The 107,869-nt window shown below is 72.5% G+C and carries 97 protein-coding genes and 1 tRNA gene (1 of these 98 only partly in view); 54 read left to right on the top strand and 44 right to left on the bottom strand.

Going from position 1 to position 107,869, the window contains the following annotated elements; translation table 11 throughout:
* The 7 genes from AB0I42_RS18815 to AB0I42_RS18785 form a co-directional block, all read right to left on the bottom strand.
* On the bottom strand, positions 1-204 hold a 204-nt coding region (locus AB0I42_RS18815), incomplete at its 3' end, for a hypothetical protein (protein WP_357538792.1).
* A gap of 244 nt (positions 205-448) precedes the next feature.
* On the bottom strand, positions 449-1,105 hold the full coding sequence (locus tag AB0I42_RS18810; protein ID WP_357538791.1) for a hypothetical protein: 657 nt from the start codon (positions 1,103-1,105) through the stop codon (positions 449-451).
* 5 nt (positions 1,106-1,110) lie between these two features.
* A complete protein-coding gene (locus AB0I42_RS18805; protein WP_357538790.1) occupies positions 1,111-4,344 on the bottom strand; it encodes an amino acid adenylation domain-containing protein in 3,234 nt (1,077 codons plus the stop codon).
* A 1-nt stretch (position 4,345) separates the two neighbouring features.
* On the bottom strand, positions 4,346-9,811 hold the full coding sequence (locus tag AB0I42_RS18800; RefSeq protein WP_357538789.1) for an amino acid adenylation domain-containing protein: 5,466 nt from the start codon (positions 9,809-9,811) through the stop codon (positions 4,346-4,348).
* Positions 9,812-9,901: 90 nt separating this feature from the next.
* Positions 9,902-11,134, bottom strand: coding sequence for an MFS transporter (locus AB0I42_RS18795; RefSeq protein WP_357538788.1), 1,233 nt, complete (start codon positions 11,132-11,134; stop codon positions 9,902-9,904).
* Positions 11,135-11,295: 161 nt separating this feature from the next.
* Complete coding sequence (locus AB0I42_RS18790; protein ID WP_357538787.1) at positions 11,296-12,417, bottom strand: hypothetical protein; 1,122 nt, start codon at positions 12,415-12,417, stop codon at positions 11,296-11,298.
* Positions 12,418-12,420: 3 nt separating this feature from the next.
* Entirely contained in the window at positions 12,421-12,957 is a 537-nt protein-coding gene (locus tag AB0I42_RS18785) for a sigma factor-like helix-turn-helix DNA-binding protein (protein WP_357538786.1), read from the bottom strand.
* Between the two features lie 514 nt (positions 12,958-13,471).
* On the opposite strand from AB0I42_RS18785, the gene AB0I42_RS18780 reads away from it, so the two are divergent.
* Genes AB0I42_RS18780 through AB0I42_RS18765 form a run of 4 tightly spaced genes read left to right on the top strand, consistent with a single transcriptional unit; the run spans position 13,472 to position 17,511 of the window.
* Positions 13,472-14,170, top strand: a complete 699-nt coding sequence (locus AB0I42_RS18780) for a tryptophan 2,3-dioxygenase family protein (RefSeq protein WP_357538785.1) — start codon at positions 13,472-13,474, stop codon at positions 14,168-14,170.
* Positions 14,154-15,332, top strand: a complete 1,179-nt coding sequence (locus AB0I42_RS18775) for a tryptophan 2,3-dioxygenase family protein (protein ID WP_357538784.1) — start codon at positions 14,154-14,156, stop codon at positions 15,330-15,332. Before AB0I42_RS18780 ends, AB0I42_RS18775 begins: the two co-directional genes overlap by 17 nt.
* Positions 15,329-16,444 carry an aminotransferase class V-fold PLP-dependent enzyme gene (locus AB0I42_RS18770; RefSeq protein ID WP_357538783.1) on the top strand — a complete coding sequence of 372 codons (1,116 nt, stop codon included), beginning with the start codon at positions 15,329-15,331 and terminating at the stop codon, positions 16,442-16,444. The genes AB0I42_RS18775 and AB0I42_RS18770 overlap by 4 nt, the downstream gene beginning before the upstream one ends.
* Complete coding sequence (locus AB0I42_RS18765) at positions 16,441-17,511, top strand: methyltransferase (RefSeq protein WP_357538782.1); 1,071 nt, start codon at positions 16,441-16,443, stop codon at positions 17,509-17,511. The genes AB0I42_RS18770 and AB0I42_RS18765 overlap by 4 nt, the downstream gene beginning before the upstream one ends.
* A gap of 63 nt (positions 17,512-17,574) precedes the next feature.
* On the opposite strand, the gene AB0I42_RS18760 is transcribed toward AB0I42_RS18765, so the two are convergent.
* Positions 17,575-17,820: a hypothetical protein gene (locus tag AB0I42_RS18760; protein ID WP_357513187.1), complete on the bottom strand. Its 246-nt coding sequence runs from the start codon at positions 17,818-17,820 to the stop codon at positions 17,575-17,577.
* Between the two features lie 709 nt (positions 17,821-18,529).
* Here AB0I42_RS18760 and AB0I42_RS18755 point away from each other — a divergent pair.
* The 9 genes from AB0I42_RS18755 (at position 18,530) to AB0I42_RS18715 (ending at position 30,371) form a co-directional block, all read left to right on the top strand.
* On the top strand, positions 18,530-19,222 hold the full coding sequence (locus AB0I42_RS18755) for a hypothetical protein (RefSeq protein WP_357538781.1): 693 nt from the start codon (positions 18,530-18,532) through the stop codon (positions 19,220-19,222).
* Between the two features lie 8 nt (positions 19,223-19,230).
* Positions 19,231-21,156, top strand: coding sequence for an alkaline phosphatase family protein (locus tag AB0I42_RS18750; protein WP_357538780.1), 1,926 nt, complete (start codon positions 19,231-19,233; stop codon positions 21,154-21,156).
* Positions 21,153-22,253 carry a class I SAM-dependent methyltransferase gene (locus AB0I42_RS18745; protein ID WP_357538779.1) on the top strand — a complete coding sequence of 367 codons (1,101 nt, stop codon included), beginning with the start codon at positions 21,153-21,155 and terminating at the stop codon, positions 22,251-22,253. The genes AB0I42_RS18750 and AB0I42_RS18745 overlap by 4 nt, the downstream gene beginning before the upstream one ends.
* Positions 22,238-23,659, top strand: coding sequence for an alkaline phosphatase family protein (locus AB0I42_RS18740; RefSeq protein WP_357538778.1), 1,422 nt, complete (start codon positions 22,238-22,240; stop codon positions 23,657-23,659). The genes AB0I42_RS18745 and AB0I42_RS18740 overlap by 16 nt, the downstream gene beginning before the upstream one ends.
* Before the next feature lie 70 nt (positions 23,660-23,729).
* Complete coding sequence (locus AB0I42_RS18735; protein WP_357538777.1) at positions 23,730-24,914, top strand: peptidogalycan biosysnthesis protein; 1,185 nt, start codon at positions 23,730-23,732, stop codon at positions 24,912-24,914.
* Complete coding sequence (locus AB0I42_RS18730; protein WP_357538776.1) at positions 24,911-27,490, top strand: amino acid--tRNA ligase-related protein; 2,580 nt, start codon at positions 24,911-24,913, stop codon at positions 27,488-27,490. The genes AB0I42_RS18735 and AB0I42_RS18730 overlap by 4 nt, the downstream gene beginning before the upstream one ends.
* Positions 27,481-27,978, top strand: coding sequence for a hypothetical protein (locus tag AB0I42_RS18725; protein WP_357538775.1), 498 nt, complete (start codon positions 27,481-27,483; stop codon positions 27,976-27,978). Before AB0I42_RS18730 ends, AB0I42_RS18725 begins: the two co-directional genes overlap by 10 nt.
* A gap of 30 nt (positions 27,979-28,008) precedes the next feature.
* Complete coding sequence (locus AB0I42_RS18720) at positions 28,009-28,932, top strand: hypothetical protein (RefSeq protein ID WP_357538774.1); 924 nt, start codon at positions 28,009-28,011, stop codon at positions 28,930-28,932.
* Positions 28,933-28,952: 20 nt separating this feature from the next.
* Positions 28,953-30,371 (top strand): FAD-binding oxidoreductase, encoded by a 1,419-nt coding sequence (locus tag AB0I42_RS18715; RefSeq protein WP_357538773.1) that lies wholly within the window; start codon positions 28,953-28,955, stop codon positions 30,369-30,371.
* A gap of 47 nt (positions 30,372-30,418) precedes the next feature.
* On the opposite strand, the gene AB0I42_RS18710 is transcribed toward AB0I42_RS18715, so the two are convergent.
* The gene (locus AB0I42_RS18710) at positions 30,419-31,096 is read right to left on the bottom strand and encodes a class I SAM-dependent methyltransferase (protein ID WP_357538772.1); all 678 of its coding nucleotides are present in this window, start codon (positions 31,094-31,096) and stop codon (positions 30,419-30,421) included.
* A gap of 47 nt (positions 31,097-31,143) precedes the next feature.
* Between AB0I42_RS18710 and AB0I42_RS18705 the strand changes: the two genes are divergently transcribed.
* From AB0I42_RS18705 to AB0I42_RS18680, 6 genes are read left to right on the top strand one after another with little or no spacing between them, the layout of a single operon-like run.
* Complete coding sequence (locus AB0I42_RS18705; protein WP_357538771.1) at positions 31,144-32,016, top strand: alpha/beta hydrolase; 873 nt, start codon at positions 31,144-31,146, stop codon at positions 32,014-32,016.
* A gap of 20 nt (positions 32,017-32,036) precedes the next feature.
* Complete coding sequence (locus tag AB0I42_RS18700) at positions 32,037-33,587, top strand: peptide ABC transporter substrate-binding protein (protein ID WP_357538770.1); 1,551 nt, start codon at positions 32,037-32,039, stop codon at positions 33,585-33,587.
* Positions 33,584-33,760, top strand: coding sequence for a hypothetical protein (locus AB0I42_RS18695; protein WP_357538769.1), 177 nt, complete (start codon positions 33,584-33,586; stop codon positions 33,758-33,760). Before AB0I42_RS18700 ends, AB0I42_RS18695 begins: the two co-directional genes overlap by 4 nt.
* 34 nt (positions 33,761-33,794) lie before the next feature.
* On the top strand, positions 33,795-35,549 hold the full coding sequence (locus tag AB0I42_RS18690) for a carbamoyltransferase N-terminal domain-containing protein (protein ID WP_357538768.1): 1,755 nt from the start codon (positions 33,795-33,797) through the stop codon (positions 35,547-35,549).
* A complete protein-coding gene (locus AB0I42_RS18685; RefSeq protein WP_357538767.1) occupies positions 35,530-36,549 on the top strand; it encodes an SGNH/GDSL hydrolase family protein in 1,020 nt (339 codons plus the stop codon). Before AB0I42_RS18690 ends, AB0I42_RS18685 begins: the two co-directional genes overlap by 20 nt.
* Complete coding sequence (locus AB0I42_RS18680) at positions 36,534-36,662, top strand: hypothetical protein (RefSeq protein WP_357538766.1); 129 nt, start codon at positions 36,534-36,536, stop codon at positions 36,660-36,662. Before AB0I42_RS18685 ends, AB0I42_RS18680 begins: the two co-directional genes overlap by 16 nt.
* Here the strand turns inward: AB0I42_RS18680 and AB0I42_RS18675 are convergent.
* The 11 genes from AB0I42_RS18675 to AB0I42_RS18625 all read right to left on the bottom strand — a co-directional run bounded on the left by AB0I42_RS18675 (position 36,647) and on the right by AB0I42_RS18625 (position 50,879).
* Positions 36,647-37,678: an NAD-dependent epimerase/dehydratase family protein gene (locus AB0I42_RS18675; protein ID WP_357538765.1), complete on the bottom strand. Its 1,032-nt coding sequence runs from the start codon at positions 37,676-37,678 to the stop codon at positions 36,647-36,649. The two genes, AB0I42_RS18680 and AB0I42_RS18675, sit on opposite strands and share 16 nt — an antisense overlap.
* A 19-nt stretch (positions 37,679-37,697) precedes the next feature.
* Entirely contained in the window at positions 37,698-39,494 is a 1,797-nt protein-coding gene (locus AB0I42_RS18670; protein WP_357538764.1) for an asparagine synthase-related protein, read from the bottom strand.
* A complete protein-coding gene (locus tag AB0I42_RS18665; protein ID WP_357538763.1) occupies positions 39,491-40,324 on the bottom strand; it encodes a lasso peptide biosynthesis protein in 834 nt (277 codons plus the stop codon). The genes AB0I42_RS18670 and AB0I42_RS18665 overlap by 4 nt, the downstream gene beginning before the upstream one ends.
* Before the next feature lie 189 nt (positions 40,325-40,513).
* Positions 40,514-41,482 carry a sulfite exporter TauE/SafE family protein gene (locus AB0I42_RS18660; RefSeq protein ID WP_357538762.1) on the bottom strand — a complete coding sequence of 323 codons (969 nt, stop codon included), beginning with the start codon at positions 41,480-41,482 and terminating at the stop codon, positions 40,514-40,516.
* Positions 41,483-41,898: 416 nt separating this feature from the next.
* Positions 41,899-43,674 (bottom strand): xylan 1,4-beta-xylosidase, encoded by a 1,776-nt coding sequence (locus AB0I42_RS18655; protein ID WP_357538761.1) that lies wholly within the window; start codon positions 43,672-43,674, stop codon positions 41,899-41,901.
* On the bottom strand, positions 43,671-45,203 hold the full coding sequence (locus tag AB0I42_RS18650) for a glucoamylase family protein (RefSeq protein WP_357538760.1): 1,533 nt from the start codon (positions 45,201-45,203) through the stop codon (positions 43,671-43,673). Before AB0I42_RS18650 ends, AB0I42_RS18655 begins: the two co-directional genes overlap by 4 nt.
* 28 nt (positions 45,204-45,231) lie before the next feature.
* On the bottom strand, positions 45,232-46,074 hold the full coding sequence (locus AB0I42_RS18645; protein WP_357538759.1) for a carbohydrate ABC transporter permease: 843 nt from the start codon (positions 46,072-46,074) through the stop codon (positions 45,232-45,234).
* A gap of 2 nt (positions 46,075-46,076) precedes the next feature.
* On the bottom strand, positions 46,077-47,021 hold the full coding sequence (locus AB0I42_RS18640) for a sugar ABC transporter permease (protein ID WP_357538758.1): 945 nt from the start codon (positions 47,019-47,021) through the stop codon (positions 46,077-46,079).
* Position 47,022: 1 nt separating this feature from the next.
* Positions 47,023-48,285, bottom strand: a complete 1,263-nt coding sequence (locus AB0I42_RS18635) for a sugar ABC transporter substrate-binding protein (protein ID WP_357538757.1) — start codon at positions 48,283-48,285, stop codon at positions 47,023-47,025.
* Positions 48,282-49,274 (bottom strand): LacI family DNA-binding transcriptional regulator, encoded by a 993-nt coding sequence (locus AB0I42_RS18630; protein WP_357538756.1) that lies wholly within the window; start codon positions 49,272-49,274, stop codon positions 48,282-48,284. Before AB0I42_RS18630 ends, AB0I42_RS18635 begins: the two co-directional genes overlap by 4 nt.
* 126 nt (positions 49,275-49,400) lie before the next feature.
* On the bottom strand, positions 49,401-50,879 hold the full coding sequence (locus AB0I42_RS18625) for an amidase (protein WP_357538755.1): 1,479 nt from the start codon (positions 50,877-50,879) through the stop codon (positions 49,401-49,403).
* 165 nt (positions 50,880-51,044) lie between these two features.
* Here AB0I42_RS18625 and AB0I42_RS18620 point away from each other — a divergent pair, with 165 nt between their 5' ends.
* Positions 51,045-53,213, top strand: coding sequence for a LuxR C-terminal-related transcriptional regulator (locus AB0I42_RS18620; RefSeq protein WP_357538754.1), 2,169 nt, complete (start codon positions 51,045-51,047; stop codon positions 53,211-53,213).
* A gap of 20 nt (positions 53,214-53,233) precedes the next feature.
* Positions 53,234-53,776, top strand: a complete 543-nt coding sequence (locus tag AB0I42_RS18615) for a hypothetical protein (RefSeq protein ID WP_357538753.1) — start codon at positions 53,234-53,236, stop codon at positions 53,774-53,776.
* Positions 53,777-53,798: 22 nt separating this feature from the next.
* Here the strand turns inward: AB0I42_RS18615 and AB0I42_RS18610 are convergent, their stop codons facing one another.
* Both AB0I42_RS18610 and AB0I42_RS18605 read right to left on the bottom strand, forming a co-directional pair.
* Entirely contained in the window at positions 53,799-54,218 is a 420-nt protein-coding gene (locus AB0I42_RS18610) for a YchJ family protein (protein ID WP_357538752.1), read from the bottom strand.
* A gap of 410 nt (positions 54,219-54,628) precedes the next feature.
* Positions 54,629-55,624: an alpha/beta hydrolase-fold protein gene (locus tag AB0I42_RS18605; RefSeq protein WP_357538751.1), complete on the bottom strand. Its 996-nt coding sequence runs from the start codon at positions 55,622-55,624 to the stop codon at positions 54,629-54,631.
* Positions 55,625-55,830: 206 nt separating this feature from the next.
* Between AB0I42_RS18605 and AB0I42_RS18600 the strand changes: the two genes are divergently transcribed.
* Positions 55,831-56,706 carry a DUF6745 domain-containing protein gene (locus tag AB0I42_RS18600; RefSeq protein ID WP_357538750.1) on the top strand — a complete coding sequence of 292 codons (876 nt, stop codon included), beginning with the start codon at positions 55,831-55,833 and terminating at the stop codon, positions 56,704-56,706.
* Between the two features lie 111 nt (positions 56,707-56,817).
* On the opposite strand, the gene AB0I42_RS18595 is transcribed toward AB0I42_RS18600, so the two are convergent.
* A complete protein-coding gene (locus AB0I42_RS18595; RefSeq protein ID WP_357538749.1) occupies positions 56,818-57,567 on the bottom strand; it encodes a PP2C family serine/threonine-protein phosphatase in 750 nt (249 codons plus the stop codon).
* Positions 57,568-57,673: 106 nt separating this feature from the next.
* Here AB0I42_RS18595 and AB0I42_RS18590 point away from each other — a divergent pair, with 106 nt between their 5' ends.
* Positions 57,674-57,832, top strand: coding sequence for a hypothetical protein (locus tag AB0I42_RS18590; RefSeq protein WP_357538748.1), 159 nt, complete (start codon positions 57,674-57,676; stop codon positions 57,830-57,832).
* Positions 57,833-57,891: 59 nt separating this feature from the next.
* Here the strand turns inward: AB0I42_RS18590 and AB0I42_RS18585 are convergent, their stop codons facing one another.
* Both AB0I42_RS18585 and AB0I42_RS18580 read right to left on the bottom strand, forming a co-directional pair.
* Positions 57,892-58,392: an N-acetyltransferase gene (locus AB0I42_RS18585; RefSeq protein ID WP_357538747.1), complete on the bottom strand. Its 501-nt coding sequence runs from the start codon at positions 58,390-58,392 to the stop codon at positions 57,892-57,894.
* Positions 58,389-59,072, bottom strand: coding sequence for a TetR/AcrR family transcriptional regulator (locus AB0I42_RS18580; protein ID WP_357538746.1), 684 nt, complete (start codon positions 59,070-59,072; stop codon positions 58,389-58,391). Before AB0I42_RS18580 ends, AB0I42_RS18585 begins: the two co-directional genes overlap by 4 nt.
* Positions 59,073-59,150: 78 nt before the next feature.
* Between AB0I42_RS18580 and AB0I42_RS18575 the strand changes: the two genes are divergently transcribed.
* Entirely contained in the window at positions 59,151-59,630 is a 480-nt protein-coding gene (locus AB0I42_RS18575; RefSeq protein ID WP_357538745.1) for a cupin domain-containing protein, read from the top strand.
* Positions 59,631-59,635: 5 nt separating this feature from the next.
* On the opposite strand, the gene AB0I42_RS18570 is transcribed toward AB0I42_RS18575, so the two are convergent.
* On the bottom strand, positions 59,636-62,083 hold the full coding sequence (locus AB0I42_RS18570) for a glycosyl hydrolase family 65 protein (protein ID WP_357538744.1): 2,448 nt from the start codon (positions 62,081-62,083) through the stop codon (positions 59,636-59,638).
* Positions 62,084-62,257: 174 nt separating this feature from the next.
* On the opposite strand from AB0I42_RS18570, the gene AB0I42_RS18565 reads away from it, so the two are divergent.
* Positions 62,258-64,600: a flippase-like domain-containing protein gene (locus AB0I42_RS18565; RefSeq protein WP_357538743.1), complete on the top strand. Its 2,343-nt coding sequence runs from the start codon at positions 62,258-62,260 to the stop codon at positions 64,598-64,600.
* 9 nt (positions 64,601-64,609) lie between these two features.
* On the opposite strand, the gene AB0I42_RS18560 is transcribed toward AB0I42_RS18565, so the two are convergent.
* Positions 64,610-65,392 carry a sulfite exporter TauE/SafE family protein gene (locus tag AB0I42_RS18560; RefSeq protein ID WP_357538742.1) on the bottom strand — a complete coding sequence of 261 codons (783 nt, stop codon included), beginning with the start codon at positions 65,390-65,392 and terminating at the stop codon, positions 64,610-64,612.
* 113 nt (positions 65,393-65,505) lie between these two features.
* On the opposite strand from AB0I42_RS18560, the gene AB0I42_RS18555 reads away from it, so the two are divergent.
* Positions 65,506-65,703 (top strand): hypothetical protein, encoded by a 198-nt coding sequence (locus AB0I42_RS18555; RefSeq protein WP_357538741.1) that lies wholly within the window; start codon positions 65,506-65,508, stop codon positions 65,701-65,703.
* Between the two features lie 7 nt (positions 65,704-65,710).
* Here the strand turns inward: AB0I42_RS18555 and AB0I42_RS18550 are convergent, their stop codons facing one another.
* Both AB0I42_RS18550 and AB0I42_RS18545 read right to left on the bottom strand, forming a co-directional pair.
* Entirely contained in the window at positions 65,711-66,355 is a 645-nt protein-coding gene (locus AB0I42_RS18550; RefSeq protein WP_357538740.1) for a lysoplasmalogenase, read from the bottom strand.
* On the bottom strand, positions 66,352-67,062 hold the full coding sequence (locus tag AB0I42_RS18545) for a GntR family transcriptional regulator (RefSeq protein WP_357538739.1): 711 nt from the start codon (positions 67,060-67,062) through the stop codon (positions 66,352-66,354). Before AB0I42_RS18545 ends, AB0I42_RS18550 begins: the two co-directional genes overlap by 4 nt.
* Positions 67,063-67,258: 196 nt before the next feature.
* Between AB0I42_RS18545 and AB0I42_RS18540 the strand changes: the two genes are divergently transcribed.
* Positions 67,259-68,803 (top strand): LPXTG cell wall anchor domain-containing protein, encoded by a 1,545-nt coding sequence (locus tag AB0I42_RS18540; protein ID WP_357538738.1) that lies wholly within the window; start codon positions 67,259-67,261, stop codon positions 68,801-68,803.
* Between the two features lie 72 nt (positions 68,804-68,875).
* On the opposite strand, the gene AB0I42_RS18535 is transcribed toward AB0I42_RS18540, so the two are convergent.
* Positions 68,876-69,850: a DUF1152 domain-containing protein gene (locus tag AB0I42_RS18535; protein WP_357538737.1), complete on the bottom strand. Its 975-nt coding sequence runs from the start codon at positions 69,848-69,850 to the stop codon at positions 68,876-68,878.
* 207 nt (positions 69,851-70,057) lie between these two features.
* Here AB0I42_RS18535 and AB0I42_RS18530 point away from each other — a divergent pair, with 207 nt between their 5' ends.
* Together AB0I42_RS18530 and AB0I42_RS18525 are read left to right on the top strand one after the other, a co-directional pair.
* Complete coding sequence (locus AB0I42_RS18530; RefSeq protein ID WP_357538736.1) at positions 70,058-70,519, top strand: hypothetical protein; 462 nt, start codon at positions 70,058-70,060, stop codon at positions 70,517-70,519.
* A gap of 81 nt (positions 70,520-70,600) precedes the next feature.
* Entirely contained in the window at positions 70,601-71,515 is a 915-nt protein-coding gene (locus AB0I42_RS18525; RefSeq protein ID WP_357538735.1) for a GNAT family N-acetyltransferase, read from the top strand.
* On the opposite strand, the gene AB0I42_RS18520 is transcribed toward AB0I42_RS18525, so the two are convergent.
* Positions 71,512-74,088, bottom strand: coding sequence for an MXAN_6230/SCO0854 family RING domain-containing protein (locus AB0I42_RS18520; RefSeq protein WP_357538734.1), 2,577 nt, complete (start codon positions 74,086-74,088; stop codon positions 71,512-71,514). The genes AB0I42_RS18525 and AB0I42_RS18520 overlap by 4 nt on opposite strands.
* Positions 74,089-74,294: 206 nt before the next feature.
* On the bottom strand, positions 74,295-75,368 hold the full coding sequence (locus AB0I42_RS18515; protein WP_357538733.1) for an alkene reductase: 1,074 nt from the start codon (positions 75,366-75,368) through the stop codon (positions 74,295-74,297).
* A gap of 197 nt (positions 75,369-75,565) precedes the next feature.
* On the opposite strand from AB0I42_RS18515, the gene AB0I42_RS18510 reads away from it, so the two are divergent.
* The 3 genes from AB0I42_RS18510 (at position 75,566) to AB0I42_RS18500 (ending at position 77,318) form a co-directional block, all read left to right on the top strand.
* Complete coding sequence (locus tag AB0I42_RS18510) at positions 75,566-75,883, top strand: hypothetical protein (RefSeq protein ID WP_357538732.1); 318 nt, start codon at positions 75,566-75,568, stop codon at positions 75,881-75,883.
* A 29-nt stretch (positions 75,884-75,912) separates the two neighbouring features.
* The gene (locus AB0I42_RS18505) at positions 75,913-76,194 is read left to right on the top strand and encodes a hypothetical protein (protein WP_357538731.1); all 282 of its coding nucleotides are present in this window, start codon (positions 75,913-75,915) and stop codon (positions 76,192-76,194) included.
* A gap of 74 nt (positions 76,195-76,268) precedes the next feature.
* On the top strand, positions 76,269-77,318 hold the full coding sequence (locus AB0I42_RS18500; protein WP_357538730.1) for an aldo/keto reductase: 1,050 nt from the start codon (positions 76,269-76,271) through the stop codon (positions 77,316-77,318).
* On the opposite strand, the gene AB0I42_RS18495 is transcribed toward AB0I42_RS18500, so the two are convergent.
* Complete coding sequence (locus AB0I42_RS18495; RefSeq protein WP_357538729.1) at positions 77,234-77,653, bottom strand: metalloregulator ArsR/SmtB family transcription factor; 420 nt, start codon at positions 77,651-77,653, stop codon at positions 77,234-77,236. The genes AB0I42_RS18500 and AB0I42_RS18495 overlap by 85 nt on opposite strands.
* The gene (locus AB0I42_RS18490; protein ID WP_357538728.1) at positions 77,640-78,098 is read right to left on the bottom strand and encodes a hypothetical protein; all 459 of its coding nucleotides are present in this window, start codon (positions 78,096-78,098) and stop codon (positions 77,640-77,642) included. The genes AB0I42_RS18495 and AB0I42_RS18490 overlap by 14 nt, the downstream gene beginning before the upstream one ends.
* Positions 78,099-78,329: 231 nt before the next feature.
* On the opposite strand from AB0I42_RS18490, the gene AB0I42_RS18485 reads away from it, so the two are divergent.
* The 12 genes from AB0I42_RS18485 to AB0I42_RS18430 all read left to right on the top strand — a co-directional run bounded on the left by AB0I42_RS18485 (position 78,330) and on the right by AB0I42_RS18430 (position 88,619).
* Positions 78,330-79,409, top strand: a complete 1,080-nt coding sequence (locus tag AB0I42_RS18485) for a lytic polysaccharide monooxygenase (protein WP_357538727.1) — start codon at positions 78,330-78,332, stop codon at positions 79,407-79,409.
* A 155-nt stretch (positions 79,410-79,564) separates the two neighbouring features.
* The gene (locus AB0I42_RS18480) at positions 79,565-79,969 is read left to right on the top strand and encodes a VOC family protein (RefSeq protein ID WP_357538726.1); all 405 of its coding nucleotides are present in this window, start codon (positions 79,565-79,567) and stop codon (positions 79,967-79,969) included.
* A gap of 365 nt (positions 79,970-80,334) precedes the next feature.
* Entirely contained in the window at positions 80,335-80,496 is a 162-nt protein-coding gene (locus AB0I42_RS18475; protein ID WP_357538725.1) for a hypothetical protein, read from the top strand.
* Positions 80,497-80,653: 157 nt separating this feature from the next.
* Positions 80,654-81,892 (top strand): hypothetical protein, encoded by a 1,239-nt coding sequence (locus AB0I42_RS18470; protein WP_357538724.1) that lies wholly within the window; start codon positions 80,654-80,656, stop codon positions 81,890-81,892.
* A gap of 44 nt (positions 81,893-81,936) precedes the next feature.
* Positions 81,937-82,338: a hypothetical protein gene (locus tag AB0I42_RS18465; RefSeq protein WP_357538723.1), complete on the top strand. Its 402-nt coding sequence runs from the start codon at positions 81,937-81,939 to the stop codon at positions 82,336-82,338.
* Between the two features lie 27 nt (positions 82,339-82,365).
* The gene (locus AB0I42_RS18460; RefSeq protein ID WP_357538722.1) at positions 82,366-83,055 is read left to right on the top strand and encodes a transporter; all 690 of its coding nucleotides are present in this window, start codon (positions 82,366-82,368) and stop codon (positions 83,053-83,055) included.
* On the top strand, positions 83,052-83,387 hold the full coding sequence (locus AB0I42_RS18455) for a transcriptional regulator (protein WP_357538721.1): 336 nt from the start codon (positions 83,052-83,054) through the stop codon (positions 83,385-83,387). The genes AB0I42_RS18460 and AB0I42_RS18455 overlap by 4 nt, the downstream gene beginning before the upstream one ends.
* Complete coding sequence (locus AB0I42_RS18450) at positions 83,384-84,340, top strand: ABC transporter ATP-binding protein (protein WP_357538720.1); 957 nt, start codon at positions 83,384-83,386, stop codon at positions 84,338-84,340. Before AB0I42_RS18455 ends, AB0I42_RS18450 begins: the two co-directional genes overlap by 4 nt.
* 10 nt (positions 84,341-84,350) lie before the next feature.
* The gene (locus AB0I42_RS18445) at positions 84,351-85,088 is read left to right on the top strand and encodes an ABC transporter permease (RefSeq protein WP_357538719.1); all 738 of its coding nucleotides are present in this window, start codon (positions 84,351-84,353) and stop codon (positions 85,086-85,088) included.
* A gap of 133 nt (positions 85,089-85,221) precedes the next feature.
* The gene (locus AB0I42_RS18440; RefSeq protein ID WP_357538718.1) at positions 85,222-86,319 is read left to right on the top strand and encodes an LLM class flavin-dependent oxidoreductase; all 1,098 of its coding nucleotides are present in this window, start codon (positions 85,222-85,224) and stop codon (positions 86,317-86,319) included.
* The gene (locus AB0I42_RS18435) at positions 86,316-86,945 is read left to right on the top strand and encodes an FMN reductase (RefSeq protein WP_357538717.1); all 630 of its coding nucleotides are present in this window, start codon (positions 86,316-86,318) and stop codon (positions 86,943-86,945) included. The genes AB0I42_RS18440 and AB0I42_RS18435 overlap by 4 nt, the downstream gene beginning before the upstream one ends.
* Positions 86,946-87,152: 207 nt before the next feature.
* Positions 87,153-88,619, top strand: coding sequence for a serine/threonine-protein kinase (locus tag AB0I42_RS18430; RefSeq protein WP_357538716.1), 1,467 nt, complete (start codon positions 87,153-87,155; stop codon positions 88,617-88,619).
* Here AB0I42_RS18430 and AB0I42_RS18425 read toward each other — a convergent pair.
* From AB0I42_RS18425 to AB0I42_RS18410, 4 genes are all read right to left on the bottom strand, one after another.
* On the bottom strand, positions 88,597-89,889 hold the full coding sequence (locus AB0I42_RS18425; protein WP_357538715.1) for a glycosyltransferase: 1,293 nt from the start codon (positions 89,887-89,889) through the stop codon (positions 88,597-88,599). The two genes, AB0I42_RS18430 and AB0I42_RS18425, sit on opposite strands and share 23 nt — an antisense overlap.
* A 200-nt stretch (positions 89,890-90,089) precedes the next feature.
* Positions 90,090-91,760 carry a DUF885 domain-containing protein gene (locus AB0I42_RS18420; RefSeq protein ID WP_357538714.1) on the bottom strand — a complete coding sequence of 557 codons (1,671 nt, stop codon included), beginning with the start codon at positions 91,758-91,760 and terminating at the stop codon, positions 90,090-90,092.
* 63 nt (positions 91,761-91,823) lie between these two features.
* Entirely contained in the window at positions 91,824-92,897 is a 1,074-nt protein-coding gene (locus AB0I42_RS18415) for a PHP domain-containing protein (protein ID WP_357538713.1), read from the bottom strand.
* Between the two features lie 49 nt (positions 92,898-92,946).
* Positions 92,947-94,047 (bottom strand): prephenate dehydrogenase/arogenate dehydrogenase family protein, encoded by a 1,101-nt coding sequence (locus tag AB0I42_RS18410; RefSeq protein WP_357538802.1) that lies wholly within the window; start codon positions 94,045-94,047, stop codon positions 92,947-92,949.
* A 13-nt stretch (positions 94,048-94,060) separates the two neighbouring features.
* Between AB0I42_RS18410 and AB0I42_RS18405 the strand changes: the two genes are divergently transcribed.
* Positions 94,061-95,257: a PQQ-binding-like beta-propeller repeat protein gene (locus AB0I42_RS18405; RefSeq protein ID WP_357538712.1), complete on the top strand. Its 1,197-nt coding sequence runs from the start codon at positions 94,061-94,063 to the stop codon at positions 95,255-95,257.
* An 8-nt stretch (positions 95,258-95,265) separates the two neighbouring features.
* On the opposite strand, the gene AB0I42_RS18400 is transcribed toward AB0I42_RS18405, so the two are convergent.
* Entirely contained in the window at positions 95,266-96,036 is a 771-nt protein-coding gene (locus tag AB0I42_RS18400) for a M23 family metallopeptidase (protein WP_357538711.1), read from the bottom strand.
* A gap of 630 nt (positions 96,037-96,666) precedes the next feature.
* On the opposite strand from AB0I42_RS18400, the gene AB0I42_RS18395 reads away from it, so the two are divergent.
* The 4 genes from AB0I42_RS18395 to AB0I42_RS18380 all read left to right on the top strand — a co-directional run bounded on the left by AB0I42_RS18395 (position 96,667) and on the right by AB0I42_RS18380 (position 98,551).
* A complete protein-coding gene (locus AB0I42_RS18395) occupies positions 96,667-97,005 on the top strand; it encodes a hypothetical protein (protein WP_357538801.1) in 339 nt (112 codons plus the stop codon).
* A 114-nt stretch (positions 97,006-97,119) separates the two neighbouring features.
* Positions 97,120-97,287 carry a hypothetical protein gene (locus tag AB0I42_RS18390; RefSeq protein WP_357538710.1) on the top strand — a complete coding sequence of 56 codons (168 nt, stop codon included), beginning with the start codon at positions 97,120-97,122 and terminating at the stop codon, positions 97,285-97,287.
* 149 nt (positions 97,288-97,436) lie between these two features.
* On the top strand, positions 97,437-97,964 hold the full coding sequence (locus AB0I42_RS18385) for a tRNA adenosine deaminase-associated protein (protein WP_357538709.1): 528 nt from the start codon (positions 97,437-97,439) through the stop codon (positions 97,962-97,964).
* 62 nt (positions 97,965-98,026) lie between these two features.
* Positions 98,027-98,551: a nucleoside deaminase gene (locus AB0I42_RS18380; protein WP_357538800.1), complete on the top strand. Its 525-nt coding sequence runs from the start codon at positions 98,027-98,029 to the stop codon at positions 98,549-98,551.
* A 109-nt stretch (positions 98,552-98,660) separates the two neighbouring features.
* Here AB0I42_RS18380 and AB0I42_RS18375 read toward each other — a convergent pair whose 3' ends face one another.
* The 3 genes from AB0I42_RS18375 to AB0I42_RS18365 all read right to left on the bottom strand — a co-directional run bounded on the left by AB0I42_RS18375 (position 98,661) and on the right by AB0I42_RS18365 (position 101,630).
* Positions 98,661-99,578 carry a hypothetical protein gene (locus AB0I42_RS18375; RefSeq protein WP_357538708.1) on the bottom strand — a complete coding sequence of 306 codons (918 nt, stop codon included), beginning with the start codon at positions 99,576-99,578 and terminating at the stop codon, positions 98,661-98,663.
* 253 nt (positions 99,579-99,831) lie between these two features.
* Complete coding sequence (locus AB0I42_RS18370) at positions 99,832-100,977, bottom strand: HAMP domain-containing sensor histidine kinase (RefSeq protein WP_357538707.1); 1,146 nt, start codon at positions 100,975-100,977, stop codon at positions 99,832-99,834.
* Complete coding sequence (locus tag AB0I42_RS18365) at positions 100,974-101,630, bottom strand: response regulator transcription factor (RefSeq protein ID WP_357538706.1); 657 nt, start codon at positions 101,628-101,630, stop codon at positions 100,974-100,976. Before AB0I42_RS18365 ends, AB0I42_RS18370 begins: the two co-directional genes overlap by 4 nt.
* A 192-nt stretch (positions 101,631-101,822) precedes the next feature.
* On the opposite strand from AB0I42_RS18365, the gene AB0I42_RS18360 reads away from it, so the two are divergent.
* Genes AB0I42_RS18360 through AB0I42_RS18345 form a run of 4 tightly spaced genes read left to right on the top strand, consistent with a single transcriptional unit; the run spans position 101,823 to position 105,329 of the window.
* On the top strand, positions 101,823-102,368 hold the full coding sequence (locus tag AB0I42_RS18360) for a hypothetical protein (RefSeq protein WP_357538705.1): 546 nt from the start codon (positions 101,823-101,825) through the stop codon (positions 102,366-102,368).
* A complete protein-coding gene (locus AB0I42_RS18355; protein ID WP_357538704.1) occupies positions 102,365-103,420 on the top strand; it encodes a peptidoglycan-binding protein in 1,056 nt (351 codons plus the stop codon). The genes AB0I42_RS18360 and AB0I42_RS18355 overlap by 4 nt, the downstream gene beginning before the upstream one ends.
* Before the next feature lie 26 nt (positions 103,421-103,446).
* Positions 103,447-104,130, top strand: a complete 684-nt coding sequence (locus AB0I42_RS18350; RefSeq protein ID WP_357538799.1) for an ABC transporter ATP-binding protein — start codon at positions 103,447-103,449, stop codon at positions 104,128-104,130.
* The gene (locus tag AB0I42_RS18345; RefSeq protein WP_357538703.1) at positions 104,127-105,329 is read left to right on the top strand and encodes an ABC transporter permease; all 1,203 of its coding nucleotides are present in this window, start codon (positions 104,127-104,129) and stop codon (positions 105,327-105,329) included. The genes AB0I42_RS18350 and AB0I42_RS18345 overlap by 4 nt, the downstream gene beginning before the upstream one ends.
* Before the next feature lie 166 nt (positions 105,330-105,495).
* Here the strand turns inward: AB0I42_RS18345 and deoD are convergent, their stop codons facing one another.
* On the bottom strand, positions 105,496-106,203 hold the full coding sequence (gene deoD / locus AB0I42_RS18340) for a purine-nucleoside phosphorylase (RefSeq protein ID WP_357538702.1): 708 nt from the start codon (positions 106,201-106,203) through the stop codon (positions 105,496-105,498).
* 75 nt (positions 106,204-106,278) lie between these two features.
* Here deoD and AB0I42_RS18335 point away from each other — a divergent pair.
* Positions 106,279-106,365: transfer RNA gene (locus AB0I42_RS18335), tRNA-Ser, on the top strand.
* A 178-nt stretch (positions 106,366-106,543) separates the two neighbouring features.
* On the opposite strand, the gene AB0I42_RS18330 is transcribed toward AB0I42_RS18335, so the two are convergent.
* Positions 106,544-107,869: the 3' portion of an HNH endonuclease gene (locus AB0I42_RS18330; protein WP_357538701.1), read on the bottom strand. 663 nt of this gene lie beyond the right edge of the window; 1,326 of the gene's 1,989 nt are visible here — the last part of the coding sequence; its start codon lies off the right edge, out of view — the gene reads right to left on this strand; the stop codon is at positions 106,544-106,546.

Genomic DNA, 107,869 nt, shown 5'->3' with positions numbered 1-107,869 from the left:
CCAGCCGTCGAGCCGCAGCGCCATCGGCATGTGGTACGCCGGACCGACCCCGCCGAGGCGTTCGAGGAACCACAACCGCTGCTGCGCGAACGACAACCGCAGGGGACCGGAGCGGTCCGGCAGGGGCTCGATCTCGGTGGGGGGACGTGTCGTCCGGACCTGATCGGGAGCCGAATCACGGAACCGCTGATCGTCCGGCAACATGTGCCCCCTCGAGTTCTTGCTGGCATGCCACTACATCATGACGTTCGTAAAGGTGAATTAACATTAGTTCAACGGTCAGGCTAAGGCCAGGGTGAATGCTCTGATTCGCCTCGTCGGTCGGGTTGTTGCCAAAACCTTGCCGGGCCCGTATTCCTGGGCGACTAATTTCTCCATCTACGAATAGCGAGATTAGTCAGAAAATCCCACTGAAATGGCACAGATACGCTCTGAAGCTGCCATGGGGTCAAACCGCGACCCGTCCCAGGATCTCGGCCAGCCCATCCACCAGCCGCCCCTGCTCCGCCCGGCCCGCGGCGAGATCGGCCCGGTTCGCCGCCGCCAGGACGCGGGCCCGTACCAGGCCATCCGGATACGTCTCCAGGTACGCCCGCTCGTCGGCCAATGCGAGCGCCGCCCCAATGGCATTCGCGTTTGCGATGGCATTGGCATTGGCGCACGCCTCGGCGTTGGCGCCGGTACTCAGATCTGCGTAGAACTGGGCGTACTCAACCGTCTCGTCGGCGCTGTAGCCGTTCGCGGTCGCGTACGCGTGCGCGTTGGCGTAGGCGACCGCGTGCGCGTCGGCGTACGGATAAGCGGCCCGGTACAACTCGCCCAGGACCGGCCGCAGCGCCTCGCTCCACTCCGCCGCCCCGACCCGCTCCCCGGCCGCCGCCCGCCGGCACAGGCCGGCGACAATCTGTTGTGGACCGTCGACATCGTCCGGTCCCGGCGCGAGCAGGAGCGCGTGCCACTCGTACACCACCCGGAACGGCACCCGGTCGCCGAGCCGGTCGAGTTCGCCGCGCACCCGCCGGACCCGGTCCGCCGCACCGGCGGAATCCTGACCGGCCTCCAACGCCGCGACCAGCGCGGCCAGCCAACGCGGCGGATCATCCACCCGGCTCACCCCTCCCACCCCGCCGGCCGCGGCCGGTCCATCGTGGCCAGCAGGTCGTCGACATCCGCGTCGGTCAACGTGTCGAGGTAGTCCGCACCGCCCGCCGTGCCGCCTACCGGCGCGGCCCCGGACGGCGCCCCGGCCGCCTCGACCGCCGCGGCCAGCCCGGCCACGGTCGGGTCGTCGAAGAGCGTACGCACCGGCAGGTCGACCCCGTGTGCGGTCCAGATCCGCGCCATCAACTGGGTGGCCTTGACCGAATGTCCACCGAGGACGAAGAAGTTGTCCAGCACACCGGGTGGCTCGGGCAGGCCCAGCAGGTCGGCGACGAGCGCCGCCAGCTCCCGCTCCAGCGGGGTCCGCGGCGCGACCGCCGGCCCACCCGCCCCGGAACCCCAGTCCGGCTCCGGCAGCGCACGCGGGTCCAGCTTGCCCCGGGACGTACGCGGCACCTCGGGCAGCGCCACGAACGCCGCCGGCACCATGTAGTCGGGCAGGAGGCGGCGGACGTACTCACGCAACCCGGCCGGCGGATCGGTCGCCCCGGTGACCACGTACCCGACCAGCCGTGCCCCGTCCGGGCCGGTCGACGTCGTCACGACCGCGTCGACCACCTCCGGATGGCCGCGCAGCACCGCCTCCACCTCCGCCGTCTCGACCCGGAACCCGCGTACCTTCACCTGCCGGTCGACCCGGCCGAGCGGTTCGATCCGGCCGCTGGGCAGCCAGCGGCCCAGGTCGCCGCTGCGGTAGAGCCGGCCACCGGCGGTGAACGGATCGGGCACGAACCGGTCGGCGGTCAGCCCGGGCGCGTAGGCGTAGCCCTGGCCGAGCCCCGCACCCCCGATGTAGATCTCGCCGACCACCCCCGGCGGCACCGGTCGCATCCACCGGTCCAGCAGGTAGACCCGGCTGCCGGCGATGGCCGGGCCGATGTTTAGCGGGTCCGGACCGGCGACGACCTCGGCACCGGTCGAATACACCGTCGTCTCGGTCGGTCCGTAGCAGTTCCACAGCCGCACGTCCGGGCCGATCAGGGCGTCGGCGAGCGACTTCGGCAACGCCTCCCCGCCGCTGAGCCGCAGCCGGACCCCGGCCGGCACCCCACCGGCCGCCACCAGCATCCGCCAGGTCGTCGGCGTCGCCTGCAGCATCGTGGCGTCCACCGAGGTCAGCAGCCGCCGCAGCCGGTTGCCGTCGATCACGTCGTCGGCACCGGCGACCACGACCGGCGCCCCGCACAACAGCGGCAGGAGCAGGTCGAGCAGGGCGATGTCGAACGCGAACGTGCTCACCGAGACGACCCGGTCGGCCGGCCCGAGCGGCACCATCTCCCGGAACGCGTGCAACAGGTGCGCGACCGCGCCCTGGGTGACCGTAACCGCCTTCGGCCGGCCGGTGGAGCCCGACGTGAACAGCACGTACGCCGCCGCCTCCGGCGGCAGCCCGCACCGCGGCGGCACCACCGGCTCCGGTCCGGTCAGCTCCGGCCCGGCCAGGTCGAGCAGCGTCACCGACGCCTCCAGCTCGGCCAGCAGCGGCCCGGGAATCGCCGTACGGTCGGTGACGACGACCCGCACCCCGGCATCGGCGAGCATCCCGCGCAGCCGCCCCGGCGGATGGGTCGGGTCGAGCGGCAGGTACGCCGCCCCGATCCGCCACACACCGAGCAGCGTCGGCAGCGGCCGCGCCCCCTGGGGCAGCACGATCCCGACGGTGTCCTGGGCCCGTACGCCGTGCCCGACCAGTCCGGCCGCGATCCGGCCGGTCAGCTCCCGCAGCCGCGTGCCGGTGAGGGTCACGTCGGCGCCCCGGATCACCACCCGGTCGCCGGTGTCGACCGCGGCCACCAGCGCCGCCGCGGTCGCGCCCGGGGCCGGCACCGACGCCGACTCCGGCGCGGGCCACACCCGGGTCACCAGATCCCGCGTCGCCGGCGCCAGGATGTCCACCTCGGACACCCGCAGCTCCGGGTTCGTCGCCAACGCGGCCAGGACCGCGCGCAGGGCGTTGGCGAACCGGTCCGCGCTCCGCGCGCTGAACAGGTCGGTGAGGTAGCGCAGCCGTACGGTCAACTCGTCCGGGCCGGCGACCGCCGCCAGCTCCAGCTCGAACTTGCCGGCGCCGTTGTGCACCAGCTCCGGCCGCCAGCGCAGCCCACCCCGGGCCAGCGGCGGCGACGCGTCCTCGACCGTACACATCACCTGGAGCAACGGCGCCCGGGCCGGGTGCCGTCGCGGCCGGCACAGCTCGACCACCCGCGCGAACGGCAGATCCTGGTGGGCCTGGGCCCGCGCCGACGCGGTGTGCAGCCGGTCGAGAAGCTGCCCGAGCGTCGGATCCCCGTCCAACGTCGCCCGGATCGCGACCGTGTTCGCGAAGAGACCGAGCATCCGCTCGGTCTCGATCCGGGTCCGGCCCGCCACCGGTACCCCGATCAGCAACTCGTCCACACCGCCGAGCCGGGACAGCAGCGCCGCGTACCCGGTCAGCAGCACGGCGAAGATCGTGCTGCCCCGGTCACCGGCCAGCCGCCGCAGCCCCGCCGCCAACCCGGCGTCCACGGGTACGTCCACCTCGGCGGCGGCCGGCGTCGGCCGGGCCGGGTACGGGTGGTCGACCGGCAGCGGCACCTCGGGCGGGGCACCGGCCAACTGGGCCGACCAGAACCGCTCCGCGTCGGCGTGACCACCCGCCTCGACGTGCTCCCGCTCCCACAGCGCGAAGTCCGCGTACTGCAACCCGGGCTCCAACGACACCGCCGGCCGACCGGCGGAAAGCGCCTCGTAGTCGCCCGCGATCTCGTCGAAGAGCAGCCGGAACGACCAGCCGTCCGCGATCGCGTGGTGCGCCACCAGGCACAACACGTGCCGGTCGGGCGCCAGCCGCAGCAGCCGGGTACGCGCCAGCGGGCCGCGTTCGAGGTCGAACGGCGTACGGACAAGCTCCTCGATCGCCGCCCGCGGGTCCGTCCCGGCCAGCGGCTCGACCCCGAGGGCGGCCGGCGGGGCGTCGTCGATCACCTGGATCGGCAGGCCGCCGTTGGCCCGGAACGTGGTCCGTAGGATCTCGTGCCGTCCGACCGCCGCCGCCCAGGCGGCACCGAGCGCCGCCACGTCCAGTGGCCCGGACAGCCACACCGCCCATCCGATGTTGTACGTCGCCCGGCCCGGATCCAGCCGGTCGAGCAGCCACATCCGCCGCTGCGCCGCCGACGCCGGAAACTCGAAGAACGCCATCTCAGCCCACCCGCCCGTCCACCGCGACGACCCGCAGTTCCGCCGTGTACCGGCCGCCGGCGCCGGTCAGCCACAACTGGTCCGGCGCCGGAAGCATCTCCACCACACCGACCACCGCACCGTCACCGTCGTGCCGGCGGGCCCGGCGCACCGACCGGGACACCAGGTCGACCGAGGCGAGACTGGTCAGGTCGGCGTAGACCGGCTTGCGCTCACCCGCGCAGCGCAGGAACACGTGGCGGGGCAGGCCGTGCGCCGCCGCCCAGGCCCGTACCTGCGCGAACCGGCGCGCCTCGTCCGCCGTACCGGCGAAGTCGATGTCGGCCGCCGCGAACGTCCACGCCTCCCGGCTGACCACCAGCGAGTCGACGGTGATCCGGGGGGTGTGCGCCGCCGGCGGCAGGACGCGGAAGAGCTGGGACAGTCCGGCGCCGACGACGTCGCCGAGCACGTGTATCAGGTCGACGTCGAGCCGGCCGTCGCGCGACCGTACCCGCAGGCCGGTGGACGACTCGACGAGGTCGCACTCACCGACCCGCAGGCTCTGCCGTCGGTCGTGCCCGAACGAGTCGTGCGCGAACACCAACCGGATGTCGTCCGGCCCGGCCAACCCGTTGCTCTGCCGGGTCGGGACGCCGCCCTCCTGGCCGGTCTCGGCCGGATAGACGGCGCCGGCCCCGACGTCCCGCGCCATCGCCGCCCGCAGTGCGTCCACCCGCGGGTGGTAGGCGACCCAGGTGGCGTACCGCAGGGTGTTGACCCCCGGGTGCAGTTCGCCGAGCACCCACTCGTCGCCGGCCAGCATCAGGTCCGGGCTGTGCTGCACCGCGGTCGGCCAGCCGGGCCGACCCGGCGGAAAGGCGGCGGCCACCGCCGGGGCCAGGTCCGCCGCGGCGAGCCGGACCCGCCGCCGGTCGCCGGGCGGCAACGCCAGCACGTCGGCCCAGCGCCGGTGCAGCGCCGAGGTCAGCAGCGCGGTCATCCGGGCCGGCGGATGGAAGAGCGCCTCGCCGGCCAGCAGCCAGAAGTCGACGAGCGGAACCACGCCGGTGCCCAGCTCCGCCGCCCGGCGCCGGTAGATGTCGGTGAAAAGGCGCTGGTAGAGGGTGGCGCCGGCGGCCGTGAACCAGCGGGCACTGTCCAGCACCAGGCCGAGCGCGGCGCCGACTCCGGAAAGCTCCACCTCCCCGATCCGGACCGTGCCGGCCCGCAGGCACTCCTCGTAGACCGGGGTACGTCCGGCGTACATCGTCCCGGCCCGGCGGGTGGCCGGAACGCCGGCCAGCCGGGTGAACGTCGCCGCCAGATCGGACATCGCGCCGGTCACCCGGTGCGGGTCACCGGCGGCCGCCGTCAGCGCGTCCCGGGCGGCCCACAGCTCGTCCAGGGCGGCGAGCGCCGGCCCGCGTACGGTCTCGTCGGTGACCCGGGCCAGCCGGTCCCGCATCGTCCGCTCCGGCCTGGTGTCGTGCGGCGCCACCTCCGGCTGCCAGGCGATCCGGTGGGCCGCCGCCAGCGCGTCCAGCACCCCGTACACCTCCGGCGCGGACCGCAGCCCCGAACCCGGGTCGGCCAGCACCGCGGCGGCGACCCCGGCCGCGTCACGGACCCCGTCACAGGCCCGCAGCACCGCCACCTCGGCGCCGCTCAGGGGCACCGGCGGGGCGAGCGGCACCCGCAACGCCGACCCGGCCAGCTCCAGGAACGGCATCAGCCGGGGTACGAGCCACGGCCGCAACCCGGCCGCGTACGGCGCCAGCACCGCCGCGACCGCCCAGCCCTCCAGGTAGACGGTCCGGTCGGCCACCAGCGCCGGCGGATCCGCCGCGTCGATCCGGATGCCGGTACCGGGCTCGATCCGCGCCCAGCCGACCGGCCCGAAGAACCCGATCGTGTCGTTCTTCGCGCAGTACCGCTGCAGGTAGCTGGTAACCAGCGCCTCGTGCTGGCGGTGCTTGGTGTTGCGGCCGGCGGGGCTCGGCCCCCGGCGCAGCAACGCGTCGATCCCGGTGGTCAGGGCGTGCGGGTTCTGCCACGCGACCGCCTCCCGGAACCCGGGGTCGCCCGCCACCGCGTGCAACGCCGCCGCGAGCCGCCCGACCGCGCGGGGGAACCCGTCCGCGTACGCCGCCTCCGCCGCCGCGAGAGCGGCCGGGTCGCCGGTGGCACGGGCCGCGACCACCCGGTCCGCGGCGGCGGCGATCTCCGCGTCGCCGAGTGGGGCGAGCAGGTCGATCGGGAATCCGGCGCCCCGCAGGCACACCGTCCGCCACAGCGCCCAGCCGCCACCCAGCGCGACCAGGTCTGCCGGCAGTTCGCGCCCGGCCCGTCGCGGGACCCGCTCCCGGCGGCGCATCACCGGCCCGCCGCCCCCGCTGCCGGCCGCCGTGATCGCCGCCGCCGTCGCGGCCAGCGTCGGCGCCCGGTAGAAGTCACCCAGCCGCAGCTCGACGTCGAACGTCTCGCGCACCCGGAACATCAGCCGGGTCACCGTCAGCGAGTTGCCGCCGAGGGTGAAGAAGCTGCTCTCCCGCCCGATGCCCGCCGGTCGCCGGTCGCCGGGCAGCAGCCGCGACCACAGTTCGGCCAGCCGATGTTCGGTCGGCGAGGCCGGGCCGGCCACCTCCGGCGCCAGGTCGGGCACCTCCGGCGCGGGCAGCGCGGCCCGGTCGACCTTCCCGTTGACGGTCAGCGGCAACCGGGCGAGGACGGTGAAGGACACCGGCACCAGATGTCCCGGCAGCCGGCCCGACACGAAGTCGCGCAGCGGGCCGTCGGCCAGGGCCGCGCCCTCGACCGGCACGACGTACGCCACCAGGTGCCGGTCGACACCGTCGCCCCGGACCCGGACCACCGCGGCGGCCACCCCCGGATGCGCCTTCAGCACCGTCTCGACCTCGCCCGGCTCGACCCGGAAGCCACGTATCTTCACCTGGTCGTCGAGCCGGCCGAGGAACTCCAGCACGCCGTCCGCCCGCCACCGGACGAGATCGCCGGTCCGGTAGAGCCGCCCGCCCGGGACCCATGGATCGGGCACGAACGACCGCGCGGTCGCCGCGGCGGCACCGAGGTAGCCCCGGGCCAGCCCGTCACCGCCGGTGTGCAACTCGCCGGCGAAGCCGACCGGAACCTGCCGGCCGGCCGGGTCGAGCACGTACGCGGTCGTCTGTGGCACCGGACGGCCGACCGGCACCCGGTCACCGACCGGCTCCGGGCCCCGCATCACGTGACAGCTCGTCATCGTCGTGTTCTCGGTCGGCCCGTACGCGTTGACCAGCGGAAGCCCGTCGCGGGCGGCCAGCACGGCCCGGACCGCGCCCGTGTCGGCCACGTCGCCGCCGGTCAGCAGTTGCCGTACGCCCGAGAGCGCCGCCACGTCCTCCTCGACCAGTTGCTGGAACAGCCCGGCGGTGAGGAACGCGACCGTGACCCCGCCGGTACGGATCAGCCCGGCCAGCGCGGGAAGGTCCACCGGATCCGGCGGTGCCACCACCGCCGTCGCACCGGTCAGCAGCGCACCCCAGATTTCCCAGGTCGACGCGTCGAACGCGATCGGGGCGAACTGGAGCAGCCGTTCGCCGGGACCGAGGGTGGCGAAGTCCGGACCCGACACGAGCCGGACCACCCCACGGTGGGGGATGCCGACCGCCTTGGGTACGCCGGTCGAACCCGACGTGTGCAGCACGTACGCCAGTTGCAGTGGATGGGTCCGTACCGGCGGCGGGCCGGCCGGCACCGGTTCCCCTGACTCCTCGCCGACGTCGAGCACCCGTACGGCACCGAGGTCGGGCGGCAGGGCGGCAGCGGTGGCAGCCGTGACCAGGACCAGGCGTACGCCGGCCAGGGCGGCCGCGATCCGGGCCGGCGGGCCGGTCGGGTCGACCGGCAGGTACGCGCCACCGGCCTTGAGCACGGCCAGCAGGGCCCGGATCAGCGGCTCGCCCCGGGGCAGCAGTACGGCGACGGGCTCCTCCGGGCCGACCCCGTGCCGGTGCAGCGTCCAGGCCAGCCGGTCGCTGTCGCGGTCCAGCTCCGCGTAGCTGACCCGGCGGTCACCGACGACCAGCGCGGCGGCGCCCGGATTCTCGGCGACCCGGGCCGCGAACACCTCCGGCATGGACGCGCCACGCGGATAGGGCCGCTGCGTCGCGTTCCAGCCGGCCCGCAGACCGGCCTCCGCGCCGGCGCCGAGGTCCAGGTCGGACAGTCGGGCGTCGGGCCGGTCCACCAGCTCCAGCACCGTGTGCCGCAACTGCGCGACCATCTGCCGCGCCGCCGCGTCCAGCAGCCGGCTGCTGTCCCAGACCGCGCCCAGCCGCAGCTCGGGCTCGTCGAACACGTGCACCGTCAGCGGATAGCCGGGCATCCGGTGTACGCGTACCGAGCCCCGTTCCGGCTCCGGCCCGTCCTTCGCCAGTGCGGTGGACAGCCGCTGCCGCTCGAACACCATCAGGCTGTCCAGCAGCGGAGTGTCGGCGGTGAGCCCGGCTCCCTCCAGGATGGCGGCCAGCGGGGTGAGCTGGTGCCCGCGGAGCCGCCGCATGGCGCCGGCCGCGTCGGCGAGCAGCCGCCGGACCGTCGTGTCCGGAGCCGTACGCAGCCGGAACGGCACCGTGTTGATCAGCGATCCGACGATCCGGTCGGCGTCCGGCACGCTGCCGTACCGGCAGGACCTGGTCACCGCGAACGTCACGTCGTCGACCCCGCCGTAGCCGCCGCGCAGCAGCGCCCAGGCCGCGTTGACCACCGCGCTGACCCCGACCCCGGCGGCGGTCGCACCGGCCCGCAGCCGGTCGGACTCCGCCCGGGTCAGCACGATCTCGTGCGCCGCCGGTTCGGCGTGGACGCCGGGTGCCGCGCCGAGGTGACCGGGCAGCGCCCGGGGCGGTGGCGCCCCGGCCAGGTAGTCCTTCCAGAACGCCGCGCCGGCCGCCGGGTCGACAGCACCCCACCAGTGCACGAAGTCCACGAACGGCGGCCGGTGCGGGTGGTCGGGTAGCCGCCCGGCCCGGCGCGCGGCGTAGTCGGTGAACACCTCGTCGAGCAGCAGCCGGGTGGACCGGCCATCGAGGATCGCGTGATGGAAGGTGAGTACGACGTGGTGGTCACTCAGGACGGTGACCCGCAGGAGGGGGGCGCGGCCGACATCGAAGGGCTCGCGGCGGTCGGCGGGCAGGAACGCGGCGAGCGTGCTGTCCCGCCAGCGCGGGTCGATCCCGGCCGTGGGCTGGACGACCTGCACCACGCCGTGGTCGCCGTCGACCTCGAACGCCGTACGCAGCACCGCGTGCCGCCGTACGGCGTCCTGCCAGGTCCGGGTGAACGTGTCGCGGTCCGGTGGTTCGCCCCACCTGATCGTGACCTGCTGGACGTCGACTCCGCCGGCCGGCTGCCGCAGGGTTTGCAGGATCATCCCGCGCTGGACCGCGAGGGCGGGGTACCGCTGGTGCGGGAAGCTGTCGTCCATGCGCGCCTGTTCGGGGGCCTTCGGGTCCGGGCAGCTTGGCACGTGCCTTAACGTCGGGTCAAGGGTTGTCGATCCCCGCGGACGGGACGGCTACCCGGCGGCCTCGGGAACCGGCGCCGCCGCCCGCTGCTCGGCCGTGAGCCCGTCGATCCTGGGCGTACGGGCGACCCAGCCGACCGCCGGCCGGGCGAAGACCGCACAGAGCAGGAAGATTCCCGCGATCACCCACCAGCCCCAGCCGCCGGTCTGGATCGCGAGCAGGGTCAGGCCGATCGGCGCGAAGATGTCGGCCACCGAACTGATCGTCTGGGCCGTGCCGATGTAGACCCCGCGCGACGCCTCCGGTGGAACGTCGGTCTGGAAGAACCACAGTGCCGCCGAGAACCACAACTCGGTGGCGGTGATCAGCACCACGGCGAGGATGAGTACGGCGATCGTCCAGACGCCGCTGGTGATGCCGGACAGCGCCGCCACCGGGCAGGCGATCGCGGTGACCAGGGCGGCCCGGCGGAGCAGCCGGGCGGTGCCCGGCAGCGAGTCCGCGCCGCGCGACGCCGGCACCTGGAGCGTGATCGCCAGCACCGTGTTGAGGGCCAGCATCGCGCCGAGGATGGGCTTCGGGGCATCGGTGTGCGTGATCGCCCAGAGCGGCAGGATCTCGATGAGGATCACCGAGTGGAACATCATGATCGCGAGCAGGGCGGCGATCGAGACGTACGGGACGTCCTTGAACACCGCCAGCCGCGAGCGGCTGACCTCCTTGTCGTGGTGGACCACCGGCGCCGCCGGCAGCCGGGCCACGATGAAGGCGTTCAGCAGTGCCATCGCCGAGTTGAGCAGCACCATGGCGACGAGTGCGGCCGTGGAGTCGAAGGCCAGCACCAGGGCGCCGAGCCCGGTGCCGACGGTGAACCCGGCGTTGAGGTACGTCCGCGCGAAGGCCATGGTCCGCACCCGGTCCTTGGCCGGCAGCGCGTCGGCGGTGTAGATGGTGCGACCGGCCGTGGTGAACGAGTCGGTGGCGGCGGCCACGACCATCAGCACGACGAAGCCCGCGAACGACGGGACCAGGGGATAGACGGCAAAGGTCAGGGCCGAGCCGATCGCCCCGATGACCCAGGCCCGCTGCCCGCCGATCCGGTCGGCCAGCGCTCCGAGCGGCAGCGAGGTGGCGACGCCGGTCAGCCCCGCGATCGAGAAGCCGGCCCCGATCTGCAGCGGGGTGAGCCCGAGGACATGGGTGAAGAACACGAGGCTGCCGGTGAGGAACGAACCGCTGCCGACGGCGAGCATGCCCGACTGGAACGCGATGACCCGCGGCAACCCCGACGGTGGCAGGAGTCTGGCTACGCTGAACCGGTTCCCACCCATGGTGCCGGTCAGACTACCCGGCGAAGCGCCCCGCCAATAGGTGTCGTCGGCCCGCCCCCGTTGTCACCGACGGGCCGACGACCCCATGCCTCACCAGCGTGGACGGTCCACCGTCATCGGCCGGCCCGGACCGTCTCCTGCCGGATCTCGCCCGGCCGGTACACGCCGTCGGCGTCGGCAGCCGGATCGACCACCGCGACCCGTACGGTCGTGTCGTCGTACCACGCCATCCCGACCGGCTGTTTCGGTACGGAGTCGGCCTGTGGTGCCGGCGGCCCGGCGATCACCGCGTCGGCACCGATCCCGCCGTCGGCAAGGTCGACGAGCGCGATCCGTACCTCCCCGGTGGCCTGTTGATAGCTGACCGCCGCCCGGGCACCGTCGGGTGAGATCCGCACCTGCCCGAGCCCGGTGCAACGCAGCCCGGACAGACCGAACTCGACCGGGTTGGCGGTGCCCAGGTCGACGACCCGCAGCCGGCAGGGATCCGCCCGGGTTCCGGCGAGCACCAGCCTCCCGCCGAGTACGTCGAGGCGGCCGATCGGCAAACGGTCGGGGAGGTCGCCCAGGACGGCCGCCGCCAGCAGGTGGCGCTCCCCACCGCTGTCCAGGTCGTGCTCGACGAGGCCGGCGGCCCGCCACAGGTACGCCACCCGCGCGGTCGCCGCGATGAGACGTACCTGCTCGTCTGAGGTGCCGACCGCCCTGCTCGACTCGACCACGCCACTTCCGGACACGACGACGAGCCGGGCCGGGGCGGAGCCCGCGCCCGGACCGGTGCCCACGCTCGCGGAGCCGAGCCCGACGAGCCGGCCGTCGGCCAGGGCGACGATCCGGTGCCAGCCGGCGAGCTCCGGAAGCCGATGGTGGGTGATCGACGATCCCGGCAGCAGTTCGGCGATGCCGGTCGCCGGGCCGGCCGCGGACACCACGGAGATCGCGACGCCGGCTCCGCCGATCAGGAGCCGCTGGGCCGGAGCGGCGTACGCCCCGGCGGTCGTCGTCGGACCCGCTGCCGTCGGCAGCGGCCCGTCGTCGCTGCCGCGGACCGCCGTCGGCACGATCGCGACACCCACCACGACCAGGGTCCCGACCGCCGCCGCGGCCGACGTCATCCGCCGTCGGCGGCGCCGGCGCCACCGGTGTCGAATCTCCGCCGGATCACCCGCATGCATCGCGGCGACGGTCGCGGCCCGCCGCACCACTTCGGCGAGGTCGTCCGGAATCTGGCTCATCGGTCACTCCTCCAAGGCTTGCCGCAGCGTGGTCAGGGCGCGGGAGAGCCGGCTCTTGACGGTCCCCTCCGAGATCCCGAGGGTGGCCGCGGTCTCCGCGGTGGAAAGCTCCAGCAGCACCCGGCAGACCACGACACCGCGCTGTTTCAGCGGCAACCGCTCGACCGCGGCCCGGGCGGCCAGGGCGACCGGGTCGGGGCCAGCCGTCCGTGGGTGCAGCCAATCGTCGAGCCGGACCTGCTCCCGCCGGGCCTTCCGCCACCACGACGTCGCCCAGTTGAGCCCCACCCGGAACACCCAGCCACCCGGATTGTCCAGGCCACTGACCCTGCCCCAGTTCGCGTACGCCCGGGTCATCGCCTCGTCGGCGGCTTCCCGCGCGAGATCGTCGTTGCCGAGGGTCAGCGCGAGCGCCCGGTAGACCTTGCCGAGGTGGCTGCGGTAGAAGTCGGCGAACTCCCCGGTCCTGCCGGGCCGTTCGACCACCTCCGGCACCGGGTCGGTTTGGTCCGCGGCCGGATCCGCGGCAAGGGCTTCCACACCCGGTACACGTCGGGGGCCGCGAGTCGGTTCCGATCGAACCGGTTCTCGGCGGTGCGACGGCGCGGCACGCCGGACACGCGGACGTCATCCGCGAGCGGATCGGCGGCGCCGTCGGTCGGTGAACCCGCTTCTCCACGAACGGCTTGAACAGGCTGTGGGCTCGCGCTCGTACGACCGGTCGGCGTTCCGGTATCGGGGCGGGATTCTTGCCGGGGAAGCGCCGGAAACGAATGGGCCGAAAATCCGATGCTCTCTATCGGACATTCGGATGACGTCTCAGTGGTTGGACGTCCGAGGGGTGGCCGGACGGTCGCCATCGGGCCACTGACCGGCCCCGACGTGGCCGTCCGAGATATTTCTCACCTGCGACATGGGCGTTACAGCCATTGATTCAAGATAATGTCTGTGGCCGATTTTCGCATTGGGGGTTGTCTCTTGATAACTGCAACGCGATGATCCTGTCTGGGCCACGGGGGTGGGGGCCCACCGGTGCCGATGGAAGGACAAATCCGTGAAGCGAGACACCCGACCTGTGCTGCCCGGGGACGGCGATACCGACTACGCGCGCTACATGCGTACCGACGTGTTACTCGACCTGCAGAGACGCCCCGAGGAGACAGTCCACCGCGACGAGCTGCTCTTCCAGGTGGTGCACCAGTCGGCGGAGCTGTGGTTCAAGCTCGCGGTCGCCGAGCTGACCGAGGCGATCGTCCGCGTCGACGCCGACGAACCCGCCCGGGCCGAATCGCACCTGGCCCGGGCCACCCTCGCGGTGCGGCTCGTCGCCGACCAGCTCGACATGTTCCGGCACCTGAGTCCGTCCGTCTTCCAGGCACTGCAACCGGCACTCGGCAACGGGTCCGGGGCCGAATCGCCGGGCTGGCGGCAGGCCCAGGCGGCGAGCCGCCAGCTCGGCCACGCGTTCCGCCGGCTGCTCACGGCACACGGCACCGACCTGCCCACGCTGTACGCCGGCAACCCCGCCGACCCGCTCTACCGCCTCGGCGAGGCGATGATCGACTGGGACGAGCAGGTGGCGCTCTGGCGGGTCCGGCACTACAAGATCGCGATCCGGGTCGGCAGCCACGGCGTCGTCGGCACCAAGGGCAGCCCGTCCGACATGCTGGCGCGGCTCATCGACTACCGGTTCTTCCCCGAGATCTGGCAGGCGCGGGCGGAAGTTGCCATGGGCGATGGTTCCCTTGCGTGAGCTGACGAACTGGCTGTCCAGCGGGGCCGACCCGGAAACCTTCCCCTATCTCGAGGTGGTCGCCGAGTTCCAACGCACCGGCAAGCACTTCGTCGACAAGGAACTGCTCGCCCTGCTCGACCAGTGCCGGGCGGCGGCCGGGCCGGCCGGCCCGCTGCGGGCCTTCCTCGACATCGCCCTCGACAAGTGGGACGGCTGCTACGACTACCGGACCTACCTGGCGTTGCCGCTGCTCCGGATGCCCCGGGCGGACCGGGACGCCAACGACCGGCTCCTCCTCCAACTGATCGCGGACGCGCTCGCCTTCGAACTGGCCGCCGAGGACGGCGACACCGACCTGTTGCCGGAACAGCGCCCCGAACCGGCCCTGGTCACCAAGCGCTACCGGCTCGGGCTGCGGGCGGCGTCACCCGTACTGGCCCGCCTCGGGTTGCCGGCACCGCTGGGTGCCCCGCAGCCGGCCGCCGCGCTGCACGCGCTGGTGGTCGCCGACCAGAGCACCGACGAGGAACGTGACCTGCGGTTGAGCATGCTGCCGGTCTACGTCGTACACGACGAGTACATGTTCATCCGGGTGCTCCAGGCGTACGAGTGCATGTTCGCCTCGCTCGCCGCCGAACTGCGGTCGGCCATCGCGGCGCTCGACGACGGCCTCGCCCGGCCGGCGGCCGACCATCTCGCGTACGCCCGCGACCTGCTCGACCAGGCCGGACCCCTGTTCTCGCTGATCGCGACCATGCAGCCGGACTCGTTCCGCACCTTCCGGCTCTACACCGAGGGGGCCAGCGCCATCCAGTCCCGCTCCTACAAGCTCGTCGAGGCGCTCTGCCGTACGCCGGAGGAGTCCCGCCTCGAATCCCCCGCCTTCCGGTCGGTGCCGGACATCCGCGACCGGGTGCTGGCCGGACAGCCGTCGATCGAGCAGGCGTACCGGGCGGCGGACCGGGCCGGCCGGCTGCCGGCCGCCGACCGGCAACTGCTCGACGAGCGGATGGCCGACTTCGCCGCGGCGCTGCTCCAGTGGCGCCAGACCCACTACCGGATCGCGACCCGGATGCTCGGCAACCGCACCGGAACCGGATACACCGAGGGCACGCCGTATCTGGCCGCCGTCCGTTCCATCCCGGTCTTCACCCAGGAAACCGGAGGCGATCCCGAATGAACGAGATCCGCGCCGAGTTCCCGCTCCTGGAAACCTGCGTATATCTCAACAGCAACTCGACCGGAGCGGTCCCGCGCGCCGCGGAAGCCGTCCTGGCCGACTACTGGCAGACCCTGCGTACGTGGCGCGACGACGTCTGGGGCGGCTGGCACGAGGGCCTCGACCGGTACGCCGACGGGCTGGCGGCGTTCATCGGCGCCCCCGCCGGCAGCGTCGTCACCGACGCCAACCTGAGCACCCTCCTGGCCCGGATCGCCTCCTGTTTCGACTACCGGGCGCCCCGCAACCGGATCGTCACGACCGACCGCGAGTTTCCGACCGTCCCGTTCATCTGGCGGGCCGCCGGCCGGTACGGCGCCCAACTCGAGGAGGTCGGCGACGGCGGCCCACGGATCGACCAGGACGCGCTGGAGGACCGGATCGACGAGCGGACGTTCCTGGTGTGCGTGCCGCACGCCAGCTTCTCCTCCGGCGCGACCGTCGACCTGGCCCGGCTGGTCAAGCACGCCCACGACGCAGGGGCGCTGGTCGTGGTCGACGCGTTCCAGAGTGTCGGCATCATGCCGCTCGACGTCACCGCGCTCGGCGTCGACTTCGTCCTCGGCGGCTCGCACAAGTGGATGTGCGGCGTCGGCACCGCCTTCCTCTACGTCCGGCCGGACCTGGCCCCCACCCTGCGACCGGCGGCGACCGGATGGCAGGCCGGCGACCGGGCACTCACGTTCCAGCCGTCGGCCGACTTCGCCCCCGGCGCCCAGCGGTTCGCCGGCGGCACGCCGTACCCGCTCACCGCGCTGATCTCCCAGGTCGGCCTGGACCTGCTCAGCGGGGTCGGCATCGACGCCATCCGGCGACACTCGCTGGCCTGCACCGACCGGATCGTGGCCCGCGCCGAAGCGGCCGGCATCCCCGTGGTCAGCCCGATCGAGCCGCAACACCGCGGCGGCGTCGTCTGCCTCGACGTCGCCGACGGCGAGGCGGTCAAGCGGCGGCTCGCCGCCCGCGACATGATCTGCAGTTGGCGCGGCTATCTGCGGATCGGTCCACACGTCTACAACACCCTCGACGAGATCGACCGCTTCATGGACGCGCTGGAGGACGAATGTCGATGAGCACGGCACCGCTGTCCCACCGGGCGCTGATGAGCCTGCTCGCCAACGGCACCAAGGCCATGGACGTGCTGGCGACGGCCCTGGACCTCGGGCTGCTCGACGCGCTGGAGAAGGGGCCGGTCAGCCTCGACGAACTCGCCGACCGCTTCGACCTGCGACCGCTGCGGCTGTACAAGTTCCTCGACTGCCTGGAAAGTCTCGGCTTCGTCGAGCGGGAGGAGCCGACCGACGACATCGCCCAGGCCACCTACCGCGCCGATCAGGGGCTCGCGGCCGCCGCCGAGGCGGTCGTCGGGCCGAACGCCATCGAACGGGACCGCGACCGTTACCCGTGGCGGACGCTGCACGGCCGGCTCACCGAAAGCCTGCGCGGCGAGGTGAGCATCCCCGCCGACGACTTCGCCTTCCCGCCGACCACGCCGGAGCAGACGGCCGCGTTCGAGCGGAGCATGGCGGTCGGGCTCGGACCGGTCGTCGAGACGTTCCACCGGCATGCCGGGCGGCTGTGGGCCGGCCGGCGCCGCCTGCTCGACATCGGCGGCGGCGACGGTACGCTCGCCGCGCGGTTGCTCGACCACACCCCGGACCTGGCCGTCGACGTCTACAACCTGCCGGCGGTCGCCCCGCTGGTCGAGCAGACCCGGAGCCGGAGCGGCCACCCCGACCGGCTCGGGTTCGTGGCGGGTGACTTCCTCGCCGAGCCGCTGCCGACCGGCTACGACGCGATGGCCTTCGTACGGGTACTGCACGACTGGGCGACCCCGGTGTCCCGCCGGCTGGTCGAGAAGGCGTACGCGGCGCTCCCGCCGGGCGGGTTGCTGCTGATCTGTGAGGAGTTCCGTACGCCGGACCGGCTGGCGATGCAGTTCTTCTGGACGTACTTCCAGATCGGCGCCGACAGCTCCGTCAGCCGGCTGCGGGAGGTCGACTTCTACACCGGGCTGCTGGCCGAGACGGGCTTCGACCGGATCGCCGTGCTGCCGGGCACGTGGGAGGTGGTCGTCGCGCACAAGCCCGACGACCGGACGGCGGGCGGGCCGCCCGTGGCCGGGGTGGGGCGGACGTAACCGCCCTTACGCGTTCGGGCCCGTCCGGTCGCCGACCGAAGCGGGCCCGAACCGGGCGGGGGCTCACATGTTGAGCAGCAACGTGCCGATGATGGTGCCGATGACGGCGGCCGCGACGCTGGCGGCCGCCGCGTACCAGCCCAGCGGCTTGTCGCCGAGGACCGCGCCCACGACGCCGAGGACCAGGCCCAGGACGCCGAACAGGAGCGGCGACAGCAGGAGCGCGAGGCCGGCGAACACGAACGCGACGATCGTGCAGATGCGGGCGGCGGAGGTGCGGGACCGGGCGGGGCTCGTCAGGTTGGCCATTGCCGTCTCTCCTTCGAGGACACTCTTTTCGGATGCCGGCCTTCGTACCCACCCGGCCCGGGACGTACTCCTTCGACAGATCTCGATGCCTGGGGTGTTCGTCGGCGCCGCCCGGTCGCCGAACTGATCGTTTGCTTTCAGGTTAACTCTCGGATACCCGCCGATCGACGGTTGACGGCGGATGGTTCCAGCATCGAGAATCGGCGTAGTTTCGACCGCACATTGACGCGGTGCCCCCGGGGAAAGTGGGGCCGACCGCGTTCACCTTTCCGCCGATATGACGTCCGGATGCGTGTCGACCTGCTTCCGAAATGGACTGTTGCGGTCTCGCCTGTCGATCCGTCGGTGGCACTGAAAAGAATCTTTGGCGTTGTCCGGATGTGTCGGCTTGAACGTGCTCTCCGGGTCTGTCCGAAAAGTGACTTGATCCGCTCTGGCCTGCTGAAACTTGAGGCGAGCCGCCGGGGTGGCGAGGGGTGTCCGTCGGCCGCGCAGGGCTCCGGCCAGCACTTATGTCACAAGACTGAAAGATTTGATCACTAAAACAGTGATCAATGGTTAACCGTTGCTGTGCTGCGGGTGGGGCGGTAGAGTCCAAAACCGAAGCCGGTTGCCGCGGCCTCACTTCACCTGGCTATTTGCGTCCCCTCAATTGCGAGGCCCGTTCCAGAAAAGCGCCGTCCTCCGATTCTCCTGGGGGGATATGTCCATGCCGAATCCGCGCGATTCACTGGCCGGGCAGGTCGGCCACGTGGACCGCCCGGAGCCGCCCGCCGAGGTCAACGGCGACCTCACCACCGGCGTCTTCCGACGGTCGCTGCGGGGTCGTAGCCCACAGGTGAGCGCCGGTGCCTTCGTGGCGCCGACCGCCGTGCTCGCCGGTGACGTACACGTCGCCGACGGCGCCGTCGTCCTCGACGGCGCGGTCGTCACGGCCGAATCCGCCCCGGTCGTCCTCGGCGAGGAATGCATCGTGATGGAGAACGCGGTCATCCGGGGCGCCGGACGGCACCCGGTCGACATCGGCGGACGCACCCTCATCGGCCCGGGCGCGCACGTGACGGGAGCCCGGATCGGGGCCGAGTGCATGGTCGCCACCCGCGCGAGCGTGTTCAACGGTGCCCGGATCGCCGACGGCGTCCTGGTCGCCGTCGGGGCGATCGTGCACGTCGGCACCGTCCTGCCGGAGGGCGCGGTGGTGCCGATGCAGCACATCGCCGTCGGCGACCCCTACCAGGTCTTCCCGCCCCAGGAGGCGAACGCGGCACACGACCTGGTCGACCGGATCGGGTTCACCGCGGTCGCCTTCGACCACGACACCTCCGGCCTCGACCTGCGGCAGTGCATGTCCTGGCTGTGCGGCGTCTACGCCCCCGCACTCCGCCGTACGCACGCGACGTGAGGAGCACCGTGTCCAAGCTGTTCCTGCTCGGTATCGACGGGCTCCCACCCGCGACCCTCCGGCGTTTCGTCGAAGAGGGGATCCTGCCCAACTGCGCGAAGCTCTTCGCCGACGCGGCGAGTCTCGACGTCATCCCCACGCTGCCGGCCCTGACCTCGCCGGGCTGGCAGACGATCGCCTCCGGCGCGCATCCGGGCACCCTCGGCGTCAGCAACATCCTGCTGCCCACGCTCGGCCGGGCCCCCGACCACATCCGCAACGGTTTCGACCGGACCCTGTCCCGCGGTGAATACCTCTGGGAGGTGCTCGCCGCCGAGGGCGAGCCGGCGATCGTGATGAAGTATCCGGGCAGCTGGCCTCCGAAGGTCGAGGCGGACCACCTGATCCAGGTCGACGGCGCCGGCGGATACGCCGACATCACCTGCTCCTTCGAAGAGGTCTCCTCCACCTGCTACGCCTGCGGCTTCGAGATACCGACCTCGCAGGCCCAGGGCTGCTGCTCGGTGCCGCACGGCTACGACGACCACTGGCGGGTCGACAGCGCCACCGCCTCGGGCTGGAGCCCGGTCGTCGCCCGCGACCCGCTCAACTGGACCGGGCTTCCCGGCGGCACGACCCCCGGCTTCGAGACCGTCCTCACCCTGACCCCGGCCGGTCAGCGCCGCCGCCGGCTGCTGCACGCGCTGGCCCACACCGTCGACGGGCAATCCCGGCTGCTGGTCAGCACCACCAAGGACCACGGCGACCGGATCACCGAACTCGCCGTCGGCCAGTGGTCCGACTGGATCCACGACGAGTCCGGCCGGGGCGGCTACGCCTACCGGCTGAAGCTCCTCGAACTCGACGTCGAGCGCCGCGTGCTGCGCCTCTACCGCAGCGAGGGACACCGCACCTCCGGCTTCACCCGCCCGGCCCGGTTCGCCGACGAGTTGCTGCACGAGGTCGGACCGGTCGCGGAGTGGACCGGCACCTTCGACTTCATGAACGGCCTCATCGATCTCGACACCCAGCTCGAGATCTACGACCAGCACACCCGGTGGGTCGAGGAAACCCTGCGGCAACTCGCCGGCCGGCAGCCGTGGCGGGGCGCGTTCGTGCACTGGCACGTCGTCGAATACGCCCACCACATCGCGGGTGCGGCCCTCGACCCCGACCACCCTCGGCACGACCTCGACCAGGAGCGTTACCTGTCGTTCCTGCGGGACACCTACCGGCTGCTCGACCGGCTGGTGGGCACGGTCGCCGAACTGGTCGACGTCGACGACACCCTGGCCCTGGTCAGCGACCACGGCCACGACACCGTCCACAGTCTCTTCTTCATCAACGACTTCCTGCGTGAGCGGGGCTTTCTCGCCACCGGCCCGGACGACACCATCGACTGGTCCCGGACCCGGGCCTACGGCCTGTTCCCGGGCCTGATCCTGGCCAACACGACCAGCCGGTGGTCCGGGGGCATCGTCGCCGAGGAAGACGTCGAGTCGCTGCGGCAGGAGATCAGCGCCGCCCTGCGGGCACTCGTCGACCCGAGGACCGGCCGGCCCGTCGTCAGCGCCGTGCTCGGCCCGACCGAGCTGCGGGCCTACGGCCAGCACGGCGAGACCGCCCCGGATCTCTTCTTCGCGATGGACAAGGGATACGAACCGGCGACCCGGCTACGGCACGACGCCCCGGCGCTGTTCGAACTGACCATCCCGGGAGCCGAACTGACCAGCGGCCACGGATCGTTCCACCCCACCTCCGCGTCGGCGGCGACGCTGGCCCTGATCCGCAACCCCGCGCTGCGGGGCGGATCGGTCGGTCGCTACCCGGTGTCGATGGTGGATCTGGCTCCGACATTCGCCGCGCTGATGGGTGTCCGGTCGCCGCAGGGCTGCGACGGCCGGCCGCTCGACTTCGACGCCTGCGGCCTGACCATTAAGGAAAGCGCGGAATGAAGTCCCAGGAGAGCCTGTTCACCGCAGCCATCGAGTCCGCACACATCTTCGACAACGCCGTCCGCGAGGTGTCCCAGACCTCCGGCCTGCTCTCGGCGCTGACCCATTTCCAGACGGTCGACGACGTCGTACGCCGGCTGGCCTTCCGGGCCGAGCGCACCGAACAGGTACGGCACCTGCTGAAGGTCCTGGTCGCCACCGGCGCCGCCGAGGAACGGCAGATCAAGGGCCAGACCGTCTACCGCGCGGTCAAGCAGCCGGCCACCGCGCTGCCGGAGCGCTACCAGCCCCGCTACGAGAACCTGACCTCGTGGTACGGCGAAGGCCACGCCGAACTGATCCGTAACGGCAACAAGGGCATGCTCGGCGACGACCTGTCGTTCATGCGCTCGCCCGACGCCGCCATCGCGTTCAACCGCGACTTCGAGCACGCCTGGCGCACCAACCTGCAGAACCCGCTCTACGAGTTCGGCCGGATGATCGCCGTACGGGAACTCGCCTCGCGCGGCCACCGCTTCCTCGACCTGGCCTGCGGCCCCGGCTTCGGGGCGATGCGGCTGGCCGAGTTCTCCGAGAAGCCGGCCACCATCGTCTGCGTCGACAAGTCGGCGGACTTCCTCGACATCGCCCGGACCAACGTCTACCCGCAGGCGACCGTCACGTTCATCGAACGCGACCTGAACACCGGCCTGCCGCCGGTGGCGCCCGGCTCGATCGACGGCGTGCTCTTCAACGGCGCCTTCCACTTCATGCAGGACCAGCCGGCCCGGCTGCGGGAGATCTGGCAGGCGCTACGGCCCGGCGGCGTCTTCGTGCTCGGGCACTGCTTCAGCTACAGCGGCTTCGCCGACGAGGCGATGCACGACTTCTACTTCTCGCTGCTGCGAGACAAGGCCTACGTCCTGCCGTGGGCCACCCTCAAGGACGTCGTCACCGAGGTCGGCTTCTCGATCTTCAAGGAGCTGCACCGTGGCAGCCACAGCTACCTCATCGCCGAACGCCCTGTCGGCGCCATCGGCCCCGCGATCCAGACCGACTTCACCGACCTGGCCGCCCAGGTGAAGGTCCTCGGGGGTGATGCATGCCAAGAGCAATGATCATCGGGCTCGACTGTCTGGTGCCCGACGTGCTCGAGGCGCCGATGGACGCCCTCATGCCCACGGTCGCCGGCCTGGCCCGGCGCGGCATCGGCGGCGTCCTGCGCAGCACGCTGCCGCCGATCACCGTACCGGCCTGGACCAGCATGCTGACCGGCCGCGACCCCGGCGAACTCGGCGTCTACGGCTTCCGTAACCGGCGCAGCTTCGGCTACGACGACCTCGTCATGGCCAACTCGACGTCGGTGCGCCTGCCCCGGCTGTGGGACCGGCTCACCTCGGCCGGCCGGCCGAGCATCGTCGTCGGCGTACCGCAGACCTCACCGCCACCGGCCATCGACGGGGTGCTGGTGTCCGGCTTCGAAGGGCCGATCGCCGGCGGCGCCTACACCCACCCGGCCGGCCTCACCACCGAGATCGAGCAGGTGGTCGGCGAATACCTCTTCGACATCCCCGACTTCCGCTCGGCGGGCCTGCCCGACGTGCTGCGGACCGCCCGGCTGATGACCGAACGCCGTTTCACGCTCATGCGCCACCTGGTGACCACCCGCGACTGGGACTTCGCGATGCTCCACGAGATCGCGCCCGACCGGATGCACCACTGCTTCTGGCGCTACCACGACGACCAGCACCCCGGACACCCGCCGGACTCGCCCTACCGCGACGCGATCCGTGACTACTACCGGTTCCTCGACGAGCGGGTCGCCGAACTGATCGACGCCGCCGGACCCGATACGGCCGTGCTCGTCGCCTCCGACCACGGCGCCACCGCCATGCACGGCGGCGTCTGCGTCAACGAGATCCTTCGCGCGGCCGGGCTGCTCACCCTGCACACCGAGCCGGACGGACCCACCCCGCTGACCGCCGGCATGGTCGACTGGTCCCGCACCAAGGTCTGGGGCGAGGGCGGCTACTACGCCCGGATCTTCCTCAACATCGCCGGCCGCGAGCCGGCCGGCATCGTCCCCCGCGAGCAGGTGCCCGAACTGATCGACCAGCTCCGCGAGCTGTTCGGCGTCACCGACCTCGGTCCCGCCGGCATCCTGCGCAACGCCGTACACACCCCCGCCGAGCTGTACCGCCGGGTCCGCGGCATCCCGCCGGACCTGCTGGCCTTCTTCGGCGAGGAGAAGTGGCGGGCGATCGGCAGCGTCGGCTTCGGACAGACCTGGGTACGGACCAACGACACCGGCGTCGACGAGGCCAACCACTCGCGAAACGGGATGTTCGCCCTCGCGGCCCCCGGCCTGCAGGCCGGCGCGCTGCGCACCGCCTCCATCCTCGACGTGACCCCGACAATGCTCGACCTGCTCGGACTCGAACCCGACCCGACCCTGCCGGGGGAGAGCATGCTCGCCCACCAGCCGCTCGCGCTGGTGGCCGACCGCGGCGAGGTGGGTGCATGAGCGAGCGGAGCGAGGGAGTCAGCTGGCTCAGGAATAGTCAGGCAACCGCCGAGCGGAGCGAGGTGGGTGCATGACCACGGCGGTGCAGCAGCTACGGTGCTGGGCCGAGCTGGCGGACGACCGCCCGCCCTACCAGTCCCCGCAGTGGTACACGGCGGCCGGCTGGCTGCCCCGTACCCGGCTGCTCACCGCCGGGCCGGCGGCCGTACCCGTCTGGACGCTGCACCGCGACCGCGGCCCGCACTACTTCCACGACCCCGTGGAACTGGTCACCGGCCGTCGTGAGGAACCCTTCCTGCGCGAGGACCGCGAGCTGGCCGCCGCCGTACGCCGGGCCACGGCCGGCGCCTCGGTGCTGCTCACCATGAGCCCGTACGGCTACCGTGGCGGTGCCCTCGGCGGGCGGCACGCCAGCCCGGCCGACCTGGCCGAACTCGTGGCCCGGATGCTCGACCACGCCACGGCGGCCGGTGCCTCGATCGTCGCCTCGCACTACCTGTTCGACGAGGACGACGACGCCTGGCTGACGGCGCTGACCGAGGCCGGCGGACTGCGCCTCGTGACCGGCGCCGACGCCGTACTCGACGTCGCCTGGCCCGACCTGGCCGGCTACTGGCACTGGCTCGGGCAGTCCCGCCGGTCGCTGCGCCGGGGCCGCAACATCCCCGACGAACGGCTCGACTGGGAGGTCACCGAGGCGGCCGGGCTGCCGGAGCCGCAGCGGGGCATCCCCGAACTCCTGCGCGGGTACGCCACCCGGTTCGACCCGGTGGCCCCCGCACCCGCCGCCCTGTTCCAGGAACTCGCCGACGGATACACCCTGCCGCGGACCGTGCTCTCGGTCCGCGAACCCGGCCGGCCCGCCCGCAGCGCCGCGGTCGTGCTCCGCCAGGCCGACACCCTCTACGCGAAGTTCTTCGGCAGCGGCGACCCACGCGCCGACTACCTGCCGCTGGCCTACCCACGACTGATCTCGTACGCGATCGACCGGGGCTTCCGGCGCATCGAGTACGGCGGCGGATCGCACCAGGCCAAGCTGATGCGCGGAGCCCGGCTCCGGCCGTGCTGGGGCGTCCTGTTCGTCCTCGACCAGCGGCTGCGGGCCGACCTCGAGGCGCTGGCCGTCCGGGTGTCGACCCGCAAACAGGCGTACTTCGCCGATCTCGTCCAGAGCTGGCAGGTCGCAACCCTGCCGGTAAATCCCGCGTTCGCGGGCAGTGGTCTTCACGGATCGTCACCAGGAGGCAGCCAATGAGTTGCAGCAGCGAGGACGCGCGCTTCGCGGTCCAGCAGGTGCCCAACGAGCGTTGGCGCCAGGCCACCGCGGCCAACCTGGCCGCCGACCATCTCAACGGCTACGACCTGTGGACGATGGCGTTCCTGGAGGGCCGTTCGGACTGGGAGGAGACGCGGGACTTCCTGCTTTCCGCCTCCCGCGACGAACTCACCGAACTGGTGGAGAAGTCGCGGGGCGAAAGCCTCGCGTTCCTGGTCATGATGATGACCGGCGCCTGCAACGCCGACTGTCCCATCTGTTTCACCGACCGCCGTCGCAAACGCGGCGAGACCACCGTCGAGCAGCGCGACCGGTTGCTGCGGGAGGCCGCCGGGCTGGGCGCCGGCTACGTCTACGTGCCGGGCGAGGGCGAGCCGACGATCGACCGCGGCTGGTGGCAGTTCCTGGAGACCTGCAAGGACACCGGCCTGGAGGCGATCGTCTTCACCAACGGGCTGATCTTCTCCGACACGGCGACCAGCGAGAAGTACTGGGGCTGCCAGCCGGAGGAGGCCATCGAACGCCTCGCCGACTACCCGGTCTCGTTCTACGTTAAGATGTGGAGCACCGAACCCGAGCTGGTCGGCCGGATGATGGGGATCAACGCCGACAAATACCGGTTCACCGACTACGACGGCGTACGGGTGCCGCTGGGCATGGCCCGGCTGCTCGACCGCTACCCGCGCCAGCGGCTCGGGATCGAGGTCGTCGTCGAGGGCCGCAACGCCGACGAGGTCGTCGACACCATCGTCCCGTTCGCCGAGCGGCACGACCTCTCCCGCATCGTGGAGATCATCCAGCACAACGGGCGGACGCTCGGCAACCCCACGTACGACCCGACGCCGGCCCAGGTCGCCCGGGCCACGCCCCTGCTGAGCCCGACCAGCTGCACGGTCGCCACCTGCAAGGCGGTGGTCACCTCGCGCGGCTACCTCTCGCCCCGGATCGCGATCCTGGAGACGCAGTTGCCGACCGGCGCCCGGCACATCGACGACGGTTCGCTGTGGGACCTGCTGCACGGCACCGACTACCTCGTTCAGCGCCGCTACGAGCAGAGCTGCCTGTGCGAGAGCGAGCCGGTGTCGCTGGCCGAGGCCGGCACCCCGACCCTGATCGGCCCGCAGAGCGTGGTGCCGCCGCAGCTCGCGGACCTGATCGACCCGATGCGGCCGACCGCGACCGCGGCGGCCAACGACTTCACCAGCACCAGCACCGTCGCCGACCTTCTCGGCGGCCGGGTCGAGCACGGCACGGTCGTCCGCGTCGTCGGCCGGGCGCTGCCCGTCGGCCCCGGCCTGGTCCAGCTCGCCGACGGGCCGGACACGGTTTCGGCCAGCGGCGTCGAGGTCGCGGCGTACTCCTGGGTGGGGGTCGAGGGGACCTGGGACGGCCTGCTCGGCGCCCTGCGGGCCACCGACACCACGGTGATCAAGGAGTCGATGCGGCAGCCGATCAGCCGGGTGGTGTCGGAGTTCGCCATGGTCCGGCAGCCGGAGATGCTGCGCTCCGTGATCGACCGCTCGGCCCTGACCGCACTGCTGCGCAACCGGCTCACCGAACGCGGCTTCCTGGAGGTGAGCACGCCGATGCTCACCGTCAACGGCGACATGGGACACGTCAGCCAGGCCCAGACCGAGCTGGTCCTCGGCCGCCGCTTCCACCTGCGTACCGACCCGGAGGAATACCTCAAGCGATACCTGACCGCCGGCCTGCCGGCCGTCTTCGAGGTCTCGACGAACGTACGCGCCGACAAGCCCGGCGACTGGCACCTGGTCGAGTTCCAGTCGGTCGAGTACTACCGGCGGCTGATGACGCTCGACGAGTCCATCGAGGTCGCCGACGAACTGGTCCGTGAGGGTCTGCGCGGGTTCGGTCCGCCGATCACCTCGTGGTCCGGGGTGATCCTGCACCCGGACCGGCCGTTCAACCGGATGCGGTACGCCGAAGCGTTCCAGAGCGTCCTCGGCGTGGACCTGTCGGCCGAGGAGTGCGCCACCGCCAAGGGCCTCGCCGCCACCCTGCGTACGGCGGGCTGCGAGATCGAGGTGCCGGAGGAGCTCGTCGGGTGGCGCCGGGCCTGGCTGGAGGCGGCCTTCGACGGGCACGTCCTGCCGAAGATCCGGCAGCCGCTGTGGATCACCCACTTCCCGGCCGAACTCGCCGTCCAGGCCCGGCTCGACCAGGCCGACCCGCGCTACGCGCTGCGGGCCGAGCTGTATCTGCCCGGCGGCCTGGAACTCGCCAACGTCTACGAGAACCTGGTCGACGGCGCCGAACTGCGGGCGCAGTACAACACCAGGCGCAGCCACCGGGTGGCCGCCGGAATGTCGCACGTGGCCACCAACGAGGCGCTGATGACCAGCGCCGAGGCCAGCATGCCGCCGATGTCCGGCGGCGCGATCGGCATCGACCGGGTGCTGATGGTGGCCCTCGGCCACGCCAGCGCCGGCGGCGGTCTGCTCTTCGGCCGGGAGGGGTTCGCCGAACTCAAGTCCGAGCACTCGGTCTGCGGCAGCGACGGCGGCTGCGGAAGCTGCGGCGGGGGATGTCGTTGACAGTCACCGTCCAACTGCTCGACACCCCCGACGCGGGTGAGGTGTTCCGTGCCGGCGCCGCACACCCCGTACTGGGTGAACTGATCGACCTGGGCACCTCGGCGGTGCTGGTGGTCGAACCCACGACCACGGTCGCGGCGGCGGTCACCGACTGCTGCGCCGCGCTCGGGCCGGACGTTTCGCTGACCCGGTCGGCCGGACCGCTGCCGGCCGGCCTGCGCGACGACCTGGCGACCCGCAGCGGCAAGGAGGCGGTCTTCGTCGTACTGCCGCTGTCCGAGGCCGAGGCGCTGGTGGTGGTGGCCGGCCCCGACCTGCCGTCGATGGGGCCGCTGCCGTCGTGCGACGTGGAACGGTTCCGGGCGAGCCTGCGCACCGCGCTCGGCGACCCGCAGGAGGAGAGCCTTTTCACCGAACCCCACTTCGACACCGACCAGGACGAGGAGCGCCGGCTCAATGAGCGTCTTCGCCAACTCTATGGAGACTGACCGGGGCCGCCCGGCCCGGTCGGTGGGGCGGTGAACGTGCAGACCACCGAACTGGTCGGGCTGCGGATGGCGACCGTCGGTGTCCGGGAGGCGCTGGACACCGACTGGTCGGCCCACCAGTCCGACGTCGACCTGATCCGGGTCGACCGGCCGGACCCCGGCGCCTGGGCCGACCTGGCCGCGGCCGGTTTCGTGGTGAAGCCGGACCGGGTCACCTGGCTCGCCGACACCGGCGCCGACGAACGCGACTTCCTGTCCCGGATCTCCCGCAAGGAGCGCGAGGGGGTCTCCAAGGCCCGCCGCGCGGTGGCCGCCGACGAGCTGACCTGGCGGCAGGCACCGCTCGACGAGGCCGGTTGGCACGCGTTCCTCGGGCTCTACACCGACGCGGTGTCGCGGCTGCGCAACGGTCTTCCGGTGGCCGGCGCGCACTGGGCGGCCATCAGCGCCAAGCTCGACCGGTTCTTCCTGATCGGCGCCTACCGGGGCGACGACCTGCGGGGCGCGGCGATCGGCGAGTTCTGCCCCGAGGTCGCCGTCACCCGGGTCCGGTTCTCCGCCGTCGCCGGCGAGCAGCGCAACGCCAGCCTGTCCCGGGTGATCTACCTGGAGGCGGTGCGGGCCGCCCGCGAGGCCGGCTACCCCCGGGTCACCCTCGGCAACGACCCCAACCTGTACGGGCACCTGGTGATGCCCGGCCTCTTCGCGTTCAAGGCCCGTCTCGGCTTCGTCCCGGTGCCGTCCACCCTCGTCGACCCCGCCGACGGATGGGACGTGGCCGACCTGCTGCTGTCGATGAAGCCGCTCACCGACCCGGCGTTCATGCTCGGCTACCCGGCCACCGGAAAGGGACCCGACCTGGATTTCCACTTCTTCAGCCGGACCGATGACATCGACACCCGACTGTTCACCACCTGCCGGCCGGCGCCGACCCACGCGCACCGGATCGCCTAGAAAGAAACGAGGAGCATTCCATGGTCGGTATCGACTGGTCGAGCCTGGCACGGTCGCTCGACGGAGAGTTGCTGCTCGACAGCGATCCCGCGTACGAGTGGACCCGTAAACCGTTCATCGCCCGCTTCGACGAGATCCTGCCGCAGGCGGTGGTCATGTGCGCCACGCCCCAGGACGTGATCGAGGCGCTCGCGTTCGCCCGGCGCAACGACATCGACTTCGCGGTACGCAGCGGCGGCCACTGCTTCGCCGGCTACTCGTCCAGCCGGGGCATGGTCGTCAACGTCACCCCGATGGCGCAGGTCAAAGTGGACGGATCGCGGGTCGAGGTCGGCTCCGGCATCCGGATCGGCGCGATGACCAACGCGCTGATCGACCACGGACTCGTCGTACCCGGTGGTTCCTGCCCGTCCGTCGGCGTTGGCGGCACCACCCTCGGCGGTGGCATCGGGGTCCTCGGCCGGCTCTACGGGCTGACCCTCGACCACATGGTCGGCGCGGAGGTGGTCCTCGCCGACGGCACCGTCGTCACCGCGGACGCCGAGCGCCACCCGGACCTCTTCTGGGCGCTGCGCGGCGCCGGCGCCGGCAACTTCGGCGTGGTCACCGCGTTGACGTTCGACGCCCGGCCGGCACCCCGGATGACCAACTTCTACATCGAGTGGGACTTCCAGGACGCGGCCGAGGTGTTGAAGGCCTGGCAGCGGTGGGCCCCGTCGGCGCCGGAGGAGATGACCGCCGGCCTCGGCTTCACCGCCATGGACGACCTCGACGAGCCGGCCGTCGCCGAACTCTTCGGGGCGATGGTCGGCACCGAGTCCGACGCGATGAAGCTGATCGGCGAACTCGTCGAGCGCTGCGGCCGGGAACCCGCCCGGGTCAACTGCCGCGAGATGGACTACCGGGAGACGGCGCTCTACCAGGCCGGCCTGCTCAGCGCGGTCAACAACCAGGTCGTGGAGACCCCGCAGGGGCAGATCGAACGGCAGGGCTGCCGGTTCACCAAGGGCGAGTTCTTCGACGGCCCGATCGCCGACGAGGCGATCGACCGGCTGGCCGAGGTCTTCGTCGCCGGCCGCACCGCCGGCGAGGTACGCGGGCTGGAGCTGGCGCCGTGGGGCGGCGGCTACGCCCGTACCGACCGGCACGCGACCGCGTTCGTCCACCGGGACACCTCGTTCAGCCTGAAGCACGCCGTCATGGTCACGCCGGAGGCGTCACAGGGGGCGAAGGAGGCGGCCTACCGGTGGGTGACCGAGTCCTGGTCGGCGGTACACCCGTGGGGCAGCGGCCGGGTCTACCCGAACTTCCCCGACCCCGACCTGACCAACTGGGGCGACGCCTACTACGGCGAGAACTTCGCCCGGCTCAAGCGGATCAAGTCGCAGTACGACCCGCAGAACCTCTTCCGGTTCGAACAGTCGATCCCGCTGGGCTGAGGACGGCGGAACCGACCATGGCGACGACCCCGACGACGAGGTCCCGGCTATCCGGCCGGGCGGTGCGCGAACAGATACGCCCGCTCGGTCGGCGCCTCGATGCCCGGATACGGCTGGCGCCGCATCCGGACCCGCACCTCGAAGCCGGCTTCGGCCAGGCAGTCCGCCACGTCGTCGGGGTCGAACAGGTGGCCGTCGAACGACACCGGCCGGTCGAACCAGGTGTCGACGTGCAGCTGGCCGGCGCCCACGTGGAAGGCGAGCAGCAGGATTCCACCCGGCCGCAGCACCCGGTAGAACTCGGCCAGCGCCCGGGGCAGCACCGGCCGGGGCAGGTGGATGACGGAGTAGAGCGACAGCACGCCGGCCAGGCTGCGGTCGGCGACGGCGAGCCCGAGGATCGAGCCGGCGCGGAAGTCGAGCCCCGGATGGCGTTCCCGGGCCAGGCGCACCATCTCGGGCGACAGGTCCACCCCGAACACGGGCAGGCCACGGTCGGCGAGATGGCGGGTCACCTGACCGGGGCCACAACCGAGATCGGCGACCGGGGCGTCGACGCCGGTGGCGCGTACCTGGTCGGCGAAGCCGTCGATCAGGGCCCGGTCCAAGGGCTTTTGCGCGAGTTCGTCGGCGAACTGGTCGGCGTACGGCTCGGCCACCGTGTCGTAGGCGACCCGGATCCGGTCGAGGAGCGCATCGTCGGGATCGATGTCAGGCGGGGTCACATCCGCTGACGGTACCGAAGAACCACGAACCACGCGGAAGGGATCACATGCACGAGCACACGGTCGACAGGGACGGGCGCCAGCTCCACGTGGTCGAGGACGGCCTGTCGGAGGGCTGGCCGGTCGTCGTCCACCACGGCACCCCGGGCGCGCCGCTGCTCTGGCCCACCTGGTCCGACGACGCCCGACAGCGGGGCATCCGCCTCGTCGGGGTCGCCCGCCCCGGCTACGCCCGGTCCACCCGGCTGCCCGGGCGCTCGGTGGCCGACATCGCCGCCGACGTCGCCGCGGTCGCCGACGCGCTCGGCATCGACCGGTTCGCCACCTGGGGTGTCTCCGGCGGCGGGCCGCACGCCCTGGCCTGCGCCGCCCTGCTCCCCGGCCGGGTCACCGCCGTCGCCTCGCTCGGCGGGCTGGCCCCCTGGGACGCGCCCGGATTCGACGTACTCGACGGCATGCGCGAGGACAACGTGGCCGAACTGGTCGCCGCCCGCCAGGGAGCGGAGGCGCTCAACCCGCTGCTCCAACCGACCGCGACCGCGATGGCGACCGCCGACCGGCAGGACCTCATCGACCAGCTCGACGGGTTTCTCGACGAGGCCGACGCGCAGGTCGCCCGGACCGGATTCGGTGGCCCTCTCGTCGACGGCATCCGGGCCGGGCTGCGGCCCGGCCTCGACGGGTGGTCCGACGACGACCTCGCCCTCGTCCGGCCCTGGGGATTCGACCTGACCGCGATCACCTGCCCGGTCGGCGTCTGGCACGGCAAACAGGACGCCATGGTGCCGGCGGCCCACGCCGACTGGCTGGCCGCGACGCTGCGGGCCGAACGGATCGACATACCGCCGACCGACGGCCACCTCGCGGTGCTCGCCCACCGCGTCACCGACGTCCACGCCTGGCTGCTCCAGCACCAGTAAGCCCACCGGAGGGATAGACCATGACCGACGACCCGAACCGGGCCACGCTCGTCGAGGGCTGGGCGGAGGACATCGACACCTTCAACCCGGTGCTCGTGCAGGACACCTTCAGCTCCCTGGTGTCCGGGCTGTGCTTCGAAGGGCTGCTGACCTCCGACGCCGACGGCAACCTGCTGCCCGCCCTCGCGGTCGAGGTGCCCACCGTCGAGGCCGACGGGCGCACCTACCGCTTCGCGCTGCGCGACGGCCTGCGCTGGTCGGACGGGACGCCGCTGACCGCCGACGACGTGGTCTTCACCTACCGGCTGATGATCGACCCGGCGTACGGGGACCTGCCCTCACCGCACCGCGGCGAGCTGACCCGGCACCTGGTCGACGTCTCCGCCACCGACCCCCGCACCGTGGTCTTCCGCACCCACCGGGAGTACGCGCCGTTCCTGACCGGCCACGCCCAGCACGGCATCCTGCCCCGGCACGTCCTGCCGGAGCCCACCGCCGAGGCGGTGGCGAACCTCGACGGCTACAACACCGCCCCCACGGTCGTCAGCGGCGTCTTCGCGGTCACCGAACGCACCCCGGACGAGATCCGCTTCACCCGCAACCCCAACTACCACCGGGGGCCGAGCCAGCTCGACGGGTTCGTCTACCGGATCTTCCCGACCGGCCTGGCGGTCGCCGACGCGCTGCGCGCCGGCACCGTCGACGTCGGCCTGGTCGACCCGTCCCGGCTCGGCGAACTCGCCGGGGTGCCGCACCTCGACACGACCGTCATCGACCTGCCGACCGGCAACTTCTACGCCTGCCAGCTCGATCCGGCCACCCCGGCCGGCCGCATCCTCGGCGACGTCCGGGTCCGCCAGGCGCTGCTGCTGTCGGTCGACCGGGAGACGATGGTCAAGGAGGTCTACCTCGGCCAGGCGAGCGTCGCCGACTCGGTCCTGCCGCCCACCTCCTGGGCCTACGATCCGGGCGTCGAGCCGCGCTACCCCTACCAGCCGGAGCGGGCGGCGGCGCTGCTGGACGAAGCCGGCTGGCGGCCCGGGCCGGGCGGCGTACGCGAACGCGACGGCGAGCCGCTGCGGTTCGAGGTCGTCGCCGGCACCAACACGAAGGCGTGGGTCGACACCGCCCACGTCCTCGCCGAGAGCTGGCGTCGCCTCGGCGTCGACGTCGAACTGACCCTGCTCGACTTCGGCGAGCTGATGGGCAAGGTCGTGCAGCGCCGCGACTTCGGCGTCTTCCTGCTCGCCTACACCTGGGGTCAGGACCCCGACCAGTCGGAGCTGTTCTCGTCGGCGGCCATCGAGGCCGGGTTCAACTGCTCCGCCTTCACCGACCCCGAGGTCGACTCGGTGCTCGACGCCGGCCTCGGCACCGTCGACCGGGCCGAGCGGCGCCGGATCTACCACCGCTACCAGGCCCGGATGGCCGAACTCGTCCCGGCGCCGATGCTCGTCTTCCTGAAGGGCATCTACGGGATCAACCGCCGCGTGCACGGCTACCGGGTCGGCACCTACAACCAGTTCGCCGCCCGGCCGTGGATGCACCAGGTACGGGTGGTGGACCGGTGACCCGGCTGCGGCGCGGCCTGCTGCTGGTCGCGTACGGCCTGCTGGTGCCGGTCGGGGTCGTCGTACGCCTGCTCGGCGACCCGCTCGGCGTGCGCCGGCCACCGACGGGCACCAACTGGCGGCCGGCCCGGTCCGGGCCCGCCACCCTGGACGGCGCCCGCCGGCTCAACTGACCGCCGTCCCTGCGATCCGGCCCCGGAGCACAGCATGATCATCCTCGGCATCTCCGCCTTCTTCCACGACTCGGCGGCCGCGCTGCTCGTCGACGGACAGCTCGTGGCCGCGGCCGAGGAGGAGCGGTTCAGCCGGCGCAAGCACGACAACCGCTTCCCGGTCAACGCGATCCGGTTCTGCCTGGAGTCGGCCGGCCTCGGCGCGGGCGACCTCGACCACGTCGTCTTCTACGAGAAGCCGCGGCTCAAGGCCGAGCGGGCGGTGGCCACCATCCTCAGCGAGGTGCCACACAGCTTCGGCCCGTTCGAGCGGTTCTTCACCCATGGCGGCGCCCGGCAGGCGGTCAGCGACCAGATCCGCGAGACGATCGGCATACCCGCGTCCCGGGTGCTCTTCGTCGAACACCACCTGTCGCACGCCGCCTCGTCCTTCTTCGCCTGCCCGTTCGACGCCGCGGCCACCCTCACCATCGACGGCGTCGGCGAGTGGGCCACCACCAGCATCGGCGAGGGGCAGGCGGCCTGGGACGGCACCGGCGAGAACCGGCTCCGGCTGAAGGAGACGATGCACTTCCCGCACTCGCTCGGGATGCTCTACTCCGCCTTCACCGAGTTCCTCGGCTTCCAGGTCAACGAGGGCGAATACAAGGTGATGGGGCTCGCCGCCTACGGCCGGCCGCGCTACCGGGCCGAAATCGACCGAGTCGCCCGCCAGTACGACGACGGCAGCCTCTGGCTCGACATGCGCTACTTCCGCTACCACCGCTCGGTCCGCAACGGCTTCCACCCCCGGCTCGCCGAACTGCTCGGCATGCCGCCCTGCCCGCCCGGTGTCGAACTCGACCCGGCGGCCGAGGGCGCCGTCGGGGAGCGGGCCCGCCGCTACGCCGACGTCGCGGCCAGCGTGCAGCAGTTCACCGAGGACGCGGTGGTCGCGATGGCCCGGCGGGCGGTCGAGGTCACCGGCCACCGCCGGCTCTGCATGGCCGGCGGGGTCGCCCTGAACGGGGTGGCCAACTACCAGGTCCTGCGCCGGGCCGGGGTCGAGGAGCTGTACATCCCGCCCGCCCCCGGCGACTCCGGCGGCGCGCTCGGCGCGGCCCTGTACGCCCACCACGTCCTGCTCGGGCAGCCGCGCCGGTTCGTGATGCGGCACGCGTACTGGGGCGCCCAGGCCACCCCGGACGCGGTGACCCGGGCGCTCGACCGGGCCGGGCTGGCGTACACCACGCAGCCGGACCCGGCCGCGCTGGCCGCGACGGTCGCCGACATGCTCGCCGCCGGCCTCGTCATCGGTTGGTTCCAGGGCCGCTTCGAGTGGGGGCCGCGGGCGCTGGGCAACCGCAGCATCCTGGCCGACCCGCGCGGCCCCGGCATCAAGGACCTGATCAACAAGAAGGTGAAGTTCCGCGAGCCGTTCCGCCCCTTCGCCCCGGCCATGCTGCACGACCGGGCGGCCGAGTACGTCACCGGCGACGGCACCGACCAGTGGCCGACCCGGTTCATGCTCATGGTCATGCCGCTCGAGGAGCGGTTCGCGGCCAGTGCCCCGGCCGTCGACCACTTCGGCACCGGCCGCATCCAGACCGTCGCACCCGAGACGAACCCGCTCTTCCACTCGGTCATCAGCGAACTGGGGCAGCGGACCGGCCTCGGCTGCGTGCTCAACACCTCGTTCAACCTGCGCGGCGAACCGATCGTCGCCACGCCCGAGGAGGCCATCTCCACCTTCGGGCGCAGTGAACTCGACGCATTGGTGATGGAGGACCGTGTCATTTCGCGATCTTGAGCGGGCGCACCGGAACAAGCGGTACGAACTCGTCCCGCAGTTCGAGCAGTACGACGCCAACGAACTGTTCCTCCGCCCGTACGTGACGTTCGTCAGCCGGCCCGGAATCGACAACCCGGTCTTCCGCACCGACCGGCTCGGCTACCGCCTGTCCGACTCCGGCCAGGGGCCGGTCGACTCCGACCGGTGGCGCGACCTCGACGGCGGGATCGTCCTCGGTGGGTCGTTCGTGTTCGGCGTCGGCGCCAGCGGCGACGGCACCACCCTGCCGTCGCGGCTGGCCCACCGCAGCGGCGTGCCCTACCTCAACCTCGGCATCTACGCCGGCAACTCGTTGCAGGAACTCGTCGCGGCCGTCCCCTTCCTGGCCGCCGCGCGGAGCGTCCTGATCTGCTCCGGGATCAACAACGTCTTCGCGTCGCTGCAGTCCCTGGGCCACAACGAGGTCTACGGACCGCTGTTCTTCGAGGGGGCGCTCGCCACCCTGGGGCGTACCCCGATCGTCGACCTCGCCGCGGCCGTGGCCGAACCGGGCCGGGGCATCCCCGACCAGCGGGCCGCCGACACCGCCGGTCAGGTGCTGCCCAGCACCGACACCGGCGACCATCTCGCCGCCCGCATGACGGCCGCGCTCGACCGGCAACTACGCGATTTGCGGATCATCGCCGGTGCCGCCCGCCCCGACGCGCGGGTGCTGTTCTGCCTCCAGCCGTTCGCCGACCCGGTGCTGCGTACCCCGACCCCGCCGGAACGGGAACTGTTCGACCTGGCCCGGGAACGGCAGGGCCCCTGGCTCACCGCCCGCGACTACGTGGCCGCCAACTGGGACGCGTACGCCGACCGGATGGCGGCCGGCTGCGCCGAACTCGGCGTCGACTTCGTCGACCTGACGGCCCGCCGCTTCACCGGCTGGTCGTTCTACGACCGTGTCCACATGACCGACCACGGCTACCAGCAGGCCGCCGACATCATCTGGGAGAGGTTGTGCTCGACAAGCTGATCCGTGCCGTCACCGGGGTGGTGCTGAGCCTGTCCCGGCGAAACCGCAAGCGGACCGACGACCGCCGCGAACCGCCCGACGAGAGCCGGGAGAACGTCTATCCACTGTGGTGAGCCACGCGGTCCCGCCAGGCGGCCAGCAGCGCCGCCTCCCGCCGCGCCGCCAGCCACGGCTTGCGCTGGCCCGCCTCGGCGTCGAGCCGGTCGGGGGCGAGCGTGCCCAGCCACCGCCAGGTGGCCTCGACGGTCTCCTCGACCGGCCGGCAGTCGAGCAGCCCGGTCGCGAACGCCCGCGACGAGTCGACCTCGTAACTGGCGGCCAGCCGGTCACCCGCCGGTAGCCAGATCGGCAGCTCGCTCCACGCCCGTACCCCCTGGTCGAGGAGGAAGTCCTCGTCGACCCAGGTCAGCTCGGCGTCGCCGCCGGTGGCCGTACGGCAGGCGTCGAGCAGCCCGCGCATGGTCGTGTGACCCGCCCCGGACAACACGTTGTACGGCCCGGACAACCCCCGCTCGCCGGCCGACAGCAGCCACGCCGCCAGGTCGCGGGAGTCGACGTACTGCAACCCGCGGTCGGCCGGCCCCGGCGCCAGCACCTGCCCGCCCCGGGCCATCCGCAGCAGCCACCACGGCAGCCGGCCGACATACTCGTACGGCCCCAGGATCAGGCCGGTGCGGGCCAGCAGGCCACGTTCGCCGAAGGAGTCCACGACGGCCCGCTCACCCCCGGCCTTCGCCATCGCGTACGCGTCGAAGTCGTCCCCGTCGACCGGCTGCGGGTACGGCACCAGCGGCGCGTCCTCGGCGAAGCCGGGGGAGGCCGGCCAGCGGTACACCGACAGGCTCGACACGTAGAGGTAGTGCCCGACCGACCCGGCCAGCAGTTCGGCGCTGGCGCGGACCGCGGCCGGATCGTCGCGCCAGGTGTCGACGACCAGGTCCCACCCTTCGCCGGCCAGCCGCCGCAGGTCGGCCGGGTCGGTCCGATCGCCGGTCAGCGCCCGTACGCCGGCCGGTGGCCGGCCGCTGACGCCACGGCTCAGCACGGTCACGTCCCACGCCCGGGCCAGCGCCTCCTCCACCACCGCCCGGCCGACGAAGGCCGTACCGCCGAGCACGAGCAGCCGCATCGTCTTCTCCCGTCCGGTGCTAAGGCCGCCAGGCCCGGCACCACAACTCGACCGCGAGCAGGTTGTAGAGCGGCCAGTTCGGGCCCCGGACGAAGCCGCGCCCGGTGGCCACCAGGTCGGCGAGCGCCGACTCCGGGTCGACGAGCCCCCGCTCGGCGCACCGGCCGTCCATGATCAGTTCTCGCGCCACCGCCGCGTTGTGCCGCAGCGCCAACTGGTACATGCCGGCGTACGAGCCCTTCACGGCCGCGTCGGTCGCCGACTCCGGCAGCAGGCCGCGCACCGCCCGGCGCAGCGGCAGCCGGTCCCCGGTGTGGTCGACCAGCGCCGGCACCGGCGTACGCAGCGCGAACTCCACGACCGGCTGCGACAGCAGCGGATAGACACTGGGCCGGCGCGGGTTGCGGTGCTCCCGGTCGACGGCGTCGCCCCAGTAGGCGGTGCCGAGGATCTGCCCGGCCCGGACTGCGGACAGCCCCGCCGCGCCCGCCGGCAGTTCGAGCGGCGTGCCCGGATCGGGCGGGGACAGCCAGGCCGGACGCGGGAAGTCGAAGTCGTTGCCGGTCAGCGCCGGCTCCCGGCGCCGGGCCCGGCGCAGCTCCCGGCCGGCCGCGGCGAGCAACTGCGGGAACGGGGTCAGGCCGTGCCGGCTCTCCCGCCAGGCCTCGACGACCCCGAGCGGCCCCCGCCGCCGCAGGTGGTCGGCGAGGTGGTCGCCGCCGCCCTTGAGCACGAAGACCTGGTCGCCGCCACCACCTCCGAGCGCCTCGGCCGCCGGGCCGGCCTGCTCGGCGAGCAGTTCGTTGAGCCGGGCCTCGGTGAACTGCAACTGCGGCGCGTCGGCCCGGGGCAGCGGGCCCTTCGGCGGCGTGAGCGGCAGCAGGTCGGCGCCGTCGACCACCAGCAGTTCGCTACCCAGCCGCTCGGTGACCGCTGCGGCGAGCGGGCGCTCGTCCAGCGACGCGCCGGCCGGGAAGTAGACGTACCTGGGCTGGAAGGTCTGGTCGGCGCGCAGGTCGGCGTGGACCGCCCAGGCGACCGCCGACGAGTCGAGCCCGCCGGAGAGGTCGAGGGCCACCACCGGCGCCGATCCGACCCAGGCCCGCGTGCAGGCCCGCAGCGTCTCCCGCAGCGCGTCCGGATCCGGGGCGGCGCCGCCGCCCGCCGCCACCGCGGCGGCACTCCACAGCGGTTCCCGGCTGGTTTCCCGCCCGGTACGGCGCAGCAGCGTGCCCGGCGGCAGTTGCGACACCCCCTGCCACGCGGTCCGGGTGGTCGGCCCGGGGCCCTGCACCACGAACGTGCCGAGCCGGTCCCAGTCGAAGTCCGGACGCTCGCCGAGGAGGTCGACCAGCAGCGCCATCCGGGTGGCGAACACCAGCCCGCCCGCGTACGGCACGTGGAAGCAGGGCAGGTGGCCGATCGGGTCGCGGGCCAGCAGCAGGGTGCCGTCGGGCCGGACGGCGGCGCCGGCATAGCGGCCCCAGCGGCGCCGGGGCAGCTCCCCGTCGCCGGCCAGCCACTCCAGCGGGACCGGCTCGGCGCACCGCCGCGACAGGTCGCCGTCGCGCTCGAAGAGCCGGCCGACGAGCAGGCCACGTTGCGCCGTACCGGCGACGACGGGCACCGGCGCGTCGTCGCCGGGCAGCGGGTCACGCGCCGGAACGCCGGCCACGGGGGCGGACGGCGGTAGGCCGGCGACCAGCCAGCCGTCCCCCTCGACCGGCACCGATCCCGCCGTGCCGAGCAGTTCGCGCAGGCGTCGGGCGGGCCGCTGGTCGGGGTGCAGGTCGACGTATCCGGCGAGCTGCGTCACGCGGCCTCCCCCTCCGGTCCGACCACCAGGATCGGAGCCAGCGCCTCGGCCAGTTCCGGATCGTCGTCGAGCACCGTGCCCCGCAGTTCGACGAACGCCCGCGAGTGGAAGGGATGCTTCTGCACGCCGACGACGAGGCGGACCGGCAGCCCGACCCGCCAGGCGTGCCGGGCCAGCGCGGCGGGCGCGGCCACCGGGTGCTGGGGCCGGGACCAGAGCCGTCGTACGGCCAGGTGGGCGCGGACCAGTCGGGCGGCTGTTGTCGGGTCGGCGGGCCGCGCCGGACGGGTCGCCGGCCGGTCGGCGAGCAGGGCCGACAGGCCGTCCTGGCGCAGCTCGCGCTCGCACGCCCGCAGGTGCGACCGGGCGGCGAGTAACAGTGGGGGGCTCGGCCGGGCGTCGGCCGCGGTCCGTGCCGCGCCGGCCAGCGGCCGGGGGGCGTTGGTGGTCACCCCGCCGGGCCGGGCGGGGCGGGCGGGCGACCACGGCCCGGCGGCCGGTCCGCCGGTGAGCAGGCCGCGCCGGGCGAGTGCGGCGAGGACTTCGCCGTCGCGGGGGCCGGGCGCGGCCGGTGTGCCGAGCGTGGCCGAGACGACGGCGGACGCGTACGCGCCGAGGGCGACGAAGCGGTCGGTGCGCAGGTCGAGCGCGATCAGGTCCCCGTCGTAGTCGGCCCAGTGCACGCCGGGCGCGGACGACGCCGGACGGGACCCGTCGTGGGGGTCGGGGGCGGAGGGCGTTCGGGCGGGTGCCGGGCCGACGGGGCACTCGACGAGGTGGAGCGGGCCGTCGAGTTCGAGATCGTCCTGCCGGAGTGGGCCGCTACCCACCGCGCCTCCCCGTCCGACGGTCGACAGCGATGCCGGATCGTCCCGCAACGGTCGACTATCTGGCCTGGTGAGCCATTTGGCCTGGTCAGCCTGCCGATTACGCCACCGGGTCGATCAGATGATCAATTCCGTCAATGTCTACATTGAAACATCCACCCGGGGGCGCGGCAAGGTCGCCAGGACCGGCTTTCACCGGTTGGCGGGCTCCAGCGGCCGGGGGTCCGGCGTACCGTCGTCCTCCGGCCGGGTCGCGGTGGCGGCGCCGTCCCGCGCGGCGGCGGTGGCCGCCGCCAGCCGCGCCCGGCGGGCCCGCAACACGATCCGTACGGACAGCACCACCGCGACCAGCCAGCCGGCGGCCAGCAGGGCGTAGACGACCGGCCGGGCGGCCCCGGGCAGGTCGGCCGCGCCGACCAGGGTGCGCGAGTTGGTCAGCACGATGAGGCCGCCGACGGCCGCGCCGAGCAGTTGGGCCGGCACGATCCGCACCAGGTAGGCGGCGACCGGGGCGGCGATGAGTCCGCCGATCAGCAGCGCCAGGACCATCGGGAGCAGGAACCCGCCGGCGCCCAGGCCGATGAGGAAGCCGACGCTGGCGGCGACCGTGACCAGGAACTCGGCGGTGTCGACCGAGCCGATCACCTTGCGGGGTTCCATCCGGCCGGAGACCAGCAGGGCCGGGGTCGCGACCGGGCCCCAGCCACCGCCGCCGGTCGCGTCGACGAAGCCGGCGAACAGGCCGAGCGGGCCGAGGAACCGGGCGCGCAGCGGTCCGGCCGGGCGGCGCGCCGCCAGCGGTCGGGAGAAGCGGATCAGCAGGTAGGCGCCGAGCACGAAGAGGATGCCGGCCATCCACGGCTCGGCCGTCTTGGTGGAGATCGCGCTGAGGATCGTGGCGCCGGCGAAGGCGCCGACCGCGCCGGGGATCGCGATCCGGGACACCACCCGCCAGTCGACGTTGCCGAACCGCCAGTGGGCGACCCCGGAGGCGAGGTTGGTGCCGATCTCGGCGAGGTGCACCGACGCCGAGGCGGCGGCCGGGGTGACCCCGGCGACCAGCAGCAGGGACGTCGAGGTCAGGCCGTAGCCCATGCCGAGTGCGCCGTCGACGAGTTGCGCGACCAGCCCCACGAGGGCGAGGACCACCAGCTTACGCACGATCGCCTCCGACTTTTCGGCAACTCCTATCGATTTAGTCGACAATGCGGTACGGGGCGCGCCCACGTCAAGGGCTGATCGGCTGATGGGACGCCGGCGCCTTCCTGACGTGACGGTGTGGTGATCGTTGGTTGTTCCGCCGATGTAGGTACGGCGGGTCGTGCCGCTGGGCAGCAGATGATCGCAGCCAGGAGCGCTGCCCGGCCACGGCGAGCGGTTCGGCACTGCGCCGAGACACGCCAGCCGCCAACTGGCGATCAAGCTCCTGACCAGGCCAAACGTCTCCCGCCAGGTCGGCGCGGGCGGTAGCGGGCGGACAAGTCGAGCCCAAGGCGCGGAGCCGGTCAGAGCAAAGTCACGCCCACTACCACCCGCATCAGCTCACCACCGATGAACCGACCCCGCCATCCTTACGGTCAGGACAGCTCGAGGTACGCGATGCCGGGCATCGGCAGGTCGATCTCCACCGACACCGTCCCGTCCGCGTCGGCGGTCACCGTACGGGCCGGTTCGGCCTCGTCGAGGCGGTCCTCCGCGGCCAGGGCGAGCCACTGCTCGTCGGTCGGCCAGTCGGCACCACCGCCGAGCGCCGCCCAGCGGGCCTCGATGTTGGCGTGCCGCCCGTCGACCCGCCACACCCGTACGGTGTGTCGGCCCGGCGCGACCCCGGTGAACCGTACGGTCACCAGCCGGTCGAGCCCGACCGCGCCGCGCAGCCTGGACTGGTCGAGGGTGCCGTTCCACACCAGCACCCCGGACCCGCCGGCCCACGCCTCGACCAGGCTGCCCGCGCCGTCGCCGGTCAGCGTCACCGGCCGCTCGACCTCACCCAACCGCTCGGCCAGCTTGAGCGCCCAGAACTTCGGCTTGGCGAGGTTACCGACGGTGAGCAGGCCGAACCCGCCGTGCAGCAGTCGCTCCGGCCGGCCCAGCTCCTCGAAGTGGTCGGATGCCACCCAGGGCGCGAGCGCCGCCACCCGGCCGGCCGCCGAACGCATGCCGCGCAGCAGGAACGTCGCCGCGAACACCGTGTCGTTGACCGGGTGGTGGTGGGTCGGGGTGACACCCCACTCGGTCCACAGCAGCGGCCGCCCGCCGGCCAGCGGCCGCAGGTCCAGCGGCGGGGTGCCGTACACGTGGGTGGAGAGGAAGTCGACCGGTGCGTCCACGGCGAGTTGCCCGTCGATCCAGCCAACCGCCGCCGACCCCGGACCACCGACCGCGATCCCCGGGTCGACGTCCTTGACCGCACCGGCGGTCACCTCGTACAGCCGCCAGTACTCCTCGGGCGTGCCGGACCAGAACACCGACAGGTTCGCCTCGTTCCAGACCTCGAACGCCCAGTGGTCGCGGACCTCGTCCCGGCCGTACCGGTCGACCAGGTGGCTGACCAGGGACCGCACCAGGTCGGCCCAACGGTCCGGATCCCCCGGCGGTGAGATGATCCCGGCGTACGTGAAGACCGTCGGGGACGGGTCGCGGGCCAGTTCGCGGGGCATGAACCCGAGTTCGACCACCGGCCGGTAGCCGAGCGCCAGGACGGCGTCGTAGACCCGGTCGATGCCGCTGAAGTCGTACGCCCCGTCGCGGACGACGGCCAGGTCGTCGCAGAGGATGCCGTGCGCGCGTACGGTCGCCACGCCCAACTCGTCGTGGACCCGGCGCAGCGCGTTCGACAGGTCGGTGCCGATCACCCGACCGCCGGTCAGGTCCTCGCTGAGCAGGTGACTGAGGTGCTCCGAGCCGACCATCGCCCGCCACACCCGGTCCAGCGGCGCCGAGCCGGTGCCGACCTCGACGATCACCCGGGCGTCGGCCGGCCCCGGCCCGACCCGGACGGGAGCCGACAGCGGCCCGCTGGCGGCGACGGTGGCCAGCGCGGCGACGGCGTACCAGCCGCCCCGCCCGTCGGTGGTGTCGGCGAACGGGCCGTGCGGCACCGCGAGGACGTCGCCGCCGCCGAAGTCGACCACCTCGAAGGGCCCGTCGGCCGAGCCGGCGCGGTAGACCACGTATCCGATGGCGGCCGGCACCGGGTCCCACGACACGGTGACCTGGTCGCGCCCGGCGACCGCCCGGACCCCGGCGGGTGCCGGCAGGTCGGCCTCGACCGTCTCGCCCGGTTCCCGGTCCTGGGCGCCACCGGCCCCCATCAGGGCCGACCAACTGGCCTGCGCGGAAGCCACGCTCACGACGCGGCCTTTCCGGAGAGCTGCGGCAACCGCTGCCCGGCCGGGACGTTGAACGTCTCCGCCGCCAGCAGCGGCCGGATGCGGCGTTCGAACTGCGGCGTCACGAAGGCCCGCTTGACCACGTCGCGGGCCAGGTGGTTGCCGAGCGCACCCATGATCATCGCCTGGTCCAGGGACAGGTGCCGCTTCGCGACCTGCCCGGTGCCGACGTTGACCGCGTCGTAGAAGCCGCCGGGGCCGTACGCGTCGAAGTCGCGCCGGAGCTTGGCCAGGTTGTCCACCACCGGCCGCTGCGCGTACGGCAGCGCCAGGAACGCCGCGTGCGGGGTCACCACGCCGTCGCCGTACTCCGGTTCGGGGCCGGCCGGGCGGCAGCCCTCGAACCCGGCGTCGTACTTCGTGGCCTGCGCGTCCGACGGGTAGCCGTCGGTGTCCATGCCCATCGCGTCGACCCCGTAGACGGCGTACCCGCCGGCCGGGTTCGACGCGGGTGAGAAGCCCCAGTAGCCGTACCCGGCGTCGTGCAGGCCGTGCTCGATCTGCGCGGCGACGGTCGCCGGATGGTTCCGGCCCCACGACCGGGGACCCCACTGCGCCTCGGGTACGAACAGGTCCGGCATCAGCGCCTCGAACATGTCACCGCCCCAGCTCGGCACGAACGTGATGCCCCGGTAGCGGTACGACCCCTCGTAGACCTCGCGGCCGAGGTGGGTGGTGGTGAAGCCCTGCGGCCGCATCTCCTGCCAGGCGTAGTCGCAGTTGTCGGGCAGCGTGCGCATCGTGTCGAAGTACGCCGTCGGTGGGATCTGCCCGCTGCCGATGCCGAGGTAGGTGGCGATCCGCGGCTCGGTCACCGTGATGTCGTAGTGGTTGCAGGTGAACCAGACCCCGTTCTGCGGCACCGAGCAGCCGGGCGGCGCGGCGTCCCAGAACCCGCCCCGGATGAGGCCCCGGGGTCCGATCGGGGTGGCCGCCTCAGGATTGAAATAGAAGCCGAAGTCCATCTTCGACAGCACCCGGTCGGCCTTGCCGCGCAGCTCCGGCAGGGCGCCGCCGACCACCCGCAGCGCCGCCGCCAGCCAGCCGTTGTCCACACTCGACATGAACGGGTAGACCGGGTTGCCGTCGTCCGGCCAGACGGTGACCACCGAACCGTCGCGCGGGTCGTACCAGTTGTAGAACATCCCGGACTCGTCGTGATGCTCCAGGGTGGCCAGCGTGTCCAGGGTCTTCGACACCCGGTCACGGGCCTCGTTCCGGCTGATGATGCCCAGCTCGCGGGCGACCACCGCCGACCACATGTAGCCGCCGATGTTGGTCGGCGAGGTGTACGTCGACGGCGTACGCAGGTCGCCGCTGATGTTGTCGGCGACCAGCCCGGTGCCGGGGTCGGTCATGGCGACCATCGACCGCCAGGTGTCCTTCGCGTACGTACGCAGCGTCCGGTCGCCGGAGTCGGCGGCCCCGGCGGTTCCGCCGGCGGTCAGGACCAGGGTCACGGCCATCAGGGGTACGAGCAGGCGTCTCACGGGCAGCTCCTGTCTATCCGGGTGGTGCTCACTTGAGTCCGGTGGTGGCGATCCCGCGCATGAAGTGCCGTTGCAGGACCAGGAAGACGACGAGGACCGGCAGCACGACCACGACCGCGCCGGCCAGCAGCAGGCCGAAGTCGGTGCGGTTCTGCCCGATGCTGTAGAGCGCGAGCGCGACCGGCAGCGTGTACCTGTCCTCGGTGGTGGCCACGACCAGCGGCCACAGGAAGTTGTTCCAGCTCGACAGGAACGTCAGGATGCCGAGCGTGGCCAGCGCCGGCCGGCACAGCGGCAGCACGACCTGCCAGAAGATCCGCCACTCGCCGGCGCCGTCGACCCGGGCCGCCTCGATGAGGTCGTCCGGAATGGACAGCAGGAACTGCCGCATCAGGAAGACCCCGAACGGCCCGGCCAGGTACGGCAGGATCAGACCGGCGTACGAGTTGGCCAGCCCCAGGTTGCTGACCAGCACGAACTGCGGCACGAACAGCACCATGCCGGGCACCATCAGCATGCCGAGCACGATCAGCAGCAGCGCCTTGCGGCCCGGGAAGTTCAGCTTCGCCAGCGCGTACCCGAGCAGCGAGCAGAACACCAGGTTGCCGGCGGTGACCAGCACCGCCACCAGGGTCGAGTTGAAGAAGTAGGTGGGGAAGTCGAGCCTTGTGAACAGGTCCTGGAAGTTCGCCAGCGTCCACGTCTCCGGCAGCCAGGTCGGCGGCACCGCCCGGATCTCCGCCTCCGGCTTCACCGCCGCCAGCGCCATCCAGACGAACGGCCCGACCACGAAGAGCAGACCCACCACGAGTACGGCGTACAGCGAGATCCGGGCCGTCCGGTCCCTCCCGCGCAGCTGAGCGCTCGTCATCGTCAGTCCCTCTCGCCGAGCAGCCGGAACTGCAACACCGACAGCGCCACGATCGCGACGAACAGCACGTAGCTGGCCGCCGCCGCGTAGCCGTAGTTGCCGAACCCGAACTGGTTGTAGATGTGGTAGGAGACCGACAGGGTCGACGACAGCGGCCCGCCCTGCGTCATCACGAACGGCTCCTCGAACACCTGCAGGAACCCGATGCCGGTGACCACCGCGCCGAACAGCAGCGTCGGGCGCAGCAGCGGCACGGTGACGTTGCGGAACTGCTGCCACCGGCCGGCGCCGTCCAGCGTCGCCGCCTCGTACAGGTGCTGCGGAATGCCCTGCAAGCCGGCGAGGAAGATCACCATCAGGAACCCGAAGTTGCGCCAGGCCGCCATCACGATCAGCGACGGCAGGGCGGTGCTGGTGTCGCCGAGCCAGGCCGGCCCGTCGACCCCGACCAGCCGCAGCAGGTTGTTCACCAGGCCGGCCTCCGGGTCGAGCAGGAACCGCCAGACCACGGCGATGGCGACGATGCTGGTCACCACGGGCAGGTAGAAGCCGACCCGGAAGAGCGCCCGGAACCGGATCAGTCCCGAGTTCAGCGCGCTGGCCGCGGCGAGCGCCAGCACCATCGTCAGTGGCACCCCGACCACCACGAAGACCAGCGTGTTCACCGCGGACCGGACGAACAGTTCGTCACCGAAGAGCCGGGCGTAGTTGTCCAGGCCGACGAAGTTGACCGCGAGCGGGTTCCGCAGATCGGTGGAGCGAAGGTCGGTCACGCTCATCGCCAGCGACGCCACGACCGGCAACGCCATGAAGACGAGGAACAGCGCGGTGAACGGGGTGGCGAACGCCCAGCCGGTGACCGCCCGCCGCCACCTCGGCGGGCGTTTCGCCGGGCGGTCGCCCACCTTCCGCGGCGCCGCCGCGGACTTGACGTCGACGGCGGTCATGTCAGTTTCCGGTGCCGATCGAGGCCGCGCGGTCCTGGACCGTACGGGCCACCGTCGCCGGATCCTCGCCGGACTTGGCCAGCTTCTCCACCTCGATGTCGAACGCCGCCGCGACCTGCTCCCAGGTCGGGAACGTCGGCGGCGCCTTGGCGTCGGCGAGCTGGTCGCCGAACACCTTCAGGTTGGCGTCGCCGGAGAGGCTGTCGTCCTGCCACGCGGCCTGCACCGCCGGCAGCGCGGCGGAGTCGGCGTACCACTGCACCTGGATCTCGGGGCGGCTCAGCCACTCGATGAACTTCCACGCGCCGTCGCGGTTCTTCGCGTCCTTGAACACCGCCAGGTTGCTGCCGCCGATGAACGACGTGGCGCTCTTCTTCGCCGGCATCGGCACCACCGCGAACTTGTCGGCGAAGTCCGGCCCGCCCTGCTCGTTGAGCAGCCCGACGTGCCACGGCCCGGAGACGAACGCGCCGATCTCACCGCGTACGAACGCCGGTTCGAGCGCGCCTTCGGCCAGCTCGGTCGGGGCGAGCCGCTCGGTGAAGTACGACTGGAAGTAGGCAAGGGCCTCGGTCATCTCCGGCGAGTCGAACGTGTAGCCGTTGTCGTCGGCGATGTTCGCGCCGTTCGACCAGGCGAACGGGAGCACGGTCTGCCAGCTCCCGGTCTTGCCGGGCTGCAGGTTGATGCCCCACTGCGCCCCGCCGGCCTGGATGGCCTTGGCCATCGCCTTCAGCTCGTCCCAGTTCGCCGGCCCGGTCGGGAAGCCGGCGGCCGAAGCGAGATCCTTGCGGTAGTAGAGGACCCGGGTCTCGACGTACCACGGCACCCCGTAGGCGGTGTCGTTCACGACCGTGGTGTCCCAGGCGCCGGGGAAGAACGCGTCCGACGCGATCAGGTCGGTCGGGGTCGGGTCGAGCGCGCCGGACCCGGCGAACTCGCCCTGCCAGGTGGTGCCGATCATCGACAGGTCCGGGGTCTGCTTCGCCGCGATCGCACTGGCGATCTTCTGGTGTGCCGCGTCCCACGGGACCGGGGTGACGTTCACCCGGGCATCCGGGTTCTCCGCCATGAACCGCTGCGCGAAGGCACCGAGCTTCTCGCCCTCCGTACCCATCGCCCACACGGTGATCTCGCCGGTCGCCGGCCCGTCCGCGACCGACCGGGCCTCGTCGCCGCCGGCCGAATCACGACCGCAACCAGCGGTCAGGGCGACGGCCAGCGCCACCGCGACGGCCGTCACGGCCCTCCACTTCCTGGTCATTTATGAACCTCCGATGGGTGTGTGCCGCAGCTACGCCGGACGACGAGCCGGGTGGGAAGGACGCGCCGGCGGGCCGCGCTCGTACGGCCGTCGGTCCGCGCGGTGCGTTCGCCGATCCGCCGGTGCAGCCAGCGGGCGGCGATCGCGCCCAGCTCCCGCATCGGCTGCGCGACGGTGGTCAGGTGCGCGAACCGGGCCGCCATCAGGTCGTCCCAGCCGGTCACCGCCACGTCGCCGGGGATGTGGATCCGCCGCTGCTCGGCGGCGAGATGGACGCCGAGCGCGATCTCGTCGTTGGCGCAGATCACCGCGTCGGGCGGGTGGGTCAGCAGATCGCGGGCCGCCCGTTCGCCGCTGTCGAGGTCGAGGCCGCACGGTACGGGCGGGGGCGGCACCAGCCCGCGCGTCCGCAGTGCGGCGGCGAGCCCGGCGTAGCGCCCCGCCACGTCCGGGGAGCCGGCCGGGTCGCCGAGGAACGCGAACCGGCGGTGGCCGTGCCCGAGCAGGTGCTCGGTGAGCTGGCCGGCGGTCCGCTGGTTGCGGGTCGAGATGGTGTCGACCCCGGCGACCGGGGCGCGGGCGAGCAACACCAGGGGCAGCCCGGTCGCGGCGATGTCGCGTACGACGTCGTCGCCGACGGTCTGCCCCATGATCGCCAGCCCGTCGACCCGGCCGGCGAGTTCCTGTACGGCGGCGACCGCGTCGGCGCGCCCGTGGGTGGCCAGGATCAGCACGCTGCTGCCGACGGCCGCGGCGGCCTCCTCGTAGCCGAGGACGACCTCGGCGTAGTAGGGGCCGACCAGGTCGGGGAAGACGATGCCGTTGGCCGCGTGGCGGCCCTCGGCCAGCGCGCGGCCGGACCGGTTCGGAGTGAAGCGCAGTTCGGCCGCGGCTGCCTTGACCTTCGCCCGGGTGTCGGCGGTGACCAGGTCGGAGTCCCGCAGCGCGCGGGAGACGGTGGCGATGGACACGCCGGCTCGCTGCGCCACCTCGTAGATGGTCGACGCCTTCCCTTTTGAAAGCGCTTTCATCTTCACGGGCGATTCGTTAACCGCCCCGAAACATCGTGAAACTCGTTGGAAACACAACATCCACGATGTGTTATTTCTGACTATTTACATGTTTCGCTCAGCTGGCTGTCCCGCGATCGCCGGATGCCGGTCGGCCCACGGCCGGGCCTGCTCCAGCACACTGCCGAGCCGGATCAGCAGGTCCTCCCGGCCGTACGCGGCCACGAACTGCACACCGATCGGCAGCCCGTCGACCGACCAGTGCAGCGGCAGCGACATCGCCGGCTGCCCGGTCGCGTTGAACGGCGACGTGAAGCTGACGTACTCGCCGGACCGCATGAACCCGGCCAGCGGCTGACCGGGGACCGGCCGCAGTTCACCGAGCTTCGCCGGAGGCTTCGGCAGGGTCGGGGTGAGCAGGAGGTCGTAGCCCGGCCGGCGCCCGCCGTCGGTGCCGTCCCCGTCGTGGTTCCACCAGGCGGCCACCCGCCGGCACCAGGCGTGCAGCGCGTACAGCCCCTCGAGATAGGCGACGGCGGACACGTCCTTGCCGTACATGCCGAGCGCCCAGTTGTCCTGGTCGAGGTCGGCCGGGGTGAGTTCGCGGCCGATCGCCCTGCCCCAGCGCACGATGTCGAGGTACTGGAACACCGGCATCAGCACCTGCGCCTCCGGTGCCGGCGCGTCCAGCGCGGCCGGCCGGGCGATCTCCACGATGTGGCCCAGTTCCTCCAGCAGCGCGGCCGTCGACCGGACCGCCGCCACCACCTCCGGGTCGAGCGCGACCGCCGGATGGTCGACCTGGACGCCGATCCGCAACCGGCCGACGGGCGCGCCGACCTCCCGCACGTAGGGCCGCTTCGGGGTCGGCGCCGTGTACGGGTCACCGGGCGCCATCCCGCCCACCGCGTCGAGGATGCCGGCGATGTCGCGTACCGAGCGGGTGATGGCCGACTCGTGCGTCAGGCCGGCCCACGCCTCGCCGAGTTCCGGGCCGAGAGACACCCGGGCCCGGGTCGGCTTCAGCCCGACGAGACCGTTCGCGCTGGCCGGGATCCGTACCGAACCGCCGCCGTCGTTGGCGTGCGCCGCCGGCACCATGCCGGTCGCGACCGCCACCGCCGACCCGCCGGACGAGCCGCCGGACGAGCGGCTCAGGTCCCACGGGTTGCGGGTCGGGCCGTACGAGTCGGGCTCCGTCGTCGTCCACGCGCCGATCTCCGGGGTGTTCGTACGCCCCACCAGCACGAAGCCGGCGGCCCGCAGCTTCGACACCATCCACGTGTCGGCCGACGCCCGCCAGTCCAGGTCCTTCAGGAACCGGGTGCCGTAGTGGTAGGGGTCGCCCGCGCTCTGCTGGAACAGGTCCTTGACGGCGAAGGGCACCCCGCCGAACGGCCCGGCCGGCGCGCTCGCCGCCACCGCCCGCGCCTTCTCGAAGCTGGTGTGGATGAAAGCGTTGACCTCGGGGTTCAGCTTCTCGATCCGCTCGATCGAGTGCTCGACGAGTTCACTCGCGCTGACCTCACCCGAGCGGACCAGCTCTGCCTGCCCGGTCGCGTCGAGCCAAAAGATCTCTTCCATCGCGTCCTCCCGCCGCGGCCCGGCACCGCCGGGCCGATCTCCGCCGCGGCCGGTCCGGTGTCGCCGTTCGCCGCGCCGCTTCTCGCAGCCTCATCCCGGGCCGACCGGGCGACAACGGGGCGCCGGCGGATCGGCAGCACTGCCTAGGTAGTACCGCCGGCACCGGTGACCGCCCTCGTAGGCTGGCTGTCGATGACCGGCACGCCCCACCCACGGCCGGTGCTCGAACGGCGGCTGGAGGCCGCCGCCTGGCAGCACCGGGCCACCGTCGTACGCGCACCCGCCGGCTGGGGCAAGACGCTCGGACTCGACGCCTGGGCCGCCTCGTCGCCACGGCGCGACCGGATCGCCCGCGCCGAACTCGACCCGCCGTGCGCCGACCCGGTCGTGTTCTGGACCCGGGTGGCCGAGACGCTGGCGCGGGCCGACGACCGCTTCGCCCACCTGCCCCCACCACCGGCCGCGGAAGACGACCGTCGGGTGTGGATCGCCCAACTCCTCGCCACCGGCCGGAGCGCGGCGGCCGACCTCGTGCTGGCCATCGACAGCTTCGAGCGGGCCGACACCGCGACCGTCGGCGCCGAACTCGGGCAGTTCCTGCACGGCCGTACCAGGATCCGGCTCCTCCTCGCCGGCCGCACCCGCCCCCGCCTCGCCCTCGCGCGGCTGCGGGCGGCCGGCGCCCTGGCCGAGATCGGCACCGGCGACCTCGCCCTCACCGCCGACGAGGCCCGATCCCTCCTCGGCGGCCCGGCCGGACCCGAGTACGAGGACACGATCCGCCGGGCGGAGGGCTGGCCGGTCGCCCTGCGGATCGCCGCCGAACACCCGCACGAACGGCTCCGCGGCGACCACCACCACCTGTACGACTACGTCGTCGAGGAAGTGCTCGACCCGCTACCGTCCGACGTCCGCCGCTTCCTGCTCGACACCGCCGTGCTCGACTGGCTGAGCGGCCCGCTCTGCGACGCCGTCACCGGCGGTACCGACGGCGCCGGGCAGCTCGCCCGGCTCGACCGCGAGGGCGTCTTCGTCGTACCGCTCGACCGGCGACGGGTGTGGTTCCGCTACCACCCGCTGTTCCGGGAGGCACTGCACCGGGCCGCGGCCCTCGAAGGCGCCGACCCCGTACGCGGCCACCGCCGCGCCGGCCGCTGGTTCGTCGGCCACGGCATGCCGGACCGCGCCGTCGCGCACCTGCTCACGGCCGGCGACGAGGCCGACGCCGGCGAGCTGATCGCCGCCACGTACTGGCGGATGCTCGACGTCGGCCACACCGCGACCGTGCTCGACTGGATCGACCGGCTGCCACCGCGCCACCTGCACGCCGACGCCCGGCTGCTGCTCGCCCACGCGTCGGCGAGCCTCTTCGCCGGTCGTACCGGTGACGTGCACCTCGCTCTCGCCCGCGCCGAGGCAGCGCCGGCCCGGCCGGGTGAACTGCCCGACGGCCTGCCATCGGTCGACGCCGGCATCGCGCTGGGCCGGGCCACCCTCAGCGCCCTGCGCGGTGACGTCGGCGAGGCGACGCGGTGGGCGCGGCGGGCCCGCGCGATGCACGGGCCGGAACACTTCACCCAGCGGGCGAACTGCGACATCATCCTCGCCGGATCGGCCTACTACGCCGGCACCGACGACGACGTCGAGTTCCGGCTGGCGGAGATCGTGGAATCGGCCACCCCGATGCGGAACACCGTCGCCGAGGTCGCCGGCCGGGCGATGCTGGCCCGGGTCCGGGCCGACCGCGCCGACCTCGACGCGGCCCGGGAACAGCTCGCCCGAGCCGCCGCCCTCGCCGGGTCCCGCCAGGCCACCGCGCCGTTCGCGGCCCGCGTACTCGCCCTCTGCCGGGCCGTGGTCGACCACCGCGGTGGTGCCGCGGACGCCGCCGCCGCGGGCTACACCGAGGCCCGTGACCTCTCGATCGCCGCCGCCGACCGGATCACCGCCCCGGACGCCGTTCTCGGCCTCGCCGAACTGGCCCTCGACGCCGGCCGCACCGAGGACGCCCGGCGCCGGCTGGACGAGGCCACGCTCCTCCTCGCCGAGTGCGACGACCCCGGGCACCGCCTGCGAACCCGCCGGGCGACGCTGGAAGCTCGCCGCGCGGACCGGGTCGCCGCCGACCCCACCGCCGGTGGGCTGCTCACCGTACGCCAGGGGACGATCCTCCAGGCGGTCGCCCGTGGCCTCTCCGACGCGGCCATCGCCCGGGAACTGGGAGTCAGCCCGCGTACCGTGCACGCCCACCTCCGGGCGGTCAACGCCCGGCTGAACGTCCACTCGCGGTCCGACGCCGTACGCGCCTACCGCGCGGCCGGCGGCCCCGCCTGAGCCGGCGCTACCCTGCGATGGTGGATGACGGCGACGGTGGACGGGTGGCGGCGTCCCTCGCCGACCGGCTCGACCAACTGTCCTTCGTGGACCAGACGGCCGACGGGGTGACCGCCCGGGTCATCGAGGCGGTCGCCGACTGGGCGAGCGGTCAGGGCTGGCGGGTCTACCGCCGGGCACGCAGCGTGATGCCGCTGCCGGGACCGATGTCCGGGCGGCACTCGATCGTCGACGTGGCGTGCGCCCGGCCCGACGCGCCACCGGTGGTGGTCGAGGTGGACCGCACCGACCGGGCACGTACGGCCGAGAAGCTGGTGGCCGAGGCGGCCGCCGGCCGGATCGCGATCTGGGTCCGATGGGGCACCGGACCGTTCGGCGCACCACCAACCCCGGTGCACCTGGTGACCTGTGCGGTCACGCACCGCAACGGCCCGGTCGGTCAGGGGCGGCTCTACACCCGCCGGCCGGACACCGACCGGCCGCCGCCGGCACACTCCGGCAGCCCCGGCACCGCCGACGTGGTCGCCCTGCCGATCCCGCACACCGACCCCGAGACGTCCTGAGTCACCGGCACGCTGCCCGCCGTCACGACGTCACCGCCTCCAGGTAGACCCACTGCCCGTCCTCGCGGACGAAACGGCTGCGCTCGTGCAGCATCCCCGGACGTCCCGACTCCCGGTAGTGGGCGCGGAACTCCACGCCACCGGCGGTGTCGAACAGGCCGCCCCGGTCGGTGGCCAGGATCTCCAGCCTGGTCCACCGCTGCGCGGGGTCGAGGGTCAGCCGGGCCGGCCGGGTGGTCGGGTGCCAGGTCCGCAGCAGGTAGGCGGTGTCGCCGACAGCGAAGGCACTGAACCGCGACCGCATCAACTGCTCGGCCGTCGCGGCGGTCGACTCCCGCCGGTGCAGCCGGCCACAGCAGTCGCCGTACGTCTGACCCGAGCCGCACGGACAGGTCAGGGTCGGCTCGTAGCCCGCCGCCCGGCGGGTGCCCCGTCTCGCCACCGGGCCATTGTGCCGTGTTTCCGGCCAGCCACATCCGCGGCTACCGAGAGCACGCACAAGAGGCACGCCGCGCCGTGCCGCGCCCCGCGCCGTGCGCCCCGCGCCGTGCCGCGCCCCGCCCCGCCCCGCGCCGTGCGCCGTGCCGTGCGCCGATCAAGGAGAAGTCGTCCCCAAACCTGCCCGGTTTGCCGCGGATATCCCCTCGATCGGCGCGTCGCATGCCCGCTGCGGGTGCCACCGGGCGGGGTGTGCCGCATGATCGCGTTGATCGAGGAGAAAGCGTGGCAATTCCTGCCTGTTTTGCGGCAAGTATCACCTTGATCAACGCGCCGTGCCCCGCCGTGCCCCGCCGTGCCGCGGCGGGACGGGGCGCGGCGGGACGGGGCGCGCGGTGCGGTCCGGGTGGGAGGTCAGGTGGCGCGGCGTAGCCGGCCGAGCATGCCGTTGAGGTCCTGTACGAACAGTTCGTGGCGGAAGTAGTGCCCGCCGGGAACCTCGCGCCACTCGTGCGGGATCCCGGCCCGGCCGAGTGCCGCCCGGAACTCGCGCTGGCCGGCCAGCACCTGGGTCTCGTTGATGGTGTCGAACCAGTTGACCGGGTCGGGGGACGTGCCGGCGGCGAGGAAGATCCGCTTGTTGTGGTAGCTGCCGATCCGCTGTACCGGGTTGTCGGCGTTGACCCGTGCCTCGTTCCAGAACGGGGCGCCGTAGACGGTGCCGCCGCCGAGGTCCAGTGCCGCCGAGGTGGCGTTGGCCCAGTGCACCACCAGGCCGAGGTCCCGGCGCAGGCTGGCGGGACCGGAGTGGGAACTCACCGAGCAGAAGTGGCCGTAGTACTTCGCGGCGTACTTGAGGGCACCGAACCCGCCCATCGAGAAGCCGGCGACGGCGCGGCCGTTGTATTCGGCGAAGGTGCGGAAGTTCGAGTCGATCCAGGGCAGCAGTTGTGCGATGTGGAAGGTTTCCCAGTTGCGGGGTCCGGTGTTGGAGCTGACCGGGTTGGAGTACCAGCCGGTCGAGGCGTCCGGCATGACGACGATGATTTCCCGGCCGGCGGTCAGGTTGATGATGTTGTCCTGCAGGTGGAAGGTGCGGAAGTCGGCGTTTCCGCCGTGCAGCAGGTAGAGCACGGGGTATCGCTTGCCGCTGGTGTGGTAGCCGTCGGGCAGTAGGACGTTCACCGCCGGGTCCCACGCGATCGCGTCGGTGGCGAAGCGGTAGTACTGGAGGCGGCCGCCGTTCTCGTTGCGGTCGACGATGTGTAGCCCGTGTCCGTTGCCGGCGGCGCGCGCCGGGGTCGGGGCGGTGAGGGCGCCGGCGAATGCTCCGGCGGTGGCGACTCCGGCGACACCGGTCAGGAGTCGCCGGCGGCTGACGGGGTGATGGACGGCGGGGTTTCGGTCCATGGGGCTCTCCTGTCGTGGGCCGCACTGATTTGTCGGCGTCGATGGCGCTGCGGTCCGCCCAGGCTATGGGAGAAAGTTGCCCATGAGTACCCATCAATTGAAATATTTCTACACGCTGGCGGATGGTGGTTGCGGGGGCGTGGGCCGGTGGGCCATCATGGCGCCATGATCGCTACCTACCGGAAGGGCGTGACCGCCCTCGCGCGGTGACCGCGCCCGCGCGGCACCAGGCCGCTCGCGATGTCATCCCGGCCAGGACGCTCGAATCGAGCGTCGAACACTGGCTCGCCGCCATGGAGATCCGGCGGGAATGGCTGGACCACGGACTCTCGACCACACCGGCCGACCGGGCCGGCGCCGAAGACCGGCTGACCGCCATCTACGCCCGGCACTCCCGACCCCGACCCCGCTTCCGCTGGGTCGACTCACCCCGCCAGGCCCTTTCGTCGCTCACCGGCCTGCCCACCCACGACGTCCTGCAACGATGGGTGATGCCCCGGCGGCCGCCGGGCGTACCCCCGCTGGCCAGCGACATCGCCGCCGGACTGTCCCGGCTGCACGGTGCGTTGGACGACGCGGTCTCCCATCCCGACCTCGATCCGTCACGGCTCCGCCGCGAAAAGGGCAAGCCGTGGCCCGTACTGCCGCCGCTCGAAGCTCTCGACGCCGGTGTCCCGTTGCGGGAGGTGCTGCGGCAGGGCGTGCGGGACGCTCTGCGGACCAGCCTCGCCGACGGGTTCTACCTGCCCGTACGTGCCGCGCTTTCCGCGTACGGGCGGCTGCCGGTCGCCTGGTACGGCCAGCAGGAGGCGCACTGGATCGGCTACTACGACCTGCTCCGCCGGCTCGGCTTCGCCCGGTACCGGCCGGCCGACGCCGACCACCTCGACGACTGGGCGATGCTGGCCCGGTCGTGCGGCTGGTGGTGGCCGGGCGAGGACGTGTGCGTCGTCGTCGAACGTCCGGCCGTGATCCGTACCGAGCCCGTTCCCGGCGGTTGGCACGGTCAGGTCCGGCCACGTCAGGGTGGGGGCGGCCCGGTCGAGTACCGCGACGGCTGGCGGCCATTGCTGAACCGGTAGCCCGGTGGACGACGCCTGAGCAGGCATTGCCCGAACCTGGGGTGGCTGGTCCGACCGGCCGGCCACCCCGGCATCCGGGCGCGGTCGGATCCGGCGCCCGAAAGATAGTTTCTAGTGGACGGCGATGACCGCTCCGGTGGCGTTGTCGTTGCCGCCGGCCCGCAGCGATTCGGCGAGCAGGGTGCCGACCGGGTTCCCGTCCCGCGTCAGCACCTCGGCGATCCGCCCGTACGGCACCTGCTCGGCGAGGCCGTCCGTACACAGGAGGTAGACGTCGCCCGGCCGCAGGGTCACGTTGAGTACGTCGGGTTCGGGCTGGTCGGGGTGGCCGACATACCGCATCAACCGGTATCGGTCGGCGTGTGCCCGCGGCGAGTCGAACGGATACCAGCCGTTGACCGCTCCGAGCCAGGCCGCGGTGTGGTCGACGGTGAGCAGTTCGAGTTGACCGTTTCGTAGCCGGTAGGCCCGCGAGTCGCCGATCTGCACCAGCCAGGCGTCGTGGTCGTCGCCGACGAACGCGGTCAGCGTGCACCCGGTCAACTCGCCCAGCCGGTGTCCGGCCTCGCGGAGCCGGCGCTGGGCCTCGGTGACCGCGGCGCGCAGCGGCCCGGGGCCGGGAGCGGCCATCCCGACGAAGACGTCGACGGTGGTCCGGCCGGCGACCCGGCTCCCCTCGCCGGCACCCATGCCGTCGGCGACGACCACCAGTGGGCGGGCGTCGTCGAGGTGCAGTACGTCGAAGTTGGCCGGGTAGCGGTTGCCGACCACGGTGCCGGCGGTCATCGCCAGGCGGCGACCGGCGGCCGTGAGTTCGGTGCGGCGGATCTTGATCTCTTCGATGGCGCCGAGTCTAGCCATCCGGGCGAGGGGTCGGACCGGTTTATGCCCACCGGGCGCGGGAAGGCACCGTACGGATCGCCGCGAGGGCCACCGCCGCCCCCGTGGCCGAGGGAAGGGATTCGAGATGGCCGAGCGGGAGAACCTTCACGATCTGCGAAAGCGCGCCCACGATGCGGGCATCGAGGGCAACTCGAAGATGAGCGAGCCGCAACTGCGCGAGGCGCTGAAGCGGGTGGGTAAGGGCACCGACCCGATGATGGCCAAGCAGGCCGCCAAGAAGTAGACCGACCGCGTCGGTCGGGACGGGGGAAAGTTCTCGTCCCGACCGACGCGTGTGTCGGGTCAGACGCCGAACGGCGCGGCGTAGCGGACCGTGCCGCGAGGAAGCGTCCGGCCGTCGAGCGACAGGGCCATGAGGGCTTCGTCGGGCACCTCGAAGGCCACCCCGATGCCGTGGGTCGACGCGCGGGTGAAACCGAACCTGGGGTAGTAGCCGGGGTGGCCGAGCACGATCACACCCGACTCGCCGCGCCGCCGCGCGGCGTCGAGGGCGGCGCGTACGACCCGCTGGCCGAGGCCCTGGCGTTGCCGGTCGGGGCGTACCGCCACCGGCGCGAGGGCCAGCGCGGGATCGTCGCCGACATGGCAGCGGGTCAGCAGGGCGTGCGCCACGACGTCCGCGCCGTCGAGCGCGACACAGGACAGCCCCGGTATCCACGCCGGATCGGCGCGCAGCGCGTCGACCAGGTCGGCCTCGTCGGCGGTGGGGAAGGCGGCGAGGTTGACGGCGCGGACGCCGGGAAGGTCGGCGGTGGTCTCGGCGCGCAACTCGATGGCGGTCACGTCGCACTCCCTCGCGATCCCGCGCCGGTCAGCACCCCGCGGGCCAGTTGGCCGGACAGCCATTCCCGGAAGTCACCCTCGGACCAGCCGCAGCGGGTCACCAGCGCGTCGTAGTGGGCCGGGTCGTTGAGAAACCAGACGACGTCGACCGCCCGCTCCACATCGGACCCCTGGCGCAGCGGCCCGAGGGACCGGACCCGCTCGACCACCATCACCGCGCCCCGGCGCCGGTTGCGCAGCAGCGTCTCCCACACCTGCGCGACCTCCCCGTTGTCGTCGGCCGCCCGGCGTACGGCCTCGAAGATCTGGGCGGCCCGGCCGCCGATCAGGGTGCACACCCCGGCGTAGCCGGCGAGCACGCCGGCCTGTGTGCCGGCCTCCCAGACCGGGCGGAACCACGGGCGTTCGGCCACCGGGACCGGTTCGTCGTCTCCGGCGAGCGCCTCGTCGAGCACCTGCCGCAGCAGCGCGGGCTTCGACCCGAAGGCGGCGAAGGCGGTGGGTCGGGCGACCCCGGCCCGGGCGGCGATGTCGGCGAGCGAGGTGGCTCCGTAGCCGCGCGAGACGAAGAGTTCACCGGCGGCGGCGACCACCGCCTGACGGGTCCGCCGCGCGCTCTCCTCGCGGAGCGCTGACCGGTATGCGCGTTTCGGCTTCGCGTCGCCGCTGCTGTCGTCCATGGCATTGACATGCTAGCAGTCTATTCATCATACTCGCGTCTATCCAGCATTACGGCATCTATTGAAAGGAGATCCGCCATGTCGGTCCGGCCGTACGTCCTGGGTGCCGACGAGGGAGAGGCGTACTGGTTTCTCGGCAATCTCGTCACCGTCAAGGCCACCGGCGCGCAGACCCGTGGCCGCCTCACCGTCGTCGAGTTCGTCAATCCACCGGGGTTCGCGCCGCCGCTGCACCGGCACCAGACCGAGGACGAACTGTTCTACGTCCTCTCCGGCACCGCCGAGTTCCGCTGTGCCGGCGAGGTGCTACCCGCCGGCCCCGGCGACCTGGTGCTGCTGCCGGTGGGGCTGCCCCACACGTTCCTGGTCGGCCCGGACGAGCCGCTGCGGACCCTTCAGATCACCACCCCGTCCGGATTCGAGGGGTTCGCCGCCGAAGCCGGCGAGCCGGCGGCGGCCCGCCGGCTGCCCGACCCCGGGCCGGTCGACCCGGCCGCCCTCGGTCACGCCGCCGCCCGACACGGCGTCGAACTGCTCGGACCACCACCCACCCGCTGACGCCACTACCCGTCGCGGTTCGCCAGCGGGACCGTCGCCGTCGCGCCGGGCGCCAGCCACAACCGCCGCCCCCGCACCATGATCGGGATCGGCGGCTCGTCGCCCGGTGGGGTGCCCATCCGCACCTCCCGGTGGTCGACGGTCAGGTCGACCAGCCGTCCGCGATAACGAATCGTGCAGCGAAGGTAGTCGAGGCCCTCGGGCAGCAGCGGATCCAGCCGGAGCACGTTGTCGTGGATCTCCAGCCCGGTGTAGCACCGCTGGAGGATGTCCAGCGTCCCCGCCGTGGCACCGAGGTGGATCCCCTCCCGGGCCGAACCGTCGTGCAGATCCGCGAGGTCCGTACCCAGCGCCGCCAGCAGCATGTTCCACGACTGCCGCCGGTCGGTGCGGGCCAGCACCCAGGCGTGGGCGACCCGGCTCAGCGTCGACCCGTGCGTCGTACGGGCCAGATAGTGGTCGACGGTGGCGGGGATGCACGCCCGGTCGAAGTCGTAACCGAGGTGGCCGATCAGGTCGGCCAGCTCGTCCGCGCCCAGCAGATACAGGAGCATGAGCACGTCCGCCTGCTTCGACACCCGGTAGCGGTTGGTGCTGTCCCCCTCCGCCTGCAGATACCACCCCAACGGTCGCAGGTCGCCGTACCGCCGCCGGTAGTGCTCCCAGTCCAGCTCGGCCAGGTCGGCGTACCCCTCGAACTGGGCCAGCATGCCGTCGGCGAGGAACGGCAACCGCAGCCGGCGCCCGACGTGGTCCCAGTGGTCACGCTCGGGCCGCCCGACCTCCGGCTCGAACCACGGCGTCGCCCCCGGGTGCCGCTCCAGCAACGAGTACGCCTCACACGCGCGGGCCAGCGTCCACGCGACCATCACGTTGACGTACGCGGAGTTGTCCAGACCCTCGCCCGGCCGGTCCGGATAGCCGTCGTGGTATTCGTCGGGGCCCATCACCCCCCGGATGTCGAACCGGTCGTCGGCCGGGTCGTACGTCGCCGCACCGGCCCAGAACCGGGCCGTCTCCACCAGCAGGTCGATCCCGGTCGTGGCGAGGAACGACAGGTCCGCGGTGGTCTCCCAGTAGCGCCACGCGGAGTACGAGACGGCCAGGTTGACGTGGTGCTGGAGGTTCGTGTGGTCGGGTATCCACTCCCCGGTCACCGGATTGCGCGACCGGGCCGGGCTCTCGTCCCGCCCGCTGCTGGCGCTCTGCCAGGGAAACAGCGCGCCGGCCCGGCCCAGCTCGGCCGCCTGCCGGCGGGCCCAGCCCAGTCGTCGGTGCCGGTACTCCAGCAGGGCCCGGGTGAGTTCCGGCAGCCGCAGGTCGAGGAACGGGTAGACGAAGAGCTCGTCCCAGAAGATGTGACCGTGGTAGCCCTCGCCGTGCAACCCGCGCGCCGGAACGCCGGCGTCGAGATCGACCGTGTGCGGCGACAGCGTCTGCAACAGGTGGAAGGTCTGCACCCGCACCAGAAGCTGCCACGCCTGCTCGTCGCCCACGTCGAGCCGCAGCCGCTGCCACAGCCCGGCCCACACGGCGGCGTGGTCGGCGGCCAGCACCTCGAACGGCCCGGCGCCGGCGAGTTCGGTCCGCGCGGCCACCAGCGGCTCGTAGACGGCCCGGTCCCGTGACGAGAAGACGGCGACCGTCTTGTCGACCAGCACCGGCTCACCCGCCGTCAGGTCGAGCGCGGACACCTGGCTGATCTCCGCCGGCCCGCCGACCGTACGGTGCTCGATCCCGCCCCGCGACCCGGCCGACACCCGGGTCCGGGCGCCCAGCGCCACCCGCAGACGGGAGTCCGTGGTCTCGGCCACCATCCACATCGATTCCGGGCCGTCGGTGCCGCACGTGACGTCGTCCAGGTGCCGGCCGCAGGTCCCGCGCTCGATGGGCGCGTTCGCGTTCACCACCCCGCCGTCGAGCCCCGACCGCACCTCCAGCCGCCCCGACCAGTTCTCCGTCAGGATCGTCGTGTGCAGCGCGGCCAGGTGCGGCGCCGCCATCGACACCAGGCGTCGCTGCCGCAGCCGGGTCCGCCGCTGCTGCCGGTCGACGACCACCAGCTCCCGGCGGTAGATGCCACTGCGCAGGTCGAGCGCCCGATGCTCGTGCAGGCGGCGGGCCCGCCCCGGGGCGTACCAGTCACCACTGGCCGGCCGGAACGTCAACGGCAGCCAGTTGGGCAGGTTGACGATGCTCTCGGCGGTCTCCCGGCCGTCGCCCGGCAGCCGGTTGTGGAAGCCGGCGAGATAGGTGCCCGGATAGTGCACGCCGTCGGCCGACGACTCCGGCGCCGCCCCACGGCTGGCGAGATAGCCGTTGCCGACGGTGAGCAGCGCTTCCCGGGTGCCCTCCCCGTCCGGGTCGCCGTCGACGTACGTCAACGTCCAGGCGGCGGGCAGGTCGCTCGTGCACAGCTCGCAGCCGGGGTCGACGGGTCCGGTCCCGGCCACCAGGCACCTCCTCAGCGCACTGCCGGTTCCCGGTCACCGGCCGGGCAAACCTGGCACCACCGGCGGCGCCCGGCGCACCGGCGGGCTCACCGATCCGGCCGTCGCGACGGCGGCGGCCACGTAGGGTCGGACCGGAGACCACACCCCGGTGGACACCCGTACGCGAGGACTGCGATGTCCCGGACCCACCGACCGTCACCGTCGCTCGTGTTCAGCCTGGCCACCTCGACCGGCCTGCTCGCCGCACTCAGCCTGTGGGTCCGTGGCCGGCCGATCAGCCACTGGGAACGGGACCTGTTCGCGCTCCTCAACCACCTGCCGACCGCCGTCACCCCGGTGCTGGTCGTGGTCATGCAGGCCGGCTCCTACCTGGCGGTGTTCGTGGCGGCGCTCGCCGCTGCCGTGCTGCGCCGGACCGCCCTCGCCCGTGACCTGCTGGTCGCCGGCAACCTCGCGTACTGGCTCGCCGTCGCCGGCAAGCTCGCGGTGGCCCGCGAACGACCGGCCGCCCTGCTGGCCGACGTACGGATCCACGACACCATCACCGGCGGGCTCGGCTACCCGTCCGGGCACGTCGCGGTCGCGTCCGCGCTCGGTCTCGTCGCCGCCCGCGCCGTCCCCCGGCACCGGCGGGGGTACGTGTGGGCGGGCATCGCCCTGGTCGCGATGGCCCGCGTGCACGTCGGCGCCCACCTGCCCGCCGACGCCCTCGGCGGGTTCCTGGTCGGCTGGCTCGCCGTCTGCCTGACCCGGCTCGTCGTCGGTGAGATCGGCCCGGAGCGGTCGGCCGACCGGATCCAGCGGGCACTGCGGGACCAGGGCGTCGACGTCGCCCGGCTGGAGGCGGTCGACGGCGACGCCCGGGGCTCCCGACCGTGGAAGGCCGTCACCGGCGACGGGCGGCACCTGTTCGTGAAGGTCACCGGCGGCGAACAGCGGGACGCCGACTGGCTCTACAAGCTCTACCGGCGAATCCGCTACCGCAACATCGCCGACGAGCCGCCGTACCTCACGGCGGGACAGAAGACCGAGCACGAGGCCCTGATGTCGCTGCTCGCCGAACGGGCCGGGGTGCGTACCCCCGGGGTCGTCACCATCGCGACCGGCCCGGACGGCGACGGGGTCCTGGTCCAGCCGTTCGTCGACGCCCGGTCGCTCGACGCGTCCGGCACGCCACCGTCACCCGCCGTCCTCGCCGACGCCTGCCGCCAGGTCGCCCTGCTGCACCGCGCCGGACTCGCGCACCGCGACCTGCGCGCCGCCAACATCCTGCGCGACGACTCCCGGGTCCACCTCGTCGATCTCAGCTTCGGCGCCGGCAACGCCACCCCCGACCAGCGGGCCCGGGACCTCGTCGAACTGCTGGTGACCCTGGCCGGTCTGGCCGGCGCGGCACCGGCGGTCACCGCGGCCGTCGAGCAACTCGGGCCCGAGGCGGTCGCGGACAGCCTGCCCTACCTGCAACGGCCGCTACTGTCCCGCGCCGGCCGGGGCATCCTCCACGACCACCCCGACCTGCTCACCGAAATCCACGACCGGATCGTCGAACGGTGTCCGGACCACGACGACCGGCCGGCTCCGGTCGTCCGGGTCACCCGGCGGAGTCTCTTCCTGCTCGTCATGCTCGGCCTGCTCGTCCACTACCTGCTGCCGCAGATCGGGCAGGTACGCGCCGCCCTGCACCTGATGCTGCACGCCCACCCGCTCGCCGTCGCGGCCACCCTGCTCGGCTCGGCCGGCACCTACCTGCTGAGCGCCCTGGCGCTGTGCCTCGCCGCTGCCAACCGGATCCCGCTCGGGCAGGCCGTCCTCACCCAGGTCGCCGCCTCCTTCGCCAACCGGCTCGCCCCCGGCAGTGTCGGCGGTGCCGCGCTGAGCCTGCGTTACCTGAACCGGAAGGGACTGCCGACGGCCGAGGCGGCCACGGCCGTCGCCGTCGTCCGGGTGGCCGGCGCCGTCTCCGTCGTCGTCCTCCTGCCGGTCCTGCTGCCCTTCGCCCGGGAGCCGACCCGGAACATCGTGCACGCCGCCACGACCAAGGGACTGCCGATCCTGCTGGCCGTCCTCGCCATCCTGCTGGTGGCCGCCGCGGCGGTCGCCGTACCCCGGCTGCGGACCCGGGGCCGCACCGCCGTGCGCCAGGTGGTCGCGGCCCTGCGCGCCCTCACCCAGGGGCACCGGCTGGTACGCCTCACCGTGGTGTCCCTGGCCCTGACGGTCCTGTACGGCGCCTGCCTCTATTTCGCGCTGCTCGCGGTCGGCCTGCCCGTGGATCTGGCGGTCGTCCCGGCCGTCGTGCTGGTGTCCGTCGTCGGCGAGGGCGTCGCCTCGGCCGCGCCCACCCCCGGCGGGCTCGGTGCCACCGAGGCCGCCCTGGTGTCCGGCCTGCTGCTCTACGGCATCGCGCCGGACACCGCGGTCGCCGCCGTGCTGATCTACCGGCTGGCGACGTTCTGGCTGCCGGCCCTGCCGGGCTACGTCGCGCTGCGGATGCTGGTCCACCGGCGGCTGCTGTAGGGCGGCCCGTCAGTCGAAGAAGACCAGCCTGACGATCGCCACCGTCCCGATGACGACGATGATGGAGCGCAGGAGTCGTGGGGAGAGCCGGCGGCCGAACCTCGCCCCGGCGAAGCCGCCGAGCGTGGCACCGGCCGCGATCAGCGCGACCACCTTCCAGTCGACCGAGTGCCAGGCGACGATCATGAAGGTCGCCGCGGCCACGGCGTTCACCCCCGTCGTCAGCAGGTTCTTCACGCCGGTGATCGCCTGCAGGCTCTCGGCGGTCAGCATGCTCAGCAGGCCGACGACGAGAATCCCCTGGGCGGCACCGAAATAGCCGCCGTACATCCCGAGCACGAAGGTGCCGGTGACGACGGCGACCAGCCGTCGGGTGCTCAGCGTGCCGCTGTCGGCCGTACCCCGGCGGCGGGCGGCACGTCGCTGGAGGGCCGGCCCGGCGACGACCATCAGCAGGCCGATCCCGATGAGGACCGGCACGATCGCCTTGAACGCACTTTCCGGCAGCACCAGCAGCAGCAACGCGCCCACGATCCCGCCGAGCACGGAGGCGGGGAGCAGCCACCTGAGCAGTTCCCGCTTCCCGGCGAGTTCGTGCCGGTAGCCGTACGTGCCCGAGATGCCTCCACCGACCAGGCCGATGTTGTTGGAGACGTTCGCGACCAGGGGCGGGTAGCCGAAGAGAACCAGCGTCGGGAAGGTCACCAGGGTGCCCGAACCGACCACCACGTTGATCATCCCGGCCCAGAACCCCGCGACGAAGATCGCGATCAGCTCCACGGCGTGCTCCACGGCCTGATGATTACAGGCCGGCCGAACCCGGGTGTCGTCCCGGCCCACCGAACCACCGCCAGCGGGCGGATAACCGGATGTGCCGGCGGAGCGACTTCGATACGTTGCACCGCATGACGACGATGCTGGTGCAGGTCGACCTGCGGTCGGCCGATCGCTACCTGACCTGTTGGGTCGAACCGCGGACCGCCGTCGGAGACCAGATCACCCTGCGCAACTCCGACGACCCGGCCCGGCGGTGGGACGTGCTGCGGGTCGGGGTGCCGCGCCCGGCCAGCGACATCAGGCGCGGCTGGAACAACAACATCTGATCGGGCGCTAGGCCCGGGCGGTCGTCGGCGACGGCGGCCGCCCGGCCGGCTCACCGGTGGCACCCGGCCCGGCCGCCGCCCAGCCGGTCGTGATCAGCAGCAGCGCGGCGATGTAGGTGGTCATCACCAGCAGGTGGTGCCCGGGCAGCGTGGTCCCCGCCGCGCCCAGCCCGATCACCAGGTCGGAGAAGAGGAAGAGGGCGCCACCGATTGCCGTACGGCGGGAAACCCCGACCGCGGCGGCGGCCATCGCGCACAGGGCGAGGCTGTAGCCGAGGATCGGCAGCCGCAGCGGGCCGAGCGAACTCCACAGCAGAGCGTTCGCCAGCGCCCACAGCACCGCGTAGCCGAGCAGCGCCGGGAGTGGCGGCCGGCGACGCCGGACGAACGTGACCAGGAAACTGATCTGGGCGCCGAGGAAGAACGCCATTCCGGCGAGGAACGCGGTCTGGCCGGACATCAGCAACGCCACGTCACCGGCGGTCGCGAAGACGAGCCCGACGGCCACGCCGTCGAAGCGGCGCCGTACGGTCCACAGGTAGGCGATCAACACCGGCGCCAGGAGCGGCTTCGCCAGCCACTGCAACAGCGGCACGTCGAGCGTCACCCCGAGCAACTCGACGGCGACGACGACACCGAACAGCCACATCATGCCCGGCTCACCTGCCTCGAAGTGGCCGGATCGGCAACCGGGGCGGTGAGCAACTCCCGGGCCAGCCGTGCCGCCGACCGCCCCTGACCCGCAACGATCGACGCGGCGAGCCGGCGGTGCCGGGCGACGTCGAGCAGTTCGGCGGCGCGCCACTGCGGCGGTACCGCGCCGGCGCCGACGAGACTGTTGAAGGCCAGCAGGTAGGCGGTGTTGCCGCTGCCCTCGACGATCCGTCGCCACAGCGTCGTGTTGGCCATGGCCATACCCGGCAGGTCGGGTGCCAGGTCGGCGTATCCGTCGACGGCGTCGCGCACCGCCGCCCGGGCCCGGGCCGTCCCGCGTTCGGCGCACAGCCGGGCCGCGTCGACACCGACGCAGGCCCGCATCTCCAGCAGGTCGCGGCCCAGCGTGCCGACCGGCAGCGCGCCACCGGATCCGGGCAGCGACAGGATCAGGTCGAGTCCGGCGTGCTCCCGCCAGTCCAGCACCCGGGTCGCCCCACCCTGGCTGACCCTGACCAGGCCGAGTTGCTGGAGCCGGCGCAGTGCCTCGCGTACGGCGTGGCGGTTGACCTCGAAGGTGGCCGCCAGGTCGCGCTCGCTGGGCAGGGCGTCGTCGGGCCGGTATCCGCCACTGACGATCGCGTCCCGCAACTGGGCGAAGACGTGATCGGAGATCGGGCCGCGTGGGACCGGAACGAGGGCCATGGACCGGGAGTGTGGCAACGGCGCCGGCAACCTGTCAACTGGTTGGACCAGTTTCCTCTCCCCGGCGCGACATTCGCAGTCGACAGTGCATCGGCCGAGTGGACAGCCATTGTGGACCGGAGGCGGAACCAGGCGCTGGAAATGGATCTTAAACTCGACAATCTTGATCATGGCTGCTACCGGAGGATGTCCCTCGATGCACGTTAGAACCGCCCTGCGCTGGACCGCGGCGGTGGCGATGGCCGGCGCGCTCGTCGCCGCGTCCGCCATGCCCGCCGCCGCACGGGGGCCGGACGACGCTCAGCTCTCGGTCTACATGCCCGACACCACCCTCGCGACCGGCACCGACGGCAAGACGGTGTCGGCATACCTGTACGCCTCGAAGCCGGTCGTCCTGTCGTCGGCCACCATCGTCTACGACTTCTCCGATCTCGTCGGCACCGCGACGGTCCGCCCGACCCCGGGCCGGCCCAACTGCACGACGGCGAACAACCGACTCACCTGCGGGATCACCGATGGCATCCGGGTGGACGAGTCGGGAATCGGCGGTCTGACCAACGTCGTGATCCGGCCCGCCACCGGTGCGGTCAGCGGTGCCACCGGCACGCTGCGGGTGACCTTCGTGTCGCCCGGCTCGTCGTCGGGAAGCTACGCGGCCACCGTCCGCGTCGGCGAGGCGGTCGACCTGGCCATCGGGCCGGACGTCGAGGTCCAGGCCGAGCCCGGTGGGTCGTTCTCGGCCCCCATCGCGGTGACCAACCCCGGCGACACGGCGGTGGAGGGGTTCAACGTCTTTTTCCACCAAGACCACGGGTTCCGGCCCGGCGAGAAGTACCGCAACTGCACCTACGTCGGGGACGTCCTGCGCTCGTGCGCGTTCGACACGACGGTCCAGCCGGGGGAGACGCTCAGCGGCACGATGTCGTACAAGGTCGGCGAGGACGCGTACGCGCCGGGCACCGACTGGGCCGAACGCCAGGTGATGACCCGGGCGGACTTCACCGACCACGCCGGATTCCTGGCCCAGGTCGGGTTCGAGCTCGGTGAGCCGGGCGACGGTGGCGTCCTCGAACTCGTCCGGCCCGGGGCCGCGGCCCGCAACGCCCAGACCGACATCGACGAGACCAACAACTGGTCGGTGGTGACCCTGCGGGTCACCGGTCAGAACGGTGCCGACATCGCCGCCATCGGCGACTCGGTGCGGGGAGCGGCCGGTGAGGTGGTGACCGCCGAGGTCGGGCTGGTCAACAACGGACCCGCGACGGTGGAATACGAGCGGTCCGGCGAGCCGGTCACCGCCCTCTACCTGACGGTGCCGCCCGGCAGCACCGTGGTCGAGGCGCCGCAGGAGTGCTACCCGGTCAAGGGCGGGCGGCCCGATTACCGGGACGGCGGCGCGGCCGGTGCGGCGAAATACTTCTGCCCGACCGGGGTCAAGCTGCCCGTGGACGAGAAGCAGATCCTCACGTTCAAGCTCCGGATCGACGAGGTGACGGCCGACGCGACCGGCGAGGTGGCGATCAACGTGGCCTGCGAATGCCCCTGGTTCCACGAGGACCTCGACCCGGCCAACGACATCGCCAAGCTCGTCCTCAACCCGGCCGAGCCCGGCGGCGGCGGTGGCCTGCCGGTGACCGGTGCCACGACCGTCTGGACGGCGGCGGGCGGCGTCCTGCTGCTGCTGGCCGGCACCGCCGGATTCGTGTTCTTCCGGCGGCGCCGGGTCCGCTTCATCGCCTGAACCGACACACCGCGGTCGCCGCCGGCCCGTCACGGGCCGGCGGCGACCGCGTGTCGCGCCACGTACGGGTGATCAGTGCGGGAACACGCGGGGCGTACGGTGGGCGATCTCTTCGCGGAACTTCTCGATGCGACTGGCGACCTGCCGCATGCCGACGGTGTCCTCGAGCCGGTCCAGATAGAGCGAACGCCGGGCCAGGACGTCGACTCGGAAACTGAAGTAGATGGCCATGAGCGGGTTGATCAGCAGCGAGCTGCCGTGGGTGCGCCGGGTGAAGTGGCGGTCGCCGAAGTCACCCCGGGTCGCGGCCGCGATCTGGCCGTTGACGATGCTCGGACGTAGCGGGGTGGCGGCTTGGGCGGCGGCGACCGCGCCCCGGTAGAGGACCGCCTCCCGACTGTTTCCGGGAATCGACAGTGCGCCGAGGTAGCCGCCTTCCCGGTCCAGGGCGGCGATGTTCTCCAGCACCTGGGTGTGGTTGACGCCGTGGTAGGCGTCGATGCCGAAGCCCAGACAGCTCACCAGTTTCACCGGCACGGCGAGCCCGGCGACGGCGGCGAGACTGGTCATGTCCTCCACCGGGGTGCCGAGCCCGGACTCGTCGCCGCGCATGAGGATGTCGGTGCCGCCGTCCGCCAGGACGACCGCGTCGATCCCCAGGTGGTCGACGAGATGCCGGTACGCCGCCCGCAGCGGTCGCACCCCCGTTCGGGGGAAGGCGTAGACGGTGTCCGGCAGGTCCTGCTCGGCCAGCCAACGGGCGAGTGTGCGTTCGGGGAAGTAGTCGTCGGGACCGACGGTCTTCGGGGTGACCGCGGCGACGTTCTCGGCCAGCCAGGCGTCGAGGTCGAGCAGTTCGAGCTGGGAGAAGGACAGGTTCGCCAGGTGGACCCGCTTTCCGGCGTCACGCAGCGCGATGGCGAGCGGCAGTCCGGCGTACACGTCGAACCCGCCGCCCGCGCCGGCGATGAGCACGCTGCGGCTGTCGGCGAGGGCGCCGATCAGCGGAGGAACGGCGAGCGACGACACGGGGCGGGGACTCTCCACGAGAGCCCATGGTGTCGGCCGGACCGGCCCGGAGCAAGACCCCGGCCGGTGCGGCCCGGAGCAAGACCCCCCGGCCGGTGCGGGCAGCGGAATCGTGGCAATTTCGGTCCGTGAACAAATCGATTGAGATCAATTAATTGCATATTCGGATCGACCGTCCATAACATTTATCCGCCGTCGGCACCCGTTTCTCGGAAGGAGCCCTTTGTGAAGAGCGTCATCCGTACCGGTTTCGTGGCCATGACAGTGGCCGTGCTCGCGTTGGTCGCGGCCGCTCCGGCCTCGGCGGCGACGGGTTCGTGGACCGAAAGCCGCTCGAAGTACAACATCTACTTCGACGGCGGTTACGCCACGATGTATTTCTCGAAGCCGCAGTCCCAGGTGCCGAACAACACCTCCATCACTGGTACGACGGTGTACGTCACGCCGTACACCAACGGTCGGACCACCGAGACGATCACGATCTGCTACCGGCAGCAGTACGGCACCTCCGACTGGGCCTGTACGGCGCCGCAGGACATCACCACCGCCACGACGATTCCGGTGTCGTTGTTCAACGGTCAGAGTGCGCGGGGCGCAGTCCACGTCCGACACACGCTGTACGGCGGCACCTATCCCACGACGGGCGGGTCCGCCCAGGACACCGTCACGGTGAACTACTCGTACTGATCCCGACGTGGCCGGGGGCGGGCCGCTGCCGCCCCCGGTCCAGGCGGATAAACCACTTGTCCGGGCTGCTAGACAAAGCTCATGACCTCAATACGTCCCGGCACCCCCGATGACGCCGCCGCCTACCTCGACCTGCGTCGCAAGCTTGTGCCGTGGCACCTCAGCACCGCCGAGGGCGTACGCCACCACTGGCGGTCCCTGGTCGAGGCCAGCAGGGGCGCGCTGTTCGCCGTCGACGATGACGCGGGCCTGGTCGGCCTGGCGCGGTGCGGCCTGAACACCTGGACGACCGAGTCCGGTGCCGCCAACGTGTTGCTCGTGGTCCGCCCGGACCGCCGTCGTCAGGGCGTCGGCTCCGCACTGCTCGCGGCGGCCGAGGAACATCTCGCGTCGATCGGCGCCCACCGCGTCCAGAGCTACGCCCACGGTGATCCCGAATCGCTGGACTGGGTACGCCGGCGCGGCTACCGGACCACCGCCGAGGTGCGCTATTCCGGCGCCGTCCTCGCCGACCTGCCGCCCCAGCCCGAGCCGCCGGCCGGGGTGACCGTCGCCGCCTTCGCCGACCTGCCGCCGGAGGCCGTCTACGCGGTCGACGCCGAGGCGACCCAGGACGAGCCGAGCGCGGTCACCCTCGACGCGCTCGGCTACGACGACTGGTTCCGCGACGCCTGGCAGAGCCCCAACCTGCGGCACGACCTGAGCGTGGCCGTCCTGGTCGACGGCGAACCGGCCGCGTGCACCTTCGTCGAGGCCGACCCGGACAGCGGTCGGGTCTCGTCGGCGGCGACCGGCACCCGGCGCGCCTACCGTGGCCGGGGGCTGGCCAAGCTCGCCAAGTCGGTCGCGCTGCACCGGGCCCGCGATGCCGGCTTCACCATGGCCTACACCGGAAACGACGAGGTCAACCGGCCGATGCTGGCCGTCAACGAGTGGCTCGGTTACCGGGCGGTCGGCGCCGAGTGGGAGTGCGTACGCACCCTGCCGGCCGGCTAGGCGGCACCGGTCGGAGCGAGGGCCGCGAGCAGGTCGCCCGCCTGCAGTTGACGTACCCGGGCCGGGTCGAGCCGGTCCGGGTACAGCGCGTACACCTCGGCCCCCACCGGCAGGTCGACGTCGGCCCGTACCAGGGCGGCGAAGTCCGGAGCGGCCTTCACCGGAGTGTCGTCGGCGGGTCCGCCGGTGACCAGCCGCTCGGCGAACGCGGCCACCGTCTCGCCGTCCCGGCGCCGGTACGTCCGCGGCGAGCCGCCGCGGACGGTCACCTGCCGGGTCCGGGAGGCCACCTGCCAGCAGGCGAGTTCCCAAAGGCTGACCCGGTGCCCGGCCGTGAAGTGACGATCGGCGGCGGCGCTGAGCCGGCCGATCGTCCGCGAGTAGCGCCCCACCGAATGCTGACCGCCGGCGACGGCCAGCGTCGAGTCGAGCCAGCGGACCGACGACCGGTCCAGGTCGACGACGAGCGGGATGGCGACCCGGACGTCACCGGCCAGGTCGAACCGCTGCTCGACGGCCCGCGGCTCGAACGGCGCACCGCGGTCACCGGGATGGGTCATCAGGCCGGCGAACGCGTCCGTCATCGCGTCGAACGGCACGCCGTTGTAGCTCAGCACCAGCATCGTGACGTACCGGATGCCCCGCCGGCGCAGGGCGGCGATGTCCAGGTCGACGAACTCGCTGGCACCCGCCGGCGGCGGCGCCGAGGTGAGGTCGCCACTGTGCACCGCATCCAGCTTCCCGAACCGCAGCCGGGTGTAGTCGCACCAACCGACGAAACCGCCACCGCCGTCGTAGAAGGACACCGACAGGTCGAGGTCGACCCGGGTGCCGGCCGGCTCGGTCCAGTGCAGGAAGAGGCGTAGCCGGCGCCCCGGCGGCAGCGGCTGGCCGCTGCCCCGCGGCAGCCGGACCAGCGCGGCGGACGCGGTCCGTTCGGTGAACGGCGCGACCAGGTCGACGAGCCCGCCGTCCAGCAGGGCATGGTCGACCGGCGGCAGGTTGCCGGCCCGGCGCAGCACCTCGGCGGTGAGCACCGATTCGAGGTCGACGGCGACGCCGGCGTCGAGCCGGGGCCGTTGGTCCGGCTCCGTCCACAGTGTCGCGCTGCCGCCGCGCGGGAAATAGAGGCGGGGTACGGCCGGCCAACTCGCCGCCCGCAGCGCACCGATCGCGGCCAGCAGCACACCGGGGGCGACCGCGGGCGCGACCCGGTCGACGGTGTCGACCAGCTCCGCCGGATCGCCGGCCCGGTGGGCCACCGCGACGAGCCGGCGCACCAGTTCACCCGGCCGGGCGGCGAGCAGCGGTACGGCGTTTCCGGCCGGCAGCGCCGCCTCGACCCGGCCGGTCCAGCCGGTGACGGCGATCCGGTCACCGGACCACACCGCGACGCCCGGATGGGCGGCGACGACCCCGGCCACCAGCCGCCCGAACGGGGTTTCGGCGTCGACCCGGGTACGCCGCAGCACGGCGAACGCGGTGGCGGCGACCGGATGCCGCCCGGCTTCCTCGAACGGGTGCAGGTTCTCCGCCATCCGCAGCCAGCGGGCGCCGTGCCGGCGCAGATCCTCCACAAGGGACGTCAGCGGCAGGGCGTCGAGCCGGGACAGCAGCAGCCGCCGCAGCCGGCGGGGCAGCGACCGGCGTCGGGCCGGCGGCGTACGGAGTCCGGCGTCGGCACCGTGCAGGACGTGGAGCAGGCGCAGCACGTCGGTGGCGGTGCCGACGTACCGGTCCAGCAGGCCCGGCAGCCGGTCGGCGCCCGCCGGGTCGGTGAGGGCCCGGGCGACGACGGCGGCCCGGGTCTCGCGTACCGGGATGTCGGCCGGCAGCAGGTCGACCCAGGCGGGGCCGGCGTGGTCGAGCAGCGCGTCCAGGTCCGCGCGATCGGCCGGCGACAGCGGCGTACGCCGCCCGAGCAGCGCGGCGGTCAGCTCCCCGCATGCCTGCCCGGCGTCGTCGGCCAGTTCGACGATGCGGGCCCGGCGCGGCAGCGGCGGCTGCGGCCGGTGTGCCGGCGGCGGAGTCGGCCGCAGGAAGGCGTCCTCGCAGTCGATGCGGCGGTGGCAGATCGGGCAGCCGGTGTAGTCGGAACCGTCCCAGCAGGCGCCGCAGACCAGGTGGGCGCAGGGGGCCACCGGCCGGACGAGGTCGGCCGTGCCGCACAGCACACACGGCTGCCGCGGCTCCTGGAGCAGCAGGGCGAAGATCCGCCGTACGTAGAGGTCGTTGGTGTCGGCCGGGATCCGGCGCGGAAAGGACCGGAACAGCGGAATGTGAGGCACGTGGGCACCGACGGCCCGGGCCAGCCCGTCAAGCAGACCGAGCCCCAGTTCGGCGAGGCGCTCCGGCTCCTGCCCGGCGAGATACCGGCGCAGCCGCGGGCCGGGCAGGAAACCGAGCGCGACCAGGTCCGCCTCCAACGCCACCAGGCCGGCCGCGCTGTCGGTCCGGACCCGCCCCGGCCGGACCTTGGACCGCGACAGCAGCCCGGGCGCCACCAGCCCGTGCCTGAGCAGTACGTCCGCGACGGCGCTGCGGACAGCCGGCGGGGTGGCGGTGGCGGGCACGGCGCGGTCCTCCCTCGGTGCGGAGAAAAGAAGGAGGGGCGGAGATTGGATGCGCTAGATCTTCTTCAAAAGTAAGAGGAGAAGGAAGCACACCCGGGAGCCGCCCCGACCGACAGCCTAGACACCGCCGTCGACCGCTGTCGTGGCCTTTACCGCCGGCCGCGCCGCACCGGGCCGGGGTTGCCCGACCCGGTACGACCGCGCGTTCAGCCCGCCAGCGTGGGGTAGTCGGTGTAGCCCTCGTGGTCGCCGCCGTACGCCGTCGAGTAGTTCGGCGTGTTGAACGGGCCGCCGACCCGCAGCCGCTCGGGCAGGTCGGGGTTGGCCAGGAACAGCGCGGCGTACGAGATCAGGTCGGCGGCACCCGACTCGACCAGCTTCAGCGCCTCCGGCCCGGTGTACGCGCCGGGAGTGTACGGGTTGAGGATCGACACCCCGTTCCACCGTTCGCGCAGTATGCCGGTCAGTTCCGTGTCCGCGCTCTCGGCGATGTGCAGGTAGGCCAGGCCGAGCGGATTCAGCGCGTCGACCAGCGCGAGGTAGGTGTCGCGGTGGCCGTCCTCGGCGATGTCGTTGAACGGATTGGCGGGGGAGATCCGCAGCCCGACCCGGTCGGCACCGATCGCGTCGACGGCGGCCCGGGCGACCTCGACGGTGAGCCGGGTACGACCCTCGACGCTGCCACCCCACTCGTCGTCGCGCTGGTTGGCGTTGGTCGAGAGGAACTGGTGCAGCAGGTAGCCGTTGGCACCGTGCAGTTCGACCCCGTCGAAGCCCGCCTCGACGGCGTTGCGCGCCGCGTCGGCGAACGCCCCGATCGTCTCGGCGATCTCGGTGCCGGTCAGCGGTTTCGGGGCGACGAACTCCTGCATGCCCGCCGTGCCGGTGAAGATCTTTCCGGCGGCCTTCACCGCCGACGCCCCGACCGGGTGCAGGTCCTGGTCGTAGACGGTCGGGTGACCGATCCGGCCGGCGTGCATCAGCTGCGCGAATATCAGGCCGCCCTGCTCGTGCACGGCGTCGGTCACCGGCCGCCAGGCGCGTACCTGCTCGCTGGAGTGCAGGCCCGGGGTGTTCGGATAGCCCTGGCCGATCGCGGACGGCTGGATGCCCTCGGTGACTATCAGGCCGGCACCGGCGCGCTGGCGGTAGTAGGTCGCCATCAGCTCGGTCGGGGTGGCGCCCGGCCCGTAGGCGCGGTTGCGCGTCATCGGAGCCATCACCACCCGGTTACGGGCCGTGTAGCGGCCGATCCTGACCTCGTCGAACGCGCTGCTCATCTCTCGACTCCCGTCCCTGGTGCCTCCGCACACCGCAATGCCGGATCGAGGCGCTTTATTGCCGCCCGGACGGTGACGGGCGTCACGATCGCCCGAAACTCATTGATGGACATAGTTGGACATGATCGCTAGGCTGACGGTCGTGGCGCTGGACCGCCGACGGTCCCGCGCCGGTCGACCGGCGAGCGGAGGCGACAATGCGACGGACGGCGCAGATCATCGTCGGTGGCGCGGCGGCCCTCGGGCTGACCGTCGCCGGAGCACCCGCCGCGGCCGCGAACCCGGTGGTTCCCCGGCACGCGGTCATCGTCTGCCAGACCGCCAGCTTCTACGAGAACTACGACTCCGCGGCCGGCCCGCACCGCCTCAAGCGGGTCCTGACGTACGGCAACAAGGTCGGCCACACCCCGGGTGCGCATCCGGTCTACAACGGCTGGGCGGCGACCTTCGACTTCGGCCCCAACGACTGGGGCTTCGTGCGCATCGAATGCATCGGCGGATACGACTCGTGGTGAGCCGCACCACGGGCCGGAAGGAGGGACGTATGCGGATCGCCCGTGCGACGGCCGTGGCGGCGCTGGTCGCCGCCACCCTCGTTGCCACCCCGACCGCCGCGCAGGCCGCGAACGGCCGCATCGGCGTACGCGAGACCGTCTGTGCCGAGACGCTGTTCGTCCGCACCCAGCCGATCGGCGCCTGGATGGGCACACTCCACCGTGGACAGACCTTCCTCGTCGAGGGCCCGCGCAGCGCCGGCTACGTCTACGGGTTCGCATACGGCCACATCAACCGGCGCGGCTGGGTCCAGGACGGCTGGTTCTGCTGACTACTTGACCTCGAGCGCGCTCGAACTCCTACGGTGACTCGTCACAGGCCCGACGACTTCCCTGGGAGCAGGTCATGCGTTACCGCGTACTCGGCGGCACCGGCATCGAGGTGAGCGTCCACTGCCTCGGCAGCATGATGTTCGGCTACGTCGGCAACCCCGACCACGACGAGTGCGCCCGCATCGTCCACGCCGCCCTCGACCGGGGCATCAACTTCGTCGACACCGCCGACATGTACTCCGCCGGCGAATCCGAACAGATCGTCGGCAAGGCGCTGCGGGGCCGGCGCGACGACGTCGTACTCGCCACCAAGGTGCACTTCCAGATGGGCGAGGGGCGCAACCGCAGCGGCAACTCGCGGCGCTGGATCACCAGGGCGGTCGAGGACAGCCTCCGTCGCCTCCAGACCGACTGGATCGACCTCTACCAGGTGCACCGCCCCGACCACACCACCGACATCGAGGAGACGCTCGGCGTGCTGGGCGACCTCGTCCGGCAGGGCAAGATCCGCGCCTTCGGCTGCTCGACCTTCCCCGCCGAGGAGATCGTCGAGGCGCACCACGTCGCCGAGCGCCGCGCCCTCGGTCGGTTCCGGACCGAGCAGCCGCCGTACTCGATCCTCGCCCGGGGGATCGAATCGTCGGTGCTCCCGGTCTGCCAGCGGTACGGGATGGGCGTCCTGGTCTGGAGCCCGCTCGCCTCCGGCTTCCTGTCCGGCCGCCACCGCAAGGGGCAGCCGGTCGATCTGACCAGCGGCCGGGCCGCGCTCAACCCGGCCCGGTTCGACCCCGCGATCCCGGAGAACGTCGTCAAGCTCGACGCCGTCGAGCAGCTCGCCGAGCTGGCGGCCGGCCTCGGCCGCACACTGCCCGAACTGGCCGTCGCCTTCACCGTCGCACACCCCGCCGTCACCTCGGTGATCATCGGACCGCGGACCATGGCGCAGCTCGACGGGCTGCTCGACGGCGCCTCGCTCACCCTGGACGACGCGACCCTCGACCGGATCGACGACATCGTCCCGCCGGGCACCAACCTCTATCAGCCGGACGGCGCCTGGCGGCCGCCGGCACTGTCCGACGCCGGACGGCGCCGCCGTCCGTTGGCGGAGCGCGCCGCGGGCTGACCGGCTGGCTCCTCGGCTGCTTCCGCCATCTCCTTGATCCGGGCCAGCCGGCGGTCCCAGCCGGACGCGATCCGCTCCAGGTCCCGGCCGAGCGCGCTCAGCCGGGACCCGACCGCGGCGAACCGGACCTCCCGTCCCACCCGCTCGGCGCGGACGAGTCCGGTTCCCTGGAGTACGGCGAGGTGCTTGACGATCGCCTGCCGCGAGACCGGAAACTCGACGGCGAGGGCCGACGCGGATGCCGGCCCCTCGCCGAGCCGGACGAGGATCGCCCACCGGGTCTCGTCGGCCAGCGCGGCGAAGACCGGGGCCAGCGCCGGGTCAGCCGTCGACACCGGCGGCCAGACCTTCGAGGTGACGCTTCGCCAGACCCAACTCGGTGACCCAGCCCTGCCGGTTCTCCTCCAGGCGCGTACGCCGTTCCCGCTCGTCGCCGGGCAACGTCGCGAAGCCGCTCTCGGCGACCTTCAGCACGACGGAGCCCGGTGACGTCTCCTCGATCCAGAACTCGACGAGGGTGGACGGGGCGTCCGGCCGGTCCGGGTCGGCGAGCCACCGGAAGGCGGCGTACCGGGGCTCGTCGAGGGCGACCGTACGGATGGCGAACGCACCGTGGACGGGGTCGTGCACGATGTCGAGATCGCCGGAGCGCTCGATCCGGTGCTCGACGATCCTGTTCTCGTTGATGTACCACCCCGGCTCCGCGATCAGGGTCCACACCCGGGCCGCCGGGGCGTCGATGCCGATCTGCCGTTCGATCCGATCGAGTTCGTCCGTCATACGCCTGCCTCCACATCCGTTGCTTATGCAACCACAGAGTTGCACGGAACTGGACGTGTCGCAACCTGGTGGTTGCAGTTGTCGGAGATGACCATCTATTGACCAATGTCGATTTGGTGTGTAAGTCTCGGGGTGGAGCCGCCGCGGGAGCCACGCGGCTGGCGCGGAGCAGGGGCAGCTCGGCGCGCCAGCGACCGTCGTCGTACCTTCCGCACGACAAAAGGGGCTTCGATGTCCACTCTCATCCGCTCACGAACCGCACGACTCGCCTGGGGCGGCCTCGCGGTCGCCGTGACCGCCGTACTGCTGCTCGTCACCGCGCTCGCCAACTCCGCCTCCGCCCACGGATCCATCGTCGATCCCGCGTCCCGCAACTACGGCTGCTGGCAGCGCTGGGGCAGCGACTTCCAGAACCCCAACATGGCCGTCGAAGACCCGATGTGCTGGCAGGCCTGGCAGGCCGACCCGAACGCCATGTGGAACTGGAACGGCCTCTACCGCGACGGAGCCGGCGGCAACCACCAGGCCGCCGTCCCCGACGGGCAGCTCTGCAGCGGCGGACGCACCCAGAGCCCGCGCTACAACGCCCTGGACGCCGTCGGCGCCTGGCGCCCCAGCCCGATCCTGAACAACTTCCGGGTACGCCTGCTCGACCACGCCTCGCACGGCGCCGACTACATCCGGGTCTACGTCACCAAACAGGGCTTCAACCCGCTGACCCAGCCGCTCGGCTGGGGCAACCTCGAACTCGTCGGCCAGATCGGCAACACCCCGGCATCGCAGTGGACCCAGGAAGCCACCGGGGTCTCGATCCAGGTCGCCGGCAGCGCACCCGGCCGCACCGGCCGGCACATCATCTACACCATCTGGCAGGCCAGCCACATGGACCAGTCGTACTACCTGTGCAGCGACGTGCTCTTCGGCGGCCCCGACCCGACTCCCTCGCCGCCCACCACGACTCCGCCCACCACCCCGCCGGCGACGACCCCGCCGCCCACCCAGCCGCCGGCCGGCGCCTGCGCCGCCAGCTACCGCGTGGTCTCCCAGTGGACCGGTGGATTCCAGGCCGAGGTCCAGGTGACCGCCGGGAACGGCCCGATCCGCGGCTGGACCGTGGGCTGGACCCTGCCGTCCGGCCAGCAGGTCGCCTCGTCGTGGAACACCAACCTCACCGTCTCCGGATCCTCGGTCACAGCCCGGAACGTTGCCTACAACGGCAGCCTCGGAGCGGGGGCGAGTGCGACGTTCGGTCTCCTCGGCTCCGGCACCCCCGGGTCCGTACCGACCCTGACCTGCACCGCCACCACCTGATCGACCCGGCGACACTAGTGATCGTCTGCTGTTCAGCCGGTCGACACGCCGTACCGCAACGGCAGAGCAGCAGACGATCACGGCCGATCACCACGAACCCCCGGCCTCCCGGATACGATCAGGGCTGTCTTGCCGGCTGATCCGGGGGTACCACGGTGAAGTTCTCGCCCGTCGTCGTCAGCCTGCCGATCGCAGACCGCGGCGTCTCATACCGGTTCTACCGCGACGGGCTCGGTCTGGAACCCTTCGGTGAGATAGCCGAAGACGGATTTCCGGAGCCGTTGCAGTTCACCCTCAACGAGGGGCTGCGGATCATGCTCATCCCGACCGGCGGATTCGGCTGGGTGATCGGAGACAACCAGGTCGCGGTCCCCGGGCAGAGTGAGTGCATCGTCGGCGTTGACCTCGAAACGCGCGCCGAGGCCGACAACTTCGTCGAACGGGCGCGGGAGGCGGGCGCGCGGATCGTCACCGCGCCCCAGACGCAGCCGTGGGGCTACACCGGTTCGTTCGCCGACCCGGACGGCCACCTCTGGATGGTGACCGTCCTACCGTCGTGACCGGATCGAGCGCCTCGCGCCGAACCAGGTCAGCGTCCAACTTCGACAGTCGTGCCGCGAGTTCGTGGGTGACCACATGCTCGTACGCGCCACCGGGAAGATCCGCCACGTCCGCAACATACCGGGAAGACCCGATCTCGAGGGGTGGCCAATCCATCCCGCTGCCGGCCCAGTGATCGTTTGCAGCCCATATCGGGATCTGGCCGATGATGCCTTGTTAGCAGCCGATCTCAAGCGGTAAGTCCAATCAGACGCAGTGTGATTCGGCGTACCACCGCGCGTGATCAACGTGTTTAGATTCCCTCCAATGACCGGGTAGGCCGGCCATCCCGGCCCATCCGGGAGGATCGAGCGAAGGAGTCACCATGACCGTTGGCGAGCTGATCAACCGGGGCGAGGCCACCCAGCTGGCGTTCAAGGGCGAGGCCGCGCAGCTGGCGCTGAAGGGTGAGGCCGCGCAGCTGGCGCTGAAGGGTGAGGTGGCCCGGCTCGCCCTCGCCGGGGAGCTGGCCTCGGCCCTCGGCTGAACCACGGCTACCAGATAACTGGACCGTCCGCCGGCCTTCGGGCCGGCGGGCGGTCCGGTCCGTTTTCGGCGGTCCTCGCTCCTGTCGATACCGGAACGTATGCGCAGGTCAAGCGAATGTTCACCGGATTGGCACCTGGCGGGTGGACGGTGAGCCGGTGACCTCCGCGACCCGTGACCCGGCGACCTCGCCGCCGGCCGGCCTGCGGGTTACCTTCGACGGCCGGGTCCACCCGGCGGAGGAGATCGCCCACGGCGCGGCCTACGAACTGTTCAGCACTGCGCCGCAGGGCGGGTTTCTCGCCGATCACCGGCCCGACGCACCTTACCCTTTCCATCGCTTCGTGCACGCCTCGGAGATCGTCGACGTCCAGGGGCCGCTGCCGACGGCGCGGGCCGGCGACCGGGAGTTTCCGCTGACGATGCCGGTCAGCCGGGCGGTGGGGTGGGAGGAGGTGCACCGCCGCAGTCAGTCGGCGAGCCACCGGGACGACCTGTTGCTGGCCGCCATCCGGCGCTCGGCGACGATTCGGCGGGGCACCCGGATGATCAAGGTGCTTTCGGAGAGTCAGCTCGCCGGCTATCTGCGCGGCTGGCAGCCGCACGGCTTCTGCTACCGCGAGTACGACGTGGCGCACCTGCGCACTCCGACCGACCTGGCGTTGCTGCGCACCGACGGCGGCGGGGCGACCGACCAGACCGAGGCGGCGTACGTGCTGCGGTGGCGGGCGATCGGCCCCGGCGACTACGCGGTGCCGGTCCATCCCGGCCTGGTCGGGATGCCGCCCCGGGACCGGGTCGGGCCGCCGATGTCCGGCACCGGCTTCGCGCCGAGTGGCCGGCACCTGATTCCGGAGTACGTCACCGCGGACTTCGCCGACCTGCCGCTCACCGCCAACGCCACCCTGCTCGCCTACACCCCGGACGGGGCCGAGGTGACGCTCTTCAGCTACCAGCCGGAGCAGCGGGGTTGGCTGCGGATGGTCGGCTCGCGCTGGCGGCACCTGCTGGCGGCGATTCCGGGGGTGTCGCCCGACCAGGAGTACGTCTCGACCGGCGAGGCGGCCCGGTCGACCAGGCTGGTGGGCATCTACCAGGGGCACGAGCACGAGGCGGTCGCCGACCCGCCCGACGAGTTCCGGGTGCTGGCGATGACCCGGGCGGCCCGATACGCGGTGGAGAGCCTGGCCCGGCGTACGACGTACGCGACCTGGCGCGGTGCCGTGGTCCTGGTGTTGCTGCGTGAGGAGCAGTGGACCCGGGTCCGGCTCTGCCGGCCGGACGCGGACGCGGTGGCGAGGCTCGGTGCCCAGTGCTTCGAGCGGGGCGTGTACGAGGTGTGGGCGCCGACCGGTGAGCTGGCCGACGTGCGGGTGGTCGACCAGCCGTACGGCTGAGCGGTCCGGCCGGACTGTCGGTGGTCGCTGGCAGCATGCGGCCCATGCCCGCGCGAACCCTCGAAGAGATCGAACGTGTCGTCCGAGCGTCGTGGTCGGTGGAGTCCTGTGACCCGGCCGACGCCGCCAACTGGTCGCCGGAGAATGCGGCCCGTGGTCAGTGCGGTTCCACCGCTCTTGTGCTGAACGACCTGCTCGGCGGCGATCTGCTGACGGCGGAGGTGCACTACCCCGACGGCTCCCGGCAGGGCTATCACCACTGGAACCGGTTCGGCCCCGGGCTGGAGGTGGACCTGACCCTCGAACAATTCTTCGCCACGGAAACCGTGCAGGAGCCTTGGGCCATGGCGCGGCCTCCGCAGGTCGGCGAGCGGGTCCGGGAGCAGTACCTCGCCCTGCGGAAAGCGGTCTACGCAGCACTGGAGCTGGATCCGAACTCGCCGTAAACAAGTTTGTGGTTTAAAGTCGTTTACATGCGGGATGAGTTTGTCGATGACTTGCGCGACGCGCCGCCACCCGACCCGGTGGCGGCGCTGCGGCTGATCGAGCGCCAGCGGGCCGAGGCGATCCGCCAGTTCAGCCCCGATCCCCGGCTCTACCACTGGCCGTGGGGGCTGGCCTGGCTGATCGTCTTCGGGCTGTTCTTCCTCCGATACGGCCCGGGCGGGCGGACCTTCGTCGCCATGCCCGACTGGCTGCCGCTGGCGGTGCTGGCCGTGGCCATGATCGCGGTCACCGTGTTCACCGCCGTGACCAGTTCCCGCACCTACAGCCAGATCTCCGGCGAATCCGCCCGGCGTGGCGCGTGGTACGGCTACGCCTGGTTCATCGGGTTCGCCGGTCTCTTCGCCACCCTCGCCCGGGTCACCCCGGCCCTGCCTCCGGATCTGAGGACGCTGGCCTGGTCGGCGGCGCCGGTCGCGCTCACCGGCGTCCTCTACCTCGCGGGTGGGGCGGTGTGGCTGGACCGCAACCTTTTCGTGCTCGGGGCCTGGATCTCGGGCAGCAACATCGTCGGGGTGATCGCCGGGCCGGGCTGGCACTCCCTGGTCACGGCGCTGGCCGGCGGCGGCGGGATGCTCGTCACCGGCTGGCTCCTGCACCGCGCGGCCGTCCGCGCCACCCGTGGCCACGAACCGGACGGCGTGGGGGCATCCGGGTGAGCGGTCCCCTGCCCGAACTCGACCCGGTTATCCACGCCCAGGCCCGGCTCCGGGTCGTGGCCGCGCTGTCCACCCTGCCGGACGGCGACCGGGTCGCCTTTCCCAGGCTCCAGGACATCCTCGTGATGACCGCCGGCAACCTCTCCGTGCACCTGCGCAAGCTCGAGGACGCCGGCTACGTCGACGTCACCAAGACCCACCACGGGCGTACGCCGACGACCCTGATCTGCCTCAGCCGGCGCGGCCGGTTGGCCTTCGACGAGTACACGGCGGCCGTACGCGCCCTGATCGACCCGACAAACCGCCACGACCAGCAGCGGGAGGAAGTATGACCCTGGCCAGAGCGGTCGAGGTGAGCCGGCGGTACCAGACGGTGCGGGCCCTCGATCGGGTGTCCATGGAGATCCGCGCCGGCGAACTGGTCGGCCTGCTCGGCCCGAACGGCGCCGGCAAGAGCACGCTGATCAACCTGCTGACCGGGCTTCGCCGGCCCACCGGTGGCCGCGTCGAACTCTGCGGCGGAGATCCACGCGACCCGGCCAGCCGGCGCCATCTCGGCGTCACCCCGCAGGAGACCGGACTGCCACCGACCCTGCGGGTACGCGAGGTCGTCGACTTCGTGGCCGCCCACTATCCCGACCCGATCCGCCGCGACGAACTGCTCGACCGGTTCGGCCTCACCGACCTCGCCAAACGGCAGACCGGTGGGCTGTCCGGCGGCCAGAAACGGCGGCTCGCGGTGGCGCTGGCCTTCGTCGGCCGCCCGCGTGTCGTGCTGCTCGACGAACCGACGACCGGTCTCGACGTACAGGCCCGGCGCGCGCTGTGGGACGGCATCCGCTCTTTCCACGTCGAGGGCGGCGCCGTGTTGCTGAGCAGTCACTACCTGGAGGAGATCGAGGAACTGGCGCAGCGGGTCGTGGTGCTCGGCGGCGGCCGGGTGCTCGCCGACGACACCGTCGCCGCCGTCCGGGGCATGGTCGGCGTACGGCGGGTCAGCCTGACCGTCGGCGAGCTGCCGCCGCTGCCGGGCGTGGTCGGGGTGAAGCACGTCGACGGCCGTACCCATGTCCTGACCGCCGATTCCGACGCCGTCGTCCGGGCGCTGGTCACCGGCGGGGGCGACTTCAGCGACCTGGAGGTCCGCCCGACGTCGCTGGAGGAGGCGTTCCTGGCCCTCACCGGTGACGGCGGCCCGGCAGTCGACGGTGGTGTGCCGGGCGAGGTCGACGGCGGACCCGTCGGGACCGGGCCGAAGCGCGCCGTGGCCGGCGCCGACCGATAAGGAGACCGTCGTGTCACTCACGCTCGTGCACGCCCGCTACCAGCTCCTGGAGACCGTCCGGGTCCCGGTGGCGGTGATCGGCAGCGCGTTCTTCCCGGCCGCGTCGATGCTCTTCTTCGTGGTCCCGTTCGCCGGTGACGACCCGGTCGGTGCCACCTTCGCCACCGCGTCGATGGTCACCTTCGCGGTCATGGTCAGCAACCTCTTCCAGTACGGCGTCGGGGTGGCCGAGGACCGGGCGCATCCGTGGGACCCGTACACCCGGAGCCTGCCGGTCGGGCCGGTCCCGCGCTTCGCCGGACGGATCATCGCCGGCCTGATCATGACGTTCGTCTCGCTGATCCCCGTCGTGTTGATCGCGGCGATCGGCACCGAGGCGACGGTCACGGTGGGCGGGTTCCTGGCCGGGCTCGGCGCGATTCTGGTGATCGCCGTTCCGTTCACGCTGATGGGGCTCGCGATCGGGTACGGGCTGCCGAGCAAGGCCGCGCTCGCCGTCGCCCAGATCGTGTTCTTCCCGATGGCGTTCGGCGGTGGTCTGCTCTCGGCGCCGGGCAATGCGCCCGGCTTCATCGAGACGATCGCGCCGTACCTGCCCAGCCGGGGCGCGGTCGAGCTGATGTGGGCCGCGGTCGGCGACTTCCCGGTCAGCACCACCTCGATGATCGCGTTGGTGGCCTGGACGGCGGCGATGGGGGCGCTGGCCGCCTGGGGTTACCGCCGCGACGAGGGCCGCCGCTTCAGTTGATCCGCCCGGTCACGTGATCAAGGGTGTGTCCCGGGCTACTACGGCTATACCGCGGGGGGCGGGAATAGCCCGCCGCCAGGTCAGGTTCAAGCGGGTAGTTCAAACTTGAACGAGATTGAGGCGGGAAGTCGACATGCAGTTCGGGATCTTCACCGTGGGAGACGTCACCACCGACCCCACCAACGGCACCACGCCGTCGGAGCACGAGCGGATCAAGGCCATGGTCAGGATCGCGCTCAAGGCCGAAGAGGTGGGGCTCGACGTCTTCGCCACCGGCGAGCACCACAACCCGCCGTTCGTCCCCTCGTCGCCCACGACGATGCTGGGCTACCTCGCGGCGCGTACGGAGCGGATCATCCTGTCCACCGCCACGACACTGATCACCACCAACGACCCGGTCAAGATCGCCGAAGACTACGCGATGCTCCAGCACCTCGCCGACGGGCGCGTCGACCTGATGCTCGGGCGCGGCAACACCGGGCCGGTCTACCCGTGGTTCGGCAAGGACATCCGGGCCGGCATCCCGCTGGCGATCGAGAACTACGCCCTGCTGCACAAGCTGTGGCGCGAGGACGTCGTCGACTGGGAGGGCCGGCACCGCACCCCGTTGCAGTCCTTCACGGCCACGCCCAGGCCACTCGACGGGGTGCCGCCGTTCGTCTGGCACGGCTCGATCCGCAGCCCCGAGATCGCCGAGCAGGCCGCGTACTACGGCGACGGCTTCTTCCACAACAACATCTTCTGGCCCATGGAGCACACGAAGCAGATGGTGCAGCTCTACCGCCGGCGGTTCGAGCACTACGGGCACGGCCCCGCCGACCGGGCCGTCGTCGGCCTCGGCGGGCAGGTGTTCATGCGCAAGAACTCGCAGGACGCCGTCAAGGAGTTCCGGCCGTACTTCGACAACGCCCCCGTCTACGGCCACGGGCCGTCGCTGGAGGACTTCTCGGCCCAGACCCCGCTGACCGTCGGCAGCCCGCAGCAGGTGATCGACCGCACCCTGACCTTCCGTGAGGACGTCGGCGACTACCAGCGCCAGCTCTTCCTGATGGACCACGCCGGGCTGCCGCTGAAGACCGTGCTGGAGCAGTTGGACATCCTCGGTGAGGAGGTCGTACCGGTGCTGCGCAAGGAGTTCGCCGCGCGGCGGCCGGCCCACGTGCCGGACGCGCCCACCCACGCCGCGCTGAAGGCGGCCCGGGTCGCGGCAGCGGCGGGAGCCGGGCGATGAGCGGCCGCACCCTCGCCGTGGTCTCCGCCGGGCTGCGCCAGCCGTCGTCGACCCGGCTGCTGGCCGACCAGCTCGCCGCCGCCACCGGGCGCGCGCTGCCGACCGGTACGTCGCTCGACGTGCGCCACGTCGAGCTGCGCGACCACGCCCACGCCCTGGTCGACAACATGCTGACCGGCTTCCCGTCCCCGGACCTCGGGCGGGCGCTGGACACGGTCGTCCACGCCGACGGGCTGATCGCGGTGTCACCGATCTTCAACGCGTCGTACAGCGGGCTGTTCAAGTCGTTCTTCGACGTGCTCGACGCCGAGGCGCTGGTCGGCATGCCGGTGCTGATCGCGGCCACCGGGGGCACCGCCCGCCACTCACTGGCGCTGGAGCACGCCCTGCGGCCACTGTTCACCTACCTGCGGGCCGTCGTCGTTCCCACCGGGGTCTTCGCGGCCACCGAGGACTTCGGCGCCGGCACGGACGCGGGCGCCAGGGGCGGCGCCGGCACCCTGGCCGGCCGGGTCGACCGGGCGGCGGCCGAACTCGCCGTCCAGCTCGAACGGCGGGACGCGCCGCGGAAGGTGGACCCGTTCGCCGAGCCGACACCGTTCGAGCAACTGCTCGGCGGCCGGTGACCACGAGCCGACGGGTGGCCGGCGTCGATGTGACACCGGTCACCCGGGCCGGTGGTCGGTCGCTGCCGGGAGGCCGGCCGTCGCTCCTGGTAGGCCGGCTGATGTGACGCAGCCGGTCGTCCCGCCATGCGGTGGGTAACGTTGCCGGGTACCTCGGGCAGCGCACCGCATCGAGTAACCGGACGACCGGTTGGGTAGGAGCAAGACGTGTTGGCCCCCGGAGTGGTCCTCGACCAGCGCTACCGGCTCGACGCCCATCTCGCCACCGGCGGGATGGGCGACGTCTGGCGTGCCACCGACGTCCTCCTGGCCCGTACCGTCGCGGTCAAGGTGCTGCTTCCCGCGCTGCTGTCCGACCCCGGCTTCGACGCCCGGTTCCGGGCCGAGGCGCGGATGTTGGCCGCCCTCCAGCACCGGGGCGTCGTCGCCGTCTACGACTTCGGCGAGGCCGAGATCCCGTCCGGCGGGCGGGCGCCCTACCTGGTCATGGAATACGTCGACGGCCAGTCACTGTCCGTACGCCTCACCGAGGTCGGCCGGCTCGGTGTCGGCGAGACGCTGTCGGTCGTCGTGCAGGCGGCCCGCGCCCTCGACGCGGCACACGCCGCCGGCATCGTCCACCGGGACGTCAAGCCCGGCAACCTGCTCGTCCACGGCGACGGCACGGTGACCCTGGTCGACTTCGGGGTGGCCCGGTCGACCGCCATGACGGCGATGACCGGCACCAACGCCGTACTCGGCACCGCCCTCTACATGGCGCCGGAACAGGCGACCAGCAAGCCGGTGTCCGGCGCCACCGACATCTACGCGCTCGGTGCGGTCGCCTACCACCTGCTCGCCGGCCGTCCGCCGTTCGACGGCGACAACCCGCTCCAGGTCGCGGTCAGCCACCTGCACGAGGACCCGCCGCCGCTGCCCGCCGACGTGCCGGCGCCGGTGGCCGCCCTCGTCGAGAAGGCGCTCGCGAAGGACCCTGCCGACCGGTTCCCGACCGCCGCCGAGTTCGCCGAAGCCGCCGAACAGGTGGCGGCGACGATCGGTGACGGCACCGCGGCACCGACGCCCACCGCCACCGCGGCGCTGCCGGCCGCCACCGCCGCCATGGCAGCCGTCGACGCCGACCCGGACTCCGGCGAACGCACCGCGCCGATCGCCGCCGCGGCCGTACCGGTGCGGGCGGCCGGACCGAGCACCCTCACCGACCAGGAGCCGGTCCCGGTCCCGGCGGCGGGCGGCCCGCCCGGCGGCGACCGCCGACGGCGAACCCTGCTCGGAGTCGCCGCCGCTGTCCTGCTCGCCGGTGGCGTGCTGGTCGGGGTGCTCGCCTTCGCCCCGGACACGGCCACGCCACCGGCCGAGGGACCGACCCCGACGGCAACACCCAGCCCCACCTCGTCCGACACGGCGGAGCCGTCCGGCGAGACGGAACCCTCGTCCGGCCGCACCGGCGGATCGGCACCGACCTCGACCGGACCCGCGCCGACCGCCAGCGCCTCACCGTCCGCGTCGCCGGAGCCCACGGCGGAGGAACCGAGCCCGGAACCGACGCCGCCCGCGACCAGCGCGCCGACTCCGCCGCCGACCAGCGCCCCCACGCCGCCGCCGACCGCGCAGCCGACCGGTGGCGGCGGGGACACCGAGGCGGCCGGGATCACCCGGAGCGGTGGGCCGTGATCGCGTCGCGGTAGACGTCGAGCATCGCCGCCCCGTACCGCTGCGGGGTGTGCCGCAGCGCGCGGGTCCGGGCCAGGTCGGCCGTACGGCGGGCCAGCGCCGGATCGCGCAGCAGCCGGGTGACGGCGGCCGCCAGCCCGTCCGGGGTGGGATCGGCGAGCACCGCGGCGTCGCCGAGTGCGCCGGCGCGGTGCAGGTCGGCGTCGACGATGACACTGGGTACGCCGGCGAGCGCCGCCTCCTGGAGCACCAGCCCCTGCGTGTCGGTGCTGGACGGGAACGCGAACACCTCGGCCGTGGCGCATGCGGCGGTGACCTGGTCGGCGGGCAGTTGGCCGGTCACCACCACCCGGTCGCCGACCCCGGACGCGTCGATCAGCCGGCGCAGCCACCGCTGCTCGTAGACCGCGCCGACCAGCACCAGGCGGGCCCGCGGCTCACTGGCGACCACCTTCGCGAACGCGGGCAGCAGCAGGTCGATGCCCTTCTCGCGGTTGACCCGCCCGACGAACAGGACCATCCGGTCGGCTTCGCCGAGGCCGCACGTGGCCCGGAACGCGGCGGCCCGGTGCGCGCCGACCGCCCGCTTCGGCACGGCCGACGGCACCACGAAGAGGCGGTGCGCCGGCACCGGCAGGTCGGTCCGGTCGAGGGCGGCCGCGGTCGGCACGACCACCGCGTCGGCATCGCCCATCAGCAGCGCGTTGACCGTCTGGACGTGTCCCCGCCGGTCGTCGTCGTAACCGCCGGCCGGAACGGGCACGGCGGGCAGCCCCAACCGTCGGGTGTAGAGCGTCGCGATCATCCGGATCGCCGCGGTCGGGATCCGGTACGCGTCGACGTACGCCTGGAGGTCGGTGTGGTAGGTGTGCACCACCGGAAGGCCGAGCCGGCGCGCGGTCAGTACGCCGAGCAGGCCGACCGATCCCGGGGTGTGCACGTGCACCAGGTCCGGCTGCCACGCCTCGATCCGGCGCACCTGACGCAGCGTCGGCCACGGCAGCAGCCGCAGGTCGGCGACCCCGCACGGTACCGCCGGAAGGGCGAGTACGTCCGGCTGCGCCGGCTGCCGCCGGTGCCCGGGCACCACGGTCAGGCACTCGTGGCCGGCCCCGCCCAGCGCGCCGGTCAGGGTGCGCAGGGAGGTTATGATTCCGTCCCGGCGGGGCAGGTAGGTGTCGGAAAAGTGTGCCACCCGTAGGGTCGAGCGCGCGACGGTCGGGTGCGTGGACGGGGGCGCGACCGTGGGGCCGCGGGTCGGTACGCGCATGGCCGCCTTCCGGCAGAGTCAGGTGCGGGACGGCCGGTGTGGCTGCCCCGTTGCACTTGCCAGGAGAGCCTGCCGCCGGACGTCCCTCGGTTCAAGGGGGAGGTCCCTGACCTGACCCTGAATCCCGAAACCTGCCGGAAAGTGCTGGATGCCCACCCGTTATCAGAACAACGGGTGGACACCCGGTGATGGTTACGCGGCTAGAGGCGGGCGAGCGCCTTCCGCAGCGGGTCAAGGCCGAGCGGACCGAGGTCGAGCGCCTGCCGGTGGAACTCCTTCAGGTCGAAGTCGGCACCCTTACGGGTACGGGCCTCGTCGCGGGCCTGCAACCAGATCCGCTCGCCGACCTTGTACGCCGGCGCCTGGCCCGGCCACCCGAGGTAGCGGTGGAGTTCGAAGCGCAGGAACTCGTCGGCGACCCGGCAGTGGCCACGCATGAACTCCCAGCCCAGCTCCGGGGTCCACCGCTGCCCCGGGTGGAAGCCGAACGGGTTGTCGCGCGGGATCTCCAGCTCCAGGTGCATGCCGATGTCGACGATCACCCGGGCGGCGCGCAACGCCTGCGCGTCGAGCATGCCCAGCTTGTCGCCCGGGTCGTCGAGATAGCCGAGGTCCTCCATCAGCCGCTCGGAATACAGCGCCCAGCCCTCGCCGTGCCCGGAACACCAGCACAGCAGGCGCTGCCAGCGGTTGAGTAGTTCGGCCCGGACCTGGGTCTGGCCGACCTGGAGGTGGTGGCCGGGAACACCCTCGTGGTAGACGGTGGTCACCTCACGCCAGGTGGAGAACTCGGTGACGCCGGCCGGAACCGCCCACCACATCCGCCCCGGGCGGGAGAAGTCCTCGCTGGGGCCGGTGTAGTAGATGCCGCCGTCACTGGTCGGCGCGAGGCAGCATTCGATCCGGCGGACCTGCTCCGGGATGTCGAAGTGGGTGCCGTGCAGTTCGGCGACCGCCTTGTCGGCCAGCGCCTGCATCCAGTCGCGGAACGCCTCCTTGCCGGCGATAGTGCGGGCCGGGTCGGCGTCGAGCGCGTCGACCGCCTCGTCGATGCTCGCGCCGGGCCGGACGATGCGGGCGGCCAGGGCCCGCATCTCGTTCTCCAGCCGGGCCAGTTCCTCGAAACCCCAGGCGTACGTCTCGTCGAGGTCGACCTTCGCCCCGAGGAAGTACTGCGAGGCGAGTTCGTAGCGCTCCCGCCCGGCGGCCTGGGTCTTGCGCCCCCGCGGCGCCAGCTCCGTACGCAGGAACCGGCCGAACTCGGCGGTGGCGGCGGTGGCCGCGGCGGCGCCCCGGGCCAGTTCGGCGGAGAGTGTGGCGTCGGCCGACAGCCGGTCGGTGAGCCCGTGGAAGAAGTTGTCACCGGACGGGTCGGTCCAGGTGGCGCACTGCTTGGCGACCTCGATCATCTGGGCCCGGGCGCCGACGTGCCCGGCGTCGGCGGCGGCCCGCAGCGTCGTCTTGTACTGCTCCAACGCGGTCGGAAACTGGTTCAGCCGGGCGGCGATGTTCGCCACCGCATCCTCGCCCTGCGTCGGCATCAGGTCGAAGACCTGCCGGATGTTGTGCAGGCCGCTGCTGATCACGTTGATCTCGCTGGTCACCTCGCCGGCGTCGTACCGGGCCAGTTCCAGGCCGAGGCGTTCCTGCATGGCCTCCTTGGCGACCCGCTCGGACTCGGTCTCCGGCTCGGTGACGTCGAGCTCGGTGAGCGTACGCCGGGTCAGCTCGGCCTGCGCCGCGAAGCCGTCGGGGGACAGGTCGTCGAGCCGGTGGTCGTGGCCCTTCAACCCGACGTAGGTGGCTTCACACGGGTGCAGTGGTGCCCACTCGTCGACGTAGCGGTTCGCGAGGTCATCAATTCTTCCCACGCCTGCGACCCTACGGGACCGGTGGCCCCGGCCACCCGCCGTTATCGTCGGTGGCCCGCCTGGTCAGGCGCCGTGCGTCGCCGCCCAGTCGACGAGTTCGCCGGCCGGCCAGGTGTTCACCACCCGCTCCGCCGGTACGCCGCACAGTGCCGCCCGTTCACAGCCGAAACGCTGCCAGTCGAGCTGCCCCGGGGCGTGCGCGTCGGTGTCGATGGCGAAGAGGCAGCCGGCCTCGACCGCCAGCCGGAGCAGCCGTTTCGGTGGGTCCTGCCGCTCCGGCCGGGAGTTGATCTCGACGGCCTTGCCATATTCGGCGCAGGCGGCGAAGACGGCGTCGGCGTCGAAGTCGCTCGGTGGCCTGGTCCGGGCCCGGTGGCCACGGTCGCCGGGCCCGGTCACCCCGGCGGGCCGGCCGGCGACCATCCGCCCGGTGCAGTGGCCGAGGATGTCCAGGTGCGGGTTGGCGATGGCGGTCAGCATCCGGCGGGTCATCCGGGCCCGGTCGTCGCGCAGTCCGCTGTGCACCGACCCGACCACCACGTCGAGCCGGGCGAGCAGTTCCTCGTCCTGGTCCAGGGAGCCGTCGGCGAGGATGTCGACCTCGATGCCGGTCAGGATCCGGAAGCCCGCCGGCAGCGCGGCGTTGATCGCCGCCACGTGGTCGAGCTGCTTGCGCAGCCGGGCGGCGGTCAGTCCCCGGGCCACGGTCAGCTTCGGCGAGTGGTCGGTGAGCACCAGGTATTCGTGCCCGAGTTCGGCGGCGGCCAGCGCCATCTCCTCGATCGGCGAGCCGCCGTCGGACCAGTCGGAGTGGGTGTGGCAGTCGCCGCGCAGCGCCGCCCGCAGCGCCGCGGCCGCCTCGTCCAGGTCGGCTCCCTCGGTCGCCAGCAGCCGGCGCAGGTAGACCGGTTCCTCGCCGCGCAGTGACTCGGTGACGCACCGGGCGGTCACCTCGCCGACACCGGACAGCTCGGTCAGCGTTCCCGCCTCCGCCCGGCCGGCCAGGTCGGCGGGGGACAGGGCGGCGAGCGCGGCGGCGGCCGACCGGAACGCCCGTACCCGGTAGGTGGCCTCGTTGGCCCGTTCGAGCAGGAACGCGATCCGGCGCAGATCCTCGACGGCATCCCGCACACCCATACCCGTCAAGGTAACCCCCGTTCCCCGGTTCCCACGCCCCCGCGGCCGGTCAGTCCGGATCCACCGGTGCGGGGCGGACGCCGGTCACCGTACGGCGGTCGTCGGCGACGGCGGTCACCCAGCCGCCGGCGCGACCGAGTCGGACGAGCGTCTCGACCCGGGCCGGCAGCTCCAGCGGCTTGCCGGGGACCGGCGGCCACGCGGTACGGGCCGTACAACCCGGCGTCAGCCAGGTCCGCAGGGCCGCGATCGGGTCGTCGGCGTCCAGCGCACTCCGGGCGCCGGCCAGTTCGGCGAGTACGGCGGAAAGCGCCGGCCCGACCGCCGGGGCGTTGCCGCCGCACATCGCCGCGACCAGCTCCGGCCGGGTCGCGGCGACCCGTGTCCCGTCGCGGAACGAGCCGGCGGCGAGGGTGCCGGCGAGCGGGTCGGTGGCCGCGGTCGCGGCGAGCGCCGCGGCGAGCAGATGCGGTACGTGGCTCACGGCCGCCACCGCCCGGTCGTGCTCGTCCGGGATGGCCGGCACCACCCGTGCTCCCAGCCCGGTCACCAGTACGGCGAGTTCCAGCCAGTCGGACAGCGCGGTGACCCCGGGCTCCAGGCAGAGCACCCACGAGCAGCCGGCGAACAGTTCCGGGTCGGCGGCGGCGAACCCGGACGTCTCGCGGCCGGCCATCGGATGGCCGCCGACGAAGCCGGCGAGCCGGTCGTGCAGCCGGTGCAGGCGCTCCCCGACGAGCCGGTGCACCGGACCCTTGACCGAGGTCACGTCGGTGACGAGGCCGCTGAACCCGGCGTCGGCGAGCTGGTCGAGGACGCCGGCCACGGCCGGCAGCGGTACGGCGACCACGGCCAGGTCGGCGCGCGCCACCGCGTCGCGTACGGTCGCGGTGACCTGCCAGCGGGCGGCGGCCGGTGCCTTCGCGGCGGCGGTGCGGGCGGTGGCCCGGGTCGCCGGATCGGCGTCGTAGCCGAGCACCCGGTGGCCGGCGGCCGAGAGCGCCCGCAGCACCGAACCGCCGATGAGACCGAGCCCGATCACCGCAACATCCACGCGGCTGACTCTCGCACACGCGGCGGCGGTCGCGCGGTGCCGGCCCGGACCCCGGCGACCCGCCGGCCGGGTCGTGGCAGCCGGCGACCTGCGCAGTTACCGTGATTCAGTGATTTTTCCGGACACAGTTCGTGAATCTGTCCACCGGATCCGGCGCTGGGCGCTGACGGCCGGCACCGCCGCCGCGCTCGTAGCCGCCGCCCCGCTCCCCGCCGTAGCCGCCGCCCCGCTTCCCGCCGTCGCCGCCGTCAGCGGCACCCCGGAGCGGCTGCCGACCTTCAACGGCACGGTCTTGGCCACCGCGTACGCCGGAAACACCCTCTACGTCGGCGGCGACTTCACCGCCGCCACGGCCGGCGGCAAGACGGTCGCCCGCAGCCGCCTCGCCGCCGTCGACGCCCGCACCGGCGCCCTGCTCGACTGGGCGCCGCCCGCCGACGACCAGGTACGCGCCATCGCCGTCGCCGGCGGATCGGTCTACGTCGGCGGCGCCTTCACCAGGCTGGCCGGCGCCGACCGCGACGGCCTCGGCCGGCTCGACGCCACGACCGGAGCACCGCACGGCACGTTCCGGCACCGCCTCACCGGGCAGCCGTACGCGCTCGCCGCCGCCAACGGCCGCCTCTACGTAGGTGGCACCTTCACCTCCGTGAACGGCATACCCCGAGTCCGGCTCGCCGCCTTCGACCTCGGCACCGGCGCACTGCTGGCCGGCTGGTCGGCGGGTGCCGACGCCACCGTCCGGACCGTCGTCGCCGCCAGCGGCCGGATCTACGCCGGCGGCAGCTTCCACCGCGTCAACGGCGCCGCCGGAACCGCCCGGATCGCCGCCCTCGACCCGGCGAGCGGCGCGCTCGACACCGGCTTCCGGCCCCGGGCCAGCTACGTCACCCACGCGATAGCGGCCGGCCCGCGCGGCGTGTACGCGGCCCACGGCGGACCCGGCGGGCGGATCGTCGCCTACGACCCCACCGGCAACACCCGCTGGACGCTCACCCAGGACGGCGACCCACAGGCGGTCACCGTCCTCGACGGCACCGTCTACCTCGGCGGCCACTTCGACAAGGTCTGCCGCTCCCCGGTGACCGGCAACCAGGGCTCCTGCGTCGACGGTTCGGACCGGCGGGTCAAACTCGCCGCCGCCGCCGAGGCCGACGGCACCCTGCTGCCCTGGACGGCGGACGGCAACGGGATCAGCGGCGTGCACGCCATGGCCGCCAACCCCGGGCTACGCAAGATGGTGGCCGGCGGCGCGTTCACCCAGATCAACGGCACCGCCCGGCAGCGGCTCGCCCAGTTCGGCTGATCGCCGGCTCAGGGCGTACGGGCGCAGCCCCTCTCCCGCTGCCAGCCCGCCACCTTGTCGGCCGGCACCGAGTCCCGCTTCTTCCGCCACGCGTCGAGGTACGGCGCCGGCCACACCACGCCCCGGCGTACCCACCAGTCGCCGGTGCCGGCGCACGGCGGCGAGATACCGAAGTGCAGGTGGCAGACGTTGTTGGCGTTGCCGGTCCGGCCGACCGAGCCGACCCGCTGGCCGGCGGTGACCCGTACCCCGGCGTCGATCCCGGTGGCCACCTCGACCAGGTGCGAGCCGTAGTAGCGCACCCCGTCGTCGCCGAGCAACGACACGAACAGTCCGCCGTTGAGCGGCCCGTCGGGCTTCCGCCGGTCGTACGTGTCCGAGCGGCTGACCTCGAGCACCACCCCGTCGGTCACCGCCACGACCGGCGTGCCGCAGTCGGCGAAGATGTCGGTCGCCGGGTACGCCGAGTGGGTCGGGTGGTAGGCGACGTTGCTTCCGCCGACCGGGAAGAAGTAGCGCCGGCCCCCGTCCGGCGACGCGGTCGCGCCGGCAGTGGTCGGGCCGGCAGTGGTCGGGCCGGCCGCCGGGGGACTTCCGGCCGTGGGCGGCGTGGTGCCGGTGGCGCCGCCGTTCGCCCGCCAGTTCGGCCGGTCGGCGTCCGGTCCGGCCGGCGGCGCCCCGCACCCCGCGCCGAGCCCGGCCACGAGCAGGAACACCACCGGGTACGCCCGCCGCCCGCCGCTGGTCGCCTTCCACGGTTCTCGATGTCGCCAAGACATCCGGCCATCCTGGCAGAGGCGCGCCCCGCCAGCCGCGCGTGACCCCGGGCCGGAGTGTGGCCAGCCGGGTACGCTGCGGCGGAAGGCGTAGCCGCGAGCGAAGGAGCGACGGTGACGGCGGAGCAGTCCCGGCCAGACGAGGACGCGGCGGGCCGGCCGGCGGCGAGCGTCCCACCCGAGCCGGAGCGCGCGGCCGGTGGCGCCGACAGAACGGAGCCGCCGGTGAGCGCGGCGCCAGCGCCCGCGCCGGGCGATGTCCCCGGGCCCGGCCCGCTGGTCGCCGACACCTCCCCGGTGTCGCCCGCCACCCCGTCGGCAGCACGGCCGCTCTCGCCGGCCCGGCCCACGTTCCCCGTTCCGCCGGGCTTCAGCCCGCCCGGGTTCAGCGCACCCCCGCCCGGTCCCGCGGTCGCACCGCCCGGCCGGCCCGGTGGGTTCGGGCCGGCCGGTACGACCGGACACCCCGCGCGACCCGGCCAGCCCGTGCCCGCCGGGTTCGGTGCCCGGCCCTACCCGCCCGGGTTCGGCGCCCGGCCGCACCCGCCGGCCGCACCCGGATTCGCCCCACCACCGCAGTCACCGGTCCCGGCCGGGTTCGCGCCGCCGCCCGACAGGTGGCAGACGCCCGGCGTGGGGCGTACGCCGTCGGGGTTGTTCCCCTCTCGGACGCCGCCCCGGCCGACCTACCGCGAGCCCCACCAGGTCCGGCCCGGGCAGCTGGCGGCCGGCCTCGGTGCCGGTGCCGTCTGGCTGGCGATGTTCGCGTTGCTCGCCGGTGACCTGCGTGGACTCGGCTGGTGGACGATCATCGCGGGTGCGGTCGCCTGGCTGGTCGCCGCCGTGCTGGCCCGGCACGGCGACCGGGGAGTCGCCGCCGGGCTGGCGGTCGCCGTGGCGGTCGGATGGGGGATCACGACCACCCTCGTCGCGCTCCGCTGGGCCGGCACGTCCAACTGGCCGCTCTGGTGACTCAGTGCGCCTGGGCATGCTCGGACCGTGAGTGATCATGGGCGCTGTGTATCGACGTGCATGCGCAGCGCTACCGGCCTTGACTAGTCGGCGCTCAGTCGGCACGCTCGCGACATGGCCTGGACTGTGCAGCGGCTCGACCCCGACCGCAGCCGCCGCCGGCTTCAGCTCCTTGCCGAGCTCGCCGGTGCAAAAGCGGTACGCGAGCGCGAGCTTCCCCGTCAGGTACGCGGAGATCGACTGCGTGAGCTGATCGCCACCCGTCGCCGGCTCGCCAACTGACCGGGACCTCCCGGCAAACTTCTGGTCTGTTCCGCTCCCTCTCTCGGAGCGTTGTCCGGTCACCCGCCGACCCGACCGGTTACCGTCACGCGTAACGAACAAGTCGGCGGTATCTGCGGCACGCTGGCCGCAAGGCAATTGGGGGGACCGTGGCGTACTTCGCTGCTGCCGTCACGCGTGGCTCGGCCGGATGGGCCGCCGCGGAACTGGACCTCAACGGCGCATCCGACATAGAGGAGGTCGCGGAACGGCTGCGCGACATCGACCCGGACGCCGACATCTCACTGCTCTTCGTCGAGGCCGACGACACCTATCTCGCCATCCTGCGCCTCGACGCCGGGGAAGACCTGCGGATATTCGGCTCGGACTCGACCTTCGCCGAGGAGTCCCGGCTCGGCGCGCTGCTCGTCGGCGACCTCAAGGCGCCGACGATGGAGTTCGACGACGTGCTGACCGGCGGCGGCGCCACCTCGTCCACGACCGGATCCGACCAGCCCGCGACCGATCCCGACGCCGACCCCGTGGGCGACGCCGACCTGCTGACCGACCTGGGGGTGCCGGCACCGCGGCTGCTGGTGCTCTGCGCCCACGAGGGCATGCTCCCCGCCGACGTGACCGCCGAGGTGTGCCAGGCGATCGGGTGCGGCGACGAGGTCGAGGAGCTACGCGAAGCGTGACCGACCCCGGCGGCCCGCCCCCGTGGTCCCTCGGCGGCCGGCGGGAACGTCACGAGGCATGGATGCGCCGCGCCTTGGCGGTCGCCGTCACCAGCCCGGACCCCGTTCCCATGGACGACCCCACCCGGTCGGTCGCGGGGCGTGCCGCTGAGGTGGCGGCCGGCGATCCCGCCCGGTCGGTCGCGGTGCGTACCGGCGACGTGGCCGCCGACGTGCCGGTCGGTGCCGTCGTCTACGGGCCGGACGGCACCGAACTCGCCGTCGGGCGCAACGAACGGGAACTCACCGGCGACCCGACCGCGCATGCCGAGGTGCTCGCGCTGCGCCGGGCCGCCGCCCGCGTCGGGGCCTGGCGGCTCGACGGCTGCACCCTGGTGGTGACGCTGGAACCGTGCACGATGTGCGCGGGCGCGCTGGTACTGGCTCGGGTATCCACAGTGGTCTTCGGGGCCTGGGAGCCGAAGACGGGTGCGGTCGGTTCGCTCTGGGACGTGGTCCGCGACCGCCGCCTCAACCACCGTCCCACGGTCTACGCCGGCGTCCTGGAACCAGAGTGCGTCACCCTGCTCCGCACCTTCTTCCGCTGACTCCGCTTCCCCCGACCCCCGTAGGATCCGTGCGATCAGGGACCAAGATCCGCGTGATCAGGGATTAAATCGCGCGTGTCGCCGGCGTGCCGCGACTCAAACTCCCTGATCACGCGGATCTTGGGCTGGCTTCCAGGGCCTCCCGAACCGTCCGTACGACGTAGCTCGGCCGTCTCGTGTCGGCCCAGGTGAACCGGAGGACGACGAAGCCCCGCGTCAGCAGGAGATTCTGTCGCCTGCGGTCGTGGAGCAGGGCTTCCGGTGTGCTGTGGGGTGCCCGACCATCTGCCTCGGCCAACACACCCCGGCTCGGCCAGGCGAGATCCGCCAACGCCCGCAGTACGCCGAACTCGTCGTACACCGGGAACTGGAGCCGCTCCGGTGGCACGCCGCCGTCGACGCAGATGAGCCGGATCCGTGACTCGAGCGGGGACTGCGCCCGACCGTCGGCGTCCCCGATCGAGCGGCGGGCGCGCACCGCCCCACGATTGCCGTAGATCAACATCCGGGCGACCTCCAGGTCCAGGTCCGTCAGTGCCCCGGCCCCGAGCGCGGCGTCGAGCATCGCCACCGCCTCCGGTCGCGGCAGCCGGAGCAGCAGGTCGGCGGCGGTACGCGCCGGAGTCGTCACCCGCATCCCGGCCACTGTCGTCAGGTCGGCGGCGTTGACGACCAGTTGTCGAGTGGTGAGCCCGGGCTGGTCCAGCCGCCGCCGGTCCGCCGGCACCGACACCTGCACCGTCGGATCCGCCGGCACGACCGGCCAGCCATGGACGGTGGCGGCGCTGTTCAGCACGGCGACGGCAGCCGGCCCCAGGGCGAGCAGCCCGGCCCGGATTCGCTGGCGCTCCGAGACGGTGCCGGGCGTGGTGAGGTGGACGCCGCGGAAAATCCCGCGCCAGCGTTTCGTGGCGAGCAGCCGGGCGACGTCGGACCGGGCGAGTCCGGCTCGTAGGCATTGGGCCGACGTGATCAGCCGTTCCTGCCGGGCGGCGATCAGCAGCGCAGTTTCGTGACTGGTCGTCATGCCGGCGAAGCATCACGGATCCGGCAGCGGCCCGCCCGCCGCCGTGGACAGCCTGTGGACAACCCACCCACCTGTGGACAGCCCTCAAAACCGGCCCGACTCTGCTATGGCCCGCCGGGGCGCGGAGCGCGCCCCCGCCCGGGCCACCGTGCAAGATCCGCCCGGCGCGCCCCGCCCGCCCCGCCGCCAAGATCCGCGTGATCAGGGAGTTCGAGCCCCGACACACCGACGACACGCCCGACTTAGTCCCTGATCACGCGGATCTTGAAGGGAGGGAGACGGTTACGGTCAGGCCGCCCTGGGGGCGGGGGGTGGCTTCCACCGAGCCGTTGTGGGCACGGGCTATCGCGCGGACGATCGACAGGCCCAGGCCGAAGCCGCGCCCACCACCGATCCGGTCGCGGTTCAGGCGGCGGAACGGCTGGAACAGGCTCTCCACCTCGTACCCGGGGACCGTCGGGCCACTGTTCGACACGGTCAGGGTGGCCCGGCCGTCCACCACCGCCGTCTCGACCGACAGCCAGCCATCCTCCGGCACGTTGTGCCGTACGGCGTTCTCGACCAGGTTCTGGGTCAGCCGTTCGAGCAGCACCGGGTCGCCGGCCGTGGGTGCCGCCGCCAGGTCCAGTTCGACGCGTACGTCGGCCGGCCCGGCGACCTGGTCGGCCACGTGCCGGGCCACCTCGGCAAGATCCACCGGAGTACGGTCGGTCACCTCGTTCTCGGAGTCGGCGAGGGTGAGCAGCCCGTCGATCAGCCGCTCGTGCCGCTCGTTGACGGTCAACAGCGACTCACCGAGCTGGCGTACCTCGGCCGGTGCCCCGGGCCGGGTCATCGCCAGTTCGACCAGCGCCCGGTTCAGTGCCAGCGGCGTACGCAGCTCGTGCGACGCGTTCGCCACGAACCGCCGCTGCCCGTCGAAGGCGCGGTTCAGCCGTTCCAGCATCTCGTTGAAGGTGCCGGCGAGTTCGCGTACCTCGTCTTTCGGGCCGCCGAGCGCGATCCGCTCGTGCAGGCCCCGGCCGGCACCGTCGGCCCCGGCGATCCGGCGGGCGGTACCGGTGATCTCCTGGAGCGGCTGGAGCGCCCGGCCGGCGACCAGCCAGCCGATCGCGACCGCGACCACCGACACCGCGACCAGCGCCAGCCCGCCCTGGGTGAGCAGCGAGTCGAGGGCGCTGTCCCGGACCACCCGCTGATAGTCGCCGACCATCGCGCCGATCGCCGCCGTGTCGAGGCCCGACGTATCCCCGGAGCCGCCGATCCACAACGACAGCCGGTTCTGCTGCAACCGGCCGGCGACCAGCGCGTAGTTGACGGCCAGCAGGACGCCGCCGGCCACGAAGAACAATCCGCCGAAGACCAGGGTCAGCCGGGCCCGGATGGTCAGCCGGTTCACGGGATCTGGTACCCGACGCCGGGCACCGTCTCGATCACCGGCGGGTCGCCGAGCTTGCGGCGCAGCTTCATCACGGTGACCCGTACGACGTTGGTGAACGGGTCGATGTGCTCGTCCCACGCCCGGTCCAGCAGTTCTTCGGCCGACACCACCGCGCCGTCGGCGCGCAGCAGTTCGGCGAGCACGGCGAACTCCTTGCGGCTCAACGCGACGTACCGGCCGTCCCGGTAGACCTCCCGGCGGGCCGGGTCGACCAGCACCCCGCGCCGGGAGAGCCGGGGCGGGGCCGCCGGCCGGGTGCGTCTGGTCAGGGCGTGCACCCGGGCCGACAACTCCACCATCGCGAACGGCTTCGGCAGGTAGTCGTCGGCGCCGAGGGCCAGCCCGGCGACCCGTTCCCGGACGGCCGCCGCCGCGGTCAGCATCAGCACACGGCTCTGCCCGCCCGAGTCGACGATCGAGCGGCACACGTCGTCGCCGTGCACCACCGGCAGGTCCCGGTCGAGCACCACCACGTCGTACGCGTGCACGCCGAGCCGGTCCAGCGCGGCCCCGCCGTCGTACGCGACGTCGACGGCGAACGCCTCCCGCCGCAACCACTCCGCGATCGCGTCCGCGAGCACGCTCTCGTCCTCGACCACCAGCACCCTCATCCGGCCCTCCTGTCGGCGCCCGGGAACGACGTCACCGTCGCGCGCCCGGCATAACGTCGCCGTTAACGTCCACGGTTACGCCCTGGCTACCGCTCCTCCCGTCAGATGTTGCCGATGGCCGGCAACCGCCGGCGTCTGACATACGCGGCCGGACGGCGCACCGGCACCGGCCGCCGAAACGGGGGAACAGACATGCGGCGGAGGTTCACCGGTGGGCTGGTGCTGACGGCGCTCGCCCTGACCCTGACCGGCTGCGGGGGCGGCACCACCGACGACAACGGACAGGTGGCGACCGCGGACCGCGGTGGGTCGAGCGCGCCGGGCGGCCGGTCGGATTCCCCGGCACCGACCGTTGACGACGAGGACCGCGAGATCGCGTTCGCCCGCTGCATGCGGGAGAACGGCGTCGACGTACCCGATCCCCAGCCGGACGGCGGCCCGATCCGGCTGTCCTTCGGCGACGGCCTCGAACCCGGCAAGGTCGAGGCGGCGATGGCGAAGTGCGAGACGCTGCTGCCCGACGGTGGCGAGATACCCGACGCCGACCCCGCGGAACTCGACCGGCTGCGGCAGTTCGCCCGCTGCATGCGCGCCGAGGGGATCGCCGACTTCCCCGACCCGACCCCGGACGGCTCGATCCGCGGCGGCCCCGGCATCAGCCTGGACGAGCCGAAGGTCCGGGCCGCGGCCGAGAAATGCCAGCGGCACGCCCCCGGCATCCTCGGCGGCGACCGGTGAACCGCCGGGCCGCCGGACTGGCGGCGGCCGCCGTCGTGGTCGCGGTCGCCGGCGGGGTCGCCGCCGTCGCCGGTCGCGGCGCGCCCGACCCGGGTACGCCGGACCGGGCCGGCCTGCCACCGGCCACCGCCGTTATCACCCGGCAGACCCTCGTCGACGCCGAGAACGCCGACGGCGAACTCGGCTACGGCACCGCCCGGACCGTCAACGGCCGGCTCACCGGCACCCTGACCGCACTCGCCGAGGTCGGCGCGACGGTCCGGCGCGGGCAGGTCCTCTACCGGGTCGACGACGTACCGGTGGTGCTGCTGCACGGCCCGTTGCCGGCCTACCGGACGCTCGCCCCGAGCGTCGAAGGTGCCGACGTACGGCAGTTCGAGCGGAACCTGCGGGCGCTCGGATACACCGGGTTCACCGCCGACGACCACTACACCGGGGCGACCGCGGACGCGGTCCGCCGCTGGCAGCGCGACCTCGGTGTCGAGCCGACCGGCCGGGTCGAGCCCGGACATCTCGTGCACGCCAGCGGCGACGCCCGGATCGAGACCCACCAGGCTGCCGTCGGGGACGCCACCCAATCGAACCAGCCGGTGCTCACCGTCACCGGCACCGTACGGCTCGTCACTGTCACGCTCCCCGCCGCCGCCGGACGGCTGGCCGCCGAAGGCGCCGCCGTCACCGTCACCCTGCCCGACGGCCGGACCACCACCGGCAGGATCACAGCGGTACGCACCGTCGTCACGCTGGCCAGCGACACCAACCCGACCGAGAACCGCATCGAGGTGACCGTCACCGGCGACGACCCGGACGCCCTCGCCGGCCACGACCACGCCACCGTGACCGTAGCGTTCACCGCCTCGCGACGCGACGACGTGCTGACCGTCCCGGTCGCCGCGCTGCTCGCTCTCGCCGAGGGCGGGTACGGCGTCGAAGTCGTCGACGGCTCCACCACCCGCGTCGTCGCCGTCGAAACCGGACTGTTCGCGGCCGGCCGGGTCGAGGTGACCGGCGCCGGGCTCGCCGAGGGTCAGCGGGTGGGGGTGCCGAGATGACCACACCCGTACCCGGTGGCGTCCCGGTGGTCCGGCTCGACGCGGTGACGAAGGCGTACCCGGGTGGGGTCACCGCCCTCGACGGCGTCTCGCTGCGCATCGAGCCCGGCGAACTCGTCGCCGTCACCGGCCCCTCCGGCTCCGGAAAGTCGACCATGCTGAACCTGATCGGCACCCTCGACCGGCCGTCGTCCGGCACCGTCCACATCGACGGGTACGACGTCGCCCGCCTCGCCGACCGGAAGCTGTCCGCCCTGCGGGCCACCCGGATCGGCTTCGTCTTCCAGCAGTTCCACCTGGCCGGGGGCGTACCCGCGGTCGACAACGTCGCCGACGGGCTGCTCTACACCGGCGTACGGCGCCGGGACCGGCGGGCCCGCGCCGCCGCCGCGCTGCGCCGGGTCGGTCTCGGCCACCGGCTGGACCACCGGCCGCACCAGCTCTCCGGCGGCGAACGCCAGCGGGTCGCGATCGCCCGGGCCGTCGTCGGCGAACCGCCGCTGCTGCTCGCCGACGAACCGACCGGCAACCTCGACTCGGCCGCCGGGGCCGGGATCATGGCGCTGCTGCGCGGGCTGCACGACGCGGGTACGGCCGTCGTCGTCATCACGCACGACCAGGAGATCGCGGCAAGCCTGCCCCGCCGCGTCCACATGCGCGACGGCCGGATCGTCTCCGATGTCGCCCGGCCGCCGGTGCCGCCCCGGTGAGCGGGCTCGTGCCGGCCCGGCTACGCCCGGCCGACGTCGTACGGGTCGGTGGCGCCGGGCTACGGGCCCGGCCGCTGCGGGTCTTCCTCTCCGCGCTCGGGATCGCCATCGGCATCGCCGCAATGGTCGCCGTCGTCGGCATCTCGTCGTCGTCGCGGGCCGAACTCGACCGGACCCTCGCCGCACTCGGCACCAACCTGCTCACCGTCGCCCCCGGCAACACGATCCTGGGCGAGCAGGCCCGCCTGCCGGTCGACTCGGTCGCGATGATCGGCCGGATCGGTCCGGTACGCCAGGTCGCCGCCACCGGGCAACTCCCCGACACACCCGTCTACCGGTCGGACCGCATCCCGGCCGCCGAAACCGGCGGGATCGCCGCCCGTGCCGCCGACCTCGCCCTGCTCGACACCGTCGGCGGCCACATCGGAAGCGGCACCTGGCTGAACGCCGCGACCGCGAACCACCCCGCCGTGGTCCTCGGCACGACGGCCGCCGCCCGGCTCGGCATCGGCTCGGCCGGCCCGGACCGGCAGGTGCTCGTCGGCGGGCGCTGGTTCACCGTCGTCGGCGTGCTGTCCGCCGTACCGCTGGCTCCCGAACTCGACACCAGCGCCCTCGTCGGCTGGCCGGCCGCCAGGACGTACCTCGGCTTCGACGGCCACCCGACGACCGTCTACACCCGTACGACGGACAGCCAGGTCGAGGCGGTACGCGACGTGCTTGCCGCCACCGCAAACCCGCAAGCCCCGAACGAGGTACGTGTTTCCCGCCCGTCCGACGCACTCGCCGCCCGGCAGGCGACCGACGCCGCGTTCACCGGACTGCTGCTCGGGCTCGGCGCGGTCGCCCTGCTCGTCGGCGGCGTCGGGGTCGCCAACACGATGGTCGTCTCGGTGCTCGAACGGCGGCCCGAGATCGGGCTCCGCCGCGCGCTCGGTGCGACCCGCGGGCAGGTACGCACCCAGTTCCTCGCCGAATCCCTGCTGCTCTCCGCCCTCGGCGGGGCTGGCGGAGTGTTCCTGGGGCTGGCCGTGACCGCCGCCTACGCCTGGTGGCAGTCCTGGCCACTGGCGATTCCGCCGTGGGCGCTGGGCGGCGGTCTGGCCGCTCCACTGCTGATCGGCGCTCTCGCCGGCCTCTACCCGGCAATCCGCGCCGCCACCCTCCCCCCGACCCAAGCCCTATCGGCTCCCGCCTAATCCGCCCCCCGCGCCACTCCCCGGCTTGATCCGCGTGATCAGGGATTAAGTCGCGCGTGTCGTCGGCGCGTTGGGGCTCAAACTCCCTGATCACGCGGATCTTGCGAGGGCGCGGCGGCCGGCCGCCAGCGCTCGGGTGGGCGGGTGGGTGCGGGGCGGGGACGGGTCAGGCGGTGATGGTGTCCAGGGCGACCTCGACCATCTGGCCGAAGGTCTGCTCGCGCTCCTGGGCCGTCGTCTTCTCGCCCCGCTTGATGTGGTCGCTCACCGTCAGCAGGGTCAGCGCCTTCGCCCGGAACCGGGCCGCGATCGTGTAGAGCGCCGCCGACTCCATCTCCACCGCCAGCACCCCGTAGTCGGCGAGCCGGTCGTAGAGGTCCGGCCGGTCGGTGTAGAAGGCGTCCGCCGCCAGCACCGGCCCGACCGTCATCTCGATGCCGCGCCGCTCGGCCACCTCGACCGACGTACGCAGCAGACCGAAGTCGGCCACCGGCGCGTAGTCGATCAGGCCGTCGAACCGTACCCGGTTCATGTTCGAGTCGGTCGCCGAGCCGTTGGCGGCGATCACGTCCCGCAGGTTCAGTTCGTCGACGATCGCACCGCACGAGCCGACCCGGATCAGCGACTTCACGCCGTACTCGTTGATCAGCTCGTGGGCGTAGATGGATGCCGACGGCATGCCCATGCCGGAGCCCTGCACCGAGACCTCGGTGCCCTGCCAGCGGCCGGTGAAGCCGAACATCCCCCGCACCGTCGAGTAGCACTTGGCATCCTCGAGGTACGTCTCCGCGATCCACTTCGCCCGCAGCGGGTCGCCCGGCATCAGGACCCGCTCGGCGATCTCGCCCGGCTGTGCGCCGATGTGCGTACTCATGGCCATGATCCTGCCAGGTCGACGGAGGGGATACCGCCACGACAGGTCCCGGGGGCGTCAGGTAGCCTTCTCGGCGGTGGCGTGTCCGAGTGGCCTAAGGAGCACGCCTCGAAAGCGTGTGAGGGTTTACGCCCTCCGCGGGTTCAAATCCCGCCGCCACCGCTCGTAACCAGGCAAACGCCCGGCTCCTCCTTCGAGAGGGGCCGGGCGTTTGTTGTCGGTGAAACTCTGGCTCGTCGGGGGCGGGGCTTCGTTCACTTCGGCTACGCTGCGTGCTGCTCTGCCGACCTGCCGTCACACTGAGGTGTTTGGCGGGCGTCCTGTCAGCGGCGCCGGTCGACTATGCCAGGAGTCCGCAGAGCTGCCGGTGGTAGGCAAGTTGGGCAGGATCTATCGGGTGGGTGGCGTGCCGGCGGAGTGCGCCGAGCTCGAGATTGTCCGCGGCCCGACGAACAATCCAATGCTCGTCTACGTAGATTGCAAAGCTGTCGAACAGGACATGGTGATTCGGGCAAAGGCAGAGCACGTTCGAGATGTGGTCAGGGCCGTGGTGCGGTGCACCGAGGCCGCGAGTGTGCGCGGCCTGGCTGTACCCCCCATTGGGAGTCTCCAGTCGCTCACCGCAAATCTGGCAGTGGTGGTCGTAGATCGCCTTTACGGTCTCGGCGACCTTGGTGCTGCGGATGATCCGTTGCAGAGTTACCTCACAACGAGAGGTGCCGCCCAGGCTGCCGGTAAAGATGCCCGAGTCTGGCCCATCGTCGAAGGTGCCGGTAGCTGATTCGTATCCAGACATACCGAGTTCTTTGAGTAGGTCCGCATGGTTTGTCTCGGTCAGATGATGCGTGAGTAGTGTGCGGACGGCTCTTGTTCGAACCTCGGACTTCTTGAGTAGTCTGCTTGCGTCAATCGTGAGGCCCGCGCTGGGATTTACTACATCAAGCCGAGTCGGTGGCGAGGTAGTAGTGGCCGTGATGTCTATGCCATCTATCTCCCAAATGACGCTGCTGCCCAGGTGCCAGAATGGGTGTGCAACTGTGGGATCTGGATCGACCGAGGTGTAGCGGGCGAGGATGGGTGCCAGTTCGGAACGGAATTTGTGCCACCGAACCAGTCTGGAGCCGTGTTTAGCTTCATGGGCGATTGACCAGAGTAGCGTTAGCGCCAAGTGGCTTCTCGGAGTTTTGTGCGGTTCGCGGGGAGCGAGTGTTTCGAGAACGGACAATAGTTCGCGCTCATTCAGACCCGGGCGCGTCGGATGTCTATTCGGGCCATGGCTCGGGTTGATCGGTTCCTGCTTGTTGGGGAGCAGGCGCTTGATGCGATCGTATTCGTACGATCTCACCAGGGTTAGACTGCGCAAGGGTGGAGCGGGCAGATTCAGCGCCTGGAGAAGCGGTTCCGCGGGGATTGGTTGTTGGAACTCCTCCAAGTCATCGAGTGCGACCATATACTCCCAGGTTTGGTTGTCCTCATCGGCGCCCCAGATGGCTCGGGCTGCCTCCTGGTTACGGAATAGGTGCACGATGCGAGCCCGGGCGAAGAAACCCTTGTTGTTGTAGAACAGGATATCGTCGCCGACTCGGCGGTCCCGGAGTGCCTTGCTCTTGTAGTTCTCCACGCCGGCAGCAGCCGGTGTAGATCCCCACAGGCGGGCGAGTCCGCT

Origin of the sequence: Polymorphospora sp. NPDC050346 (assembly GCF_040655695.1) — a bacterium.
GTDB classification, from domain to species: Bacteria; Actinomycetota; Actinomycetes; order Mycobacteriales; family Micromonosporaceae; genus Polymorphospora; species Polymorphospora lycopeni.
Note: the sequence above shows the minus strand (reverse complement) of the source record. Positions and strands in the feature narration are given on the sequence as shown.

Excerpts from the sequence above, each read along its gene's own strand:
- AB0I42_RS18730 (WP_357538776.1), top strand. The coding sequence starts at position 24,911 with ATGAGTTGCAGCAGCGAGGACGCGCGCTTCGCGGTCCAGCAGGTGCCC.
- AB0I42_RS18700 (WP_357538770.1), top strand. The coding sequence starts at position 32,037 with ATGACCGACGACCCGAACCGGGCCACGCTCGTCGAGGGCTGGGCGGAG.
- AB0I42_RS18675 (WP_357538765.1), bottom strand. The coding sequence starts at position 37,678 with ATGCGGCTGCTCGTGCTCGGCGGTACGGCCTTCGTCGGCCGGGCGGTG.
- AB0I42_RS18555 (WP_357538741.1), top strand. The coding sequence starts at position 65,506 with ATGACGACGATGCTGGTGCAGGTCGACCTGCGGTCGGCCGATCGCTAC.
- AB0I42_RS18605 (WP_357538751.1), bottom strand. The coding sequence starts at position 55,624 with ATGGACCGAAACCCCGCCGTCCATCACCCCGTCAGCCGCCGGCGACTC.
- AB0I42_RS18515 (WP_357538733.1), bottom strand. The coding sequence starts at position 75,368 with ATGAGCAGCGCGTTCGACGAGGTCAGGATCGGCCGCTACACGGCCCGT.
- AB0I42_RS18450 (WP_357538720.1), top strand. The coding sequence starts at position 83,384 with ATGACCCTGGCCAGAGCGGTCGAGGTGAGCCGGCGGTACCAGACGGTG.
- AB0I42_RS18790 (WP_357538787.1), bottom strand. The coding sequence starts at position 12,417 with ATGAGCCAGATTCCGGACGACCTCGCCGAAGTGGTGCGGCGGGCCGCG.
- AB0I42_RS18805 (WP_357538790.1), bottom strand. The coding sequence starts at position 4,344 with ATGGCGTTCTTCGAGTTTCCGGCGTCGGCGGCGCAGCGGCGGATGTGG.
- AB0I42_RS18545 (WP_357538739.1), bottom strand. The coding sequence starts at position 67,062 with ATGGCCCTCGTTCCGGTCCCACGCGGCCCGATCTCCGATCACGTCTTC.
- AB0I42_RS18465 (WP_357538723.1), top strand. The coding sequence starts at position 81,937 with ATGCCCGCGCGAACCCTCGAAGAGATCGAACGTGTCGTCCGAGCGTCG.
- AB0I42_RS18625 (WP_357538755.1), bottom strand. The coding sequence starts at position 50,879 with ATGGAAGAGATCTTTTGGCTCGACGCGACCGGGCAGGCAGAGCTGGTC.
- AB0I42_RS18435 (WP_357538717.1), top strand. The coding sequence starts at position 86,316 with ATGAGCGGCCGCACCCTCGCCGTGGTCTCCGCCGGGCTGCGCCAGCCG.
- AB0I42_RS18775 (WP_357538784.1), top strand. The coding sequence starts at position 14,154 with ATGGTTCCCTTGCGTGAGCTGACGAACTGGCTGTCCAGCGGGGCCGAC.
- AB0I42_RS18590 (WP_357538748.1), top strand. The coding sequence starts at position 57,674 with ATGGCCGAGCGGGAGAACCTTCACGATCTGCGAAAGCGCGCCCACGAT.
- AB0I42_RS18525 (WP_357538735.1), top strand. The coding sequence starts at position 70,601 with ATGACCTCAATACGTCCCGGCACCCCCGATGACGCCGCCGCCTACCTC.
- deoD (WP_357538702.1), bottom strand. The coding sequence starts at position 106,203 with ATGAGTACGCACATCGGCGCACAGCCGGGCGAGATCGCCGAGCGGGTC.
- AB0I42_RS18460 (WP_357538722.1), top strand. The coding sequence starts at position 82,366 with ATGCGGGATGAGTTTGTCGATGACTTGCGCGACGCGCCGCCACCCGAC.
- AB0I42_RS18475 (WP_357538725.1), top strand. The coding sequence starts at position 80,335 with ATGACCGTTGGCGAGCTGATCAACCGGGGCGAGGCCACCCAGCTGGCG.
- AB0I42_RS18765 (WP_357538782.1), top strand. The coding sequence starts at position 16,441 with ATGAGCACGGCACCGCTGTCCCACCGGGCGCTGATGAGCCTGCTCGCC.
- AB0I42_RS18580 (WP_357538746.1), bottom strand. The coding sequence starts at position 59,072 with ATGGACGACAGCAGCGGCGACGCGAAGCCGAAACGCGCATACCGGTCA.
- AB0I42_RS18715 (WP_357538773.1), top strand. The coding sequence starts at position 28,953 with ATGGTCGGTATCGACTGGTCGAGCCTGGCACGGTCGCTCGACGGAGAG.
- AB0I42_RS18540 (WP_357538738.1), top strand. The coding sequence starts at position 67,259 with ATGCACGTTAGAACCGCCCTGCGCTGGACCGCGGCGGTGGCGATGGCC.
- AB0I42_RS18365 (WP_357538706.1), bottom strand. The coding sequence starts at position 101,630 with ATGAGGGTGCTGGTGGTCGAGGACGAGAGCGTGCTCGCGGACGCGATC.
- AB0I42_RS18800 (WP_357538789.1), bottom strand. The coding sequence starts at position 9,811 with ATGGACGACAGCTTCCCGCACCAGCGGTACCCCGCCCTCGCGGTCCAG.
- AB0I42_RS18360 (WP_357538705.1), top strand. The coding sequence starts at position 101,823 with ATGCGGCGGAGGTTCACCGGTGGGCTGGTGCTGACGGCGCTCGCCCTG.
- AB0I42_RS18550 (WP_357538740.1), bottom strand. The coding sequence starts at position 66,355 with ATGATGTGGCTGTTCGGTGTCGTCGTCGCCGTCGAGTTGCTCGGGGTG.
- AB0I42_RS18735 (WP_357538777.1), top strand. The coding sequence starts at position 23,730 with ATGACCACGGCGGTGCAGCAGCTACGGTGCTGGGCCGAGCTGGCGGAC.
- AB0I42_RS18400 (WP_357538711.1), bottom strand. The coding sequence starts at position 96,036 with ATGTCTTGGCGACATCGAGAACCGTGGAAGGCGACCAGCGGCGGGCGG.
- AB0I42_RS18505 (WP_357538731.1), top strand. The coding sequence starts at position 75,913 with ATGCGGATCGCCCGTGCGACGGCCGTGGCGGCGCTGGTCGCCGCCACC.
- AB0I42_RS18705 (WP_357538771.1), top strand. The coding sequence starts at position 31,144 with ATGCACGAGCACACGGTCGACAGGGACGGGCGCCAGCTCCACGTGGTC.
- AB0I42_RS18745 (WP_357538779.1), top strand. The coding sequence starts at position 21,153 with ATGAAGTCCCAGGAGAGCCTGTTCACCGCAGCCATCGAGTCCGCACAC.
- AB0I42_RS18755 (WP_357538781.1), top strand. The coding sequence starts at position 18,530 with ATGCCGAATCCGCGCGATTCACTGGCCGGGCAGGTCGGCCACGTGGAC.
- AB0I42_RS18770 (WP_357538783.1), top strand. The coding sequence starts at position 15,329 with ATGAACGAGATCCGCGCCGAGTTCCCGCTCCTGGAAACCTGCGTATAT.
- AB0I42_RS18375 (WP_357538708.1), bottom strand. The coding sequence starts at position 99,578 with ATGACGACCAGTCACGAAACTGCGCTGCTGATCGCCGCCCGGCAGGAA.
- AB0I42_RS18490 (WP_357538728.1), bottom strand. The coding sequence starts at position 78,098 with ATGACGGACGAACTCGATCGGATCGAACGGCAGATCGGCATCGACGCC.
- AB0I42_RS18415 (WP_357538713.1), bottom strand. The coding sequence starts at position 92,897 with ATGGGTGTGCGGGATGCCGTCGAGGATCTGCGCCGGATCGCGTTCCTG.
- AB0I42_RS18500 (WP_357538730.1), top strand. The coding sequence starts at position 76,269 with ATGCGTTACCGCGTACTCGGCGGCACCGGCATCGAGGTGAGCGTCCAC.
- AB0I42_RS18645 (WP_357538759.1), bottom strand. The coding sequence starts at position 46,074 with ATGACGAGCGCTCAGCTGCGCGGGAGGGACCGGACGGCCCGGATCTCG.
- AB0I42_RS18380 (WP_357538800.1), top strand. The coding sequence starts at position 98,027 with ATGCGCCGCGCCTTGGCGGTCGCCGTCACCAGCCCGGACCCCGTTCCC.
- AB0I42_RS18640 (WP_357538758.1), bottom strand. The coding sequence starts at position 47,021 with ATGACCGCCGTCGACGTCAAGTCCGCGGCGGCGCCGCGGAAGGTGGGC.
- AB0I42_RS18725 (WP_357538775.1), top strand. The coding sequence starts at position 27,481 with ATGTCGTTGACAGTCACCGTCCAACTGCTCGACACCCCCGACGCGGGT.
- AB0I42_RS18635 (WP_357538757.1), bottom strand. The coding sequence starts at position 48,285 with ATGACCAGGAAGTGGAGGGCCGTGACGGCCGTCGCGGTGGCGCTGGCC.
- AB0I42_RS18510 (WP_357538732.1), top strand. The coding sequence starts at position 75,566 with ATGCGACGGACGGCGCAGATCATCGTCGGTGGCGCGGCGGCCCTCGGG.
- AB0I42_RS18575 (WP_357538745.1), top strand. The coding sequence starts at position 59,151 with ATGTCGGTCCGGCCGTACGTCCTGGGTGCCGACGAGGGAGAGGCGTAC.
- AB0I42_RS18690 (WP_357538768.1), top strand. The coding sequence starts at position 33,795 with ATGATCATCCTCGGCATCTCCGCCTTCTTCCACGACTCGGCGGCCGCG.
- AB0I42_RS18740 (WP_357538778.1), top strand. The coding sequence starts at position 22,238 with ATGCCAAGAGCAATGATCATCGGGCTCGACTGTCTGGTGCCCGACGTG.
- AB0I42_RS18595 (WP_357538749.1), bottom strand. The coding sequence starts at position 57,567 with ATGGCTAGACTCGGCGCCATCGAAGAGATCAAGATCCGCCGCACCGAA.
- AB0I42_RS18425 (WP_357538715.1), bottom strand. The coding sequence starts at position 89,889 with ATGCGCGTACCGACCCGCGGCCCCACGGTCGCGCCCCCGTCCACGCAC.
- AB0I42_RS18390 (WP_357538710.1), top strand. The coding sequence starts at position 97,120 with ATGGCCTGGACTGTGCAGCGGCTCGACCCCGACCGCAGCCGCCGCCGG.
- AB0I42_RS18760 (WP_357513187.1), bottom strand. The coding sequence starts at position 17,820 with ATGGCCAACCTGACGAGCCCCGCCCGGTCCCGCACCTCCGCCGCCCGC.
- AB0I42_RS18440 (WP_357538718.1), top strand. The coding sequence starts at position 85,222 with ATGCAGTTCGGGATCTTCACCGTGGGAGACGTCACCACCGACCCCACC.
- AB0I42_RS18565 (WP_357538743.1), top strand. The coding sequence starts at position 62,258 with ATGTCCCGGACCCACCGACCGTCACCGTCGCTCGTGTTCAGCCTGGCC.
- AB0I42_RS18485 (WP_357538727.1), top strand. The coding sequence starts at position 78,330 with ATGTCCACTCTCATCCGCTCACGAACCGCACGACTCGCCTGGGGCGGC.